The organism is Streptomyces sp. NPDC025784, assembly GCF_055558435.1.
In genome coordinates, this window is sequence record NZ_JBVHMN010000007.1 from 2,591 (window position 1) to 112,908 (window position 110,318).

107 protein-coding genes and 1 pseudogene (1 of these 108 cut by a window edge) are annotated in these 110,318 nt (G+C 71.3%); 57 read left to right on the forward strand and 51 right to left on the reverse strand.

Features of this window, described 5'->3' with window-relative positions; genetic code table 11:
* Window positions 1-112 precede the first annotated feature (112 nt).
* The 6 genes from ACZ4IF_RS17280 to ACZ4IF_RS17305 form a co-directional block, all read right to left on the reverse strand.
* Window positions 113-1,759, reverse strand: a complete 1,647-nt coding sequence (locus tag ACZ4IF_RS17280) for a type IV secretory system conjugative DNA transfer family protein (protein ID WP_467563738.1) — start codon at window positions 1,757-1,759, stop codon at window positions 113-115.
* 1 nt (window position 1,760) lies between these two features.
* A complete protein-coding gene (locus ACZ4IF_RS17285; RefSeq protein WP_028804300.1) occupies window positions 1,761-3,185 on the reverse strand; it encodes an ATP-binding protein in 1,425 nt (474 codons plus the stop codon).
* Between the two features lie 14 nt (window positions 3,186-3,199).
* Complete coding sequence (locus ACZ4IF_RS17290; protein ID WP_095935245.1) at window positions 3,200-4,741, reverse strand: SCO6880 family protein; 1,542 nt, start codon at window positions 4,739-4,741, stop codon at window positions 3,200-3,202.
* A gap of 14 nt (window positions 4,742-4,755) precedes the next feature.
* Complete coding sequence (locus ACZ4IF_RS17295; protein WP_467563740.1) at window positions 4,756-6,078, reverse strand: hypothetical protein; 1,323 nt, start codon at window positions 6,076-6,078, stop codon at window positions 4,756-4,758.
* Window positions 6,068-6,919: a DUF8175 domain-containg protein gene (locus ACZ4IF_RS17300; protein ID WP_467563742.1), complete on the reverse strand. Its 852-nt coding sequence runs from the start codon at window positions 6,917-6,919 to the stop codon at window positions 6,068-6,070. The genes ACZ4IF_RS17295 and ACZ4IF_RS17300 overlap by 11 nt, the downstream gene beginning before the upstream one ends.
* A gap of 198 nt (window positions 6,920-7,117) precedes the next feature.
* Window positions 7,118-7,426, reverse strand: coding sequence for a hypothetical protein (locus tag ACZ4IF_RS17305; RefSeq protein WP_028804304.1), 309 nt, complete (start codon window positions 7,424-7,426; stop codon window positions 7,118-7,120).
* A gap of 597 nt (window positions 7,427-8,023) precedes the next feature.
* Here ACZ4IF_RS17305 and ACZ4IF_RS17310 point away from each other — a divergent pair.
* Both ACZ4IF_RS17310 and ACZ4IF_RS17315 read left to right on the forward strand, forming a co-directional pair.
* Window positions 8,024-8,665, forward strand: a complete 642-nt coding sequence (locus ACZ4IF_RS17310; protein WP_467563745.1) for an SRPBCC family protein — start codon at window positions 8,024-8,026, stop codon at window positions 8,663-8,665.
* Window positions 8,666-8,889: 224 nt separating this feature from the next.
* Complete coding sequence (locus ACZ4IF_RS17315; RefSeq protein ID WP_467563747.1) at window positions 8,890-9,663, forward strand: trypsin-like serine peptidase; 774 nt, start codon at window positions 8,890-8,892, stop codon at window positions 9,661-9,663.
* Here the strand turns inward: ACZ4IF_RS17315 and ACZ4IF_RS17320 are convergent.
* The gene (locus ACZ4IF_RS17320) at window positions 9,660-10,355 is read right to left on the reverse strand and encodes a hypothetical protein (RefSeq protein ID WP_467563749.1); all 696 of its coding nucleotides are present in this window, start codon (window positions 10,353-10,355) and stop codon (window positions 9,660-9,662) included. The two genes, ACZ4IF_RS17315 and ACZ4IF_RS17320, sit on opposite strands and share 4 nt — an antisense overlap.
* An 88-nt stretch (window positions 10,356-10,443) precedes the next feature.
* Here ACZ4IF_RS17320 and ACZ4IF_RS17325 point away from each other — a divergent pair, with 88 nt between their 5' ends.
* Window positions 10,444-11,451, forward strand: a complete 1,008-nt coding sequence (locus ACZ4IF_RS17325; RefSeq protein ID WP_467563751.1) for a C40 family peptidase — start codon at window positions 10,444-10,446, stop codon at window positions 11,449-11,451.
* Between the two features lie 216 nt (window positions 11,452-11,667).
* A complete protein-coding gene (locus tag ACZ4IF_RS17330; protein WP_467563753.1) occupies window positions 11,668-12,369 on the forward strand; it encodes a phosphatase PAP2 family protein in 702 nt (233 codons plus the stop codon).
* 74 nt (window positions 12,370-12,443) lie between these two features.
* Here the strand turns inward: ACZ4IF_RS17330 and ACZ4IF_RS17335 are convergent, their stop codons facing one another.
* Together ACZ4IF_RS17335 and ACZ4IF_RS17340 are read right to left on the reverse strand one after the other, a co-directional pair.
* Window positions 12,444-14,012, reverse strand: a complete 1,569-nt coding sequence (locus tag ACZ4IF_RS17335; protein WP_467563755.1) for an FAD-binding oxidoreductase — start codon at window positions 14,010-14,012, stop codon at window positions 12,444-12,446.
* A 77-nt stretch (window positions 14,013-14,089) separates the two neighbouring features.
* Window positions 14,090-14,272 carry a hypothetical protein gene (locus tag ACZ4IF_RS17340; protein WP_095935238.1) on the reverse strand — a complete coding sequence of 61 codons (183 nt, stop codon included), beginning with the start codon at window positions 14,270-14,272 and terminating at the stop codon, window positions 14,090-14,092.
* A 120-nt stretch (window positions 14,273-14,392) separates the two neighbouring features.
* Here ACZ4IF_RS17340 and ACZ4IF_RS17345 point away from each other — a divergent pair, with 120 nt between their 5' ends.
* Together ACZ4IF_RS17345 and ACZ4IF_RS17350 are read left to right on the forward strand one after the other, a co-directional pair.
* Window positions 14,393-15,241 carry an SCO4651 family lipoprotein gene (locus tag ACZ4IF_RS17345; protein WP_467563757.1) on the forward strand — a complete coding sequence of 283 codons (849 nt, stop codon included), beginning with the start codon at window positions 14,393-14,395 and terminating at the stop codon, window positions 15,239-15,241.
* A gap of 94 nt (window positions 15,242-15,335) precedes the next feature.
* Window positions 15,336-15,524: a hypothetical protein gene (locus ACZ4IF_RS17350; RefSeq protein ID WP_359488856.1), complete on the forward strand. Its 189-nt coding sequence runs from the start codon at window positions 15,336-15,338 to the stop codon at window positions 15,522-15,524.
* 76 nt (window positions 15,525-15,600) lie between these two features.
* Here ACZ4IF_RS17350 and ACZ4IF_RS17355 read toward each other — a convergent pair whose 3' ends face one another.
* Complete coding sequence (locus ACZ4IF_RS17355) at window positions 15,601-15,987, reverse strand: metal-sensitive transcriptional regulator (RefSeq protein WP_467563759.1); 387 nt, start codon at window positions 15,985-15,987, stop codon at window positions 15,601-15,603.
* Window positions 15,988-16,189: 202 nt separating this feature from the next.
* On the opposite strand from ACZ4IF_RS17355, the gene ACZ4IF_RS17360 reads away from it, so the two are divergent.
* Both ACZ4IF_RS17360 and ACZ4IF_RS17365 read left to right on the forward strand, forming a co-directional pair.
* Window positions 16,190-16,810, forward strand: a complete 621-nt coding sequence (locus tag ACZ4IF_RS17360) for a DUF47 domain-containing protein (protein WP_359488852.1) — start codon at window positions 16,190-16,192, stop codon at window positions 16,808-16,810.
* A gap of 6 nt (window positions 16,811-16,816) precedes the next feature.
* Window positions 16,817-17,815, forward strand: coding sequence for an inorganic phosphate transporter (locus ACZ4IF_RS17365; protein WP_359488850.1), 999 nt, complete (start codon window positions 16,817-16,819; stop codon window positions 17,813-17,815).
* Window positions 17,816-18,195: 380 nt separating this feature from the next.
* Here the strand turns inward: ACZ4IF_RS17365 and pstB are convergent, their stop codons facing one another.
* From pstB to ACZ4IF_RS17420, 11 genes are all read right to left on the reverse strand, one after another.
* Window positions 18,196-18,972 (reverse strand): phosphate ABC transporter ATP-binding protein PstB, encoded by a 777-nt coding sequence (gene pstB / locus ACZ4IF_RS17370; RefSeq protein WP_467563762.1) that lies wholly within the window; start codon window positions 18,970-18,972, stop codon window positions 18,196-18,198.
* 48 nt (window positions 18,973-19,020) lie between these two features.
* Window positions 19,021-20,079, reverse strand: a complete 1,059-nt coding sequence (pstA, locus tag ACZ4IF_RS17375; protein WP_467563764.1) for a phosphate ABC transporter permease PstA — start codon at window positions 20,077-20,079, stop codon at window positions 19,021-19,023.
* A complete protein-coding gene (gene pstC / locus ACZ4IF_RS17380) occupies window positions 20,076-21,083 on the reverse strand; it encodes a phosphate ABC transporter permease subunit PstC (RefSeq protein ID WP_467563766.1) in 1,008 nt (335 codons plus the stop codon). The genes pstA and pstC overlap by 4 nt, the downstream gene beginning before the upstream one ends.
* Window positions 21,084-21,178: 95 nt before the next feature.
* Complete coding sequence (pstS, locus tag ACZ4IF_RS17385) at window positions 21,179-22,312, reverse strand: phosphate ABC transporter substrate-binding protein PstS (RefSeq protein ID WP_467564275.1); 1,134 nt, start codon at window positions 22,310-22,312, stop codon at window positions 21,179-21,181.
* 383 nt (window positions 22,313-22,695) lie between these two features.
* Window positions 22,696-23,118, reverse strand: coding sequence for an NUDIX hydrolase (locus tag ACZ4IF_RS17390; protein ID WP_467563768.1), 423 nt, complete (start codon window positions 23,116-23,118; stop codon window positions 22,696-22,698).
* A gap of 10 nt (window positions 23,119-23,128) precedes the next feature.
* Window positions 23,129-24,187, reverse strand: a complete 1,059-nt coding sequence (locus ACZ4IF_RS17395) for a CHAD domain-containing protein (RefSeq protein WP_467563770.1) — start codon at window positions 24,185-24,187, stop codon at window positions 23,129-23,131.
* Window positions 24,168-26,399 carry an RNA degradosome polyphosphate kinase gene (locus tag ACZ4IF_RS17400; protein WP_359488838.1) on the reverse strand — a complete coding sequence of 744 codons (2,232 nt, stop codon included), beginning with the start codon at window positions 26,397-26,399 and terminating at the stop codon, window positions 24,168-24,170. Before ACZ4IF_RS17400 ends, ACZ4IF_RS17395 begins: the two co-directional genes overlap by 20 nt.
* A gap of 331 nt (window positions 26,400-26,730) precedes the next feature.
* Window positions 26,731-27,705, reverse strand: coding sequence for a hypothetical protein (locus ACZ4IF_RS17405; protein WP_467563773.1), 975 nt, complete (start codon window positions 27,703-27,705; stop codon window positions 26,731-26,733).
* The gene (locus tag ACZ4IF_RS17410) at window positions 27,702-28,655 is read right to left on the reverse strand and encodes a hypothetical protein (RefSeq protein ID WP_467563775.1); all 954 of its coding nucleotides are present in this window, start codon (window positions 28,653-28,655) and stop codon (window positions 27,702-27,704) included. The genes ACZ4IF_RS17405 and ACZ4IF_RS17410 overlap by 4 nt, the downstream gene beginning before the upstream one ends.
* Entirely contained in the window at window positions 28,652-29,575 is a 924-nt protein-coding gene (locus ACZ4IF_RS17415; protein ID WP_467563777.1) for an ABC transporter ATP-binding protein, read from the reverse strand. Before ACZ4IF_RS17415 ends, ACZ4IF_RS17410 begins: the two co-directional genes overlap by 4 nt.
* Complete coding sequence (locus ACZ4IF_RS17420; protein WP_359488830.1) at window positions 29,572-29,970, reverse strand: GntR family transcriptional regulator; 399 nt, start codon at window positions 29,968-29,970, stop codon at window positions 29,572-29,574. Before ACZ4IF_RS17420 ends, ACZ4IF_RS17415 begins: the two co-directional genes overlap by 4 nt.
* 123 nt (window positions 29,971-30,093) lie before the next feature.
* Between ACZ4IF_RS17420 and ACZ4IF_RS17425 the strand changes: the two genes are divergently transcribed.
* The 5 genes from ACZ4IF_RS17425 to ACZ4IF_RS17445 all read left to right on the forward strand — a co-directional run bounded on the left by ACZ4IF_RS17425 (window position 30,094) and on the right by ACZ4IF_RS17445 (window position 34,808).
* On the forward strand, window positions 30,094-30,636 hold the full coding sequence (locus tag ACZ4IF_RS17425) for an RNA polymerase sigma factor (RefSeq protein WP_467563779.1): 543 nt from the start codon (window positions 30,094-30,096) through the stop codon (window positions 30,634-30,636).
* Window positions 30,633-31,505, forward strand: coding sequence for an anti-sigma factor (locus tag ACZ4IF_RS17430; RefSeq protein WP_467563781.1), 873 nt, complete (start codon window positions 30,633-30,635; stop codon window positions 31,503-31,505). The genes ACZ4IF_RS17425 and ACZ4IF_RS17430 overlap by 4 nt, the downstream gene beginning before the upstream one ends.
* 146 nt (window positions 31,506-31,651) lie before the next feature.
* Complete coding sequence (locus ACZ4IF_RS17435; protein ID WP_467564277.1) at window positions 31,652-32,512, forward strand: ABC transporter ATP-binding protein; 861 nt, start codon at window positions 31,652-31,654, stop codon at window positions 32,510-32,512.
* Window positions 32,509-34,074 (forward strand): ABC transporter permease, encoded by a 1,566-nt coding sequence (locus tag ACZ4IF_RS17440; protein WP_467563783.1) that lies wholly within the window; start codon window positions 32,509-32,511, stop codon window positions 34,072-34,074. The genes ACZ4IF_RS17435 and ACZ4IF_RS17440 overlap by 4 nt, the downstream gene beginning before the upstream one ends.
* Before the next feature lie 89 nt (window positions 34,075-34,163).
* The gene (locus ACZ4IF_RS17445; RefSeq protein WP_467563785.1) at window positions 34,164-34,808 is read left to right on the forward strand and encodes an ABC transporter; all 645 of its coding nucleotides are present in this window, start codon (window positions 34,164-34,166) and stop codon (window positions 34,806-34,808) included.
* On the opposite strand, the gene mshD is transcribed toward ACZ4IF_RS17445, so the two are convergent.
* Window positions 34,786-35,712, reverse strand: coding sequence for a mycothiol synthase (gene mshD / locus ACZ4IF_RS17450; RefSeq protein WP_359488820.1), 927 nt, complete (start codon window positions 35,710-35,712; stop codon window positions 34,786-34,788). The two genes, ACZ4IF_RS17445 and mshD, sit on opposite strands and share 23 nt — an antisense overlap.
* 279 nt (window positions 35,713-35,991) lie before the next feature.
* On the opposite strand from mshD, the gene ACZ4IF_RS17455 reads away from it, so the two are divergent.
* The 3 genes from ACZ4IF_RS17455 to ACZ4IF_RS17465 all read left to right on the forward strand — a co-directional run bounded on the left by ACZ4IF_RS17455 (window position 35,992) and on the right by ACZ4IF_RS17465 (window position 40,046).
* Window positions 35,992-37,791, forward strand: a complete 1,800-nt coding sequence (locus ACZ4IF_RS17455) for a bifunctional metallophosphatase/5'-nucleotidase (RefSeq protein WP_467563788.1) — start codon at window positions 35,992-35,994, stop codon at window positions 37,789-37,791.
* Between the two features lie 256 nt (window positions 37,792-38,047).
* Window positions 38,048-38,176 carry a hypothetical protein gene (locus ACZ4IF_RS17460; protein WP_257004838.1) on the forward strand — a complete coding sequence of 43 codons (129 nt, stop codon included), beginning with the start codon at window positions 38,048-38,050 and terminating at the stop codon, window positions 38,174-38,176.
* 97 nt (window positions 38,177-38,273) lie between these two features.
* Complete coding sequence (locus tag ACZ4IF_RS17465; protein ID WP_467563790.1) at window positions 38,274-40,046, forward strand: ABC transporter ATP-binding protein; 1,773 nt, start codon at window positions 38,274-38,276, stop codon at window positions 40,044-40,046.
* Window positions 40,047-40,315: 269 nt separating this feature from the next.
* Here the strand turns inward: ACZ4IF_RS17465 and ACZ4IF_RS17470 are convergent, their stop codons facing one another.
* The 5 genes from ACZ4IF_RS17470 to ACZ4IF_RS17490 all read right to left on the reverse strand — a co-directional run bounded on the left by ACZ4IF_RS17470 (window position 40,316) and on the right by ACZ4IF_RS17490 (window position 45,004).
* Window positions 40,316-40,738, reverse strand: coding sequence for a hypothetical protein (locus tag ACZ4IF_RS17470; protein ID WP_467563792.1), 423 nt, complete (start codon window positions 40,736-40,738; stop codon window positions 40,316-40,318).
* A gap of 400 nt (window positions 40,739-41,138) precedes the next feature.
* Window positions 41,139-42,638 carry a sensor histidine kinase gene (locus tag ACZ4IF_RS17475; protein WP_467563794.1) on the reverse strand — a complete coding sequence of 500 codons (1,500 nt, stop codon included), beginning with the start codon at window positions 42,636-42,638 and terminating at the stop codon, window positions 41,139-41,141.
* A complete protein-coding gene (locus tag ACZ4IF_RS17480) occupies window positions 42,635-43,366 on the reverse strand; it encodes a response regulator transcription factor (RefSeq protein WP_095935216.1) in 732 nt (243 codons plus the stop codon). The genes ACZ4IF_RS17475 and ACZ4IF_RS17480 overlap by 4 nt, the downstream gene beginning before the upstream one ends.
* Before the next feature lie 174 nt (window positions 43,367-43,540).
* Window positions 43,541-43,747 carry a hypothetical protein gene (locus ACZ4IF_RS17485; RefSeq protein ID WP_467563796.1) on the reverse strand — a complete coding sequence of 69 codons (207 nt, stop codon included), beginning with the start codon at window positions 43,745-43,747 and terminating at the stop codon, window positions 43,541-43,543.
* Window positions 43,748-43,807: 60 nt separating this feature from the next.
* The gene (locus ACZ4IF_RS17490) at window positions 43,808-45,004 is read right to left on the reverse strand and encodes a S1C family serine protease (protein ID WP_467563798.1); all 1,197 of its coding nucleotides are present in this window, start codon (window positions 45,002-45,004) and stop codon (window positions 43,808-43,810) included.
* Window positions 45,005-45,349: 345 nt separating this feature from the next.
* Between ACZ4IF_RS17490 and ACZ4IF_RS17495 the strand changes: the two genes are divergently transcribed.
* Window positions 45,350-47,104, forward strand: a complete 1,755-nt coding sequence (locus ACZ4IF_RS17495; protein WP_467563800.1) for a trypsin-like serine protease — start codon at window positions 45,350-45,352, stop codon at window positions 47,102-47,104.
* 95 nt (window positions 47,105-47,199) lie between these two features.
* Here the strand turns inward: ACZ4IF_RS17495 and ACZ4IF_RS17500 are convergent, their stop codons facing one another.
* Both ACZ4IF_RS17500 and ACZ4IF_RS17505 read right to left on the reverse strand, forming a co-directional pair.
* Window positions 47,200-48,222 carry a LacI family DNA-binding transcriptional regulator gene (locus ACZ4IF_RS17500; protein WP_345646861.1) on the reverse strand — a complete coding sequence of 341 codons (1,023 nt, stop codon included), beginning with the start codon at window positions 48,220-48,222 and terminating at the stop codon, window positions 47,200-47,202.
* A 52-nt stretch (window positions 48,223-48,274) separates the two neighbouring features.
* The gene (locus tag ACZ4IF_RS17505; protein ID WP_467563802.1) at window positions 48,275-49,063 is read right to left on the reverse strand and encodes a winged helix-turn-helix transcriptional regulator; all 789 of its coding nucleotides are present in this window, start codon (window positions 49,061-49,063) and stop codon (window positions 48,275-48,277) included.
* A 250-nt stretch (window positions 49,064-49,313) separates the two neighbouring features.
* Between ACZ4IF_RS17505 and ACZ4IF_RS17510 the strand changes: the two genes are divergently transcribed.
* The 8 genes from ACZ4IF_RS17510 (at window position 49,314) to ACZ4IF_RS17545 (ending at window position 54,893) form a co-directional block, all read left to right on the forward strand.
* On the forward strand, window positions 49,314-50,198 hold the full coding sequence (locus tag ACZ4IF_RS17510) for an alpha/beta hydrolase (RefSeq protein WP_467563804.1): 885 nt from the start codon (window positions 49,314-49,316) through the stop codon (window positions 50,196-50,198).
* Window positions 50,199-50,255: 57 nt separating this feature from the next.
* The gene (locus ACZ4IF_RS17515) at window positions 50,256-50,510 is read left to right on the forward strand and encodes a MoaD/ThiS family protein (protein ID WP_467563806.1); all 255 of its coding nucleotides are present in this window, start codon (window positions 50,256-50,258) and stop codon (window positions 50,508-50,510) included.
* Window positions 50,511-50,518: 8 nt separating this feature from the next.
* Window positions 50,519-51,934, forward strand: a complete 1,416-nt coding sequence (locus ACZ4IF_RS17520) for a hypothetical protein (RefSeq protein ID WP_467563808.1) — start codon at window positions 50,519-50,521, stop codon at window positions 51,932-51,934.
* Between the two features lie 151 nt (window positions 51,935-52,085).
* Window positions 52,086-52,829 (forward strand): LmeA family phospholipid-binding protein, encoded by a 744-nt coding sequence (locus tag ACZ4IF_RS17525; RefSeq protein WP_467563810.1) that lies wholly within the window; start codon window positions 52,086-52,088, stop codon window positions 52,827-52,829.
* 281 nt (window positions 52,830-53,110) lie between these two features.
* Window positions 53,111-53,191 (forward strand): putative leader peptide, encoded by an 81-nt coding sequence (locus ACZ4IF_RS17530; RefSeq protein WP_350310325.1) that lies wholly within the window; start codon window positions 53,111-53,113, stop codon window positions 53,189-53,191.
* A 143-nt stretch (window positions 53,192-53,334) separates the two neighbouring features.
* Complete coding sequence (locus tag ACZ4IF_RS17535; RefSeq protein ID WP_095935208.1) at window positions 53,335-54,180, forward strand: sulfurtransferase; 846 nt, start codon at window positions 53,335-53,337, stop codon at window positions 54,178-54,180.
* Window positions 54,181-54,210: 30 nt separating this feature from the next.
* Complete coding sequence (locus tag ACZ4IF_RS17540) at window positions 54,211-54,498, forward strand: DUF1416 domain-containing protein (protein ID WP_028804343.1); 288 nt, start codon at window positions 54,211-54,213, stop codon at window positions 54,496-54,498.
* A 134-nt stretch (window positions 54,499-54,632) separates the two neighbouring features.
* On the forward strand, window positions 54,633-54,893 hold the full coding sequence (locus tag ACZ4IF_RS17545) for a DUF3099 domain-containing protein (protein WP_028804344.1): 261 nt from the start codon (window positions 54,633-54,635) through the stop codon (window positions 54,891-54,893).
* A 28-nt stretch (window positions 54,894-54,921) separates the two neighbouring features.
* On the opposite strand, the gene ACZ4IF_RS17550 is transcribed toward ACZ4IF_RS17545, so the two are convergent.
* Window positions 54,922-55,284, reverse strand: coding sequence for a DsrE family protein (locus tag ACZ4IF_RS17550; protein WP_467563813.1), 363 nt, complete (start codon window positions 55,282-55,284; stop codon window positions 54,922-54,924).
* A gap of 273 nt (window positions 55,285-55,557) precedes the next feature.
* Between ACZ4IF_RS17550 and ACZ4IF_RS17555 the strand changes: the two genes are divergently transcribed.
* From ACZ4IF_RS17555 to ygfZ, 6 genes are all read left to right on the forward strand, one after another.
* Entirely contained in the window at window positions 55,558-56,295 is a 738-nt protein-coding gene (locus tag ACZ4IF_RS17555) for a hypothetical protein (protein WP_467563815.1), read from the forward strand.
* Window positions 56,292-57,224 carry a hypothetical protein gene (locus tag ACZ4IF_RS17560; RefSeq protein ID WP_467563817.1) on the forward strand — a complete coding sequence of 311 codons (933 nt, stop codon included), beginning with the start codon at window positions 56,292-56,294 and terminating at the stop codon, window positions 57,222-57,224. Before ACZ4IF_RS17555 ends, ACZ4IF_RS17560 begins: the two co-directional genes overlap by 4 nt.
* Complete coding sequence (locus ACZ4IF_RS17565; RefSeq protein ID WP_467563818.1) at window positions 57,221-58,279, forward strand: hypothetical protein; 1,059 nt, start codon at window positions 57,221-57,223, stop codon at window positions 58,277-58,279. The genes ACZ4IF_RS17560 and ACZ4IF_RS17565 overlap by 4 nt, the downstream gene beginning before the upstream one ends.
* 249 nt (window positions 58,280-58,528) lie before the next feature.
* The gene (locus tag ACZ4IF_RS17570; RefSeq protein ID WP_359488788.1) at window positions 58,529-59,104 is read left to right on the forward strand and encodes a heme-binding beta-barrel domain-containing protein; all 576 of its coding nucleotides are present in this window, start codon (window positions 58,529-58,531) and stop codon (window positions 59,102-59,104) included.
* 35 nt (window positions 59,105-59,139) lie between these two features.
* A complete protein-coding gene (locus ACZ4IF_RS17575) occupies window positions 59,140-59,577 on the forward strand; it encodes a Fur family transcriptional regulator (protein WP_359488786.1) in 438 nt (145 codons plus the stop codon).
* Between the two features lie 9 nt (window positions 59,578-59,586).
* Window positions 59,587-60,561, forward strand: a complete 975-nt coding sequence (gene ygfZ / locus ACZ4IF_RS17580) for a CAF17-like 4Fe-4S cluster assembly/insertion protein YgfZ (protein WP_359488784.1) — start codon at window positions 59,587-59,589, stop codon at window positions 60,559-60,561.
* A gap of 32 nt (window positions 60,562-60,593) precedes the next feature.
* On the opposite strand, the gene dtd is transcribed toward ygfZ, so the two are convergent.
* Window positions 60,594-61,019 carry a D-aminoacyl-tRNA deacylase gene (gene dtd / locus ACZ4IF_RS17585; protein WP_359488925.1) on the reverse strand — a complete coding sequence of 142 codons (426 nt, stop codon included), beginning with the start codon at window positions 61,017-61,019 and terminating at the stop codon, window positions 60,594-60,596.
* A gap of 389 nt (window positions 61,020-61,408) precedes the next feature.
* On the opposite strand from dtd, the gene ACZ4IF_RS17590 reads away from it, so the two are divergent.
* The 3 genes from ACZ4IF_RS17590 (at window position 61,409) to ACZ4IF_RS17600 (ending at window position 65,078) form a co-directional block, all read left to right on the forward strand.
* On the forward strand, window positions 61,409-62,062 hold the full coding sequence (locus ACZ4IF_RS17590; protein WP_467563821.1) for an RsiG family protein: 654 nt from the start codon (window positions 61,409-61,411) through the stop codon (window positions 62,060-62,062).
* A gap of 415 nt (window positions 62,063-62,477) precedes the next feature.
* Window positions 62,478-63,482 (forward strand): asparaginase, encoded by a 1,005-nt coding sequence (locus tag ACZ4IF_RS17595; protein ID WP_467563823.1) that lies wholly within the window; start codon window positions 62,478-62,480, stop codon window positions 63,480-63,482.
* A gap of 339 nt (window positions 63,483-63,821) precedes the next feature.
* Window positions 63,822-65,078: a GNAT family N-acetyltransferase gene (locus tag ACZ4IF_RS17600; protein WP_467563825.1), complete on the forward strand. Its 1,257-nt coding sequence runs from the start codon at window positions 63,822-63,824 to the stop codon at window positions 65,076-65,078.
* Window positions 65,079-65,283: 205 nt separating this feature from the next.
* Here the strand turns inward: ACZ4IF_RS17600 and ACZ4IF_RS17605 are convergent, their stop codons facing one another.
* A complete protein-coding gene (locus tag ACZ4IF_RS17605; protein WP_028804356.1) occupies window positions 65,284-65,469 on the reverse strand; it encodes a hypothetical protein in 186 nt (61 codons plus the stop codon).
* A 216-nt stretch (window positions 65,470-65,685) separates the two neighbouring features.
* Here ACZ4IF_RS17605 and ACZ4IF_RS17610 point away from each other — a divergent pair, with 216 nt between their 5' ends.
* Window positions 65,686-66,594: a GntR family transcriptional regulator gene (locus tag ACZ4IF_RS17610; RefSeq protein ID WP_467563828.1), complete on the forward strand. Its 909-nt coding sequence runs from the start codon at window positions 65,686-65,688 to the stop codon at window positions 66,592-66,594.
* A 57-nt stretch (window positions 66,595-66,651) separates the two neighbouring features.
* Here ACZ4IF_RS17610 and ACZ4IF_RS17615 read toward each other — a convergent pair whose 3' ends face one another.
* Entirely contained in the window at window positions 66,652-66,840 is a 189-nt protein-coding gene (locus tag ACZ4IF_RS17615; RefSeq protein WP_467563830.1) for a hypothetical protein, read from the reverse strand.
* A gap of 206 nt (window positions 66,841-67,046) precedes the next feature.
* On the opposite strand from ACZ4IF_RS17615, the gene ACZ4IF_RS17620 reads away from it, so the two are divergent.
* Together ACZ4IF_RS17620 and ACZ4IF_RS17625 are read left to right on the forward strand one after the other, a co-directional pair.
* Window positions 67,047-67,925, forward strand: a complete 879-nt coding sequence (locus ACZ4IF_RS17620; protein ID WP_467563832.1) for a GntR family transcriptional regulator — start codon at window positions 67,047-67,049, stop codon at window positions 67,923-67,925.
* Complete coding sequence (locus ACZ4IF_RS17625; RefSeq protein ID WP_467563834.1) at window positions 67,925-68,662, forward strand: HAD family hydrolase; 738 nt, start codon at window positions 67,925-67,927, stop codon at window positions 68,660-68,662. The genes ACZ4IF_RS17620 and ACZ4IF_RS17625 overlap by 1 nt, the downstream gene beginning before the upstream one ends.
* A 67-nt stretch (window positions 68,663-68,729) precedes the next feature.
* Here the strand turns inward: ACZ4IF_RS17625 and ACZ4IF_RS17630 are convergent, their stop codons facing one another.
* Window positions 68,730-68,912, reverse strand: a complete 183-nt coding sequence (locus tag ACZ4IF_RS17630) for a hypothetical protein (protein WP_467563836.1) — start codon at window positions 68,910-68,912, stop codon at window positions 68,730-68,732.
* Between the two features lie 235 nt (window positions 68,913-69,147).
* On the opposite strand from ACZ4IF_RS17630, the gene ACZ4IF_RS17635 reads away from it, so the two are divergent.
* From ACZ4IF_RS17635 to ACZ4IF_RS17645, 3 genes are all read left to right on the forward strand, one after another.
* Window positions 69,148-70,050 carry a GntR family transcriptional regulator gene (locus ACZ4IF_RS17635; protein ID WP_467563838.1) on the forward strand — a complete coding sequence of 301 codons (903 nt, stop codon included), beginning with the start codon at window positions 69,148-69,150 and terminating at the stop codon, window positions 70,048-70,050.
* Between the two features lie 238 nt (window positions 70,051-70,288).
* Window positions 70,289-72,523 (forward strand): phosphotransferase family protein, encoded by a 2,235-nt coding sequence (locus ACZ4IF_RS17640; protein WP_467563840.1) that lies wholly within the window; start codon window positions 70,289-70,291, stop codon window positions 72,521-72,523.
* 59 nt (window positions 72,524-72,582) lie between these two features.
* Window positions 72,583-73,470, forward strand: coding sequence for a hypothetical protein (locus ACZ4IF_RS17645; protein ID WP_467563842.1), 888 nt, complete (start codon window positions 72,583-72,585; stop codon window positions 73,468-73,470).
* A gap of 31 nt (window positions 73,471-73,501) precedes the next feature.
* Here the strand turns inward: ACZ4IF_RS17645 and ACZ4IF_RS17650 are convergent, their stop codons facing one another.
* Window positions 73,502-74,473 carry a zinc-binding dehydrogenase gene (locus ACZ4IF_RS17650; RefSeq protein WP_467563844.1) on the reverse strand — a complete coding sequence of 324 codons (972 nt, stop codon included), beginning with the start codon at window positions 74,471-74,473 and terminating at the stop codon, window positions 73,502-73,504.
* 139 nt (window positions 74,474-74,612) lie between these two features.
* Between ACZ4IF_RS17650 and ACZ4IF_RS17655 the strand changes: the two genes are divergently transcribed.
* Window positions 74,613-75,242, forward strand: a complete 630-nt coding sequence (locus ACZ4IF_RS17655) for a TetR family transcriptional regulator (RefSeq protein ID WP_467563846.1) — start codon at window positions 74,613-74,615, stop codon at window positions 75,240-75,242.
* A gap of 40 nt (window positions 75,243-75,282) precedes the next feature.
* Window positions 75,283-77,343, forward strand: a complete 2,061-nt coding sequence (locus tag ACZ4IF_RS17660; protein ID WP_467563848.1) for a HelD family protein — start codon at window positions 75,283-75,285, stop codon at window positions 77,341-77,343.
* Window positions 77,344-77,390: 47 nt separating this feature from the next.
* Here the strand turns inward: ACZ4IF_RS17660 and ACZ4IF_RS17665 are convergent, their stop codons facing one another.
* From ACZ4IF_RS17665 to ACZ4IF_RS17675, 3 genes are all read right to left on the reverse strand, one after another.
* Window positions 77,391-78,059, reverse strand: coding sequence for an SDR family NAD(P)-dependent oxidoreductase (locus ACZ4IF_RS17665; RefSeq protein ID WP_359488757.1), 669 nt, complete (start codon window positions 78,057-78,059; stop codon window positions 77,391-77,393).
* A complete protein-coding gene (locus tag ACZ4IF_RS17670) occupies window positions 78,056-78,916 on the reverse strand; it encodes a nitroreductase/quinone reductase family protein (RefSeq protein WP_467563850.1) in 861 nt (286 codons plus the stop codon). Before ACZ4IF_RS17670 ends, ACZ4IF_RS17665 begins: the two co-directional genes overlap by 4 nt.
* Before the next feature lie 463 nt (window positions 78,917-79,379).
* Window positions 79,380-80,309 (reverse strand): sigma-70 family RNA polymerase sigma factor, encoded by a 930-nt coding sequence (locus tag ACZ4IF_RS17675; protein WP_467563852.1) that lies wholly within the window; start codon window positions 80,307-80,309, stop codon window positions 79,380-79,382.
* 106 nt (window positions 80,310-80,415) lie between these two features.
* Here ACZ4IF_RS17675 and ACZ4IF_RS17680 point away from each other — a divergent pair, with 106 nt between their 5' ends.
* The 3 genes from ACZ4IF_RS17680 (at window position 80,416) to rox (ending at window position 83,548) form a co-directional block, all read left to right on the forward strand.
* A complete protein-coding gene (locus ACZ4IF_RS17680) occupies window positions 80,416-81,261 on the forward strand; it encodes an SDR family oxidoreductase (RefSeq protein ID WP_467563854.1) in 846 nt (281 codons plus the stop codon).
* A 7-nt stretch (window positions 81,262-81,268) separates the two neighbouring features.
* A complete protein-coding gene (locus ACZ4IF_RS17685; protein ID WP_467563856.1) occupies window positions 81,269-81,811 on the forward strand; it encodes a GNAT family N-acetyltransferase in 543 nt (180 codons plus the stop codon).
* Window positions 81,812-82,120: 309 nt separating this feature from the next.
* Window positions 82,121-83,548, forward strand: a complete 1,428-nt coding sequence (gene rox / locus ACZ4IF_RS17690) for a rifampin monooxygenase (protein ID WP_467564280.1) — start codon at window positions 82,121-82,123, stop codon at window positions 83,546-83,548.
* Window positions 83,549-83,675: 127 nt separating this feature from the next.
* On the opposite strand, the gene ACZ4IF_RS17695 is transcribed toward rox, so the two are convergent.
* The 5 genes from ACZ4IF_RS17695 to ACZ4IF_RS17715 form a co-directional block, all read right to left on the reverse strand.
* Window positions 83,676-84,467, reverse strand: coding sequence for an ABC transporter permease (locus ACZ4IF_RS17695; RefSeq protein ID WP_467563858.1), 792 nt, complete (start codon window positions 84,465-84,467; stop codon window positions 83,676-83,678).
* Complete coding sequence (locus ACZ4IF_RS17700) at window positions 84,464-85,450, reverse strand: ATP-binding cassette domain-containing protein (protein ID WP_467563860.1); 987 nt, start codon at window positions 85,448-85,450, stop codon at window positions 84,464-84,466. Before ACZ4IF_RS17700 ends, ACZ4IF_RS17695 begins: the two co-directional genes overlap by 4 nt.
* Window positions 85,451-85,549: 99 nt before the next feature.
* Window positions 85,550-86,392, reverse strand: coding sequence for a DUF4097 family beta strand repeat-containing protein (locus ACZ4IF_RS17705; RefSeq protein WP_467563862.1), 843 nt, complete (start codon window positions 86,390-86,392; stop codon window positions 85,550-85,552).
* 82 nt (window positions 86,393-86,474) lie between these two features.
* A complete protein-coding gene (locus ACZ4IF_RS17710; protein ID WP_467563864.1) occupies window positions 86,475-86,993 on the reverse strand; it encodes a hypothetical protein in 519 nt (172 codons plus the stop codon).
* A 342-nt stretch (window positions 86,994-87,335) separates the two neighbouring features.
* The gene (locus ACZ4IF_RS17715; protein WP_467563866.1) at window positions 87,336-88,556 is read right to left on the reverse strand and encodes an MFS transporter; all 1,221 of its coding nucleotides are present in this window, start codon (window positions 88,554-88,556) and stop codon (window positions 87,336-87,338) included.
* 67 nt (window positions 88,557-88,623) lie between these two features.
* Here ACZ4IF_RS17715 and ACZ4IF_RS17720 point away from each other — a divergent pair.
* The 4 genes and pseudogenes from ACZ4IF_RS17720 to ACZ4IF_RS17735 form a co-directional block, all read left to right on the forward strand.
* Window positions 88,624-89,595, forward strand: a pseudogene (locus ACZ4IF_RS17720) (ArsR/SmtB family transcription factor); the annotation flags it as partial.
* Between the two features lie 346 nt (window positions 89,596-89,941).
* Entirely contained in the window at window positions 89,942-90,454 is a 513-nt protein-coding gene (locus tag ACZ4IF_RS17725; RefSeq protein ID WP_467563868.1) for a helix-turn-helix domain-containing protein, read from the forward strand.
* Between the two features lie 106 nt (window positions 90,455-90,560).
* Window positions 90,561-91,154 carry a hypothetical protein gene (locus ACZ4IF_RS17730; protein ID WP_359488737.1) on the forward strand — a complete coding sequence of 198 codons (594 nt, stop codon included), beginning with the start codon at window positions 90,561-90,563 and terminating at the stop codon, window positions 91,152-91,154.
* A gap of 163 nt (window positions 91,155-91,317) precedes the next feature.
* The gene (locus ACZ4IF_RS17735; RefSeq protein WP_373557557.1) at window positions 91,318-91,644 is read left to right on the forward strand and encodes a DUF2516 family protein; all 327 of its coding nucleotides are present in this window, start codon (window positions 91,318-91,320) and stop codon (window positions 91,642-91,644) included.
* Window positions 91,645-91,765: 121 nt separating this feature from the next.
* Here ACZ4IF_RS17735 and ACZ4IF_RS17740 read toward each other — a convergent pair whose 3' ends face one another.
* From ACZ4IF_RS17740 to ACZ4IF_RS17750, 3 genes are all read right to left on the reverse strand, one after another.
* Entirely contained in the window at window positions 91,766-93,094 is a 1,329-nt protein-coding gene (locus ACZ4IF_RS17740) for a PP2C family protein-serine/threonine phosphatase (RefSeq protein ID WP_467563871.1), read from the reverse strand.
* Between the two features lie 279 nt (window positions 93,095-93,373).
* Window positions 93,374-94,459 (reverse strand): C40 family peptidase, encoded by a 1,086-nt coding sequence (locus ACZ4IF_RS17745; RefSeq protein ID WP_467563873.1) that lies wholly within the window; start codon window positions 94,457-94,459, stop codon window positions 93,374-93,376.
* 251 nt (window positions 94,460-94,710) lie between these two features.
* Window positions 94,711-95,550 (reverse strand): class I SAM-dependent methyltransferase, encoded by an 840-nt coding sequence (locus ACZ4IF_RS17750; protein ID WP_467563875.1) that lies wholly within the window; start codon window positions 95,548-95,550, stop codon window positions 94,711-94,713.
* Window positions 95,551-95,867: 317 nt separating this feature from the next.
* On the opposite strand from ACZ4IF_RS17750, the gene mshA reads away from it, so the two are divergent.
* The 3 genes from mshA (at window position 95,868) to ACZ4IF_RS17765 (ending at window position 99,789) form a co-directional block, all read left to right on the forward strand.
* The gene (mshA, locus tag ACZ4IF_RS17755; RefSeq protein WP_467563877.1) at window positions 95,868-97,205 is read left to right on the forward strand and encodes a D-inositol-3-phosphate glycosyltransferase; all 1,338 of its coding nucleotides are present in this window, start codon (window positions 95,868-95,870) and stop codon (window positions 97,203-97,205) included.
* Between the two features lie 175 nt (window positions 97,206-97,380).
* Window positions 97,381-97,881, forward strand: a complete 501-nt coding sequence (locus ACZ4IF_RS17760) for a type III secretion system chaperone family protein (protein WP_467563879.1) — start codon at window positions 97,381-97,383, stop codon at window positions 97,879-97,881.
* Between the two features lie 126 nt (window positions 97,882-98,007).
* A complete protein-coding gene (locus ACZ4IF_RS17765) occupies window positions 98,008-99,789 on the forward strand; it encodes a glycosyl hydrolase family 28-related protein (RefSeq protein ID WP_467563881.1) in 1,782 nt (593 codons plus the stop codon).
* Here ACZ4IF_RS17765 and ACZ4IF_RS17770 read toward each other — a convergent pair.
* Window positions 99,786-100,607, reverse strand: coding sequence for a helix-turn-helix transcriptional regulator (locus ACZ4IF_RS17770; protein WP_467563883.1), 822 nt, complete (start codon window positions 100,605-100,607; stop codon window positions 99,786-99,788). The genes ACZ4IF_RS17765 and ACZ4IF_RS17770 overlap by 4 nt on opposite strands.
* 49 nt (window positions 100,608-100,656) lie before the next feature.
* Between ACZ4IF_RS17770 and ACZ4IF_RS17775 the strand changes: the two genes are divergently transcribed.
* The gene (locus tag ACZ4IF_RS17775; protein WP_467563885.1) at window positions 100,657-101,106 is read left to right on the forward strand and encodes a DUF2000 family protein; all 450 of its coding nucleotides are present in this window, start codon (window positions 100,657-100,659) and stop codon (window positions 101,104-101,106) included.
* A 159-nt stretch (window positions 101,107-101,265) separates the two neighbouring features.
* On the opposite strand, the gene ACZ4IF_RS17780 is transcribed toward ACZ4IF_RS17775, so the two are convergent.
* On the reverse strand, window positions 101,266-102,546 hold the full coding sequence (locus tag ACZ4IF_RS17780; RefSeq protein ID WP_467563887.1) for an MDR family MFS transporter: 1,281 nt from the start codon (window positions 102,544-102,546) through the stop codon (window positions 101,266-101,268).
* A gap of 183 nt (window positions 102,547-102,729) precedes the next feature.
* Between ACZ4IF_RS17780 and ACZ4IF_RS17785 the strand changes: the two genes are divergently transcribed.
* The 3 genes from ACZ4IF_RS17785 to ACZ4IF_RS17795 all read left to right on the forward strand — a co-directional run bounded on the left by ACZ4IF_RS17785 (window position 102,730) and on the right by ACZ4IF_RS17795 (window position 105,368).
* Window positions 102,730-103,491, forward strand: coding sequence for a phosphoglyceromutase (locus tag ACZ4IF_RS17785; protein ID WP_359488719.1), 762 nt, complete (start codon window positions 102,730-102,732; stop codon window positions 103,489-103,491).
* Between the two features lie 331 nt (window positions 103,492-103,822).
* A complete protein-coding gene (locus ACZ4IF_RS17790) occupies window positions 103,823-104,359 on the forward strand; it encodes a DinB family protein (protein WP_467563889.1) in 537 nt (178 codons plus the stop codon).
* 613 nt (window positions 104,360-104,972) lie between these two features.
* Window positions 104,973-105,368: a hypothetical protein gene (locus tag ACZ4IF_RS17795; RefSeq protein ID WP_467563891.1), complete on the forward strand. Its 396-nt coding sequence runs from the start codon at window positions 104,973-104,975 to the stop codon at window positions 105,366-105,368.
* Window positions 105,369-105,801: 433 nt separating this feature from the next.
* Here ACZ4IF_RS17795 and ACZ4IF_RS17800 read toward each other — a convergent pair whose 3' ends face one another.
* The gene (locus ACZ4IF_RS17800; protein ID WP_467564282.1) at window positions 105,802-106,113 is read right to left on the reverse strand and encodes a hypothetical protein; all 312 of its coding nucleotides are present in this window, start codon (window positions 106,111-106,113) and stop codon (window positions 105,802-105,804) included.
* Window positions 106,114-106,263: 150 nt separating this feature from the next.
* Window positions 106,264-108,183, reverse strand: coding sequence for a glycoside hydrolase family 15 protein (locus tag ACZ4IF_RS17805; RefSeq protein WP_467563893.1), 1,920 nt, complete (start codon window positions 108,181-108,183; stop codon window positions 106,264-106,266).
* Between the two features lie 674 nt (window positions 108,184-108,857).
* On the opposite strand from ACZ4IF_RS17805, the gene ACZ4IF_RS17810 reads away from it, so the two are divergent.
* Window positions 108,858-110,018: a hypothetical protein gene (locus ACZ4IF_RS17810; RefSeq protein ID WP_467563895.1), complete on the forward strand. Its 1,161-nt coding sequence runs from the start codon at window positions 108,858-108,860 to the stop codon at window positions 110,016-110,018.
* 209 nt (window positions 110,019-110,227) lie between these two features.
* Here ACZ4IF_RS17810 and ACZ4IF_RS17815 read toward each other — a convergent pair whose 3' ends face one another.
* A protein-coding gene (locus tag ACZ4IF_RS17815) for a hypothetical protein (protein ID WP_167455652.1) crosses the window boundary here: on the reverse strand, window positions 110,228-110,318 show its 3' portion. The gene runs 62 nt beyond the window's last position; the window shows 91 of its 153 coding nt (coding positions 63-153); its start codon lies off the right edge, out of view — the gene reads right to left on this strand; its stop codon occupies window positions 110,228-110,230.

Sequence of the window (110,318 nt, forward strand, 5' to 3'; positions counted from 1 at the left end):
GTACGGGGGGGGGGGGGGGGGGGGGGGGGGGGGGGGGGGGGGGGGGGGGGGGGGGGCGGCGGCGGGGGGGGGGGGCGGGGGGGCGCCCCCCCCCCCCCCCCCCACGACGGGATCAGAAGGCTCCGTCGTGGTGCGGCCAGCGGGCGCGGAGTTGCTCACGGGAGCGGAGCAGGGCCAGGGTCGGCAGGCCGCGGTCGGCTCCGCCGGTCAGCAGCTCCGGGAGCTGGGGGAGCGGTGCCACGGCCGCGACGTCGTCCAGGACGAGGGTGATTGGTGGGTCGAGGCGACCGGAGGATGACCGTTCGGCCATGCGCCGGCCGCGCTCGACCACGCTTGAGGCGAGGGCCGTCAGGAGCGGCATCGCGCCGGGCTTCGCCTTGGGGTCCTCGATGGGTTCACCGACCACATAAAGCGTGCCCCCTTCGTTGACGAAGGAATCCAAGGCGAGGCTGTCATTTCGGTTCGCGGTGCAGGATTCGCGGATGTTGACCGTGAAGAGCGAGGCCAGCGCGCGGGACGTCAACTCCTGGGCGATGTCACGTCGTTCGGGGTGCGAGGTGAGAGCGGCCTCCAGTTCACCGGCGGAGCCGGGCGCGGCCTTCGGGTTGGTGCGCAGGACTCGTACGGCGTCCTGCACCTGGGTGCCCTGCGCCCAGCGGTGGACGTGGCGGAAGGCCTTGCCCTCCACGGCGGCGGCGTGCAGATAGCTCCGCAGGAGCGTTTCGGCGACGTCGGCCATCGGCTGGTCCATCTTGGCGGTGGGGCGCACCGGGGCGAGCAGGGCGACGGCTCTGGCCACCGCGGTCGCCTTGTCCTCGCAGCCCGTCGAGGGGGACCAGTGGAGGCGGGCCGGGGTGTCGCACAGGTGCGTGGGGTCGTAGAGGAGGACGGGGCCGAGCTTGGCGCGCGCGTCCTTGGTCTCCGACCAGGTCCGGGGATTCGACGTGACGACCAGGACGGGGCCCTCGGCGTCCCGTACGGCCTGTGTCGCGGTGAGGTGGCGGGAGTCGGCGGGAGCCAGGACGAGCGGGCCCGTGGCGGGCGGTCTCTCCCGGTCGCTCCGCTCTTCACGGCCCGTGCCTGCACGGCCCGTACGGTCGGCGACCGCGGCGGAGACCGTGGCCGTCGATGCCGCCGGCGGGGGGTCCGCTATGGGCCGGGAGGCCGCGGCGCGCGCCGCATCCGGTCCGCCGAGGTGCTCTCCGCCCACCGCGTAGGAAGCGGGTGACGACGCCGCCCGCTCCGCTCCGGCGGGCGGAACGGTCGCCGTGCCGGCCGCCTCCGTCCCGCCGCGGTGCGGGCCCGCCACGGCCTCGCCCAGGCCTCCCGCAGGCGCCGTCCTGCCGGCGTCGTAGGACGCCTCCGTGACGCCCGAGGCCGCCTCGGCGCGGCGCCGGGCCCGGCCCGCACGCCATCTCGCGACCGTGCCCATCACGAACACGGTCAGGACGAGCAGGACCATCAACTGCCCGATGAACAGGCCCCAGAAGAGCCCGTACCCGGACAGCTGTCCGGCGGGGGTGTCCGGCCAGGCGCCGACGATGTCGTGCGGCCGGCCGATCAGATGCCGCATGGCCAGCGGCGTCCGGGTGAAGGTGACCGCGTCCGGCCAGGCGCCCCGCGCCAGCCGGCCCGCGAGCCCCGTCGCCGTCCACACCATCAGCGTCATGCCGAGGAGGAAGGCCAGCACCCCGATCAGCAGCCCGTCGGGGATGCCCCCCTCGCCCTCACGCCGGTGGTCGTGCCGGTCCTGTCTCATCTCACGCCACCGTGGACTCGGAGGAGCCGTCCAGATCGGCCAGATGCTGCTCCACGAAGGCCGCCGCCCGTTCCTCCGCCTCCAGTTCGGCGGCGCGCAGCGCGTCGTCGGAGAGGAAGTCGGCGGAGGACTCGGTCATGGCCCGGTCCGTGAAGACGAGAGGGCGCTCGGTCTCGGTGATGAGGTGCTTGACCACCTGGACGTTGCCGTTGACGTCCCAGACGGCGATGCCCGGCGTCAGCGTCGGGATGATCTCGACCGCCCACCTGGGCAGGCCGAGGACTCTGCCCGTCGACCGTGCCTCGTCCGCCTTCTGGGCGTAGATCGTCCTGGTGGACGCCATCTTCAGGATCGCCGCGGCCTCCTTCGCCGCAGCGCCGTCGACCACGTCGGACAGGTGGTGCACCACCGCCACGAAGGACAGGCCCAGTCGCCGGCCGAACTTCAGCAGCCGCTGGAACAGCTGGGCCACGAAGGGGCTGTTGATGATGTGCCACGCCTCCTCCACCAGGAAGATGCGCTTCTTGCGGTCCGGCCGGATCCAGGTGTGCTCCAGCCACACGCCGACGATCGCCATCAGGATCGGCATGGCGATGGAGTTCCGGTCGATGTGCGACAGGTCGAAGACGATGAGGGGCGCGTCGAGGTCGATGCCGACCGTCGTCGGGCCGTCGAACATGCCCCTCAGGTCACCGTCGACCAGGCGGTCCAGGACCAGGGCGACGTCCAGTCCCCAGGCCCGTACGTCGTCTATGGCGACGTTCATCGCCTCGGCGGACTCCGGCTCGGGGTGGCGCAGCTGCTCCACGATGTCGGTCAGCACCGGCTGGCGCTCGACGATGGTCTCGTTCACATAGGCGTGCGCGACCTTCAGGGCGAAGCCGGACCGCTCGTCGAGGCCGTGGCCCATCGCGACCTCGATGATCGTCCGGAGCAGCGCGAGCTGGCCGGTCGTGGTGATCGCCGGGTCGAGCGGGTTGAGGCGGATGCCGTGGTCCAGGGCCGCCGTGGGGTCGAGCCGGATGGGAGTTATTCCCAGCTCCTCGGCGATGAGGTTCCACTCGCCGACCCCGTCCTCGCCCTGCGCGTCCAGGACCACGACCTGCCGGTCGCGGAACCTCAACTGCCGCAGGACGTACGTCTTCTCCAGCGCGGACTTGCCGTTGCCGGACTCGCCGAGGACGAGCCAGTGCGGCGCCGGCAGCTGCTGCCCGTACAGCTGGAAGGGGTCGTAGATGTAGCCCTTCCCGGAGTACACCTCGCGGCCGATGATGACGCCGGAGTCGCCGAGGCCGGGTGCCGCGGTCGGCAGGTAGACCGCCTGGGCCTGGCCCGTGGACGTGCGGACGGGCAGACGGGTCGTCTCGACTTTGCCGAAGAGGAAGGACGTGAAGGCGTCGGTGAGGACGGAGAGCGGATCCCGCATCAGAACATCAGCCCCTACCTGCGGATTCCGGTGGCGAACGGCAGCGTGTTGACGAAGGCGCGGTGGTGCTCGCGGTCGCACCACTCCAGCTTCAGGTACGACTTGCCGGCGGAGGCGCGGATGGTGCGCTTGTCGCGGGCGAGGGCCTCGGGGGAGCGGGCGGAGACGGTGATGTAACCGACCAGGTTCACGCCCGCGGCGCCGCTCGCGAGGTCCTCGCCGCGCTGGTCGAGGCGGTTGTGCGAGGCGATGTCACGCGGGTCCACGGTCCGGTTCATCTTGGCGGCGCGGCTGGCCTCGGCCTCGTCGTTCGTCTTCTCGGTCAGCATCCGCTCGATGGCGACCTCGGTGGGTTCGAGGTCCATGGTGACGGCGACGGTGCGGATGACGTCCGGGGTGTGCACGAGGAGCGGGGCGAGGAAGTTGACGCCCACCGGCGTCATGGGCCATTCCTTCACCCAGGCCGTGGAGTGGCACCAGGGCGCGCGGGTCGAGGACTCGCGGGTCTTCGCCTGGAGGTAGGTGGGCTCCATGGCGTCCAGCTCGGCCGGCCAGGCGTTGCGCTTCGTCATCGCCTGGATGTGGTCGATGGGGTGGTCGGGGTCGTACATCGAGTGCACCAGGGAGGCGAGCCGCCCCTGGCCGAGCGGCTGCCGCACCCGGATGTCGGCCTCCTGCAGACGCGAGCAGATGTCGGTCAGTTCGCGTGCCATGACGACCGCGAGCCCCGCGTCCCGGTCCAGCTTGCGGCCGCTCTGCGGGCGGGCCGCCCGTGCCATCGCCTGGGCCTCGGCGGCCAGTTCACGCGAGTAGTGCATGCAGGCGACGAGGTACGCCCGGTGCTGCTCGCTGCTGGTGGACACCATGGACTGGAGCTGGTCGTACGACTGCTGGAGCCAGCCCGGGGCGCGCTCGTCACCGCGTACGGCGACGTCCTTGGCGTGCGCGTCCGGGTCGGCCGGGAGGGTGCGGGCGAGCATCTGGAGGCGGGTGACGAAGCCGTCGCCGTTCGCCACGTGCTTCAGGAGGGTGCCGAAACGGTCGACGAGGGCCTCCTGGTCCTCGCTGTCGCGCAGGCCGACGCCCGGCCCCTCGATCTCGATGGCCGCGGTCACCGTGCGGCGGTCGGCGTGCAGCAGCACGGCGATCTCGTCGGGTCCGAAGGGCGCCGCGAGCCAGGAGATCCGCCCGATGCCGGGCGGCGGCCCGATCTCGACCTCGCGCCCGTCGAGCGCCGTGCCCGCCTCCATCACATTGCTGCGGTACGTGGTGCCCTGGCGCAGGGTGCGCTTGTAACTGCGGTTGATCTCGAACCACTTGTAGAACGTGCGGCGCTTGTACGGGACGTACACGGCCGCGAGCGCCAGCAGCGGGAAGCCCATCAGCAGCACGATCCGCAAGGACAGTACGGGGACGAGCAGGCCGCACATCATGCCGAGGAACGCGCCCGCGATGATCAGCGCGATCTCGCCGGACTCGCGGTTCCGGCCGACGATCGCGTTCGGCCGGGCACGGCCGATCAGATATGTACGGCGGGGCGTGACCGGATGGGACATGTGGGACTCGGTCGTCAACGCCCTTCACCTCCCGTGCGGTTGGTACTGCTGTTGCGGCTGTTGCTCGCGTGCGGGGTGTTGGCCGGGCTGCTGCGCGGTGGGGGTGCGGCGGAGGGGACAGATCCGCCGCCTCCGTTCGAGGTGCGCGTGCTGTGCGCGGCCACACCGCCGGACGCGGGATTGGAGGGGCGGGGCTGCTGGCTTGCGCCGCTGCCGCCGCGGTTGTTGTTGTCGGCGCGGGTGCTGTGGGTCTTGATGCCCTGCGCGACCAGGGTCGCGGGCGAGCTGATGACGGCCGCGGCCTTGCCCTCGGCGCCCTGCATGATGCGGTTGCTGCGGGAGTTCGCGATCTCGTCGCCGAAGCCGGGGACGAAGCGGTAGATCATCGCGCTGGCGAAGATGGCGAGCAGGATGATGGCGAGGCCGGAGACCACGGCGGAGAAGGCGTCCGGGCCGCTGTCGGTGGACAGCGCGCCCGCGAGACCCAGCACGATCACGATCACCGGCTTCACCAGGATCACCGCGATCATGATGCCCGCCCAGCGGCGGACATGGCCCCACAGGTTCTTGTCGACGAGGCCCGCGTAGACGACGGTGCCGAGCAGGGCGCCCACGTAGAGGAGGGCGGCCCTGATGACGAGCTCCAGCCACAGCACGCCCGCGGCGAGGATCGACACCAGCGACACGACGATGAGCATGATGGGCCCGCCGCCGATGTTCTCGCCCTTGTCCAGGGCGCCGGAGAACGTCCCGAAGAACGTGTCCGTCTGGTTGCCGGTCGTCTTGGCGAGGACGTCCGTGACCCCGTCGGTGGCCGACACGACCGTGTAGAGGATCAGCGGGGTGAAGGCGCTCGCCAGCACCGTCAGCCACAGGAACCCGATCGCCTCCGACAGCGCGGTGGTGAGGGGGACGCCTCGCACCGCCCTCTTCGCCACGGCCAGCAGCCACAGCAACAGGGTGAGGATCGTCGACGCCGCGAAGACGACGGCGTACTGCTGGAGGAACTTGGGGTTCGTGAAGTCGACGTTCGCCGTGTCGTTGACCGCGGCGGAGAGCTTGTCGATGGTCCACGCGGCGGCGTCGGCGCAGCCCTTGGCCAGCGAGGAGAGGGGGTCGAGCGTGCCGGTCGGGTCGAGGGTCCCGCCCGTCTTGTTGCTGCCGCTGTCGCCTTCGCAGTAGTTCTTGGCCGGCCCGTGGATGAGGCCGCAGGGGTCGCTGCTCTTCGACGGCGACGGTGTCGGTGCTGCGACGGCCCGTGTGGCGAGCAGCAGCACCGTGGCCTGTACGGCACCGACGGCTGCGGTGAGCTTGAGTACGCGGTGATTAGCGGGCATACGTGAACCCTCCGTACTCCTCCACGGCCTTCGCGATTTCATCGGCGCCGGAGGCGCGGTCGTCCCCCGGCACGGGCGCGGGGCCGTCCTTCTGGGAATGCGAGACGATCTTCCAGTCGTCACCGGTCCACTCCAGCTGCATGGTGATGGTGAACCAGCTGCTGGTGACAGGGTTCGTGGAGTTCTGGCCCGCCAGGCCGAGCAGGCCACCGCACCAGACCTCGACGGTTGCGTTGTCGCTGGAGGACTCGGTGACTTTGGTGCCGATGGGGCTTGTCCGGGAGACGAACGTGTAGCCCTTGGGCGCCGAGCCGTCCTCGTTCAGCCCGACGTTCTTGTTGAACTGTGGGGTGTACGCCTTGTCCAGTGTCGCCTCGAACTCGCTCACCCGGGACGGGGTGATGATGGTCGAGAGGATCTGGTCCCGCCTGGCCTTGCTGAACATGTCGGTCGAGCCCAGCGCCACCGCATAGTTCGCCGCAGCGCTCTGCGCCCCCCGGGCGTTGTGCGCGTACCCCGAGGGGATGCCTGAGGTCCGCGTGTCCACCGGGCGGTCGCCGGAGGCCGCCGTGGGCGACGTTCCGGCCTTGTCGCCGTCGCCGTTCCCGGAGGAGGAGTCGTCCCCGCCGCGGTTCGCGAAGGCGATCGCGGCGATGAGCAGCACGACGACGCCGACGACCGTGACCAGGCTCCGGGAGGAGGACCCGCGGCCGCGCCGCGCCCCGCCGTAGACGTCCCCCGTGCGGTCGGGGAGCCGGGTACGGGTCTGGCCGGAGCCGCCGTACCCCCGGTCCTCGCCATGGGAGGTGTCGCCGTAGCCGGGTTCGTCACCGGGACTCATGTCGGGTACGCCCCCTCAACCTCTCGCTGAACCAAGTAGTACGACGGTAGCCGTGCTGGTTCCCGCGCGGGCGCGGTGTGGTGACTCGACATCAGGGAAACGCAACCTCAGCCGGTGGGCACGACGGACGGGTGGGTCGGAGGGGAGGGAGGTCCGGGCGCGCCCGGCCGGGCATGGCTCAGGGGTGTCCCGCACCCCTTACACGGCCATGCCGTACACGATGGTGAAGAGCGTGCCGAGGGATCCGATGATGAAGACTCCGGTGAGGCCCGCGATGATGAGGCCCTTGCCCTGTTCGGCGCTGAAGGTGTCGCGGAGAGCGGTGGCGCCGATGCGCTGCTTGGCCGCGCCCCAGATCGCGATGCCGAGGCAGAGCAGGATGGCGACCGCCATCACGACCTCGATCATCACCTTCGCCTCGTTGCCGAGGCTGCCGAAGGGGCCCCAGTCCGGAGCGATCCCGCCGATGATTGTGGTGATGTCGCCCTTGTCGGCTGCGAAAAGCATGTAAGTCACCGCCCCTAGTGGGTAGTTCTGCACCCCCTGCCACTGCGCAGAGGTCGGGCCCATTCTCGCCGACAATGGTGCCGTCGTATGTCGACTTGGCGTCATTGATTGGCGGGTTTCGTACGAATACCTTGCCGCCGCCCCGCGCGAGCCCCTCACGGGGGTGCGGGGCGGTATACGAAGGGCCGTATGGTCACTCTGTGTATCACGGCAGGTCACGCCGGGCAATGAAGTCGATGCGGAACCTGTCGTGTGGTTCCGTCGTTAACCCCTTCTACGAAGCGCACGCTCCGCCCTTCCCGTACGTACACCGCGCGCGCCGCCCGTTTCTGACAGGTCGTCGAGCCGATGTTCCCCGGGTCGCCGTGTCTGCGGGAGGTGGACGCCGGCCGACGGCCCCGGACGAGGCACAGGCTAACGCCCGCCGTGCCGCGCGGAGGAACGGGCCGGGTCGAGGCCCGAGGGGGCGGGCCATGGGGCCGAATGGGCGTCTGGGTGCTGGCTCCCGGTCCCGGGGCGGGTAGGGGCGCAGGAGGCGGGAGGCCGTCCCGGGAAAAGTCCCGGTGGCGGTGACGGATCGGTTGCGAGGAGCGCCCCATGTTCGACGTCACCCAACAGATCGACGCCGTACGGCGACAGGTCGGCGCGCGGGAGTACCAGGGGCGCAGCGCAAGGGTGGTGACGGTGGGCCAGACGTACGGCGCGACCGTCGAGGACGTCTGGGACGCCTGCACCAACGCCGAACGCATCCCGCGGTGGTTCCTGCCCGTCACGGGCGAACTCCGGCTCGGCGGCCGGTACCAGCTGGAGGGGAACGCGGGCGGCGTCGTCGAGCGGTGCGAACCGCCCCTGAGCTTCGCCGCGACCTGGGAGTTCGGCGGTGAGGTCAGCTGGATCGAGGTCCTGTTGGCCGAGGAGCCGGAGGGCGGCACCCGTTTCGTGCTCCAGCACATCGCCCACGTCGACGACGAACGCTGGGCGGAGTACGGCCCCGGTGCCGTCGGTGTCGGCTGGGACCTCGGCATCATGGGCCTGGCCCGCCATCTCGGCGCTCCCGGCGACGCGCTGGACCCGAAGGAGGGCACGGCGTGGCTCGCGTCCGAGGAGGGCCGCCGCTTCGTGAGGGAGAGCAGCGAGAGCTGGTACGAGGCGAACGTGGCCGCGGGCGAGGACGAGGCCGCCGCGCGTGCGGCCGCGGACCGCACCGCCGCCGCCTACGGAGGGACCGCGCCGGAGTGAGGGCCACCCCGGCACGGAGACGGGGACGGGGCCGCGCGGTCCGGTGGAATCACCGCGGAGCGGGGCCGCCCGGCCCCGCGCTCGCCCACGGACGGAATCCCGGCGCCGCGCTCGCCCACGGACGGAATCCCGGCGCCGGACGTGCGTGCCTGTCGCGGGTTCCTGGATGAATTCCTGGCGCGGACCCGGGGTTTTCCCCTCCGTCTCGGGCAGGGTGGGGTGCGATGAAGCGCATCGCAGGTCTCGCCGCACCCCGCCGGTACGCGCTGCTGGGCTCCTTCGCGCTGCTGGCGGCGACCTCCTCGTCCCTGGCGGCGGCCGACGACGGGCCCGGGCCGTTCGGTGTGACCGTGCGGGCCGCGGCGACCCCGCAGAGCGCGCGGGTGGGGGCGCTCTTCAGCGGAGGGCCGGGCGGACGGCACTTCTGCACGGCGTCCGTGGTGCGCAGCGCGGCGCACGACCTGACCGTGACCGCCGCGCACTGCCTCGGCGGCGGCGGAATGCCGGTGTTCGCGCCGGGCTACCGGGACGGCAGGGCGCCGTACGGGCTGTGGAACGTGCAGAGGGCGTACTTCGGCGACGGCTGGAGGAGCGGGCAGGACGAGGACAGCGACGTCGCCTTCGCCGTCGTCGCCGACAAGGGCGGCAAGGGGATCGAGGACGTCGTGGGCGGCAACGCCTTCGCGGCGGGCCGCGCCACCGGGGCCACCGCCGTCACTGTCACCGGCTACCCCGGCGCCCTCGACGCGCCCCTCACCTGCACCGACAAGCCGACCGCCCGCGGCCGCACCCAGCAACGCATCACCTGCCCCGGTTTCGCGGGCGGGACCAGCGGCAGCCCCTGGGTGAACGGTGACGGCGAGGTCGTCGGTGTCATCGGCGGCCACCAGCAGGGCGGGGCCACCGACGACGTGTCGTTCAGCGTCGTCCTGCGCAGCGAGGCCGCGGCCCTGTACCGCGCGGCGGCCGCGCCGGTCCGGTCCGGCGAACCGTCCTAGCCCGACATCTCGTTGAAGAGGTACGCGGCGAGCCAGAGCGCCGGCAGGAGCAGGACGACGTAGGCCAGCGGGCGCTGGAGGACCGGCTTGCCCTGGTCCATGACCACACCGGTCGGCGAGGGCGTCGTCGGGTGCGGCAGCTTGCGGATCCGCGTACGGACATAGAGGTTCCACAACAGGGTGAGCGGGGTGAACAGCGCCAGGGACACCGGGCTCCACCAGCCGCCCGCCAGGGTCTTGGTCGTCATCTCCCGGTGGATCGCGGTGGCGCAGGAGCGGCAGAACGGGCCCTCCATCTTGGAGAACCGCATCGCGACGAGCAGCCCCGTGTGCTGGCGGACGGTCATGTCGCCGGCCGGCTGCGCGGCACATATGCGGCAGCCGGGGGTGAGGGGCGGGGCGACCGCCGGGTCGTGGCCGCCCGCGGGGGCGAACGGGTTCTGTCCGTACGCGGCGAACGGATTCTGTCCGTGCGGGGGGTGCGGGGTCTGTGCGGCGCCCGGTGCGGCGTAGGCCGCGTTCTGGGCGTACGGACCCTGCGCGTAGGGGTTCTGTGGGTGCGGGCCCTGGGCGTACGGGTTCTGCGCGTACGCGTTCTGGCCATGTGCCGGCGCCCCGTTCGGCGCGTAACCGCCTTGCGGGGCAGTGGGGTTGCCCTGGGGCGCGTTCGGGTGCGGAGGCGGGGTCGCCACGTGCGGTTTCTCCTCGTGTGTGATCGTCCCGCCGCACGGTGCCCGCCTCTACACTGACGTCGGCGGACTCCTGGGCGACGAGGGGCGGTTGACGGTGCGTAAGGCATGGATCGTAGCGACCGCTGCCGTCGGGGCCGCGCTCAGCTTCGTGATGCTGCTCGTCGTCGGCGTCTACATGGTCGCGGGCAACCTGGCCAACGGTATCGGCGGGGGCTCCGTCGGCCTCGCCAAGGGTTCCGTGCCCGCCGCGTACCGGACCCTCGTACAGAAGTGGGGAAACCTGTGCGGCGCCATCAATCCGGCACTGCTGGCCGCCCAGTTGTACCAGGAGAGCGGATTCAATCCGAATGCCAGGAGTCCGGCGAAAGCGGAAGGGATAGCGCAATTCATTCCGGGGACCTGGGCCACGCACGGAGTCGACGGCGACGGTGACGGCGACCGCGACGTATGGGACCCGAATGACGCGATTCCATCGGCCGCCTCGTACGACTGCCAGCTCGCCTCGTACGTGAAGGACGCGCCGGGGAGCGTCACGGAGAACATGCTCGCCGCCTACAACGCGGGTGCCTACGCGGTCATCAAGTACGGCGGCGTACCGCCGTACAAGGAGACCCGGAACTACGTGAAGACGATCACCACGCTGGCGAAGAGCTTCGCCGCGCCGGTGACCCGCGTCGACCCCTCCAGGCAGGCCGCGGCGGCCATCACCTACGCGCAGAAGAAGCTCGGCACGCCCTATCTGTGGGGCGGCAACGGCACGTCCGACCAGGGCGGACGCTTCGACTGCTCGGGGCTCACCAAGGCCGCGTACGAGAGCGTGGGCGTCACCCTCCCGCGGGTCGCCAACGATCAGTACAACGCGGGTCCGCACCCCAGGCGCTCGGAGCTGCTCCCCGGCGATCTGGTCTTCTTCTCGGACGACCCGACCGACTCCCGGGCCATCCGTCACGTGGGTATCTACGTGGGCGGCGGATACATGATCGACGCGCCCCGTCCGGGGGCCGTGATCCGCTTCGACCCCGTCGACACCCCCGATTACTTCGGGGCGACCCGAGTGACCGAAGATGGCGCGAAAGCATTGCCGACTACTGTATGAACCCACCCCCTGAGCTGCGGCGATGTGTCTCTCTTCGATAACGTCTGCGTGATCATTCCGTGGAGGGTGGAACGTAGTAGAGGGGACTGTGCGTTCCTTTTCATGTAGCGCCGGGCCGGGTACGGGTTCCGGCGGTTTCTACGACCACGGGGGTGGATCGAGCGGGCGCGCGAAAGGGCGCGCTCGCGGGAAAGACGACGAAGGGGCCGCAGCACCATGGCTGGACTCGCCGAATCCGGTTCGAACCCCGACGTCGACCTGCTCTACGACATCAATGGCCTGGCCAAGGATGCACCCCACTGGTTCGACCGGATCATGGAGTTCGTCGGCGAGTACGGACTGCTGCTCGGCATGGTCCTGCTCGTGCTGTGGTGCTGGTGGACGGTGCGGCGCCGCGGTGACGACTCCGCCGCGTCCTCCGTGGCGGCCCTCGTGTGGGCACCGCTCGCGGCGGGCATCGCCGTCCTGGTGAACGTGCCGATACGAGGTTTCGTCGAGCGGCCCAGACCCTTCGTCGATCACCAGGGCCTGGACGTCCTCGTCTCCGGCAAGACCGACTACTCCTTCGTCAGCGACCACGCCACGCTCACCATGGCGATGGGCGTCGCCCTGTTCGTCGCGAACCGCAGGTTCGGGCTCCTGGGGATCGGGCTCGCCCTGCTCGAAGGTTTCTGCCGGGTCTACATGGGTGTGCACTACCCGACGGACGTCGTCGGCGGCTTCGCCCTCGGCACCGCGGTCGCCCTGCTGCTGTCTCCCCTGGCCATGGCGCTGCTCACCCCGGTGATGAAGGCGGTGGACCGCTCGCCGCGCGCCGGCCTGCTGATCCGTGCCCGGGGCACGGGGCGCACCGGGCACGACGCGCTGATCCCGGGATCGCGGACGGAGCGGTCCGAGGAGCGGGACCTCGCCGCGTAGCCGCGTCCCCGGCGGGGGCACGGGCCCGCGCCGGAGCCCCTCTCCCCCTCCGGAGCCTCTTTTCTTCCCGCAGGTCAGAGCGCCTGCGGGAAGGAGAAGAAGTGCTGCGGGTCGTACTGCTTCTTCAGGGCCGTGAGCCGGGTCGCCGCGTCGCCGTAGTACGCCTTGCGCCAGTCGGTGAGGGTGGCGTCCGTGTAGTTCTGGTAGGCGGCGCCGGAGGCGTACCGGCCCATGGCGGAGTGCGCGGTGCCCAGCCAGGACTGCGCCGTGGTGCCGGAGGTGCCCGCCCGCCAGGAGACGATGTACTGCGCGAGCATCCGTGAACGGCGATGCACGAAGGCGGTGGCCGTGGGCGACACCCGGTTCACGGCGCCGCCCAGCGCCGTCAGCGCGATGCTGCCCGCGCCACCGCGGACACCGGATATCTGGTTCAGCAGCGCCTGGACGCCTGCGGCCGGGATCGAACGGTCGAAGAAGTCCGAACGCGCCGCGTAGGTCTCACGGCCGAGAGCGCCCTGCGGGCTGCGGCCCGGCGTCGAACCCGGCAGGTGGCACTGCGCGTCCGTCGGGAAGGAGGAGCAGCCCGCGTACACCTCCATCGACTCCTCGTACGAACGCCTCTTGAGGGAGACGGTGCGTGCCGGGGCACCGATGCGGTCGGCCAGCCGGTCCACGGCGTTCTGGAGTTCGCCGTAGGTGCCGAGCGAGAACGCGGCCACGGACACCGTGGGGGTGCCGCCCGCAGCGTTGGCGAGGTGGCACGACGACCAGATCTCGTCGGGCTGGTCCGGGCCCCACTCCTGCCACGCCTTCAGCACGGCGGCGGCCTTGGCCCACGGCCAGGTCATGTAGGCCGAGACGCCCTGCGGGGCCGGGTGGGTCTTGAAGCGCAGTTCGGTGACGACGCCGAAGTTGCCGTTGCCGGCGCCGCGCAGGGCCCAGAACAGGTCCTTGTGGTCCGTGGCGTTCGCGGTGAGCTGCTTTCCGTCGGCGGTGATCAGCGTGGCCTGCGTGAGACTGTCGCAGGTCAGCCCGTACGCCCGCGACACCACCCCGTGGCCGCCGCCCAGGGTCAGCCCGGAGACGCCCACGGTGGGGCAGGAACCCGCGGGAATGGTGACGCCCTTGGCGGCCAGCGCGCGATAGACGTCGATCAGCTTGGAACCGGCGCCGACCACCGCCTCGTTCCCCGACGCCCGGATCTTGTTCAGCTTGGAGACGTCGATCACCAGGCGGCCGTTGCCGGAGGACCAGCCGGCGTACGAGTGGCCGCCGTTGCGGATCGACACCTTGATGCCGTGCGCGCGGGCGTAGTCCATGGTGGTGCGGATGTCGTCCGCGTGCGCGACGTACGCGACGGCCGCGGGCTTCAGCCCGTCGAAGCGCGTGTTGTACAGCTGGTGGGCGGTCGGCCAGCTGCGGTCGCCGGGGCGGATCAGCGCACCGTCCAGTTCCCTGGACAGGGCGGTCCAGTTCGCGGCCGCGTGGGTGCTGGTGGGGGCCGTGCGGACGGACGTGCCGGTGGCGGCGCTCTCGGAGGCGCCCGCCGCCTTGGTGTCGCCGCTGTCGCCGCCGTTGCACGCGGACGTCGCCGCCGCCGCGAGTACGGCGGTGGCTCCGCCGATGAACGTACGCCGTTGCATGTGCGCCTCCTGTGGGTTCCGTGGAACGAGACGGGCCACCGGGCCCCGGGGTTCCACGCGCGGACGTCGCAGAACGGCTACAGCGCGCCCCGGCCGAGCACGTCCTCGGAATGGATCTCCGCGTCCGTCCGGGCCAGACTGCGCGCACGGCGCGCGGGGCCTCTCCAGCCGCAGGTGCACCGGGCCACACAGAAGCGGCCCTGTTCGACCGTCGTCGTGCGGTGTTCGGGGAAAGGGCCGTCGTCGTCCTGCTGCGCCACGCCGACAACGTTACCCAAGGCAAGTGAATGGACGGGAGCCGCGTGACGGTCGCCCCTACCCGTCGTTAACCGGAACGACAGGGAGGGCCCGGGACGGACCGGCTGGGGGTCGGCGAGGCGATGGTGGCGCAGGTGGCTCAGACGGAAGGGCGGACCGGCCTGCTGGTCGTCGCGGCCGTGACGGCGGGACTGGCCGTGTGTGCCACGGGATGCGCGGGCGGAGGTGCCGCCGCAGACGACGCCCGGACCGGCTCCGGCACCGTCGAGGCGCTGCACCGGGCCGCCGCCACCCTGGAGCGCGCGGGCAGCGCCAAGGCCCGTACGTCCATGGAGATGGCCACCGGCGGGACCCGGGTCACCATCCGCGGGCAGGGCGTGTACGACTTCAGGAAGCAGCAGGGCGAGCTCAAGGTGCTGCTGCCGCAGGATCCCGCCGGGGCGGCCGAGCACCGGCCGATCACCGAGCTGCTCGCGCCCGGAGCCCTGTTCATGAAGAACCGCGGCGCGGGGGTGCCCGTGGACAAATGGGTCCGCGTGGACACGGCCGGGCTCTCCGACGGGAACCTGGTGACGGGCGGCGCCACCGACCCGTACGCGGCGGCGGAACTGCTGCGCGGGGCGCGGACGGCGACCTTCGTGGAGGAGACGGAGGTGGCCGGGACACGGGTGCGGCACTACCGCGGGACCGCCGACCTGCACGTCGCCGCCAGTGGCGCCTCGAAGGGGCAGCGGTCCGCGCTGAAGGCGGCGGCGAAAGGGTTCGCCACCGCGGAGGTGCCGTTCGACGCCTACCTCGACGAGCAGGGCCGGCTGCGCAAGGTCCGGCACCGGTTCAGCTTCGTCAACGGCCACCAGAAGGGCACGGTGGCCGTCGCCTCGACGACGCTGCTGTACGACTTCGGGGTGCCCGCCGACGTACGGCTGCCGCGCCCGCGGGACATTTTCGCCGGGAAGATCGCGGAACAGTAGCTTCCAGGGAGGGGCCGGAAATGGCCCTTCCGTGCCATGCGCGGTGTGTAGGCCGCTCCCTACTCTAGGAAGTCGGTGACGGCAGGAAGAGGTGATGCACGTGGCTCCGGTCGGCGGTACGGCAGTTCAGGACCACGTGGCCCTCGCCGAGATCGAGCTGTGCGGGGAGCTGATCATCGCGGCCTCGGCCGCCCACGAGGACCGGCTCAGTCTTGAGAGTATCGACGAGGTGCTGAAAGTGGCCGAAGAACGCGCCCATGAACGGGGCGCGCGGGAGACATAGGTCACCTCCCGCCGCGCGGAAACGGAATGCGCGGACGGCCGCAACCGTGTCCCTTCGGCGGCCGGCCCGGTCCGGGTCAGGTGCGCAGCAGCCGGCCGATCGCCTTGGTCGCCTCCTCGACCTTCGCGTCGATCTCGTCGCCGCCCTTGAGGGCCGCGTCCGCGACGCAGTGGCGCAGGTGCTCCTCCAGGAGCTGGAGCGCGAAGGACTGCAGCGCCTTCGTGGAGGCCGACACCTGGGTGAGTATGTCGATGCAGTAGACGTCCTCGTCGACCATGCGCTGCAGGCCCCTGATCTGGCCCTCGATACGGCGCAGACGCTTGAGGTGCTCGTCCTTCTGCTTGTGGTAGCCGTGGATCCCGCGGTCGTGATCCGTCACGGCCTCCGGGGTCCCTCCGGCAGGTCCCTCGACGGCCTCGGTCTCGCCGGAGGGTGCCGTCGCGCCGGCCTCTGTGGTCGTCATCGCGTCCTCCCGCCAACTGATACCCCTGGTGGGTATATGGTATCGAACTTTGCTGGGTATGGAGCCCTTGCCCGAAGCCGGAACCGGACCCTGTGCTGATCACTGTGCCCGATGGGCGACACTGGGGGACGGCCCATTAGCCGTGGCCGGATGATGCGCCTAGCATCAGCCTGACCGAACCGAAGCACCCCGAGGACCCCAAGTGCGCTTTCGTCTGACCCCCAGGGAGACGAGCTTCTACGACATGTTCTCCGCGTCCGCGGACAACATCGTCACCGGCTCGAAACTCCTGATGGAACTGCTTGGGGCGGACGCCTCCGCCCGGGCCGAGATCGCAGAGCGTATGCGGGCAGCGGAACACGCCGGTGACGACGCGACGCACGCGATCTTCCACCAGCTGAACTCCTCCTTCATCACGCCGTTCGACCGCGAGGACATCTACAACCTCGCCTCGTCCCTCGACGACATCATGGACTTCATGGAGGAGGCCGTCGACCTGGTCGTCCTCTACAACATCGAGGAACTGCCCAAGGGCGTCGAGCAGCAGATCGAGGTGCTGGCCCGGGCCGCGGAGCTGACCGCGGAGGCCATGCCGAACCTGCGCACCATGGACAACCTCACCGAGTACTGGATCGAGGTCAACCGTCTGGAGAACCAGGCCGACCAGATCCACCGCAAGCTGCTCGCCCATCTCTTCAACGGCAAGTACGACGCCATCGAGGTGCTGAAGCTCAAGCAGATCGTGGACGTGCTGGAGGAAGCGGCCGACGCGTTCGAACACGTGGCGAACACCGTGGAGACCATCGCGGTCAAGGAGTCCTGAGGCTTCGTGGACACCTTCGCGCTGATCGTGACCATCGGTGTCGCGCTCGGATTCACGTACACGAACGGCTTCCACGACTCGGCGAACGCCATCGCCACGTCGGTGTCCACGCGGGCACTGACCCCGCGGGCCGCGCTCGCCATGGCCGCCGTGATGAACCTCGCGGGCGCCTTCCTCGGCAGTGGTGTCGCGCACACCGTCAGCAAGGGGCTGATCGAGACGCCCGAGGGCGGCAAGGGGATGGGCATCCTCTTCGCCGCGCTCATCGGGGCGATCGTCTGGAACCTCATCACCTGGTACTTCGGGCTACCGTCGTCCTCCTCGCACGCGTTGTTCGGCGGGCTCGTGGGGGCGGCGCTCGCGGGGGGTACGACCGTTCTCTGGTCCGGCGTCCTCGACAAGATCGTCATCCCGATGTTCCTGTCGCCGATCGTCGGTCTGATCGTCGGCTACCTGGTCATGTGCGCGATCATGTGGATCTTCCGCAGGGCCAACCCGCACAAGGCCAAGCGCGGGTTCCGGATAGCCCAGACCGTGTCGGCGGCCGGCATGGCGCTCGGTCACGGTCTCCAGGACGCGCAGAAGACGATGGGCATCGTGGTGATGGCCCTCGTCATCGGTGACGTGCAGAGCGCCGACGACCCGATCCCGGTGTGGGTGAAGATCGCCTGTGCGGTGATGCTGTCGCTCGGCACCTACGCGGGTGGGTGGCGCATCATGCGGACGCTGGGTCGGAAGATCATCGAGCTCGATCCGCCGCAGGGGTTCGCCGCGGAGACGACGGGGGCGTCGATCATGTTCGTCACCGCGTTCCTGTTCAAGGCGCCGATCTCGACGACGCATGTCATCACGTCCGCGATCATGGGCGTCGGGGCGACGAAGCGGGTGAACGCCGTGCGGTGGGGGGTCGCCAAGAACATCGTGCTCGGGTGGTTCATCACCATGCCGGCCGCCGCGGTGGTGGCTGCCGCCAGCTTCTGGGTCGTGAACCTGGCGTTCCTCTAGGGCTCGGCGCCCGGGGCGGGGGGAGGGGTTTCGCCCCCTCCGCCCCTGCCCGTCCCTTGTTCCCGGGGGCTCCGCCCCCGGACCCCCGGATCGGCCTGGACGGCCTCGTCCTCAAGCGCCGGACGGGCTGAAGTCCTCGTGCTCCGGACGGGCTGAAGTCCTCGTGCTCCGGACGGGCTGAAGCCCTCGTGCTCCGGACGGGCTGGAAGCCCCCGCGTTCCGGACGGGCTGGAAGCCCCCCGTGTTCCGGAAGAGGCGTAGCCGACTGTTCGGGCAAAGAATCGGGCCCGCCCCCCGGGAGCCAGGGGGCGGGCCCTTCTTCTTCCTCGCGGTGGCACCGCCATGCAGCACCGCGAGGGTTCTCGGGGAGGACGGGCCGGTCAGCCGAAGCGTCCCGAGATGTAGTCCTCCGTGGCCTGGACCGACGGGTTGGAGAAGATGCGCTCCGTGTCGTCGATCTCTATGAGGCGGCCGGGCTGGCCGACCGCGGCCAGGTTGAAGAACGCGGTGCGGTCGGAGACGCGGGCGGCCTGCTGCATGTTGTGCGTCACGATGACGATCGTGAAGCGCTCCTTGAGCTCCCCGATCAGGTCCTCGATGGCGAGGGTGGAGATGGGGTCGAGGGCCGAGCAGGGCTCGTCCATGAGGAGGACCTGGGGCTCCACGGCGATCGCCCGCGCGATGCACAGACGCTGCTGCTGACCGCCGGACAGTCCCGAGCCGGGCTTGTTCAGGCGGTCCTTGACCTCGTTCCAGAGGTTGGCGCCCTTGAGGGACTTCTCGACGATGTCGCTCAGTTCGGACTTCTTGTAGGAGCCGTTCAGGCGCAGGCCCGCCGCGACGTTGTCGAAGATCGACATCGTGGGGAAGGGGTTGGGGCGCTGGAAGACCATGCCGATGGTGCGGCGCACGGCGACCGGGTCGACTCCCGTGCCGTACAGGTCTTCGTCGTCCAGGAGCACCTTGCCCTCGACGCGGCCACCGGGGGTGACCTCGTGCATGCGGTTCAGGGTGCGCAGGAAGGTCGACTTGCCGCAGCCGGAGGGTCCGATGAAGGCCGTCACGGAGCGGGGCTCGACCGTCATGGAGATGTCTTCGATCGCCCGGTGGGCGCCGTAGTAGGCGGTGAGCCCGCTCACGTCGATGCGCTTGGCCATGTCTATCACTGCTTCTTTCGCAAGGTTTCGGGTCGCTGATCGGCCGCGTCAGCGGCCCGTCTTGGGTGCCTTCCAGCGCGCGATGCCACGCGCCGCCAGGTTGAGGATCATGACGAAGGCGATGAGCGCGAGTGCCGCTGCCCAGGCCCGGTCGTAGGCCACTTCGGTTCCGGCGGCGTACTGCCGGTAGATGTAGAGCGGAAGCGAGGCCTGCGGGCCCGAGAACGGGTTGTTGTTGATGAAGTTCGTACCCCACACCAACAGCAGCACGGGAGCCGTCTCACCCGTGATACGTGCGACGGCGAGCATCACACCCGTGGTGATACCGCCGATGGACGTCGGCAGAACCACCTTGATGATCGTGCGCCACTTCGGGACGCCCAGGGCGAGGGAGGCCTCGCGCAGCTCGTTCGGGACGAGCTTGAGCATCTCCTCGGTGGAGCGGACCACCACGGGCATCATCAGGATCGACAGGGCGAGCGCGCCGGCGAAGCCGGAGTAGCCCATGTCCAGGATCAGGATCCAGAAGCTGAGGATGAACAGACCGGCGACGATCGACGGGACACCCGTCATGACGTCGACGAAGAAGGTGACGGCACGGGCGAGCTTGCCGCGTCCGTACTCGACGAGGTAGATCGCGGTGAGCACACCGATCGGCACGGCGATCAGGGTCGCGATGCCCACCTGCTCCAGGGTGCCGAGGAGCGCGTGGTAGATACCGCCGCCGGGCTCGTTGTCGGCCACCACACCCATGGAGTGGCTGAGGAAGTAGAGGTCGAAGGCCTTCACACCCCGCTTGACGGTCTCCCAGATCAGAGAGGCCAGCGGGACGACGGCGACGATGAAACAGACCCAGACCAGGCTGGTGGCGACACGGTCCTTGGCCTGACGGCGGCCCTCGACGCGCGCGGCGATGCCGTACGTGCCGAAGACGAACAGGAGCGCGGCGATCAGGCCCCACTGGACCTTGCTGTCGAGCCCCGCGGCCAGACCGATGCCCACGGCGAGGGCGACGGCTCCCGCGGCGATGGCCCACGGGGACCACTTCGGGAGGCTGGCGCCGCGCAGCGTGCCGGGGCGCTTGTCGATGAGGGGTGCGGTGCTCATGCGTTGGCCCCCGAGTACTCCTTGCGGCGGTTGATGATCACGCGCGCCGCGCCGTTGACCAGCAGAGTGATGACGAACAGGACGAGACCCGAGGCGATCAGGGCGTCCTGGCCGAACGTGGTGGCCTCGTTGAACTTGCTCGCGATGTTCTGCGCGAACGTGCCGCCGCCCGGGTCGAGCAGGCTGGCGCTGATGTCGAAGGTCGGGGAGAGCACGGTGGCGACGGCCATCGTCTCGCCCAGCGCGCGGCCGAGGCCGAGCATCGACGCGGAGATCACACCGGAGCGGCCGAAGGGCAGCACCGACATGCGGATGACCTCCCAGCGCGTGGCACCGAGGGCCAGCGCGGCCTCCTGGTGCATCTGCGGCGCCTGGCGGAAGACCTCGCGGCTCACGTTGGTGATGATCGGAAGGATCATGATCGCGAGCAGGATGCCGACGGTGAGCATCGAGCGGGGCGCTCCGCCCTGCCACTCGAAGATGCCGGTCCAGCCGAAGTAGTGGTCGAGCCAGCCGAACAGGCCGGTCATGTGCGGTACGAGGACGATGGCGCCCCAGAGGCCGTACACGATGGACGGGACGGCGGCGAGCAGGTCGATCACGTACGCGATGGGGCCGCCGAGCCTGCGGGGCGCGTAGTGCGTGATGAACAGCGCGATGCCGACCGCGACCGGGACCGCGAGGGCCATGGCGATGATCGCGGAGACCACCGTGCCGAAGGCCAGGACCGCGATGCCGAAGGTCGGCGGCTCGAGGTTGGTGTTCCACTCGAAAGCGGTGAGGAAGTTCGCGTCGTCCTTGCTGATCGCGAGGGCGGCGCGGTAGGTGAGGAAGACCGCGATGGCGGCCATGATCACCAGGAGGAGGATGCCGGACCCGCGGGAGAGGCCGAGGAAGACACGGTCCCCGGGGCGGGTGGTGCCACGGGTCGTGCGCTTGTGCACGGCGGTGGAACGCGGTGGGGTGGGGGGAGGCGCTTCAGTGTTCTGAGTCGATATGTCCATCGTGAGTCTCCGGTCTGCGGAGCCGGATGGCGGCTCCAGGCGGCGGTGCACCGGACGGTGCGGCCCGCCTCGGTGAGGCGGGCCGCACACTCGGGTCAGCTCAGGTTCGAGACGGTGGAACGAACCTTGGTGATGATCTCGGCGGGGATCGGCGCGTACTGCGCGTCGGTCAGGAGCTTCTGACCGTCCTCGCTCGCGATGTAGTTGAGGAAGGACTTGGTGGCGGCCAGGGTGTCGGCCTTGTTGCCCTTCTCGCAGACGATCTCGTAGGTGACCAGCGTGAGCGGGTAGGCGCCCTCGGCGGTCGGCTTGTAGTTCAGCTCCAGGGCCAGGTCGTTGCCGACGCCGGCGACCTTGGCGGTGGAGATCGCCTTGGTGGCGTTCTCGACGGTGGCCTTGACCGGGGTGGCGGCCTCCGTCTTGAGGTCGACGGTGCTGATGCCCTCGGCGGCGTAGGAGAGCTCGAAGTACGAGATCGCGCCCGCGGTCTGCTTCACCTGCTGGGCGAGGCCGGAGGAGCCCTGAGCGGACTGGCCGCCCTTCGCCTGCCAGGCCTTGCCGCCCGAGTACTTCCAGTCCGACGGGGCGACGGCCTTCAGGTACTTGGTGAAGTTGTCCGTGGTGCCGGACTCGTCCGAGCGGTGGAACGCCTGGATCTTGGTGCTGGGAAGCTTCGCGTCGGGGTTCAGCTTGGCGATCGCGTCGTCGTTCCACTTCGTGATCTTGCCGTCGAAGATCTTGGCGATCGTCGAGGCGTCGAGGACGAGGTTGTCGACACCCGGGAGGTTGTAACCGATGGCGATGGGGCCACCGACCATGGGCAGGTCGACCGCCGCGTTGCCGCCGCACGCCTTCTTGGCCGCGGTGGCCTCTTCGGGCTTGAGGGGCGAGTCCGAACCGGCGAACGCGGTCTGGCCCTGGGTGAACGCCGTGACGCCGGCGCCCGAACCGGTCGGGTTGTAGTTGATCTGGACGTCCTTGCAGGCGGCCGTGTAGGCCTTGACCCAAGCGTCGATCGCGTTCTTCTGGGCGGAAGAGCCGGAGGCCTGGAGCTGGCCCTTGGCGCCGTCGCACTTGATGGCGCTGTTGTTGCTGGCCGCCGAAGAGCTGCCGCCACCGTTGTCCTTGCCGGTGTCGTCCGAGCCGCACGCCGTGAGGGCCAGGGCGCCGGAGACGGCGACAGCACCGAGCGAGAGGGCGCGAAGCCGGTTCTTGCGCTGAAGCTTCACTTTCGGGAGTTCCTTCCAGGAGCCGCCGTCAGGTTGGCGGCGTGCGAGGTTCGGTGTCATGCGGAGGCTCCGTCGAGAAGGCGCTCCGCACCGGGTAAGGCCGAAATTAGGCAGAACAGGTGAAGCCGCCGATGGCCATAAGTGAACGGGGGGTGAACCCCTGCGGACGGTGCGGTGAGGTCACGGAACGCTTACGTCGAGGACACAGGTCGGTTTCCGGCAACTCGGGCCCCACCGACAACTCTAGGCATATGCGCGAAATCATTCAGATTGGGTCGTGAACCACTCAAAGCAGTACGGAACGGTGATCGCCCGGCACATACACGCCGGAGAGGGCGGCACGTACCGGGCGGAAGGTCTTCCTCGGCCGGGAGCAGGATTCCCTAGGCCAGGTGCAGCACGTCCGGGAGGGCGTCGACCAGGTCGCGGTCCCGGGACTGGGTCAGGCGGTGACGGGCCGCCGTGGGGGAGAGCCACAGGACACGGTCGACCTCGCGGTTCGGCGTGAAATGGCCGTCCACCGCCTCGGCCGCCCAGTAGTGGACCTCCTTGGGACGGCCGTCGACGAGGTAGCGGAGCGCGGGGAGGGCGGCTCCCGGGGCGGCGACGTACCCCGTCTCCTCCTCCACCTCGCGGACCGCCCCCGTGAGCGGGTCCTCGCCGCGCTTCAGCTTGCCCTTCGGGTGCGACCAGTCGTCGTACTTCGGCCGGTGCACGAGGCAGATCTCCAACTCCCCGTCGAACGGGGAGCGACGCCACAGGACGCAGCCCGCCGCGCGGATGGTGTCGTCTGCCGTGGGTGCCATGGGGCCTCCCTCAGGGGGTGCGTACGGCTTCCTTCTGCCATGCCTGCTGGAAAGCGAACCGGGCCGCCTCCACCTCGTGCCGCTGGTCGGCATGGAGCACACCGAGCGCGTACGCCGTCGCCGGGGCGATCCGCGGGGTGCGCGCCGCCGCGGCGGCGGCCGAGGCCGCCTCCGCCGCGTCCCGGTGCCGGTTCAGCGCCTGGCCCGCGGCGAGCAGCCGCACGTCCACCGGGCACTCCTCGCCGTACAGCACCTCGCGGGCATAGCGGTGCAGCCGCAGCAGCAGCCGGACCTGGTGCCACGGCGCGTCCTGCGGCTGCGGGGCGGTGTCGGCGGACAGGCCGTGGACGAGTGCCTCCGCGTTGTAGGGGTGGCCCGCGGTGACCAGTGGCAGCGCGGCGACGGCGTCCGTCAGCCGGTCCTCCGCGGCGGCGGCCGAGGGGCGCAGGTCGGTGCCGGCCGCGCCGGGGACCAGCGGGACCTCGCTCGCGAGCACGGCCACGCTGTCGGCGACCGCGTGGAAGCGGGAGGAGCCCAGTGCCTGGAGGGCCGCGGAGTGCGCGCGGGTGCGGGCCAGCGTGAGCTGACGGTCCAGCAGGGCGCCCGCCTTCGCCGCGCCGACGGTCAGGTTCCCCTTGGGGACCGCGCGGGCGCCCGACGCGGGCAGGGCGGCGCCGGAGAGCCGGTTGAGGGCCCCGAGCAGCCGTTCCAGCCGGGCCCCGTACGCGAGCTCGCGCGCCAACGTCCCGGACAGCCAGGCCAGTTCGGGGCGCATGCCCTCCGACCAGTCCGCTTCGAGCAGGGGACGGAAGGTGTGCAGGCTGCCGCTGACGCGGCGGGCCGAGCGGCGCAGGGCGCGCACCGCGTCGACCGACTCCTGCGAGCCGTTCGCCGCGCCGCCGGTCTCCCGGTGCTGGCGCAGCGAACGGAGGAACTCCGTGGCCTGGGCCCTCAGATAGGCCGCGAGGTCGTCTCCGGTGGGGGTGCCTCCCTGCGCGAGCGGGGCCGGGAGCCGGGGAGCGGACCGGGCCGCGGGGTTGGTGGGGGGATCAAGGTGCTGCTGTGCCACGCCGGCGCCTCCGGGCGTCTATGAGCATCTCCTGGACGTTCCGCAGGGGCTGGCCATCCGCGTCGGTCGCGTGCCGGGTCCACTCTCCGTCGGGGCCGAGGTGCCAGGAGGCGGTGGTGTCGGACATACCGGTTTCGAGCAGCCGGTTGAGGGCCGCCCGGTGGGCCGGGTCCGTGACCCGGACCAGGGCCTCGATCCGCCGGTCGAGGTTGCGGTGCATCATGTCGGCGCTGCCGATCCACACTTCGGGCTCACCGCCGTTGCCGAAGGCGAAGACCCGGGAGTGCTCCAGGAAGCGGCCGAGGACGGAGCGGACCCGAATGTTCTCGGACAGGCCCGTGACGCCGGGGCGCACCGCGCAGATGCCGCGCACCCATACGTCGACCGGGACGCCGGCCTGGGAGGCGCGGTACAGCGCGTCGATGATCGCCTCGTCCACCATCGAGTTGACCTTGATGCGCACGTAGGCCGGGCGTCCGGCGTTGTGGTGCTGCACTTCCTTGTTGATGCGCGCGACCAGGCCGTCGCGCAGGGACTTGGGGGCGACCAGGAGCCGCCGGTAGGTCTCGCGGCGGGAGTAGCCCGAGAGCCGGTTGAACAGGTCGGAGAGGTCCGCGCCGACCTGCGGGTCGGCGGTGAGCAGTCCGAGGTCCTCGTACAGCCGGGCGGTCTTCGGGTGGTAGTTGCCCGTGCCGACGTGGCTGTAGCGGCGCAGGGTGTCGCCCTCCTGCCGCACGACGAGCGACAGCTTGCAGTGGGTCTTGAGCCCGACGAGCCCGTACACCACGTGGCAGCCGGCCTCCTCCAGCTTGCGGGCCCACTTGATGTTGGCCTGCTCGTCGAAGCGCGCCTTGATCTCGACGAGGACGAGGACCTGCTTGCCCGACTCGGCGGCGTCGATGAGCGCGTCGACGATCGGCGAGTCGCCGGACGTGCGGTACAGGGTCTGCTTGATGGCCAGCACGTCCGGGTCGGACGCGGCCTGCTCCAGGAACGCCTGCACGGAGGTGGAGAAGGAGTCGTACGGGTGGTGCAGCAGGACGTCGCGCTCGCGCAGGGCGGCGAAGATGTCGGGCGCGGAGGCCGACTCGACCTCGGCGAGGTCGCGGTGGGTGCCCGCGATGAACTTCGGGTACTTCAGCTCGGGCCGGTCGAGGGCGCCGATGCCGAAGAGGCCGGTGAGGTCCAGGGGACCCGGCAGCGGGTACACCTCGGCCTCGGAGATCTTCAGCTCCCGGACCAGCAGGTCGAGGACGTACCGGTCGATGGACTCCTCGACCTCCAGGCGCACCGGCGGTCCGAAGCGGCGCCGCATGAGCTCCTTCTCCAGCGCCTGGAGCAGGTTCTCGGCGTCGTCCTCCTCGACCTCCAGGTCCTCGTTCCTGGTGAGGCGGAAGGTGTGGTGCTCGAGGACCTCCATGCCCGGGAAGAGCTCTTCCAGGTGGGCCGCGATGACGTCCTCGATGGGGACGTAGCGGTTCGGGGAGGCCTCCAGGAAGCGGGAGAGCAGCGGCGGGACCTTGACGCGCGCGAAGTGGCGGTGGCCGCTGACCGGGTTGCGCACGACGACGGCCAGGTTCAGCGACAGGCCGGAGATGTACGGGAAGGGGTGCGCGGGGTCGACGGCCAGCGGCGTCAGGACGGGGAAGATCTGGTGCCGGAAGAGCGTGAACAGGCGGGCCTGTTCCTTCTCGGTCAGCTCGCCCCAGCGGACCAGGTGGATGCCCTCCTCCGCGAGCGCGGGTGCGACGTCCTCCTGGTAGCAGGCCGCGTGCCGGGCCATGAGTTCGCGGGAGCGGGCCCAGATCATCTCCAGGACCTCGCGGGGCTGGAGCCCGGAGGCGGACTTCGTGGCGACGCCCGTGGCGATGCGGCGCTTCAGGCCCGCCACCCGGACCATGAAGAACTCGTCCAGGTTGCTGGCGAAGATGGCCAGGAACTTGGCGCGCTCCAGCAGGGGCGTGTCCGGGTCCTCGGCGAGTTCGAGGACGCGTTCGTTGAACGCCAGCCAACTGCGCTCCCGGTCCAGGAAGCGGCCCTGCGGCAGGGTGACGCCGTCCTGCGCCGAGTCCTCGTAGGCATCGAGGTCGGCATCGATGTCGGGCTCGAGGTCGGAGACGTTCGCCGCCACCGTGTGCGGGCGGTGCGCGGCTATGGAGCCGACGGACGGCTGCGGGTGCTTGACCGGTGCCTGGGCGCTTGGCTGGTTCATGGACCCATTCTTCCGCGCCGAGGGCGAGACCGGCGCGTCGGAGAGGGCGGGTGGCAGCGCGGCGATGCGGACGATCCGGTTCCGCACGACCGGCGTACGCTCACTCCCCGTCGCCGGCGTGGGACCGCTCTCCGGCACGAGCTCGTGGTCCGGCGGAGGTGAAGGCTCGGGCACGGCGGGCTTCATTGGTCGAGCGTTGCAAGGTCGTCTGAATCGATGGTTAAGACGACATGACGTGCGGGATATGGCGGAGCGGCTCCCGGACGTCCGCACGCCCGGGAACCGCGTACCGGCCCGCCCCCCGTGCGGCGAGTGCCGCCGGGCAGGAGGGCTACGGGGTGCGGCGGCGCAGGAGCCGGAAGGCGCCCGCGGTGGCCAGGCCCGCGACGGCGAGGACGATGCCGGTCTCCACCAGCTGGAGCGGCCAGAAATGGGACTCGGGGTGGTAGGTGGCCCAGAAGTCCTTCAGGCCGGAGTGCCGCATGCAGTCCTGGATGTCGGCGGCACTGTCGGAGCCGACGCAGGTCAGGTCGCCGCCGATGCGTCCGCCGGTGGCGGTGACCACGCCGTGTTCGAGGTCCAGGGAGCTCACCGGAAGGTGCAGGGCCGCCCGGCCGGTGACCGTGTCGGCGGGCCACAGGCCCGTCCGTACCTGTTCCAGCACGGTGTGCAGCACCAGGACCGCGGCGAGGGCCGCGCCGACGGCGGGCAGGGCCTTCCGGGTCACCAGCCCGGCGAGCGCGCCGAGGGCCAGACCCGCCAGGCCGTGGGCGACGGCGACCGGGCCGGTGGAGACGAAGACGTCGGGGTCGTACCAGGCGCCGACCAGGTCGGGGTTGTCGTCCTGGCGGGCCCAGACGGTGAGGAGCACTGCCGTGGTGGTGCCGGCCGTCAGCAGGACCGCGGGCAGGGCGAGCTTCGCGGCGAGCCAGCGCACCGGCGTCACGGACTGGCTCCAGGCCAGCTGCGCGGTGCCGCTCTCCAGCTCGCGGCCGATCAGGGCGCCGCCCGCCCAGGCGGCCACCGGGAACATCAGGTACGACAGGACGGTGCCGACGGAGTCGATGCCGGCGCCGTACGTCTCGTCGGTGCCGATCGCCCGCAGGGCCGAGCAGCTCGGCAGGCCGGTGCCCGGCGAACCGCACGGGCCGACGGCCGCGCGGGCGTCCGCGCCGATGGCGTACATCCAGACCAGGGTCGCCGCGACGGCGAGCAGGGCGGCGCCCCCGGCGATCAGCGCCGCGCGGTGCAGGCGCAGCACGGTCCAGGTCAGACCGGACGGACGGCGCAGGCTCGGGACGCTCACGGGGCGGACCTCCTCTTCAGGACGCCGAAGGCGACGGCGACGAGGACGGCGGTGGCGGCCAGCAGGACGCCGGTCTCCAGGAGCTGGCGGGGCCAGTAGTCGGGCGACGGCAGGTACTCGCGGGTGAAGCGGACGACGTCGTGCCGGTCGAGGCAGGCGCGGTCCGAGTAGCAGCCCGGGTCGCGGATCTCGGCGCCGGTGGAGGTGATCGCCCGGCTGCGGACGGACAGTTCGGGCTGCTGGTAACGGCCCTGGAAGGGCCAGGAGTTGGCGCGGAGCGCGTTGACCAGGACCTGTGCGACGCCGGCGACCGCGAGGGCGGGCAGCGTGCGGCGCAGTACGAGTCCGGCGACCGCGCCGACGGCCAGGCCGAGGAGCGGGGCGGCGACCGTGGCCGGGCCGAGGGAGAAGCGCAGGGCGCGCGGTCCGATGCCGGCCATCAGGAGGTTGCTGTGGGCGGACCAGAGCAGTTCGTAGAGCACGACCAGCAGGCTGGTACCCGCGGTGATGAGCAGCGCGGGCACCGCCAGCTTGGCGGCGAGCCAGCGGGCGGGCGTGACGGACTGGGTCCAGGCGAGCTGCGCGGTGCCGGTCTCCAGTTCGCGGGCGATCAGCGCGCCGCCCGCGAACACGGCCACCGCGAACGAGGCGATGTCCAGCAGGGAGGACGGGGCGTAGAAGAGGTCGTTGTAGGTGCCCGAGAGGTAGGTGGAGGTGATCCCGGAGGACCAGGCGGCCTCGTGCACGCCGGAGTATCCGAGCGTGTCGAGTTTCTCCTGCGTGGGGCCGGCGCCGGGCCCGTACAGCCACAGCAGCAGCCCCGCGGTGAGGACCACGAAGCCGGTCCAGATCCACAGTGCGGTGCGGTGCAGCCGCAGGACGGTCCAGACCAGGCCGCGGGGGCGCAGGAGGGCGCGGCGGGCGGGGGCCGGGAGGGCGGTGGCGCTCACGCGGTCACCCCCGCCGGGGCCGCGGTCGTGCCCGGGGTGAGCAGGGCCGGGGCCGAGGGGGAGCGCAGGTGGGCGAGGAGCAGTTCCTCCAGGGACGGCTCCGAGGTCTCCCAGCCGTCACCGACCGGTCCGTCGCGGCGGATCAGCGCGGTCAGGCCGCGGCCGGTGGCGCGGGACTCGACGACGGTGTGCGGGGCGAGGTCGGCGGGGGTGCCGCGGCCGGTCACCACGCTGTGGGCGTGCAGCAGGTCGTCGATGCCGCCGCCGAGCCGTATCCGGCCGCTGCCCAGGAGCAGCAGGTGATCGCAGGCGTCGGCGAGTTCGGCGACGATGTGCGAGGACATCAGCACCGTCGTGCCATGTTCGGCGGCGTCCGCCATGAGCGTGCCCAGCAGTTCGTGGCGGGCCAGCGGGTCGAGGTCGGCCATCGGCTCGTCCAGCAGCAGCAGTTCGGGCCGTTTGCCGAGCGCGAGGGCGAGCGCCACACGGGTGCGCTGACCGCCGGACAGGCCCCGGATCCGGGCCTTCGGGTCGAGGGAGCCCTGCTCGACGATCGCGGCGGCGTGCGCGGCGTCCCAGCGGGCGGGGTTGAGCTCGGCTCCCATGCGCAGCGTCTCGGCGACGGTGAGCTGGGGGTGCAGGGGCTTGTCCTGGGAGAGGTAGGCGATGCGCTCGCGTGCCTCGGCCGGTGCGGTGCCGAGGACGGTGAGCGTGCCGGAGGTGGGCCGCAGCAGTCCGGCGGCGGTGGCCAGCAGCGTCGACTTGCCCGCCCCGTTGGGACCGACGAGGGCGCTCACCCGTCCGGTGGGCAGACGGAAGGAGCAGTCGTCGAGGGCCGCTGCGGAACGCCTGCCGTACCGCAGGGTGAGCCCGTGCGCCTCGACGGCGACGGCGGGCGGGGTGGTGCTGGTGGAACTCACTGGTCCCCCTTCGGGAAGTGCGCGTCCAGTACGGAGCCGAACAGCGCGGCGACGTCCTCGCGGTCGAGTCCCGCGGCGTGCGCGTTCTTCGCCCAGGCGTCGAGTTCCGCGCGCAGCGGCGAGTCCGCCGGGGCGGCGCCGAGGGTCCTGCGGACGAAGGTGCCGAGGCCGCGGCGTGCCTCGACCAGTCCCTCGCGTTCGAGTTCTCGGTAGGCCTTGAGGACGGTGTTCGGGTTGATGGCGGTGGCCTCCACGACCTCACGGGCCGTGGGGAGCTTGTCGCCCGGCTCCAGCAGGCCCAGACGGAGGGCCTGCTTGGTCTGCTGGACGATCTGCAGATAGGTGGAGACGCCGCTGCGGCGGTCGATGCGGTACTCGATGCCGTGGTCCCCCATGGCGAAACCCCCTTTCACTAATTGAGTAGTGAAAGGGTGGTGCAAGACGGTCCCCGAAGTCAAGGCGAAAATTTCGCGGACCGATCCGTGAACCGATCGGCAGGGCTCGTCCGATGAAGGGGCGTGAGGGAAACGAGAAGCGACGGAGAACTGCTGCGGGCCATCGCGGCGGACGAGGACCGTCGCGCCTTCGAGGAGCTGTACCGGCGCTACGCGCCGTGGCTGACCGCGCGACTGCGCGGCCGGTGCGCCGACGCCTCGGTCGTCGACGACGTCGTACAGGAGACGTTCCTCTCGGTGTGGCGCGGCACCGCCCGCTACCGCGAGGAGGGCGACCCCGCGGGCTGGCTGTGGCGCATCGCCTCGCGCCGGCTCATCGACACGCTGCGCGGCGACGGCGCACGCGGCCGGCTCCGGAATGCCTTGGCACGCCTGCGGCACCGCGACGAGGCCTCCGCCGAGGAGCGTGTCCTTTCCGGCGTGGAGCACGGCGACCTGGCCGGCGCACTGACCCGGCTGTCGCCCGAACTGCGGGCGGTCCTCCAGGCCACGGTGATCGACGGACTCACCACCAGAGAAGCGGCCGTCCTGCTGGGGATTCCGCCCGGCACGGTCAAGACGCGGGCGCTGCGTGCCCGCAAGCAGCTGAGGGAGGCGCTGGCATGAGCGCACACGGTACGGCCTGGCACGTGCCGGAGGACGACCTGCGGGCCTACGCGCGGGGCGAGGCCTCACCTCCCCGGCTCTGGTCCACCGACACGCACCTCGCCTCCTGCGCGCGGTGCCGCGAGGCGCTGGCCGCGCTCAGCGATCCGGTCGCCCTGGACGCCGGCTGGGAACGGCTCGACGCCGAGCTGGACGCCCCGCGACCGGGCCTCGTCGAGTCGCTGCTGGTGCGTGTCGGCGTCGCCGAGCACACCGCGCGGCTGCTGGCGGCCACGCCGGTGCTGCGCCGCTCCTGGCTGGGCGCGGTCCTCGCCGTGCTCCTCATGACGGTGGCGGCGGCCGACGCGGTGCGGACCACGGCCACGCCCACGATGTTCCTGGCGCTGGCACCGCTGCTCCCGCTCGCCGGGGTCGCCCTGTCCTACGGGCCCGCGCTCGACCCGACGTACGAGATGGCGGTCGTCTCCCCGATCCACGGCTTCCGGCTGCTCATGATCCGCACGGTCGCGGTGCTCACGGTGAGCCTCGGCCTCAACGGTCTCGCCACGCTCGCCCTCCCCTCCTACGGGCTGCGCGCGCTGGCCTGGCTGCTGCCCGCCCTCGCCCTCACCGGGAGCGGCCTCGCGCTGACCCCCCGGCTCGGGCCGGTCCTCGCGCCCTCCCTGGTGGGCGGCGCGTGGATCGCGGTGCTGATGGCGGCACGGTCGGCGGCCGGGACGCACGCGACGCTCGCGCCGTTCACCGCGACGGGCCAGGGTGTCGCCGCGGCCGTCGCGGTGCTCGCCACGGGCCTGCTCTACCTCGTGCGCGACCGGTTCGACGCCTCCCGCGTGCCCCTCACCGACGCCTTCCGCGGCGGCACGGCGTGACCACGCCGGCCACCGCCCCCGACCGCTCCACCCACGTCTCCCGCGGGCGCGCCGCGTGACCGCCGCTCCCGCCCACCTCACTCCTTCGACAGGAGCGCCGCGTGACCGCCGTCCCTGACCACCACTCCGACAGGAGCCTCCTGCACATGCAGCCCACCGTCTCCGCCTCCGGCCTGACCCTGCGCTACGGCGGAACCGTCGCCCTCGACGACGTCTCCCTGCGACTGGGTGAAGGCGTCACCGGACTGCTCGGCCCCAACGGCGCGGGCAAGACCACCCTGCTGCGGGTCCTCGCCACCGCGGTGCCCGCCGACCGGGGAGCCTTCACCGTCCTCGGGCACGACCCCGGCAGCCCGTCCGGCCGCCTGGACGTCCGGCGCCGACTGGGCTACCTGCCCCAGACACCCGGCTTCCACCAGGACTTCTCCGCCTTCGCGTTCGTCGACTACGTGGCGATCCTGAAGGAGCTGACGGACCGCACCGCCCGGCACCGCGAGGTGCGGCGCGTGCTGGATGCCGTCGACCTGTCCGACGTGCGCGGCAAGCGCATCAAGAAGCTGTCCGGCGGCATGCGCCAGCGGGTCGCGCTGGCCGCCGCACTCGTCGGCGACCCGGGCTTCCTCGTCCTCGACGAGCCGACCGTCGGCCTCGACCCCGAACAGCGCATGCGCTTCCGGGAGCTGATCGCCCAGGCGGGCGAGGGGCGCACCGTCCTGCTCTCCACCCACCAGACGGAGGACGTCGCGATGCTCTGCCACCGCGTGATCGTCATGGCCTTTGGCCGGATCCGCTTCGAAGGCACACCCGCCGAGCTGACCGCGCGGGCGGCCGGCCGGGTCTGGAGCAGCACCGAACGCGACCCGGGCGCCCGCGCCGGATGGCGTACGGGCACGGGCAGCTTCCGCAACGTCGGTGACCCGCCCCCGGGCGCCGAACTCCTCGAACCGACCCTGGAGGACGGCTACTTGCTCACCCTCGACGGCGAGACCGCGGAGGTGGCCGCATGAGCGCCGCCGACACGATCGAACGGACGGCCCCCGCGGGGGTGGAGCCGCCCGCGCCCGGACAGGGCTCCAGGACGCGCGCCGTCCTCGCCCTGGCCCGCTTCGAGGCCCGTGAACTGCTCCTGCAGATACCGGTGTTCGCCTTCCTCGTGCTGTACGTCGTCTACACCGGCTGGCAGATGTTCTCCGGCCGGGACGGCATGGACGACTTCCCCGTCCTCCAGGACGTCGACCGCGACACCCAGTCGGGGCCCATCCTCCTCGGCGTCGCGCTCTTCGTCTGCGCCAACCGGGCCGTGCTGCGCTCGCGCCGACGGGACACCGACCGTCACCTCGACGTGCTCCCCATGGAGCCCTGGCGGCGCACGATCGCCCACGGGCTGTCCGTCGTGCCCTTCGCCGCCGTCACCGCGCTGATCGTCACCTTCCAGTTCACCTGGGCGGCGTTCAAGCCCGGTGCCGTCGGTCACGGATCACCGGCCGAACTGGCCGTGGGCCCGCTGTCGGTGCTCCTCTCCGGCGTCCTCGGAGTCCTGGCCGCCCGGCTGGTGACCAGCTCGTTCGCCGCACCGCTCCTCGTCGTCGGCATCGTCGCCTTCGGCACCCTGGTCTCCGTCGGGGCGAGCGACGCGCACTGGGAACGGTGGCTGTGGCCGAGCGTCTCCGAGATGGGCCGCACCGCGCTCCCGTCCGACCTGATCGGCCGCCCGGCCGCCTGGCACGCGCTGTACCTGTCCGGGCTCGTGGTGCTGCTGCTGTGCCTCGCCGTGCTGAGGGGAGGCGGCCGGACACGCACCACCGTGGCCGTGACGGCTCTCGCCCTCGCCGCGACGGGCGCCGGGGTCGCCGGGCAGTCCCCGGGCGACCCGGCCTCGCTCGCCGCCGCCCGCACCGAGGCGACCGTCACCCCGCAGAAGGTGCAGTCCTGCGTCACCCACGGCAGGTCGACGTACTGCGCCTACCCGGAGTGGACCGGCCGCACCGCGGACTGGGCACGCGTCGTCGACGGCGTCCAGTCCCTCGCGGGCGGCGCGGCCGGCGGCGAGCGGCTGACCGTGCGCCAGCGGGTCGACGCCCGGTACGGCCTGGACGGTGACGCGGCGCTCGCCCCGTCCACCACCCGTGGCACCGTCACCGTCGGCACCCGGTGGGGCGGCAACCGCACCCCCGAGTTCGCGGTCGGCGTCGCCTCGGTCCTGGTCGCCGGGGACGAGGAGTCCGGCGGCACGATGTGCGACGCCCGCGGAGTGACGGCCATGTGGCTGGCGCTGGGCGCGCTGCCCCATCCGACGACCGCTTTCACGAACGTCACCCTCGACGACCACGTCGACGGTGCCGAGGTCATCCTGGCCCCCACCAACCCGATCTCCCTGACCTCCGAACAGACCCGGATCGTCCAGGAGTTGCTCCAGCGTCCCCGCTACAGCGTCGTCCCCAAGGTGAAGGCGCACTGGGCTGAGCTCACCTCCCCCAAGACGTCCACGGCGCGCGCGGCCGAGCTCCTCGGGGTCCCCGCGGGCGACGGCGGCACCGAGACGTCGGACGGTGACTCGTGCGGGGGCTAGGGACGGCCGCCGCGGCGGGGCCGGCGCCCTCTCCCGGAGGAGGGGCACCGCTCCCCGCGGGCCCGGCGTCCGGCGCGAGCGGGTACGCCGTGGCCGGCGCGCTGCTCCCGCCCCTGTGGCGCGCCCTGCCCCGGGCGGCCCTCACCACCGGCGCCGTCCTGGCGCTGTTCCTGGCCGCCCTGCCCCGGCTGCTGTCCACCGAGCCCGACCCCTGGCTGAGCCTCAACCTGCTGCGGGCCGCCGCCCTCACTCTCGGTCTGGGTCTGGCCTTCCTGCTGGACGACCCGGCCCGGCACACCACCGCGCCGGTGCCGACCCGGCGGCCGGTACGCGCCGGGCTGCGGGTCGCGCTCGTCGCCCCGCTCGTGGCGCTGTGCTGGACGGTCGCGCTGCTCCTGACGCCGGCGCGGGTGCGGCCCCCGGTCGGCGCGATCACCCTGGAGGCGGGCGCCCTGGCCCTCCTCGCGCTGGCCGCCGCCTCCCTGGCCGTGCGGTGCACGGACGCCGCCGAACCGGGCGTCGTGGTGTCGGCCGGGCTGCTGGGCACGGTCTGCGCCGCGGCCCTGCTGCTGCCCTACCGCTGGACGCTGTTCCCGTCGGCCGACGACCCGGCCTGGGGTGACGCGCACCACCGGTGGGCGTGGCTGCTGGCCGGCGCGGCCGTGACGGTCGCGTACGCCGGCACGGAACCCGTCCGCCGCCGGCGCGTCCTCAGGACTCGGTCCGGTACATGAGGTCCGTCTCGTGCGTCACGAAGCCGAGCCGCTCGTACACCGTCACCGCCGCCTTGTTGTCGGCGTCGACGTAGAGCATCGCGGTGGGCAGGCCCTGGGCGGCCAGGTGACGCAGACCGATCGTGGTCAGCGCCTTGCCCAGGCCGCCGCCCTGGGAGCCGGGGCGCACCCCGAGGACGTACACCTCGCCGATCTGCTCCTCGGCGTGCACCTTGGTCCAGTGGAAGCCGACGAGTTCGCCGCTCTGGAAGGCCAGGAAGAACCCGGAGGGGTCGAACCACGGCTCCGCCATCCGGTCGTCCAGGTCCCGCTGGGTGAGGGAGCCCTGTTCGGGGTGGTGGGCGAAGGCCTCGGAATTGACGGCCAGCCAGGCGGCGTCGTCCCGGCCGGGCACGAAGGCCCGGACGTTCGTACCGTCGGGGAGCTTCGGCTCCCCGAGGTCCATCCCCTCCAACGGCCGCCGCATCTGGCGCAGTTCGCGGAACAGTGTGAGTCCGAGGACCTGCGCCAGGTGCCGGGCGGCGGAGTGCCCGCCGTGCGCCCACACCCGCAGCCGCTTCCCCGACTCGGCCAGCAGCGCGGAGCCGAGGGCCCGGCCGTGCCCGTGCCCGCGGTACGCCGGGTGCACGACCAGCTCGGCGGCGGGGGCCTCCACCGGATCGGTGTCCTCCAGTTGTGCGTACCCGACCAGTTCGGGACCGACGGTCAGCAGCAGATGCCGTACGCCCTCCCGGGGCCCGCCCTTCAGCTGGAGCCGTCCCTGCTCGGACACCGCCTGCTGGCCGTCGGACCGGGCGGCCTCCGCGAGCAGCCCGAGCACGTCCTCCGCCTGGGCCGGGGTGAGCTCGGAGAAGGTCTGGATGGAACGCGAGTGCGCAAACGGTGCGGTGTCGTCGCTGGTCATGCATACGAGGGTACGGCCCGGTGATTTCCGGACAAGGAGTTGAGCGCGGCGGATGTCGATCGTGGCGGGACGTCCGGTCGGCCGCGGTCGGGCGGAGGCCGTCTCCCGGTGAAGCGATGGCAACCAGTCCGTAACCGCTAACCCCCTGTTGCGCTACGCGCGTTGAATCTAAGGTGCGTGCACAAGCCACAGCCTTCCCACAGTTCTCGTGGTTCCGGCGGACCGCCCCCGTGGCGGTCCTCGCTCCCGCAGCTCTCACCGGTCTCCAGGGGGGATCCCATGCAGCCGACGCCCCGGCACAGACGTACTCATCGCATGCTCGCGGCAGCGGCAGGACTGGCCACCGTCGGTGCGCTGGCCTCCGCGATGCCCGCGAGCGCCGGCCAGGACACGGCGACGCCGTCGCACCACAAGGGCAGCGGCCGCTACCAGGACGTGCAGTTGCTGTCCTTCAACGACCTGCACGGCAACCTGGAGCCGCCGTCCGGCTCCTCCGGCCGCGTCACCGAGCAGCAGGCCGACGGCACGACGAAGACGATCGACGCGGGCGGCGTGGAGTACCTCGCCACCCATCTGCGCGAGGCCCGCAAGAACCACAAGTACTCGATCACGGCCGGGGCCGGAGACATGGTCGGCGCCTCCCCGCTGATCTCCGGGCTCTTCCACGACGAACCGACGGTCGACGCGCTGAACAAGCTCGACCTGGACGTGACGAGCGTCGGCAACCACGAGTTCGACGAGGGTGCCAAGGAGCTCGCACGGCTCCAGAACGGCGGCTGCCACCCGAAGGACGGCTGCTACGACGACCACGCGAAGTTCCGCGGCGCCGACTTCCCCTACCTGGCGGCGAACGTCACCGACGAGAAGACCGGCAAGCCGATCCTCAAGCCGTACTGGGTGTGGCGGAAGAACGGTGTCAAGGTCGGCTTCATCGGCGTGACCCTGGAGGGCACCCCGAACATCGTCTCCGCCGAGGGCGTCAAGGGCCTGAAGTTCGGCGACGAGGTCGAGACGATCAACAAGTACGCCAAGGTGCTCCAGCGCCAGGGTGTGAAGTCGATCGTCGCGCTCATCCACGAGGGCGGCGCGCCCGTCTCGCCGTCGTACAACTACGACTGCGACAGCCCCGGCCCCGGTGACGGCATCTCCGGCCCGATCGTCGACATCGCCAAGAACGTCTCGCCGGCCGTGGACGCGCTCGTCACCGGCCACACCCACCAGGCGTACGCGTGCACGATCGACGACCCGGCGGGCAACCCCCGCATGGTCACCTCGGCGTCCTCCTTCGGCCGCCTCTACACGGACACCACGCTGACCTACGACCGCTGGACCGGCGACATCGCCCGTACGGCGGTGAAGTCCGCGAACCACGTCGTCACCCGTGACGTGGCGAAGGCCGCCGACATGACGGCGCTGATCGGCAAGTGGAAGACCCTCTCCGCCCCGATCGCCTCGCGTCCCATCGGCTACATCGCCGGAGAGATCGGCAACACCGGCACCGAGTCCCCGCTCGGTGACGTGATCGCCGACGCGCAGCTCGCCCACGCCAAGTCGCTCGACCCCGAGGCCGATCTCGCGCTGATGAACCCGGGCGGCATCCGCGCCGGGCTCACCTACGCCGCGAGCGGCGGCGAGGGCGACGGCGTGGTGACGTACGGCGAGGCGTACACCGTGCAGCCCTTCTCCAACACCGTGAACCTCGTGAACCTGACCGGCGCGCAGCTGATCACCGGGCTCCAGCAGCAGGTCAGCGGCGCCAACGAGGCCGCGCCGAAGATCCTCCAGGTCTCCTCCGGACTCACCTACACGCTGGACCTGACGAAGACGGGCGCCGCCCGTGTCGTCACCGACTCGATCAAGCTCGACGGTGCCGCCATCGACCCGGCCGCCACCTACCGTGTCGCGATGAACTCCTTCCTCGCGGGCGGCGGCGACGGCTTCGCCGAGCTCGGCAAGGGCACCGGTGCCCTCGTCGGAAGCGACGACCTGGCGGCCTTCGAGTCCTTCCTGACGGCCAACTCCTCGGCCACCAACCCCTACCCGGTGCCCGCGGCGAACCGGATCACGGTTCTGAAGTGACCGCACCGATCATGGAATGCACCCGGGAAATGGCCTGTTCGTTTCCCGGGTGAGTTCCAAGTGAGGCCGGTAATAAATTCTGTGTGAGTGGCGGCTCGGTTCCGCCGCCACTCTGAGAATTACTTTCAGTCGTAATTCATCGAGGTCTCAGCAGAATTGGCGATTTCAGGGTCCGGGCTCCCGTAATGTTTTCCATGTCGAAAGCGAACAGCGCGAACGGCAAAGGGAATTCACCCACAGGGAAGAAGGAGAACCCATGAGCTTCCACAAGATCGCCCCGGTCAAGAAGCACCGCAAGGCCGCTCCCAAGCCTGCGCCGAAGCCCGTCGAGAAGAAGGCCGCCGCCGCACCGAAGCCGCGTCCGGTGGGCCGGCAGGGTCGCTAGCAGCAGCCGCGAGGCGGGGTCCCGGAATTTTTCCGGTGGCCCCGCCTCGGCCGTTTCCGGGGTTCATTCCTGGGTTCCGAAAGGGAGTTGAGGATTCATGCGGGAAGTACGGGAGGCGTTCGCGCGGTTCTGGCCGCTCACGCGCGGGGACCGCACCTGGCTGGTGCTGATCACCGGCTGCGTGGTGCTGGCCGCGCTCGCCGAGACGGCGTCCATCCTGCTCTTCGCGGATCTCACCGACCACGCGCTCGGGGCGGGGTCGGTGTCCGCGTTCTGGGGGCCCGCCGGCGCCTGGCTCGGAGTCGCGGTGCTCGGCGCGCTCGTCGGCTACCTCGGCAACTCGCTCGCGGTGTGGACCGCCGAGAGATTCGTGCTGCGGCTGCGCGCGGCCGTGTTCCGGCACGTCCAGGAGCTGCCCCCGCACTTCTTCCGGCGGCACCGGCGGGGTGACCTGGTCGAACGGCTCACCGGCGACGTCGAGGCCATCGAGCGGATGGTCGTGTCGGGTGTCGTCGGGACGGTCTCGGCCGCGTTCTCGGCGCTCTTCTACGCGGCCGCCGCGCTCTGGCTCCGCTGGGACCTGGCCCTCGTCACCTTCGTCCTCGCGCCGCTCTTCCTCGTCGCGGCGCGCCGCTTCTCCGGGCGGATCAAGGCCGCCTCCCAGGAGGAGCGGGCCGCCGACGGCGCGATCACCTCGGTCGTCGAGGAGGCGCTCGGCAACGTGGTGCTCACCCAGGCGTACAACCGGCGGCGCGCCGAGGAGAGGCGTCTCGACCGTGAGGCGCGCGCCTGGATACGGGCGTCCGTGCGGGGGGCGCGGGCGAGCGAGAAGTACGAGCAACTCGTCGAAGTACTCGAGACGCTGTGCGTGCTCGCGGTGATCGGCCTCGGGGCCTGGGAGATCTCCCAGGGGCGGATGTCCCTCGGCCAGTTGCTCGCTTTCGCCGCGTTCCTCGGCTACCTGTACCCGCCGGTGCGGACCCTCGGCCAGCTGGGGCTCACCGTCACCGCCGCCACGGCCGGGGCCGAGCGGCTCCAGGAGATCCTGGACGCCGAGCCCGCGGTCCGCGACCCCGCCGAACCGGTGGGAAGCTGGCCCGTGGGCGGCTGGGTCGGGCTGCACGGCGTCTCGTTCCGTTACCCGGGGGACGAGCGGGACTGTCTGCGCGACGTGACCTTCACGGCCGGACCCGGTGAACTCGTCATCGTCACCGGTCCCAGCGGCGCCGGGAAGTCCACGCTCTCCAAACTGCTGACCCGCTTCTACGACCCGACGGCCGGGGTGATCCGTCTCGACGGCGTCCCCCTGGGCGACATGTCCCTGGAGTTCCTGCGCGAGAACGTGACACTGCTGCCCCAGGAGACGCTCGTCCTGCACGGCACGATCCGTGAGAACATCGCGTGCGGCCGGCCGGGGGCGTCCGTGGCGGCGATCGAACAGGCCGCGGTGGATGCCTTCGCACACGACTTCATCAGCGCGCTGCCCGACGGGTACGACACCGAGATCGCGCCCGGCACGGCGACGCTCTCCGGCGGCCAGCTCCAGCGGATCGCCATCGCCCGCGCCATGCTGCGCGCCGCGCCCGTCCTCGTCCTCGACGAGCCGACGGCCGGGCTCGACTCGGTCGCCGCGCGCCGGGTGGTCGGGCCGCTGCGCCGCCTGATGGCGGGCCGGACGACCGTCATGATCACGCACGACCTGTCGCTGGCGCCCGACGCGGACCGCATCCTCGTCGTCGATGGTGGACGCTTGGTGGAGTCGGGCACCCACGAGGAACTGATCGCCCGCGGCGGCACGTACGCGCGCCTCGCTGCACCGGACCTCGCCGTCGCCGTCGGTCCGGTGGGTGGGTCGGGGCCGTGCCGGTGATCCGCCCGTTGCAGCCCTCGTGTGGTCCGGTGTGTCGGTGCGGTGGGGTCGTGTCACCGGCCGCAACGGGCATGTGATCACCGGCACGGCCCCCTTCTGTGGGGGAGGCGACTGCGGGTGTGAGTGGGACTGGGGCCCGGGCGTCGGCCCGTCCGGCGGTGGCTCTCGTCCAGTCCAGCGGCAGCTCACGTCCCGTCCGGCGACAGCTCCCGCCCCCGACCCGCGGGTGGTTTGCCCTGCCGTGGTCACCCGGCCGCGCGGCAGCCGGGTCAGCCCGCCGGGCTGGTCAGGATGCAGTGCGGATAGTCGTTGTCCGGATCGCCGACGGCGACCCAGAGCTTCAGGATCTCGCCCTGCCTCAAGGCGGCGTAGGACGCGGGCTGCCGCTCACCCCTTTCGGGGTGATAGGCGTCGACGGAGTGAGCGGCGTCGAAGGTCACACCGACGAAGCTCTGCTCCTTGTTGGAGCCCTGCTCCCAGGTGCCTGTTCCGGACCAGGTCAGGCTGTCGTACCAGCCGACGGCGACGCAGACTTTGTCGGCGACGAACGTCCCGTCCTGCTTCAGTGTGAGGGTGCCGCCGTCGGCATCGGTCCAGGTGGTCCCAAGTTCGGCCGGTTTCAGCACGACCGGTTCGCCTTCGGGTGGCGGCATGACCGTGAACCTGCCGCAGGCCGTGAGAGCAAGGGCCATGGCGAGCAGGATCAGCGCACTACGACGGCGACGCAACACACTCCACCCCCAGCGGGTTCCGCAGGCCGCGTGCGCGACCGGTGGGCTCAAGAACGCATGCGTACCCTGACACAGATTTTGAACGTGTTCAAATAGTCGGTGTCGGTGGGCAGCGTCCCAGCCCGTCCGGCGTTCGAGGACGAGGCCGTTCAGGCCGGTGGGCGTCTGGGTGTGGAGCCCTCAGGGGATGGGCCGGGCAGGCGCGGCGGGGGCGAAGAAGCGTCGTGAGCCGACCGCGGCGCTGGGCGCGACGGGCGGGGAACGCCTGAGCCGAGGCGGGCCGGGAATGCCCGGGGGCGACGGGGCGACCCGGTGGACCGGAGTCCCAGGTCGACCACCGTTCCCAGGTGAGCCCGGGGTGTCATTCCGTTTCGTAGGGCTCGAACTTCTCGTACGTGCCGAAGAGTTCCGGCGGCGGCGTCGGCGCCCCGGGCAGCCGAACCGTCGCGACCGTACCGCCCCCCTGCGCGGGCCCGAGCGACACCTCGCCCCCGCACTGCTGCACCGTACGGGCCACGATCGAAAGACCGAGCCCCGACCCGGGCAGCGCACGCGCGGACTGGGAGCGCCAGAAGCGGTCGAAGACGTGCGGCAGCTCCTCCGCGGGGATGCCCGGCCCATGGTCGCGGACCGTCAGCTCGCCCTCCTTCAGCACGACCTCGATCGTGCCGCCCTCGGGGCTGAACTTCACCGCGTTGTCGAGGATGTTCACGATGGCCCGCTCCAGCGCGGCGGGCTCGGCCTTCACGAACCAGGGCTGGAGGTCCGCCGTGATCGTCAGCTCGGGCCCGCGCAGCCGGGCCCGGCGCAGTGCCGCCTCGACGGTGTCCTCCAGGGCGATGAATTCGAAGCGGTCGGCGGGCTGTCCGGAGTCCGACCGCGACAGCGTCTGGAGGTCGCCGATCAGTGCCGCCAGCTCGGTCATCTGCGCGGTGACCGAGGCGAGGAGCGCCTTGCGGTCCGCCGGGGGGAGCGGCCGGCCCGTCTCCTCGCTGCGGGAGAGGAGCTCTATGTTCGTCCGCAGCGAGGTGAGCGGCGTCCGCAGTTCATGGCCCGCGTCGGCGATGAGCTGCTGCTGGAGGTCGCGGGAGCTGGCGAGCGCGGACGTCATCGAGTTGAAGGAGCGGGACAGCCGGGCGACCTCGTCCTCACTGTCCTCCTCCACGGGGATGCGGATGGTGAGGTCCTCGGTGCGGGCCACGTGCTCGACGGCCTCGGTGAGCCGGTCCACGGGGCGCAGCCCGGCGCGGGCGACGGCCAGCCCGGCCGCCCCGGCGCCGACCACTCCGACGCCGCCGACGACGAGGAGGAACACGGCCAGCTCGCTGAGGGTGGAGTTGGTGCCGCTGAGCGGCAGGGCGTTCAGGACGGCGGCGTCCGCCACCACGGTCGGGTGGCCGTTGGGCCCGTCGATCGTCAGGGGGGCCGTCAGTACGCGTACGGGGTTGCCCTTGGTGTCGACGCCGTTGCGCAGGATGCCTTCGTCGCGGACCGGGTTCTTGGCCAGGCCGGTGTCGATGTCGGTGACCTTGACGGTGCCGAAGGAGTTCGAGGAGACGCAGGACTCGCCGTCGACCTTGACCACCTGGAGGTAGTACTCGGTGTTCGCGCGGAGCTCGCCCGGATCCGGTGCCTGGTCGCTCTGGTCGGTCTGGCCGCAGTTGGCGATGCTGTCGACGATGGCGGGCCGCATGGGGTGGCTCGCCTGCGACTTCAGCTCGCTGTCGACCTGGTCGTACAGCTTGCCGCGCACGATGAACCAGCACGTCACGGACACGGCGGCCACCGCGAACGCCACTGCCGCCGCCACCAGCAACGCCAGTCGCGACCGCAGCGGCAGAGCCCGGAACCTGCGGATCACTCCGCGCCGCCCGACCTGAGGACGTAGCCCACGCCCCGCACCGTGTGCACCAGGCGCGGCTCGCCGCCCGCCTCGGTCTTGCGGCGCAGGTACATGACGTACACGTCGAGGGAGTTGGACGAGGGTTCGAAGTCGAAGCCCCAGACCGCCTTCAGGATCTGCTCGCGGGTGAGGACCTGGCGCGGGTGGGCCATGAACATCTCCAGCAGGGTGAACTCCGTGCGGGTCAGTTCGACGGGACGGCCCGCCCGGGTGACCTCACGGGTCGCCAGGTCCATGCGGAGGTCGCCGAAGACGAGTGCGTCGTCCTCCTGGGTGCCGACCGCCGCCGCGGCGTACGAGCTGCGCCGCAGCAACGCCCTGACGCGCGCGAAGAGCTCGTCGAGCTCGAAGGGCTTGACGAGGTAGTCGTCGGCGCCGGCGTCCAGGCCGGTGACGCGGTCGCCGACCGTGTCGCGCGCGGTGAGCATCAGGATCGGCGTGGTCGTACCCGCGCCGCGCATCCGGCGTGCCGCCGTCAGCCCGTCCATGCGCGGCATCTGGATGTCCAGGACCACCAGGTCGGGCCGGCAGGCCGTCGCCTTCTCCAGGGCGTCCGCGCCATCGACCGCGACCTCGGTCTCGTACCCCTCGAAGGCGAGGCTGCGCTGCAGTGCTTCGCGCACGGCCGGCTCGTCGTCGACGATCAGGATGCGCTGGGGGTCACGGTCGCCATCGGCGGGGCTCATGGGCGTCGGTTCCTAGGGATGCGGTGGGACGGGGCTCGACTCATTCAGCCTCGCACGTTTCCGGGCGGGGGCGGAGAGGACCGGCGGGCCGCCGGAGGCCCGCCGGTCGTGGCGTGCGGCCCCCGGTGCGTACGGCGGACCGGTCCGGCGCCGGCCGCGTGGCGGGCACGGCGGTCAGCCCCGCAGGGCGTCCAGCCGGTGCAGGCGCACCCGGCGGCGGTGGGTCCGGGTGGCGGGGGTGCGGAGGCCCATCAGCTGCGGCGCGATCTCGGGCGCCCGGGCCGCGGTGGGGGCGTGCAGTTCCCTGACGACCGCCAGGGCCAGGTCCAGCTTGGCCGGATCGATGCCGGCGACCGTCGCGTGCGCTATCTGCTTGATCATGACGAACCTCCTGGATCGGTGCCCCTCGGGGCGGTGGTGCACGCTCGTCCGGGCGTGCGGTCAGCTGTCCGAGCCACCTGCCCGCAAATCGGCCAGGTCTGCCTTCACGGTGTTGATCGGGATGGCGAAGCCGAGGCCGACGCTGCCCGCGCTCGACGAGGAGGACGAGTCCGAAGCGGCCGAGTACATCGCCGAGTTGATGCCGATGATGTTGCCGTTCATGTCGATCAGGGCTCCGCCGGAGTTGCCCGGGTTGAGCGAGGCGTCGGTCTGGAGCGCCTTGTACGTCGTCGTCGACGACCCGGTGTCGCCGTTGAACTCGCGGCCGCCGAACTCGAACGGCCACCGGCCGCCGCCGTCGCCCTGCTGCTGGCCCTGGCTCTCGTCGGTCGAGACGGTCACGTCACGGTCGAGAGCGGAGACGATGCCGCTCGTGACCGTGCCGGTCAGGCCCTCGGGGGAGCCGATCGCGACGACCTGGTCGCCGACCTGGACGCCGTCGGAGTTGCCGAGCGTCGCGGTCTTCAGGCCGGACGGCGCGTCCTCCAGCTTGATCAGCGCGAGGTCCTTCTTGCTGTCGGTGCCGACGACCTGCGCGGTGTAGGACTTGCCGTTGCTCAGCTGCACCTTGATCGACGAGGCGCCGGAGACGACGTGGTTGTTGGTGATGATCTCGCCGTCGGTCGTGATGATCACGCCCGATCCGGTGGACGAGCCCGCGTTCGAGGTCGCGCCGATCTCGACGATGCTCGGGCTCACCGCCTTGGCGACCCCGGCGACCGTGCCCTTCTGGCTGGTGGGCACGACGTTGGTGCTGGTGCTGCTGGAGGCCACGGTGTCGCTGCCGGTGAGCTCCTGGATGCCGTACGCGGTGCCGCCGCCGATGGCCGCGGCGACTATGGCGACCGCCGCGAGCAGGGTGAGGGGGCCCTTGGCGCGCTTCTTCGCGGGTGCGGCCGGCTCGGCCTGGATGGTGGCGAACGCCGCGGTGGGAGCGGAGTCCGGCTCCGGGTACGCGGTCCAGCCGCCGCCGTGGCCGTCGCCTCCGTCACCGCCCTGACCGGTGCCCGGCCACACGGTGGTGCCCGGCTCGACGGCGTAGGGCCCGGCAGGCTCGTACGCCGGCGGGGGAGGCCACTCGGGGTTCACCGGTGAAGAGGCGTGCTGCTGGTGAGCCGCCCCCGGGTGCAGGGGGTGTGCCGGCTGGTGGTCGTCGCCCTGGGGGTGGTCGCCGCTGCGGCGGAAGCTCTCGGTCATGCAATTGAGAGTGTCCCGGGATCATGAGAGCTCCCTGAGTGTGCCCTGAGAAGCCCGACAGAACCTCGTATGCCCGATATAAAGGCCCGCGAGCCCGGGAAACAGCGGGTTGCGTGAGAGTGATGACTCGGAGGGCGATGGACGAATACTTGTCCGACCGCTGTGAAGGCCGTGTGCACAGGGACTCCTGAGGCCTACGCTCTCCGCGCCGGAGGGGGGCTCCGCGGTAGGCCTGAATCGATGCAGCGACTGCTGTCGCGTCGTTCGGGCCGGTGCGTCGTACGCCCTTTTCGGGCCTCTCACGACATGGAACACCACCACACGCACCCACCTCAGGAGCCCCGAGTGATACGTGCCCTGCGCGGTCGCTTCAGACGCCGCGCCACGGCGTTGCCCACGGCCGCTCTCGCGCTGGCGCTGACCTGCGCCGGCGCGGTCGCGGCGCAGCCCGCGACCGCCGCCGACAACCCGGCCGGACTGCCCGACGCGAACGTCGCCCAGTCCGTGAACCCCGCCCCGACCGCCTCCGACAAGGAACTGCACCGCCGGGTGGTCGAGGCGGCGAAGGACCGGGCGACCCCGGAGACGGACCCCAAGAAGACGCCGTTCATCATCGGCGGCAGCGAGACGACGATCTCGAGCGCCCCATGGATGGTCCAGCTCGCCTACTACGACGACACGACGGGCGCGGGCTACTTCTGCGGTGGCACGCTCGTCGCCCCGAACAAGGTCCTGACCGCGGCGCACTGCGTCGCGGGCCTCGACTGGAAGCAGAACGGCGCGGTCGTGGCCGGCACCGCCGACCTGTACGACGGCACCAGCGGCACGGTCGCGGGCGTCTGGCGCCAGTGGAACCACCCGCGCTACAACGCGGACACCATCCAGCACGACATCGCCGTCCTCACCCTCGACCGCCCGCTGGACCAGCAGTGGATGCGTCTGGCCGCCGCCAACGACACCCCCTGGTACCACCCGGGCAGCACCGCCACCGTCTACGGCTGGGGCCTGACCTCCGGCGCCGACGGTGCCGATCTGTCCGCCAAGCTCCGCAAGGTCGACCTGACCCTGCGCACCGACGCCACCTGCGACTCCGCCATGAGGGCGGTCCTCGGCGAGGACGACTTCATCGAGGGCTCGATGTTCTGCGCCGGCACCCCGGCCTCCGGAACCGACGAGGGCACCAAGAGCCCCTGCAACGGCGACTCCGGCGGCCCGGTCATCGTCGCGGGCAAGGTCATCGGCATCGTCTCGTGGGGGGTCTCGGGCTGCACGGCCAAGGGCGCCTTCCCGGTGTTCACCAAGGTGTCCTCGTACACCTGGGCGGCCCAGCCGCGGATCGACGACACCGACCTGTCCTTCGACGGCAAGGCCGACATCCTGGAGCGCACCCCCTCCGGCGGGCTGTTCGAGCAGGACAGCAAGGGCACCTCGCTCGCCCGGCGCGCCTTCCAGGGCAGCGGATGGCAGGGCATCAGCTGGGGCCTGCAGGCCGACCTGGACCGGGACTTCTACCAGGACCTGATCGTCCGCGACAAGGGCGACGGCAAGCTGTACCGGGACTACCTGGACCACTCCACCGGTGAGTTCACGTGGATGCAGATCAGCTCGGTGTGGGGCGGCTACAAGTCGTACGCCGTCCCCGGCGACATGACCGGTGACGCCCGCCCCGACCTGGTCGCGGTGGACGCCGACGGCTCGGTCTACCTCTACCCGGGCAAGGGCAACGGCCAGTTCTACGGGCGCGTCAAGGTCGTCGACAGGTCCTGGAAGAACGTCAAGATCTTCGGTCACGGCGATCTGTCCGGTGACGGCCGTGCCGACCTGCTGGTCCGCAACAGCTCGGGCGTCCTGTACCTCTACCGGGGCACCCAGCAGGAGCACACCCCCTGGTCGACGCGGATCCAGGCGCGTACGGGCTGGAACTTCACCTCGTACGTCGCCAATGGCGACGTGACCGGTGACGGCATCGCGGATGTCGTCACCCGCGACTCCGGCGGCAAGCTGTGGCTCTACCCGGGCACCAACAAGGCCTCCAGCAGCCTCTTCGGCTCACGGATCGGCCTGGGCAGCGGCTTCAACCAGTACAACCTGCTGTTCTGAACCGTCCCGAACGCGCCGGTCCCGCGATCCCCGCGGGGCCGGCGCAGCCGTGCGGGCCGCCGCGGGCCGCTCGCCGCCGTGAGACCTGGTGGGAGCTATTCGCAGCCGCAGGAGCGGCGGACCACCAGGCGCGACGGGAACTGCTTCAGCCGCTCACGGCGGGAGCCGGCCACCCGCAGGCCGTCGTCGAGGACGAGGTCCACGGCGGCGCGGGCCATGGCCGAACGGTCCGATGCGATCGTTGTCAGCGGCGGGTCCGTCAGGGCCGCTTCCTTGACGTCGTCGAAGCCCGCCACGGCCAGCTCGCCCGGCACGTCGATGCGCAGCTCGCGGGCCGCGCGCAGCAGACCGATCGCCTGGTCGTCGGTGGAGCAGAAGATGGCGGGCGGCCGGTCGGGCCCCGCCAGCAGCTCCAGGGCGACCTGGTACGCGTCGTAGCGGTTGTACGGCGCCTCGAAGAGCCGGCCCTCGGTGGGGATCCCGGCCTCCTGCATCGCGCGCCGCCAGCCCTCGACGTGGTCGGAGACGGGGTCGCCGACCGCGGGCGTCTCGGCGGTGCCGCCGAGACAGGCGACGTACTCGTACCCGTGCTCCAGCAGGTGGCGGACCGCGAGCTGCGCGCCGCCCAGGTCGTCCGTGACGACCGCGACGTCGTCGATCGCCTCCGGGCGCTCGTGCAGCAGCACCACGCGGGCGTCCCAGGCGTCGATCTCGGCGGCCGCGTGGTCGTTCAGCGCATGGCTGACGAGGATCAGTCCGGAGACCCGCATGCCGAGGAAGGCCCGCAGATAGTGGACCTCGCGCTCGGCGATGTAGTCGGTGTTGCCGACGAGCACCATCTTCCCGCGCTCGGCGGCGGCCTGTTCGACCGCGTGCGCCATCTCGCCGAAGAACGGCTGACGCGCGTCCGGGATGATCAGGCCTATGAGTTCGGTGCGGCGCGACGCCATGGCCTGGGCGACCCGGTCGGGCCGGTATCCCAGCTCCTTGATCGCGGCGAGGACGCGCTCGCGCGTGGCCGGGGCGACCGGCCGGGGTCCGTTGTTGATGACATAGCTGACGACCGCGGTGGAAGTCCCCGCCAGTCGCGCCACATCATCCCGAGTCACCTTGGCCACGCGCGGAGTCTACGCGGATGGACCGCCTCTGGGCAGGGCGTACGGGAGGCTTCTAGGCCTCCGCGGTCACCTCGGTGGCGTCCACGGCGTCCACGCGAGCCGTCTCGTCCCCATCATCCGCCTTTGGCCGGGCCGCCTTGGCCTTCGCCTCGTCCGCCGAGCGGTCCAGCTTTTCGGGCGTAACGAATCGATAACCGACGTTCCGGACGGTGCCGATCAGCGACTCGTGCTCGGGTCCGAGCTTCGCGCGGAGCCTTCGCACGTGGACGTCTACCGTCCTCGTGCCGCCGAAGTAGTCGTAGCCCCAGACCTCCTGGAGCAGCTGGGCGCGGGTGAAGACGCGGCCCGGGTGCTGGGCGAGGTACTTCAGGAGCTCGAACTCCTTGAAGGTCAGGTCGAGGACCCGGCCCTTGAGCTTGGCGCTGTAGGTCGCCTCGTCCACGGAGAGGTCGCCGTTGCGGATCTCCATGGGGGAGTCGTCGTTGACGATCTGCTGGCGGCCCATGGCCAGGCGCAGCCGCGCCTCCACCTCGGCCGGCCCCGCGGTGTCGAGCAGCACGTCGTCGATGCCCCAGTCGGCGGTGACGGCGGCGAGACCGCCCTCCGTGACGACGAGGATCAGCGGACAGCCCGGTCCCGTGGAACGCAGCAGCTGGCACAGGCTGCGGACCTGGGGCAGATCACGGCGGCCGTCGATGAGGATGACATCGGCGCCGGGGGTGTCGACGAGAGCGGGGCCTTCCGCCGGAGCCACTCGCACGTTGTGCAGGAGCAGGCCGAGAGCGGGAAGCACCTCCGTCGACGGCTGGAGGGCATTGGTGAGGAGCAGCAGAGAACTCATCGCGCCCCTCCTGCCCGGGTCGTCATACGTTCGTGCACGGTTCGCTCGCCCATAACGTCTCGTTCCTCCTCGGTCCCTGCGAGGACGTTTGCGGCACTGCTTCGTACGTGCGGTTCCCGCGCCCTGGGATCCGCTGCGCGTCCGACGCCCGTACACCTGCGGTTTCCCGCTTCGTATACAACGCTTCCGAAAGCACAAAAGGACCCGGGGGCTACGCTGCCCGAGTCCTCTGCCCAGCAGAATAGCCCACATGAGCTCAGGTCCGGCAGGTCAAGTGACGCGATCTTCCCGTCGTCCACCCCTTGAGACGGCGCCGCGCGGCCCGCTGCGCACGTTTCTGCGCACCACGGACGGAGTGTCCGTCGAAGCCGCGTACGACCCCGGAACGACGCCTTCGGGTGACCTCGCGATCGTCGTCGCGCACGGTTTCACGGGTGATCTGGACCGCCCCCACGTGCGCCGTGCGGCGGACGTCCTGGGGCGGAACGCGGCGGTCGTCACCTTCTCCTTCCGTGGTCACGGCCGTTCCGGCGGGCGTTCCACGGTCGGCGACCGGGAGGTCCTCGACCTGGCGGCCGCGGTCGCCTGGGCGCGGGCGCTCGGACACACACGGATCGCGACCGTCGGCTTCTCCATGGGCGGCTCCGTGGTGCTGCGGCACGCGGCCCTGTACGGGCCGGCAGCGGGGGAGCGGGCCGCGCGGCCGGGAGAAGAGGACCAGGAGCACGAGGGGCGCACGGATGCGCGGACGGACGCGGTGGTTTCGGTGAGCGCACCGGCCCGCTGGTACTACCGGGGCACCGCCCCTATGCGGCGCCTGCACTGGCTGGTAACCCGCCCGGTCGGCCGCGTCGTCGGCCGCTACGGTCTGCGCACCCGCATCCACCACCGCGAGTGGGACCCGGTGCCCGTGTCCCCCGTCGAGTCCGTCCCCCTCATCGCGCCCACCCCACTGCTGATCGTCCACGGCGACCGGGACGGCTACTTCCCGCTGGACCACCCGCGGATGCTCGCCGACGCCTCCGGTGGTCACGCCGAGCTGTGGCTGGAGCACGGCATGGGCCATGCCGAGAACGCCAGTGACGACGGGCTGCTGGCCCGTATCGGCGACTGGGCCGTCAGGTACGCCAGCTAGCCTGACGGTGTTCACAGGATCCACTGATTCTCACCAAGCCACTGATTGAGGAACGAGATGGCAAAGGGCACGGTGCGTTACTGGGCCGCCGCCAAGTCCGCGGCAGGCGTCGCCGAGGAGCCGTACGACGCGGGCACGCTCGCCGAGGCGCTCGACGCGGCCCGCGAGCGACACCCCGGCGAACTCGTCCGCGTCCTGCGGCGATGCTCGTTCCTCATCGACGGTGACCCCGTGGGTACCCGCGGGCATGAGACGGTACGGCTGGCCGAGGGCGGCACGGTCGAGGTGCTCCCGCCGTTCGCAGGAGGGTGAACGAGACGATGAGCAACCAGCCGCACGAGGGCAGGTACGAGCATCCCCACGAGGGATACGACCCGTATCGGCAGCAGCAGTCGCAGCCGTCCGCGCACCACCCGCAGCAGCAGAACGCGCCCGAGCCCGACTGGCAGCAGCACACCCAGCAGTGGGAGGGGCAGACCTGGGAGACCCAGATGCAGCCCCCGGTGCCGGCCGCGGACACGGCCTACCTGCCGCCGCAGGGGTATCAGCAGGCGTATCAGGGGCAGGGGCAGGATCAGGGGTACCAGGAGCCGTACGGGTACGGCCACGGGCACGGGCCGGGCGCCACGGCGCAGCCGCTTCCGCAGGAGAACGCGCACGGTGCGGCTCAGGGCTGGGACCACACCCAGGCCCAGTACCAGCAGCAGGGCCACCAGGCGCAGCAGCAGCCCGTCCAGCACCAGCAGCCGCAGCACCATCAGCAGGCGCAGGCCCAGTACCAGCAGCAGCCGGTCCAGCAGGCGCAGCACCAGCAGCAGCCGGTCCAGCAGGCGCAGCACCAGCAGCAGCCGGTCCAGCCGCAGCACCAGCAGGCGCAGGCCCGGTCGACGCACGTCCAGGCGCAGCCGCAGCAGCCCGGGGCGCCCGCCGAGGACGGGGCGTCCGGGTACGGTCCGCCGACCCTCACCGGCAACGCGCGCATCACCGACGCCCAGCGGGCCCGCGCCGAGGGCCGCTCGCCGATCATCGAGCCCGGGATCCAGCCCGCCGGCCTGACCGCGGCGCTCGGGCTCCTGATGTCCGGCACCGCGGCGGTCGGGGAATACGCCCTGCTCGCCCCCCTCGTCCTCCTCCAGGCCGTCACCGCGGCGGGATGGTTCCGGCTGAACGGCATGTGGCCGGCCCGGCAGGGCATCGCCCTCGCCTTCCTGGGCGCGGTGACCGCCGACGTCGCCCTGCTCGTGGCGGGCCGGGAGAACGCGCCCGCCGCGATCCTCGGCACGCTCGGCGTGTGGGTGCTCCTCACCCTCGTCCTGCAGCTGCGCAGCCACGCCGACCCGGACACCCGGATGTACGGCCTGATGGCGACCGTCGCCTCGGCGGCGCTGTCGATCGTCGCGGCCGGACACCTCGCGGCCGAACCGGACGCCGTCACGGTGGGCGCGGCCGCGGTCGCCGTGGCGATCCTGGCCCGTGCGCTGCCGCTGCCGACGGCGGCCTCCGTCGCGGTGGCGCTGCTCGCCGCCGCGGGAGCCGGTGTCGCGCTGGGCGGTGCGACGGACCTGGGCGCGAAGGGGGCCGTCCTCGGCCTCGGCGCGGGTGTGTGCGCGCTGATCGGCCACCGGGTGGCCAGCTACGACTACCCGTCACGGTTCGTCCACTTCACCGCGGGTGTGGCCCTTCCGCTGGCCGCGGCGGCCCCGGCGGTCTACCTGCTGGGCAGGGCGCTGGGCTGAGGCCCGTCGTGCCGTCCGGCGGCCTTGTCACAGGTGATCGACAACTTTCTGTGCACCCCCGGCCGGTCCTCGGCCGGGGTTAGGCTCGCGCTGGACGGCCACCCGGGTCGTCGAGACCGACCGAGCCGGCCGACGTGGGGGAACACCGAGCATGCGCGCGCTGCGAATAATCCTGATCGTCGTCGTGGTCCTGGGCGGCCTGTTCGTGATCGCGGACCGGGTGGCGGTCGGATTCGCGGAGGACGAGGCGGCCGACCGGATCAAGAGCACCGAGGGACTGTCCAGCACCCCCGACGTGTCCATCGAGGGCTTCCCGTTCCTCACCCAGGTGGTCAGCGGTGAACTCGACGACGTGAAGATCGGCATCAAGGACTACGAGGCGTCGACGGGCGGCACGAACGCCGCCACCGCCAAGATCCGGATCGACGACCTGAGCGCCGAGATGCACGGTGTCGCGTTCAGCGGCGACTACAGCTCCGCCACCGCCGACAGCGCGACGGGGACCGCCACCATCTCCTACGACGAGCTGCTCAAGGCCGCCAAGTCCGAGCCCGCGCAGGTGGCCCCCGGTGTCACCGCCCAGGTCATCGGCCTCTCCGACGGCGGTGACGGCAAGGTCAAGGTCACGGTCTCGGCGACGGTCCTCGGCACCAAGCTGCCCCAGCCGGTCTCCGTGCTCAGCTCCGTCAGCGTCCACGGCGACACGGTGAGGGTGCACGCCGACTCCCTGCCCAAGCTGGGCGTCGAGCTCGCCGAGGGCCGTATCCGGTCCATCACCGACTTCCAGCAGAAGATCGACGAGCTGCCGGGCGGCATCGAGCTCGACAAGGTCGAGGCGGCCGAGGACGGCGTCGACATCTCGGTGAAGGGTTCGGACGTCAAGCTGGTCGGGTAGCCGGCCGGCGAGTCGGTTGAGCAGCCGGCCGGGGCGCGGTGGCGTGGGCCGGGCAGGCGCGCCGACCGCGGCCCGAGGGCCTTGTGCGGGCCTCCGGGCGGCCCGGTGTCCGAGGGGCGAGACGGCCCGGTCCGTACAGCAGATGGGATGACGGATCCGGGTACCCGGAAACCGTGCGGGCGTGGCCTCGGCGGCCGGTGCGTCCCGCAGTGTGGACGATCGCATCTCAGCATGCGACACACCGGTGACATGCCCGCCTGTCCGTCCCTACGATCGGACGCATGAAGCGACAGGCGGATCTCACGAAGCGGCGGGCAGTCGACCTGTGCCGCGTCGCCGCCATGCTCTGTCGCACCTTCTGAGCGGAAGCGTTCCGACTTCCGCGAGCCGGGCCCTCGACCTCTCTTGTCGGGGCCACCCCTGCGCCGCGCAGCCCTCACCGGCACGACCGCGCATTTCTCTCTAACGCCCCGCCCCGCCGCAACTGCCCCGGAGGAGAAAGAGCATGAGCCGCAGCGACGTCCTGGTAGACGCCGACTGGGTCCAGGACCACCTGGACGACCCGAACGTGGCCGTCGTCGAGGTCGACGAGGACACGTCGGCGTACGAGAAGAACCACATCAAGAACGCCATCCGGATCGACTGGACCAAGGACCTCCAGGACCCGGTGCGCCGTGACTTCATCGACCAGGAGGGCTTCGAGAAGCTCCTGTCGTCGAAGGGCATCGGCAACGACACGCTCGTCGTCCTCTACGGCGGCAACAACAACTGGTTCGCGTCGTACGCCTACTGGTACTTCAAGCTCTACGGCCACGAGAACGTGAAGCTCCTCGACGGCGGCCGCAAGAAGTGGGAGCTCGACTCCCGCGACCTCGTCGACGGCTCGCAGGTGCCCGAGCGCGCCGCCACCGACTACAAGGCGAAGGCCCAGAACACCGCGATCCGCGCCTTCCGTGACGACGTCGTCGCCGCGATCGGCTCGCAGAACCTGGTCGACGTCCGTTCGCCCGACGAGTTCAGCGGCAAGCTGCTCGCCCCGGCCCACCTGCCGCAGGAGCAGTCCCAGCGCCCGGGCCACGTCCCGACCGCCCGCAACATCCCGTGGTCGAAGAACGCCAACGACGACGGCACCTTCAAGTCGGACGACGAGCTCAAGGAGCTCTACGCCGACGAGCAGGTCGACCTGGCCAAGGACACGATCGCCTACTGCCGCATCGGTGAGCGCTCGGCGCTCACCTGGTTCGTGCTGCACGAGCTGCTCGGTGTGGAGAACGTCAAGAACTACGACGGCTCCTGGACCGAGTACGGCTCCCTGGTCGGCGTGCCGATCGAGCTCGGCGCCAACAAGTAACCCCCAAGGCCTGAAGGACGGAATCGAAATATGTGTGGAGCGAAGGCCGGCGGCCCCGACGCCTCGACGATCAAGCCCGGTGAGACCACGATCCAGGGTCAGGTGACCCGCGACGGCCAGCCGGTGACGGGTTACGTCCGCCTGCTGGACTCGACCGGCGAGTTCACCGCCGAGGTCCCGACCTCGGCGACCGGGCAGTTCCGCTTCTACGCGGCCGAGGGCACCTGGACCGTGCGCGCCCTGGTCCCGGGCGGCAGCGCCGACCGCACGGTCGTCGCCCAGACGGGCGGCCTCGCCGAGGTCGCGATCGCCGTCTGACGGCACCGCCAGAACGGCCGAAGGGCCGCACCCCCGGGGGTTGGACGCTTACCGGATCGGGGTGCGGCCCTTCGGCTTGCCCGGGGCCCGCGCATCCCTGCGCCACCTGGCTTCCACGGGCCTACGCTGGTGGTATGTACGCACGCAGGCGTCACGTGTACTTCGCCATGATGGGGACGTGCATCGGGCTCTTCGTCCTGGCCTGGGGAGTGGTGCGCCTCTGGTCGATTCCCGTGGCCGTGGGCATGTGCGTGGTGGCGATGGTGATTCCTCCGGTGGCCGCGATGGTGGCCAACCGGCGCGGCCCCGAGGACCGCTGGTGGGACGATCCCTCCGGCGATCCCGAGTCCGACAAGTGGTGGGACGAGCTGGACGGCAAGAAGCCGCGCCAGTGAGCCCGCGCTCCGGCCGCCCCCGGCGGTGTCAGTAGACGAGGGCCTGGGTCCCGTCCGTCATCGCCTCCTGGACGAAGACCTGCGCGCCCGCGATGCGCACGCCCTTGAGGACGTCGTCCTCCGTGATCTCCCGCCGTGCGGCGCACTGGGTGCACAGGGTGATGCGGCCACCCGCCAGGATCGAGTCGATCAGGTCGGGCAGCGGTGCGGCGTGCGGAAGTTCGAACTCGGCCGCGCGGCCCGGCAGGGCGAACCACGAGGACTCGCCGGTCAGCCACAGGGAGACCTCGACGCCACTGGCCACGGCCACCGCCGCGACGGTGAACGCCTGTGAGCAGCGCTCCGGGGCGTCGGCCCCCGCCGTCACCTTGATCACGAGCTTTTTCGCCATGGCCGAATGGTAGTCCGAATCGTAATCAAGTCCCGTACAACTCCATGCATGGGCCATGGGTCTCCTGTGCGCGCGGATACGGAATCTGCGCTTCACGTTCTGTGGGGGGACGTCATGGAAGTACCTGAAGGACCCGAAACACCTGAAAGACCGGTCGTACCTGGAGTTGTGCCGGTTGCCGATCCCGGCACGGCCGCTCCTGGCGGTGCCGGTCCGTCCGCGCCTGCCCAGCCGGCCGAGGTGCCGACCGCGGTACCGGCGGAGTCGTCCGCCGTGCCGGCCGAGTCGTCCGCCGTGCCGGACGGCACCCCGGCGCGGCCCGCCCGCCGGCGCGGTCGCACGACCCTGATCGTCGCCACCGCTGCCGTACTCGGCCTCGTCGCCGGAACCTGCGTCGGCTATCTGGTCCAGGCCGACCGCGAGCCCACCAAGCTGCCGTCGCTGTCGCAGCCGGTGGTGGCGCAGGCCAAGGGCGAGGGCCCCGAGCCGCTGTCCGCCGCCCAGGACCGCCGGGTGAAGACCGACGGCGACCTGCGCAAGCTGCTGATCAAGCGGCCCAAGGGCACGAAGGTGCCCGACTGGGAGCCCGGCGAGGACGGCTGGCTGAACATGGCCGACTACGCCGACCAGCTGGAGGACTCGGACCGCGAGTTCGGCGACCTCGTCAAGTCGGAGTACCGCCGGGCCGCCGGCACCAGCTGGCTGGTCGGCAGCAACCAGAGCGTCGAGATCCGGCTGGTGCAGTACCGCCAGGAGGAGAGCCTCGGTGCCTCCGACCGCGTCGCCTGGTGGGACACGGACGACACCAGCAGTTGGCCCATCCCGGGCGCGGGCGACGGCATGGTCTACCTCTTCAAGGTCGAGAGGAAGGCCGGTTACCTGCCCCTCTACAAGGCGCAGGCGTCCGCCTCGCGCGGCGACATCGCCATGGAGATCTGGATCTACGACACCAAGCCGATCCCGAAGTCCAAGATCATGGACCTGGCCAAGCGGCAGATGGAGCGGCTGTGACCGAGCAACCGACGAACCCGGAATCCACGGACCAGTCCGCGACCCCGGCGCAGCAGCCCGCGACCCCCATGGACAGCGCCCCGGTTCCCGCTCCGGCACCCGCGCAGGATGCCGCCCCGGCACCCGTGTCCGATGTTGTCCAGGCACCGGCCCAGGACCCCGTCCAGGACCCCGCGCCCGCGAAGAAGCCCGTACGCCGTGGCCGCGTCGCCGCCGTCGCCGGCTCCCTCGTCCTCGTCGGCGCGCTCGTCGGCGGTGTCGGCTACACCGTCGTGACGGTCCAGGACGCCGACCGCGACGCGGGCGCGCCCACCTGGAAGTTCCCCAAGGGGCAGAAGGAGGAGGCCAAGGCGGCGAAGAGCTCCTCGTCCCTCGCCTCCATGCTCGTGCCGTACGACGACGGCTGGACCCGGGGCCCCGACATCGCCGGGTTCGGCTCGGACGCCGCGCTCAGCGGCGGCCAGGCGGCCGCCCTGCGCAAGGAGTCGATCCGTGATCTGCCCCGCTCCCAGCGGCGGCGGATCGAGAAGGAGATCGACAAGCAGCACACCAAGGGCATGGCGATGCGCAGCTACCTCTACGGCGGCTCCACGCTCGACGACGACGGCACCTACACCGTCAGCGTCGAGCTGGCGCAGATCGAGGACAAGCGGGCCGTGCGGAACATGTCGACGTTCCAGAACGAGTTCCTGGAGGCACTCTCCGTCTTCCGGCACGGGCCGAAGATCGAGGGCCACAAGAACGCCAAGTGCTTCCTGCCGCCCAAGGACAAGGAGGAGAAGCTCGACATGATGGTCTGCTCCGCCTACCAGGGCGACGTGCTGGTCAGCGCCACCGCGTACGCGGCGAAGCCACTGAACACCAAGGGGGTCGCGAAGCTCCTGCGCGAGCAGCTCGACCGCATCGAGGAGCCGGGGGAGGCGGTATGACCGAGCAGACGACACCGACCGGGACACCCGCGGAGCCGGAGGCCACGGCCGCTCCGCTCCAGAGCGGGTCGCCCGCCACCGCGGAGCCGCAGGCCCCGGCCGCCCCGCCGGCCCCGGCCGCACCGCCGGCCGCGGTCCAGGCGCCGTCGGCCCCGGTGGCCCCGCCCGTGCCGGACCTGCCGCCGGCGCCGCCCGCCACCGTCCAGGGCCAGGTGCCCGCGACGGCCGAAGGCCAGGTGCCTGTCACCGTCGAGGGCCAGGTGCCCGAGGCGAGCGCGGTGAAGGTGAAGAAGGACCGCAGGGTCCTGCGCGCCGTGCTGCGCTGGACGGCCGCCACCGTGGTCTTCGCGGCGGTCGGCACGGCCGCCGCGTACGGCATCACGCGGATGGAGCGCACCGACGTACCGGGTCTGGCGACGCAGGCCGACGGACGCTGGGACTACCCGACGATCAGCAAGCCGCCGCTGCCGTCCGGCAGTCCGGGCCCGTTCGCCGAGGCGAACACGAGCGGCAGCCACTACGCCGACCTGCGCAAGCTCGTGCTGCCCGCGCCCAAGGGCGCGAAGGCCGACGTGGCGCTGCGCGGCGAGGACGGCTGGCTGACGCGGAAGGCGTTCCTGGCCGAGTACGCCGAGAAGACGGACCGGGACACCGTCGGCCAGCTGCTGACCGACTACGGCCTGCGGCACATCGCCGCGCGCGGCTGGACCGCGGCCGACGGCACGCGGACGAGGATCTACCTGCTCCAGTTCGACACCGCGGCCGTCGCGGAGGACCTGGCGTCCACCCAGCTCGCGAACTACGACTCGGCGCAGTTCGCGGTGCGCGGTGTCACCGGCACCGAGCGGGACGAGAAGTTCCCGGAGCGCGCCGCGGTCGACGAGATCACCCGGTTCGCGTACACGGAGACCAAGCCGTACGGTGCCGAGCAGGTCCGGGAGGCGTACCTGTCGGCGGGCGACACCGTCGCGCTCGTCGTGCAGTCCCACAAGGGCCTTGCGAAAGCGGTCCCGTTCCAGCAGACGGTGATCCTGCAGAGTCAGCTGCTCGGCTGATCCGGGCGGCCCCGCGAGGGCGTACCTGACCGAGAGAGCCGGGCCCCAGCCGCGTAAGCTGGGGCCCGGCCTTGTGTACCGCCGATCCGCTCATGCGAGGAGCACCCTGTGGAGATCTTCTTCGAAACCCTGCTGGTCCTGGTCTGCGTCGGCGTTCTCGCCTTCGCCGGTCTGACCGTGAAGAAGCTGTACCAGGGCCAGCGCTGACCGCAGTCACCGAACTGACGCTACGAGACTTCTGAGCTGCTCATGATCGAGATCCCGTCGGACCTCCACAAGGACCTGGTCCCCCTCGCCTTCCTGCTCGGCAACTGGGCCGGCGCGGGCGTTCACGACTTCCCCGGCTCCGAGAAGTGCAACTTCGGGCAGGAGGTCACGTTCACGCACGACGGGCGCGACTTCCTGGAGTACCACTCGCACACCTGGGTGCTCGACGCCGACGGGAACAAGGTCAGGCCGCTGGAGAGCGAGTCCGGCTTCTGGCGCGTCGACGCCGACCGCAAGGTCGAGGCCGTGATGACCCGTGACGACGGCGTCGTCGAGATCTGGTACGGCGAGCTGGCCGACAAGAAGCCGCAGATCGACCTGGTCACGGACGCCGTGGCGCGCACCGCCGCGGCCGGCCCGTACAGCGGCGGCAAGCGTCTTTACGGCTACGTGCACAGCGACCTCATGTGGGTCGGCGAGAAGCAGACCCCCGAGGTCGAGCTGCGCCCCTACATGTCCGCGCACCTGAAGAAGGTCGTCACCCCGGAGGACGTCGAGCGCTGGGCGAAGGCCCTGCCCGACGACATGCCGGACGACGGCATCGCGTTCTTCAAGTAGTCATCGTCTCCCGGAGTGGTCCTAGACTCTCTGGTGTGGTGAGCACCGACTGGAAGAGCGATCTGCGGCAGCGCGGCTACCGGCTGACCCCGCAGCGGCAACTCGTGCTCGAAGCCGTGGACACCCTGGAACACGCGACCCCCGACGACATCCTCGTGGAAGTGAGGAAGACGGCGTCGGGGGTCAACATTTCCACGGTGTACCGGACCCTCGAACTCCTCGAGGAGCTGGGGCTGGTCAGTCACGCGCACCTCGGACACGGCGCGCCGACGTACCACCTCGCGGACCGGCACCACCACATCCACCTGGTGTGCCGCGACTGCACGAACGTCATCGAGGCCGATGTGTCGGTCGCCGCCGAGTTCACCGCGAAGCTGCGGGAGACCTTCGGCTTCGAGACGGACATGAAGCACTTCGCGATCTTCGGGCGCTGCCGTGACTGCACCCTCAAGAGTTCAAGTACCAAGTCGTAGGCTAGGCGCATGAAGAGCCCTCTGCTGTCCCTGCCCGGCGCTGTCCCTGCCGAGGGCGTGGACGAAGGCGTCGCCGCCCACTACGGCGATCTGTTCCGCGAGCAGCGCGCCCTCGCCGACGGCGCGGGCTTCGTCGACCTCTCCCACCGCGGTGTCGTCACCGTCACCGGGGAGGACCGGCTCAGCTGGCTGCACCTGCTGCTCACACAGCACGTCACGGACCTCCCGGTGGGCCGCGCCACCGAGGCGCTGATCCTCTCCGCGCACGGCCACATCGAGCACGCGCTGTACCTCGTCGACGACGGCGAGACGGTGTGGATGCACACGGAGCCGGGCACCCAGGAGGCGCTGATCGCGTACCTGGAGTCGATGAAGTTCTTCTACCGCGTCGAAGTCGCCGACTCGACGGCCGAGTTCGCGGTGGTGCATCTTCCCGCCGGCTCCATCGCCGAGGTCCCCGAGGGCGTCGTCGTGCGGGAGACGCCGTACGGCCGTGACCTCTTCCTGCCGCGCGCCGACCTGGAGGCGTACGCCGAGGACGCCGTGAAGCACGGGCCGCCCGCCGGGCTGCTCGCCTACGAGGCGCTGCGGGTGGAGCATCACCGTCCCCGGCTCGGCTTCGAGACCGACCACCGCACCATCCCGCACGAACTGGGCTGGATCGGCACCGCGGTTCATCTCCAGAAGGGCTGCTACCGCGGCCAGGAGACCGTCGCCCGCGTGCAGAACCTGGGCAAGCCCCCGCGCCGCCTCGTCTTCCTGCACCTCGACGGCAGCGAGGTCCACCTGCCGCCGCACGGCACCGAACTGCGGCTCGCGGCCGACGGCCCCGACGGCCGCAAGATCGGCTTCATCACCACGTCCGTACGCCACCACGAACTGGGCCCCGTAGCCCTGGCCCTGGTGAAGCGGAACGTGCCGGTGGACGCGCCGCTCATGGCGGACTCGACGGCGGCGGCCCAGGAGGTCGTGGTCGAGCCCTAGGGGGCTTCGTCCGGATCAGCTCGGGTCCGCGGTCACATCTCCAGCAGCACGGTGAACGGGCCGTCGTTCGTCAGCGAGACCCGCATCTGCGCGCCGAAGCGGCCCGTCGCCACCGTCGCGCCCAGCGCGCGGAGCTGGGCGACGACCTCGTCGACGAGGGGTTCCGCCACATCGCCCGGCGCGGCCGCGTTCCAGGTGGGGCGGCGGCCCTTGCGGGCGTCGCCGTACAGCGTGAACTGGCTGATGACGAGCAGCGGCGCGTCGACGTCGGAGCAGGACCTCTCGTCCGTCAGCATCCGGATGGACCAGAGTTTGCGGGCGAGTTGGGCCGCCTTCTCCTTGGTGTCCTCGTGCGTGACCCCGACGAGGACGCACAGTCCCTCACCGGTGATCTCGCCGACCGTCTCGCCCTCCACGACGACGCTCGCGCCGTCCACCCTCTGCACCACCGCACGCATGCCGCCCATGATGCCGTGCCGCCGCGCCGCGACGTCGCGCGGGCCCTCAGGCACCTCACCCGCCTCGCGGGCACCGCCTTCATCAGGCGCGTCCAGGCGTGTCGTACGGGCCCCGTCACGCGCCTCGGGCCGCGCCCGAGAGGTGTCGCGCGGGTCGTCCCGCACGCCGCGCGGTTCTGTCACGGGCGCCGTGCGAGCCCGGCGCGGGCGCTGCGCGGACCTCCGCGCGCGCCCGGCTCCCTTCGCGTGATTTCCGGGGGCGCTAACCCCCCATCTGGGGCCTATCGGGGGCACTCGGTCACATAGCGACCACTTGGGGTGGCACGATGCAGTGTGTTGCGGTGCATACGTGGGGTGGACCGCGCCGGTCGAGGGGACGGTAGAGGCAGATGAGCACACCTGGTATCGGGCAGCCGCCCGCAGCCGTGTCATTGACCCGGACGAGCCCACGGGCCGGAGGGGTGGCCGCGCGGCCACCGGCGCAGCGCACCGACAGCCCCCTGTCCGTCGACCCGCCCCCGCACGACCTGGCCGTGCTCCGGCTGCCCGAACTGCGCACGCTGCGCCGGGACGCCCAGCGCGACGAGGCCGACCTCAGCTATGTGCGACGGCTCCTCCAGGGACGCATCGACATCCTGCGGGCGGAACTGGCCCGCCGCGGCGGCCTGCGGATCCCCTCCCTGCAGCCGGGCGGGCCCGGGTCCCCCGACTCCGTGGAGGTGTCGGTCGTCGCACGGCTCCCGGAGATCCTCACGGACGCGCCCGCCCGGCACCGATCGTCGGCCCGGCACGTGACCGTGGGCACACCCCATGGCGAGGAGTACCGGCGGCTGGCCGCCGACATGCTCGCCGAGGTCGAGCTCTCCGACCTCGACGCCCGCACCGACGAGGAGCTCGGCGCGGGCCTGGGACGGCTCGTCCGCTACGAGCGGCAGGTCTCCCGGCGGCGCCAGCAGCTCCAGCGCACGGCCGACGACTGCAGCGCCGAGATCGCCCGCAGGTACCGTGAAGGAGAAGCACAAGTAGACGACCTGCTCATGTGACGCGGCGGCCCCGGTGATCCCGGGGCCGTGCGGCGGTCGCGGCGGCTCCCCCCGGGGCCGGCCTGGCCCGGGGACCTCCCGGCCGGCCGGACCGGATCCGGGGCTCCCGCGCCGCCGCCCGGGAAGACCCGGGGCCGCGGTGGCGGTGGTCGCACGCGGCCCGGTGACCGGGGCCGTGGTGGCGGTGTCCGAGCCCCCGCCCGGGAGATCCGGGATGTGGTGGCGGCGCCGTGCCCGGCCCGGTGGGACCGGTCCGCGTCCGCGACGGCCGCGACCGGGCCCGGTGCCCGGTTCCACGGCGGCGGCGACCGTGTCCCGGCCCGGAAGGCCCGGCGCGCGGGAGCCGGCCCCCGGATCCGGCGACGTTCCGGGTCCGGCCGCCTGAACGGGTCCCCGTCCCGGAAGGCCACCGCCGATGTCCGCCGTTCCCGCCCGCACCACCGCAGACCCCGCCATATCCCGCGAGCCCGCCTCGGCGCCCGCGCACCCCGTCCTCGCAGAGATCGTGCGCTCCGGATTCGTCGAGGGGCGGCACCGCGGCAGCCTGGTGCTGCTCGCCGCGGACGGGACGGTCGAGCTGGCGCTCGGCGACGTGACCGCGCCGGTCTTCCCCCGCTCGTCGAACAAGCCCATGCAGGCGGCCGGCGTGCTGCGTGCCGGCCTCGAACTGGCCGGAGAGCGGCTCGCCCTCGCCGCCGCCAGCCACTCCGGCGAGACCTTCCACCGTGATCTCGTCCACAAGATGCTGGACGAGCACGGGCTCGCGGCCACCCAGCTCCAGTGCCCGCCGGACCTGCCGCTCGACCCGGCCGAGGCCGAGACCTACCTGGCCACCGGCGAGGTCCGCGACCGCGTCACCATGAACTGCTCCGGCAAGCACACGGCGATGCTCGCCGTGTGCGCACAGCGCGGCTGGCCCACCGAGTCGTACCTCGACCCCGGGCACCCCCTCCAGCAGCTGATCCACTCCGTGGTCGAGGAGGCGGCGGGCGAGCCCGTCGCCGCGGTCGGCACGGACGGCTGCGGGGCACCGCTGATGGCCATCAGTCTCACCGGCCTCGCCCGCGCCTTCCGCTCCTTCGTCCTCGCGGCTCCCGGCTCCGCCGAGCGTCGTGTCGCCGACGCGATGCGCGCCCACCCCGAGTACGTCGCCGGTACGCGCCGCCCCGACACCTGGCTGATGCGGGAGATCCCGGGCGCCCTGTCCAAGATGGGCGCGGAGGCCGTCCAGGCGGTGGCTCTGCCGGACGGACGCGCCCTCGCCTTCAAGATCGACGACGGCGGGAGCCGCGCCCTGGGGCCGGTGCTGGCCCGCGCGCTCGGCCTGCTCGGCGTGGACGCCCCGGTCGTCTCACACATCGGCCGCTCGCCGCTGCTGGGCGGGGGCCGCGAGGTGGGGGAGATCCGGGTGGCGTTCTGACGGTGGGCTCGCGGTCCGCACGAGGGGCGGTGCGGGGTGGCCCGGGGCGGTCGTCTCCCGGGACCCGATCACGGGCCGGGGAGGCGGGGGTGTTGCCAAGAGCCCGATCGCGGTCCGGTGCGCGGCTGTTTCCCAGGAGGCCGGCCACGGGCCTCGGGAAGCCGGCGTTCTCGGGGAACCGACCGCGGGCCCGGAGGGACCGGTGTCTCCCGGGTGCCCGCCTTCGCGGCGCGTGCGGACGGTTCCGGGCCCCGTCCCTGGGCCGGGGCCCGGGCGGCAGGGTGTGGACCGGCGAAAAACGTCGCGACATCCGCCGCGCCGTACACCTAGCGTGGCGCCATGAGCCCCCGCGAGACCACAGACGTACGAGCGATCACCGAGGCCGAGATCGCGGACTGGATCCGCGCGCTGAACACAGGGTTCCTGCGGTCGCCGGCCGTGTCGGAGCGGGAGCTCGCGGACCGCAGCTCCTACATCGTGCCCGAGCGCACCCTGGGCGCCTTCGACGGCGCCCGGTGCGTGGCGACGTTCCGGTCCTTCCCGCAGGAGCTCACCGTCGTCGGCGGTGCCGCCGTACCCGCCGACGCCATCTCGAACGTCACGGTCACCGCCACGCACCGCCGCCGCGGCCTGCTCAGCCGCATGATGGCGGCCGACCTGGCGGCGGCGAAGGAGCGGGGAGACGTCGTCGCGACCCTGATCGCGGCGGAGTACCCGATCTACGGCCGGTACGGCTTCGGTCCCGCCACCAGCACCGCCCAGTGGACCATCGACGTACCGCGCACGGGCCTCGATCCCCGCTGGTCGGGACCGGACGACGGCGGCCGCATCGACCTGGTGGACGGCGAGGACGTCCGCAAGACCGGTCCCGAACTGCACGAGCGGCTCCGCCGCGCCCAGCCCGGCGCGGTCAGCCGTGACGACCGCTGGTGGCAGGCCAACACCGGCGCGCTCGTGCTGGACCGCTCGCCGTGGACCGAGCCGTTCTACGCGATGTACCGCTCGGCCGGCGGCGAGGTCGAGGGCCTGGTCTCGTACGAGGCGGACGACAACTGGGGCGACGCCAAGCAGCCGTTGAACACGGCCGACGTGAACTGGCTCATCGCGGTCACCCCGCGGGCCGAGCGCGCCCTGTGGCAGTACCTCTGCTCGATCGACTGGATCGCCCGGGTCAAGACGGGCTGGCGCGCTCCCGACGACCTGCTGCCGCACTTCCTGCCCGATCCGCGCGCAGCGCGCATCACCACGCAGTCGGACTGGCTGTGGGTGCGCGTCCTGGACGTCGTACGGGCTCTGGAGGCCCGCACCTACGCGGGTTCGGGGACGCTGGTCCTGGAGGTCTCGGACCGGGACGGGCTGTCGGCCGGCCGGTACGCGCTCGACGCGGGGCCGGACGGCGCGTCCTGCGCGCCGACCACGCGGGCCGCCGACCTCACGCTGGACGTGGGCGAACTGGCGGCCCTGTGGCTGGGCGACGAGTCGGCGGTGCGGCTCGCCGCGCTGGGGCGGGTGCGGGAAGAACGAGAGGGCGCCGCCTCCGTTGCCGACGCCCTGCTCCGCACGTCCAGGCGACCGTGGTGCCCGGACCTGTTCTGAGCCGATTCCGTACCTTCGTACCTCCTTTGTGGCCGGGGCCGTGGGGCCGGTGTGCGACGACGTCCATCCGTAGCGATTCAGTTGTGGTGGTGCCGGGCGGTGCCCTGTCGTGCCGGGCGGTGCCCTGTGGTGCGGACTGACCGAGCTCCCGGCTCCCCTCCGGAAGGGAGCCCGGTCAGCCGGACTGCCGGACGGTGGGCGCCCGTCAGCCGGACTGGGCGAGCAGCATCACGAGGATCACGGCCCCGATGCCGCTGATCGCGGTGTTCTTGGCCTTGAGCCCGATGGACAGTGCGACGAACGCGATGATGCCCATCGGCCCGTACTTCCACTGGACGAGCTGCTCGAATCCGATGGCGAGGGCGGCGACGGCGAGGGCGATGAACGGCATGACGATCCCTCCTTCGGGACGGAGCGGGCGGGACCCCGCTGAGGACCGTCCGTCCGGCCCACCTGGCTGACAGGTGCGACTCCGACGGCCAACCCCCCGGAAGTTTGACCATGTTGCTGAAGTTGGCGACCAACTCACTCTTACTTATCTCCGCGTTGGGTCGACTCATAACCACCTATCCAGTAACTGCCCAAAGATGGCGGGAAGTTGTAGTGTTTGGTCGTGGACCCGGAACATGCCCCCGTCAATGGGCGGAACAGGTCACCACGGCCACACGCGTCACACCGTGACGTGGCCGACGAGCTGCGCAGGCGGATCAGGTCCGGTCAGCTGCGAGCAGGTCAGCGCATGCCCACGCAGGCCAAGCTGGCCGACGAGTTCGGCGTGGAGCGCGCGGCCGTGCGCCGGGCGCTGCGCATCCTGCAGTCCGAGCGGCTGCTCGTGAACATGTCCAAGGGGAGCCCGGCGACCGTCGCCGACCAGCCGGAGAAGGGCCTGACCGGTCCCGAGGCCACGCCGCAGCCCACCACGGTGGCGCTCGGCGCGCGGATCACGGCGGCCTTCGCCGCCCCTCACGTGGAGATAGACGCGCTGTGCCTGACGTCGATCTCACTGACCCTCGCCATGGGCGAGCCGTTGCGTCAGATTCACGCCGGGCGTATCAAACCGGCCAAGGTGGATGTCCGGGTGCTGCTCCCGAGCAGCGACATCGACCTGGCCTTTCCGGCTCCCGTCGACGCCTCGTCCGACGGCCGGCTCCAGCGCAACTGGCTGGCCAACCGCAACGCCCAGGGCCAGGTGCTGCGGCACAACCTGCTCGCCCTGCGCGCCACGCACGGCATCGACGTCAACGTCACCTTCCGCTCGCTCCCTTTCACGCCGCCCGTGAAGCTGTACCTGCTCAACGGCGCCGAGGCCCTCTTCGCGTACTACACCCTCGTCAAGCGTGAGGAGGAGATCGACCATGTACATCTGGAGATGTACGACGTCCAGGGCACCCAGTCCATGCTCTTCCCGTTCACCCAGGGCGCCGGGCTGCGGGACACCACGTTCGTCGAGCAGTCCCACCTGTGGTTCAACGCACTGTGGGAGACCATCAGCTCGGAGCTGGTGCTCACGAACTGAGGTCTCCCGGGCGGAGGCGTTGCGGGCGGATGCCGTCGGGTCGGCGGTCGTCGCAGCTCACAGGGCGGGGCCGGCGACCATCAGGGCGAGCACGACGGCCCCGATGGAACTGCACGCGGGGCTCTTCGCCTTGAGCCCCATGGTGAGCAGCAGCAGTCCCACGATGCCCATGGGGCCGTACTGCCACTGGACGAGCTGTTCGAAGCCGACGACGAAGACGGCGGAGAGGAGGGCGATGGCGGGCATGGTGGTTCCTCCTGCTTCAGGTCCTTCTTTCACGGAAGACCGGTGCTGGGCCGGTGGGGGCGGCGGGAGCAGGGCCGGGACGGGAGGCAAAACTTCCGCCAACTTGGCCGAGTTGGCTACCAACTATGCATAGGTTGTCCCCAGTTGGTTGATATCAATAAACAACTTCAGAACAACTCCCGGTAGATGGACGCAAGTTGTAACGTTTGGTCGTGACCCAGGAGAACGTGGCAGTGAACGGCAGCAGAAAGATCTCGCCCCAGGAGATCGCCGACGTGCTGCGCGAGCGCATCCGCGCCGGAGACCTCAAGGCGGGCGACCGCCTGCCCACTCAGGCGGAGTTGGCGGAGGAGTTCGGTGTCGAGCGCGGCACCGTCCGTCAGGCCCTCCGCGCACTCCAGGAGGACGGTCTCCTCAGCAACGTCAGCAAGGGCAGCCCGCCGCGGATCGCCGAGGTCCCCCCGGTGCGGGACGAACCGCAGCCGACGATGGTAGGCCTCGCACCGCGTCTCACCGAGGCGTTCTCCGTGCCCCACGTGCGCATCGACGCCGCCTGCCTCACCGCGGAGACCCTGATGCTGGCCCTCGGCGACCCGGTCCGTCAGATCCACGAGGGCAGGATCCGCCCGGCGTCGATCGACGTACGGATCCTGCTGCCGTCGCGGGACATCAACCTGGCCTTCCCGGTCCCCGTCGAGGCCCAGGGCGAGGACGACCCCGTCCACAAGCGCTGGCTGGACCAGCGCAACGCCCAGGTGGTCGTCCTGCGCCACAACCTCCAGTCCCTGCGCTCCTCGCACGGCATCGATGTCAGGGTGGCCTTCCGCGCCCTGCCCTTCACCCCGCCGGTGAAGCTCTACCTGCTCAACGAGGCCGAGGCGCTGTTCGCGTACTACATGGTCACCAAGCGGGAGGAGGCCGTGGACAGCGGCATCCTGGAGATGTACGACGCCCTCGGCTCCGCGTCCCTCCTCTTCTCCTTCGAGAAGCGGGCCGGCCAGCGGGACGCCGCCTTCGTGGAGCAATCCCAGAAGTGGTTCGACGCCCTCTGGGAAACCATCACCACGGACCTGACACTCTCCTAGTGACTTCTGATACGGCGCAGACTGAATCGGTGGCAACAGAGACAGAGAACCTACGGGAAGTGATCACCCGCGCCCGCTATGTCCTCTTCGACTTCGACGGCCCCATCTGCCGGCTGTTCGCGGGGCACTCCGCGGAGGACGTGGCGAAGGACCTCGTGGAGTGGCTGGAGCGGCACGGGCTGCTCGGGCTGCTGACCGAGGGCGAGCGTGTCCACCCGGATCCGATGGCTGTCCTGTACGCGGTCAACCGGCGGGACCCGCGCAGCGATCTGGTGGCGGAGCTGGAGGAGCGGCTCACCTACCAGGAGCTCCAGGCGGTGCCCTCCGCCTGGCCCACCGCCTTCGCGGACCCGTTGATCCGCACCTGGAGTGCGGTCGGCGTCCGGCTGGCGATCGCGACCAACAACTCCCCCCGCACAGCCGCCGGGTACCTAGCGAGCCGGGGTCTCACCGAGTGTTTCGCACCCAACATCTACGGGCGTACGCGTGACCTGCACCGCCTCAAGCCCGATCCGCACTGTCTCAACCGTGCCCTGAACGCCCTGGGTGCGGCCCCGTCGGCGGCCCTCATGATCGGCGACGCCCCGTCGGACCTGCTCGCCGCACGGCAGGCGGGCGTTCCGTTTCTCGGCTACGCGCGTAACGAGGACAAGGAGAAGCTGCTGCGCGACGCGGGGGCGGAGCACGTGGTGAACTCGCTGGAGCCGGTGCTGCGGCTGGTCCGCGACCAGGGCTGAGCGCTCGGCGCCGGATCGGACCCGACTGACCGTTGCCGGACTCGGACCTGACGGCCCATCGCCGGGATCAGGCTTGAAGGCGCAGTGCCAGCAGACAGACGAGGAGCCCGAGAGCCCACCAGCCCGGGTGCTCCCGGAGTGTCCGCCCGATCGCCTTGAGCGAGATCCGTATGAGCAGGGGTGCGAGGGCCAGCAGGAACAGTCCCAGACCGCCGAGCGGTCCGAGCCGCGTCTGTACCACCTGTCCCACCCCGAATTGAATGATGGTCCCCACCAGTTGAAAGAAGACCACGTCCCCCACCCCGTCCACTTCAGAGAATCGATCAACTACCTGTCCAATTGGACTGATTGTCCTGAAGGTGGTGTGCCCTGCCTGACTGATCGCTTAACGGGCAGGCGTCTTCGGGATATGCCGACCGGCGTATCCGGCCGCCAGTGTGACTGAAAGCGGTTTGCCCGGGCACGGAGAGCGGTACGGTCGCGATGTGGGCGAAGGGCGCGGCGACGGAGGCGGCACGGAGTTCGACCGTGTCCTCGGAGAGCTGCGCACCCGGATAGCCGACGGGACGTACCCGCTCGACTCCCAGCTGCCGCCGCAGCGTGAACTCGCCGAGATGTTCGACGTGTCGAGGGACACCGTGCAACGGGTGATGCGGGAGCTCAACAGCGAAGGATGGATCAGGTCCCGTCAGGGCAGCGGCACGCGCGTCGTGAAGAGGCCGACGCACGCCGATACGTCGAGCAAGGAGCCGCCGAGGGTGCGTGCGGCGCTCGGCACCTTCATCGCCCGGGCTTTCGCTCAACCGGTAGTCCAATTGGACGTGTTCACCCTCACCTCCGAGTCGCTGGACGCGCACATCCGCCTCCAGGCCGAACGCATCCGCCTCGGGGAGATCCGGCCCGAGCGCATCGAGCTGCGCATGCTGCTGCCCACGGAGTCGGTCGACCTCCCGTATCCCCGGGCCCGGGTGGCGGGCGCGGAGGAGGAGCTCCAGGGGCAGGGCCGGCCGAACCGGTTGCAGGAGCGGCTGCGGGGCATCACGCGCCGGCACACGACCTCGCTGCGTGTCGCGCTGCTCGACCTCCAGGCGGAGGGGCTGGTCCCCTCCGCCGAAGCACTGATCCGCTATGTGCCGCTGACTCCGACGTACAAGCTGTATCTGCGGCCCGGCGTCGAGGCGCTGTTCGGGCCCTACGAGGTGGTGGAGCGCCCCATCCTGCTGGACGACGGCACGGAGGTCGACGCCCTCGACGTCCTCGGCTTGGGCTCGACGCTGACCCGCCACGTGAACGACGAGGGCGACCCCGACTCGCCGGGGTCGGTGTTCATGGAGAGCATGCAGGGCTGGTTCAACTCCTGCTGGGACCTCCTCGCCGAGAAGTCCTGAGGCGACCTGACACACCGTGGGGCGATCCGGCCCGCGCCGGAGCGATCCGACGCACCCTGAAACAGACTCGGAATCACGCCTGCTTCGAACGGCTTGAGGCTCATGGGTGGAATCTCTCTCAGGTCGGTATCGAATGCTGACGTCCGGCCATCCGTAATTGCAGCAGAGCACTAAGGTGTGCTCACCTCTCGCGGCGCATGAACATCAATGGCGACGCACAGTTATTCAGGAGTGACCCGTGGGCGTTCCGCCGTTGCCTCTCAGGCCCGCTCCGGCGAGGGCGGCGGACCCCAAGTACGACGCCTTCGTGCGCTACGCCCGGGCCCTGGGGTCGTTCGGCCGGGGGCACCACAACACGAACTACATGGTGCGCCCGCTGCCCGAAGGGCACTCCGCGCTCCCGGAGTGCGAGGACGGGGCAGCGGTCACGGTCCGGGAGCCGATCCCCTCCGCACTGCCCGTCGTCATCAGGACCTGGCAGGACGAGGCAGAGGTCCTCGACAGAATTCGCCGTTTCCTGCCGCACGTGCCGCGCTGCCTGGTCAAGCGCGGGGACATGACCATCCTCAGCTATGTGGAGGGTGTGCCGCTCTCCAGCATCTGCCCCAACGGCAAGCCGGTCGACGCCGACCTCATCGGCGCGCTGGCGGGGCTGCTCGCCGACATGACGCAGGTCCGCAGACAGCACCTGCCGGAGTTGCCGCTGTCCTGGCCCCGCTCCAGCCGGAACAGCAGGGCCTTCCTGCTGGCTCTGGCACACGCGGCGGAAGAGCAGATCCGGCAGCGCAACTGGAAGGAATTCGGCGGCCTGTTCGCGATGCTGGGCATCCCGGACGACGCGCTGGTGCGGTTCGCGGAGCGGGTGCCCGCGCTGATCAGACGGCCCTTCAGCCTGCTCCACACCGACCTCCACCGGGACAACGTGATCGTCTCCTATCTCGGAGACCCGCCCCTGATCTGCGTCGACTGGGAGCTTGCGTCCTTCGGGGACCCGCTGCACGACCTCGCCACCCACCTGGTGCGGATGCAGTACCCGGATTACCAGTGGTCCGAGGTGATCGAGGCATGGCGGGAGGCCATGGGCAGCCGGCGCAGCAATGCCGTCGACGGCCTCGACCGGGACCTGAAGCACTATCTGGCCTTCGAGCGGGCGCAGTCGGTCTACCCGGACGTGATGCGGGCCGCCACCCTGCTCGGCGACATCTTCGACCAGCGCGACCTGGACGCCGCGACGGGTGCGGTGCACCGGGCGCTGGTCGCCGCCGAGGAACCGTTGCGCCTCAAGAAGGTGCCGGACGAGGGGGAGATCGAACGCATTCTCTTCCGTTGGAACGAGTCCAACGGGGTCAAGGCCGGCCGTGAGAGGTCCGTCTTCCAGATCGTGTGGGAGCGCGACCCGCGGGTGCCTGAGCATCCCGAGTTCTCCGGGACGGCGGTGAACAACGCGCTGTTCGAGGAGGGTGCGGCCTCCGCGGACCGCGTGTTCAAGGGGACGGCCCATCTGAACACGGCGGTCCGCGTCCCGGGGGTCCCGTTCCCGGTCATGGTCCGGCGGAAGGTGGGCTCGGCCAACCCCAGGGAACGCCGGTTTCTGGACGAGCACGCCGTCCTGAGGGCCATCGAGCGGTCCGGGACGCCGGTGCGTGCCCCGCGCGTGCTCGCTCTCGGCACCAGCGGTCTGAAAGAACCATTCACCATCCACTCGTACGAGGGATCGGCTGACGGCTTCGGGCCACCGGTCCATCCCGAGAGCGGGCTCCTGCCGCACGAGGCGGACGATCTGGTGGACCAGCTCGCCGCACTGACCCGGGTCGACTGCACCGAGCTGGACCCGTTCATGCGGGGGCCGGAGTTCTACTGGGAGCTCCAGTACGAGCTGGTGCGCCTGGTGAATGAACTGCCCAAGGCCACCACGGAGGTGGCGCGCGAGCTGGGACTGCCCAGCAGCTACCGGCTGATGCAGATCCTCGAACGCCACACCGTGGTGCCCCGCCGTCCGGTGCTGCTGCACGGCGACCTCAACCCGTGGAACCTGGTGCGCCGGGACGACGGGCGCCTGACGCTCATCGACTGGGAGATGGCGATGATCGGCGACCCGCTGTACGACCTGGTCCGCCACATGCACCTCACCCCGACCCGCCCCGAGATCCGCGAGCGACTGTTCTCCCGCTGGTACCGGTCGCTGCCCGAGGACTGCACGAAGGGCTGGAACCAGGACTGGCGCGTGTACCGGTGGATGGAGGTCGTCCGCTCGGCGTACGTGGACCTGGACCGTCTCCTGACCGGCGACAGCCTGGAGGCCCCCAACGTCCGCCGCGCGGTGGACGCCTACGCGATGACCCTGGCCGCGGCCACGGCCGCGCTGGGCCTCCCGAAGCGATGGAAGGTGCCGGCGAACCCCTATCTTGCCCGTGCGCTGATGTCCCGCAACGATGGAGACCCACGGACAGTTGAGGTCCCCGCGGACGTCTGACGGGCCCGTCGGGCCGAACGGCGCCGCAGGGCCCTTCGGAGCGGGAGGAGGCCCGGCGCATGTCCGGAACGGGGGGCAGGGCGGTCGACGGTGGCGTGGGCGCGCACCTGAGGCGGTTTCAGGAGCGCTATGAGCCGGTCTTCACACGGATGCTGCTGTTGACGATCTTCGTGATCGGTCTGACGGCGCAGTTCGTGAAGCCCGTGGGAGACGCCCTGGAGGACAAGGCGTTCCTCGGTGGCGCCCTGCTCAGCCTGGTCGGCTACGTCCTGTACGACACGGTGAAGGACCTTTCTGCGACGCTCCGCAGGCCTCCGCGCGTCCAGGTCGAGTCGCGCGAACTGGGCACCTTCGTCAATGACGCCTTCAGGGCGCGCGAGGTGGAGATCACCTTCCTCGGTTACACGGGTGAGACGCTCTGCAACGAGATGTTCCACCGGCTGGAGAAGCTCCTGGAGGACCCCGGGCCCACGAGGCACGTCTCCGTCAGGGTGCTGATCCCGGACTTCGGGCACGAGATGACCGTTCCGGCGCGGGTGGGCGAGGACGACGCGCCGGTGGACGACCCCGACTTCCGCAAACGCATCGAGTCGAAGTGCAAGGAGTACGACGAGACGCTGTCGGGCATCGAGGAGCGTCTGAACGGCCTGGGCAGGGTCAGCGCCGAGTGCGAGTACCGGGTCTACCCCGGCATACCGCGGGACAAGATATGCATCTTCAACCGGGAAGTCGTGCTGCACGGCCTCTACAACGTGGCGGCCCGCACCATGCTGCGGAGTGCGGGCCCCGAGTTCTACGACCCCAAGGGCTACCGTACCGACCTCAGCGTCTGGTCCCGGGGAGCCGGTGACGACGCCAAAGCGGTGGTCGCCACGTGGAACAAGCATCTCGACGACCTGTGGAACCTGTCGTTCGCACCGGGCTGGCGGCGGGTGCCAGGGAGCTGAGCCTGGCCCCCGCCCCCTCCTGACCGCGTCGTCACACCTTCAGCAGCGCCTTCCCCACCAGCCGCCGGTCCTCGATGGCCGCGTGCGCCTCGGCCGCGCGGTCCAGCGGGAACACCTCGCCGACCACCGGGTGGAGGCGTCCCGCCGCGGCTCCCTCCAGGGCGGCGGCGGTGAAGCGGCGCAGGTCGGCGGGGGAGAACTGGACGTCCGCGATGCCGAAGAGGGTGATGCCGCGGCGGGCGGCCTCGGCCGGGTCGACGGGGGAGAAGGCGCCCGTCGGTGCTCCATGGGCGGAGAAGCGTCCGCCGTCGGCGGTCAGCGGAAAGGCGGCGGCGCCGAGTGGTCCGCCGACGCCGTCGAGGACGACGTCCGCGGCGGGCTCCGGGCCGCCGAGGGCCTCACGTGCGGCGGCAACCCAGTCTTGGCGCGTCGCGTCGACCACCGCGTCCGCCCCCAACTCCCTCACCAGGGCCAGTTTCGCGGTGCCCCGGGCCACCGCGACCACGCGGGCCTCACGAGCCTGGGCGAGCTGGATCAGGAGCGTGCCCATGCCTCCGGACGCGCCGAGGACGAGGACCCGGTCGACGGCGCGGACGGCGGTCCGTTCGAGGAGGCCGGAGGCGGTGACGCCGTCGTGGACCAGGGCCGCGGCCCTGAGCAGGTCCACGGAGTCCGGTACGACCGTCAGGGCGGAGACCGGGGCGACGGCCCGCTCCGCGTAGCTGCCCCGCACGAAGGACACCACCCGGCGGCCCAGCCACTCGTCCGGCACGTCCGCTCCGAGGGCGGCGACGACCCCGGAGACACCGCCGCCGGGAACGTACGGAGGTGTCACCGGGAAGAACTCGCGGCCCCAGCCCGCCCGTATCTGTGTCTCCACGTAGATCGTGTCCGCGTAGGCGACGTCGATCACGACCTCGCCGGGCGCGGGCGCCGGGTCCGGCAGATCCACGGGGGCGAGTACCTCGGGCCCGCCGAACGCCTTCACCTGAGCTGCTCGCATGGGTCACTCCTCAGCAGGATCTTCCTTCGGGGTCGACTCGGGACGAGCCGCCGATCACTGCCCGCAGTCTTCGACCTCAAGTCCGATTGAGGTCAAGCGCCGTCCCTGGGCGGCCCCGGCGGTGCGTACGCTCGTGACCATGGGTGAGACCGGACTGCGCGAGCGCAAGAGGCAGCGGATGTACGAGGACGTCTCCGAGATCGCGATCGGAATGTTCCTGGAGAAGGGGTTCGACGCCGTCTCGGTGGCCGAGGTGGCGGCCGCAGCCGACATCTCCAAGCCGACCCTCTTCCGGTACTTCCCGTCCAAGGAGGACCTCGTGCTGTACCGGTTCGCCGACCACGAGACGGAGGCGGCGCAGGTGGTCGCCGGCCGTCCGGAGGGGCAGTCCGTGATCGGCGCGCTGCGTGCGCACTTCCTGGAAGGGCTCGGGCGGCTCGACCCCGTCACCGGGCTCAACGACCATCCCGCCGTTCTCGCCTACCTCCGGCTGCTCTACGGCACGCCGTCGCTGGTGGCGCGGCTGTACGAGTACCTGGAGCGGTCCGAGGGGGCGCTCGCCGAGGCCCTGGGCGGCGGCCTCGACGCGCGGCTGGCGGCCGGGCAGATCACCGCGGTGCGGCGCATCCTCGCGCTGGAGAACTGGCGGCGGATCGCGGACGGGGAGACGGTGGCGCAGGTGCGGGGGGACGCCGTGGCCGCCGCCGAGCGGGCGTTCTCGCGGCTGGCGGCAGGGCTGCCCGAGCTGGCCACCTGCACAACCAAGTAAATAATTTAACTCGGTAACGCATTCCGCTATCCTGGGTGGAATGACGCCACCCGACCCTGCCTCCGCACAGCCCGGCGCCCCGTCCCTCCGCGGCTCCCTCGACCGCGAGCGCGCCTACCACGACACCTGCCGTGCCGCCCTCGCCGCCATGGTCGAGGGCGCGCAGGAGCAGGTCTTCACCGGCGAGGACGTCTCCGCCTCCGGCGCCGACGCCGAAGTGCTCGGATACCAGTTCCGCAGCCGGGCGAAGGAGATGCGCGAACTGCCCCACGGGCCGCTGTTCTTCGGCAAGCTGGACTTCGAGCGCACCGGCGCGCAGGCCGGCGAACACGCCGGGCAGAGCTACCACGTCGGGCGGCTGCGGATCACCGAGCATCCTGCCTCCCCGCCCCTCGTCGTCGACTGGCGCGCGCCCGTCTCCCGCGCCTTCTACCAGGCGGGCGCCCACGACCCGCAGGGCGTCGCGGTCCGTCGCCGCTTCGGCTGGGCCCCCGGCAGCCGGGGCGACTCCGCCGACCTCACGGGGCTGGAGGACGAGCACATCGGAGCGGGGCAGACGCGCGACAGCCGGATCCTCACGGGCGAGATCGAGCGCCCTCGCATCGGCCCCATGCGCGACATCGCCGCGACCATCCAGCCCGACCAGGACGATCTCGTACGGGGTGACCTCACGGACTCGGTCTGTGTTCAAGGCGCCCCCGGCACCGGCAAGACGGCCGTCGGACTGCACCGGGCCGCGTACCTGCTCTACACGCATCCACAGCGCATCCGCCGCGGCGGACTGCTCATCCTCGGCCCCAACCGCACCTTCCTCTCGTACATCTCGGAGGTGCTGCCCGCGCTCGGCGAGACGGGGGTGCGGCAGTCGACCGTCGAGGACGAGATCGCCCGGCACCCGGTGACCGGCCGGGACGACGAGCGCGCCGCGGTCGTCAAGCACGACGCACGGATGGCCCGGGTGCTGCACCGGGCCCTGTACGGCGCCGTCGGCGGGCCCGTCGAGTCGCTGGCGGTGCCCGACGGTTCGTACCGCTGGCGTGTCCCGGCCGGCGCGCTCCGGCGCATCGTGGACGACGTACGGGCCGAGGAACCGCCGTACGCCGTCGGCCGCGAGCGCGTGCGGACACGGGTCGTGCGTCATGTGCGGGAACAGGCCGAGCGGCGATCCGGACCACAGACCCACGCGTGGGCACAGAGGATCGCGCGGGCCCGGCCGGTCACCGCCTACGTGGACGCGGTGTGGCCCCGGCAGCGCCCCGAGGAGGTGCTCACCCGGATCCTGACCGACGCGGACGCGCTGGCGGAGGCGGCCGACGGGATCCTCGACGCCGACGAGCAGAAGGCGGTCCTGTGGGGAAAGCCGCCGCGCTCCCACAAGTCCGCACGCTGGTCCGCCGCCGACCTCGTCCTGCTCGACGAGATCGCCGGACTCGTGGAACACCCCGAGGGGTACGGCCATGTCGTCATCGACGAGGCGCAGGACCTGTCACCCATGGAGTGCCGGGCCATCGCGCGGCGGGCCGCGTTCGGATCGCTGACCGTGCTCGGGGACCTCGCGCAGGGCACCACGCCCTGGGCGGCCCGCGACTGGAGCGAACTCCTCGCCCATCTGGGGAAGTCGGGCGCCGTCGTCGTCCCGCTGACGACCGGCTTCCGGGTGCCTGGCGCCGTCGTCGAGATCGCCAACCGGCTGCTGGACCGGCTCGACGTGGCGGTGCCGCCCGCCCGGGCCCTGCGCCGGGACGGCGCGGTGACGATCCGGCCCGTGTCCGACGTGCTGCCCGCGACCGTCGACGCGGTGCGCGCCGCGCTCGCGCAGGAGGGCTCCGTCGGGGTCATCGCCGCGGACAAGGACGCCGGACGGGTAGGGGAGGCGCTGAACGCCGCGGGCATCGAGGCGTCGGGCCCCGACGCACTGGGCGCACGCGTCGTGGTGGTGCCGGCCGGCCTCGCCAAGGGACTCGAGTACGACCATGTCGTCGCCGTCGAACCGGCCGCCGTCGCGGAGGCCGAGGCCCGCGGGCTGCACCGGCTGTACGTGGTGCTGACCCGGGCCGTGTCACGGCTGGACGTCGTCCACGCGCGGCCCCTGCCCTGGTGAGTCCGCCGCCGGTGAGCCGCGGTCACCGGAGGGGCGGCCGGTTCAGCTCACCAGGGCAGGGAGCGGCCGTCGCGGAAGAAGCCGCCGGTCGGGCCGTCGTCGGGGAGGGTGGCCGCCCAGACGACGCTCGCGGCGCCCTCCTCGACGGGCCGCCCGCCCGGGCCGCCCATGTCGGTGGCCACCCAGCCCGGGCAGACGGCGTTCACCAGCACGCCGTCGCCGCGCAGTTCGGCGGCGAGCATGCGGGTGAGGGCGTTGAGGGCCGCCTTGGACGCGGAGTAGGCGGGCGTGCCCCCGCCCATGCCCGCGAGGGACGCGGCCTCGCTGGACACGTTCACGATCCGCGGGTGCGCGCTCGCGCGGAGCAGGGGGAGCAGTGCCTGGGTCAGCCGCCAGGGGCCGTAGAGATTCGTCTCGGCGGCCTCCCGGACGACGTCGAGGTCCGCGGTGGTCGCACGCTGCCAGGTGTCGTACGTGATCGCCGCGTTGTTGACGAGGACGTCGAGGGCGTCGAGGTCCCGGGCGAGGGCGGTGATGTCGGCCTCGGAGGTGACGTCGAGGCGCAGGGGGCGGGCGTCCGGGCCCACGGCTCGTGCCGCCTCGGCGGCGGCCTCGGCCGAACGGGCGGTCACGAGGACGGTGTGCCCGGCGGCGGCGAGCTGCCGGGCGACCTCGCGCCCGATCCCGCGGTTGGCGCCGGTGACGAGTGCGATCACCGCGGCGCCCCCGGGGCGGCCGGTGCGGCCAGGAGGGGAATCAAGTGCTCCTCCTCGTAGGTCAGATGGGCTTCCAGTTCGGTCGTGAGGCGTTCCACGTCGGAGCGTACGCGGCCGGGTCCCGTGCCGGGCGCCGCGACGGCCCGGCGCAGCTCTTCGAGGAGTTCCGCGATCCGCTCGTGTTCGCGGCGCAGCCGGTCCAGTACGGGGGCGAGCCGGGGGTGGCGGTCGGCGAGCATCGGGAAGATGCCGAGGCCCTCACCGGTGTGGTGGTGGTGCAGGCCCTGGCAGAGGGTGAGGCAGTTGACGCGCAGCTGGGCGCCCAGCGCCGCCCCCTGCCGTGTCACCTCCTCCCGGATCAGGGCGAGTTCGCGCCGGAAGGCGTCGTGGACCACCTTCAGTCCCTCGGCCATGGAACTCGCGTTCATCTGCGGCGGGCCGTCCTTCGGGATCGCGCGGAGGGCGACGACGGGAATCACCCGGTCGGTCTTCGCCTGGTACTCCGCCCACCCCGGGTCCGCCTCCACCGCACGCGCGAAGACACGGTCGCGCTCCGGGCGTTCGAGCACGTGGGCCTCCGCCTCGTAGACGAAGACGCCGTCCTCGACGGTGACGCGGGGGTGCGCGAGGAGATTGCGGTACCAGTCCGGGTGGTGGGGCGCGCCGCCCGCCGAGGCGATGACGAGGACCTGCTCGCTCCCGTCGGGGTAGTAGCCGAGGGGGGTCGTGTGCGGGGCGCCCGTCCGGACGCCGGTGGTCGTCAGCAGGAGCAGCCGGGCCTTCTCGAAAGGGCCGCCGACCCGTCCGCCGCCTGCCCGGAATTCCTCGACGATCCGCTGGTTGAACTCGTTGGGCATTCTTTTCCCTCTCCCTTTTTCGGGCAGGTCGAATTGCCGCGTGGCGCATTCGGGCACGCGGTGGTGGACATGCGTGTGAAGACGCGCGCCGAAGGGGGACGGAGTCCTGCGCAGGGGGCGCGCGTGGAGGACGTACGGAAGGCCGTACGGAGACACGACGGTCCGGGGACGCCCTGCGGGGACGCGGCCCGACGGTGTCGTACGGGGATGTCGCCGCAGGTGGAGGGCGTACGCGGACGGCGCACGGAAAAGAAGGGGAGGGCGGGGCTCTACCCCGCCCCGGCCTCACTCGGAGGCCGGGCAACCAACTCGCTCACGGCACAAGGCCGACCCGGCAGTCATGGGAGCACATTAAAGGAACGTGCCGCGCCGGCGCAATGCCGTATTTCCGCGCCGGGGCATTCCGGCCGGACCGGCCTGCTTTTCCCGGGAACGGTATTTCCCCGTGTCAGCTCCTCCCGGGTCACGAGGTCTTCCCCTGTGTCGTGGGGTCTGCCGGCCGCGCCGGGTCCCGCGGAACCGCGACCTCGACCTCGCGCAGCCGGTCCGGGTCGGCGACGACGCGGATCGCGGTGACGCGGCCGTCGTCCGCGAAGTCGAAGGCGAGGACCAGGGCGAGGCGGCCGAAGGGAGCCATCGCCAGGCCGACCGTGCCGTCGAGGAGGGCGACGCCGGTGAAGCGGGCGCGGCCGGTGGCGGCCATCGCGCCCTCGGCGACGGGGACGGCACCGCTGACGACGACCGGTGCGGGCGTGGGGATGACGGACGCGTCGGCGTGCAGGATCACGTCCGGGTGGAGCAGGGCGACCAGGGCGTCGAAGTTCCCGCCGCGGGTGGCGTCCAGGAAGGCCTCGACGACCCGCCGACGGCGCGTCAGATCGGTGTCCGGCAGGGGCGAGACCCCTTTCACCCGGCGCCGGGCGCGACTGGCGAGCTGCCGTACCGCGGCGGGGGACTTCTCCAGCATCGGGCCGATCTCGTCGAAGGGCACGGAGAACATGTCGTGCAGCACGAAGGCGAGCCGCTCGGCCGGGGAGAGCGTGTCCAGGACCACGAGCATCGCGACGCCGACCGAGTCGGCGAGCGCGGCCTCCTCCTCGGGATCGCCGCCGTCCTCGGGCGGGACGGGTGCGTCGACCGCCCGGAGGTCGAGAGGCTCCTCGCGCCGCGCCTTACGGGTGCGGAGCGTGTTGAGGCACACCCGCGTCACGATCGTGGTCAGCCAGCCGGCCGGGTTCCCCACGCCCTCGGTGCCGGCGCGGTCGGCCCGCAACCAGGTCTCCTGGACGGCGTCCTCCGCCTCGGTCACCGACCCGAGCATCCGGTACGCGACGGCCCGCAGATGCGTCCGGTGCTCCTCGAACCACTCGGCCGGCCATGCGCTCTCGCCCACCGTGTCACATTCCCTTCGCGCGGCGTGTCAGCGAAGTAGAACACCCAAAACCCGTTGAGGGCACCGGAATTCGATCGTCCCGGCCCTCATGGAACAAGGAGTGGCAATGGCTTTCGACACGTCGATCATCCTGGTCACGGGCGGTACCGGCACGCTCGGACGGCTCGTCGTCCCGCTGCTGCGCGAGGCGGGGCGCGAGGTGCGGGTGCTCAGCCGGCACGGCCGGCCCACCGGCGGAGGGGGAGGTGCGGACGCCGACGGCGTCGACCACGTGGCCGTGGACCTTCTCGACGGCGAGGGCATCGGGACGGCGCTGGAAGGGGTCGGCACCGTGGTGCACCTCGCGGGTGGTCCCAAGGGCGACGACATCGCGACCCGCAACCTGGTCCGGGCGGCGCGGTCCGCGGACGTACGGCACGTCGTCCTCATCTCGGTCATCGGCGCGGACCGGGTGCCGCTGGCCTGGCTCAGGTCGAAGCTGGCCGCCGAACGGGCGGTGGCCGAGTCGGGGCTGCCGTGGACGACGCTGCGGGCGGCCCAGTTCCACGAACTGACCCTGAAGACGGTGCGGGCGATGGCGAAGTCGCCCGTTTTCCCGGTGCCGGGCGGGCTGCGCCTCCAGCCGGTCGACGCGCGTGACGTGGCGGCCCGCATCGCGGAACTCGCCCTCGGCGGACCGTCCGGGCTGGTGCCCGACCTCGCGGGACCCGAGGTGTACGGCCTCGGCGACCTGGCCCGCGGATACCTGAAGGCGTCCGGGAAGCGCCGTCCGACGATCCCGGTCCGCATACCCGGCAAGGCGGGCCGCGCCTACCGGGCGGGCGACAACCTCACGCTCGACGGGGCGGACACCGGGAAACGGACGTGGGAGGACTTCCTTGCGGAGCACGTCGGCCGGGACGGTTCTCCGGCCTCGCGGACTGCCCCGGGCCCCGGGCGCCGGTCCATATGATCACCCCATGATCGAAGGCAAGTTGGTGCGACTGCGGGCGCTGAGCGCCGAGGACCTGGACGCACACGTGCGCTGGCGGAACGACCCGGAGGTCGTGCACTGGGCCACCGGCGGCAATCCGCAGTTCGGCCCCGTCACACGGGAGGCCCTGGCGTCCTTCCACGAGGTCCGGCTCCGCGACGACCCGCGTTCCGAGAGCACGTTCACCGTGGAGGACCGGGCCGACGGCCGTGCGATCGGCATGGCCGACTACCGCGACCTCGACCCGTTCACCGGCCGGGCCACGGTCGGCATCACCATCGGCGAACGGGACCGCTGGGGCGGCGGCTACGGCTCCGAGGCGCTGCGCCTGCTGCTGGGCCACCTCTTCGGCGCCTGCCGCCTGCGCCGCGTCGACCTGGAGACCTGGAGCGGCAACGAGCGCGCCGTCCGCGCCTTCCGCGCGGCCGGTTTCGTCGAGGAGGGCCGCCGCAGGGCCGCCGTACGCGTGGGCGACACCTGGCACGACGAGGTGCTGTTCGGACTCCTGAAGGAGGAGTGGACGGCGTAGCGGCCCGGCGGCGGACGCCCACCGGGAGCGGCCCGGAGGACGGGGCGGGTCCGGAGGCGGGAACGGTCCGGGAGCCGCGAGCGGGCCCGTGGGCGGGAACGGTTCCTGGGACGAGGACGGGCCCCGGAGACGAGTGCGCGCCTGGGACCAGAAGGGTCCGGAGACGACAAAAGGCAAGGAGTCCCTGCTCCTCGCCACTCTCAACGTATAGCGCACAGGGGGCCTTGCGGCAAGGCCCGGTCCGTGCCGCACAATCGTCCGCCGAGGCCAGGACCTGCACCTACGCAATCTCGTTGAATGGGCGTGCTGATGATGGACGTGATCGTGGTCGGCGGCGGACCGACCGGCCTGATGCTGGCCGGCGAGTTGCGGCTGCACGGTGTGAACGTGGTGGTGCTGGAGAAGCTGACCGAGCCGACCAAGGAGACCCGCGGGCGCGGTCTGCACGCGCGCAGCGTCGAGGTGATGGATCAGCGCGGCCTGCTGGACCGGTTCCTCGCGGTCAGCGACACGTTCCAGGTCGGCGGACTCTTCGGCGGCATCGTCAAGCCGTGGCCGGACCGGCTGGACACGGCGCACCCGTACGGACTCTCCACCCTCCAGCCGGCCACCGAGCGCCTGCTCCGCGAGCGTGCCCTCGAACTCGGTACCGAGATCCGGCGGGGCTGCGAGGTGGTCGGGCTGAGCCAGGACGAGGACGGGGTGACCGTCGAGCTGGCGGACGGCACGCGGCTGCGTTCGCGCTACGTCGTCGGCTGCGACGGCGGCCGCAGCGTGGTCCGCAAGCTGATCGGCGCAGGTTTCCCCGGCGTGCCCGCCACGGTCGAGACGCTGCTGGGCGACATGGAGCTGGCCGAGGACCCGGCGACGGTCGAGGCCGTCGTCGCGGAGGTCCGCAGGACCCAGCTGCGGTTCGGCACCATCGCCAACGACGACGGCACGTACCGCGTCGTCGTCCCCGCCGCCGACGTGTCCGAGGAGCGGGCGACCGCGCCGACCTTCGACGAGTTCAAGCAGCAGATGCGGGCCGTCGCGGGCACCGACTTCGGCGTGCACTCGCCGCGCTGGCTGTCCCGGTTCGGGGATGCCACCCGGCAGGCCGAGCGGTACCGGGTGGGGCGGGTGCTGCTGGCAGGCGACGCGGCGCACATCCACCCGCCGACCGGCGGGCAGGGGCTCAACCTCGGCGTGCAGGACGCGTTCAACCTCGGCTGGAAGCTGGCCGCCGAGGTGGCCGGCTGGGCGCCGGAGGGGCTGCTGGACAGCTATCACGCCGAACGCCATCCGGTGGGCGCCGCCGTGCTGGACAACACCCGCGCGCAGATCACCCTGCTGGGGACCGATCCGGGCGCGACCGCCCTGCGGGAGCTGTTCTCGAAGCTGATGGACTTCGAGGAGGTGAACGCGTACGTGACCGGACTGATCACCGCGGTCGGGGTCCGCTACGACTTCGGCGAGGGCCACGAACTGCTCGGCCGGCGGCTGCGGGACGTGAAGCTGAAGCAGGGGCGTCTCTACGAGCTGATGCACGGCGGCCGGGGACTGCTGCTCGATCGGACCGGACGGCTCTCGGTCACGGGCTGGGCGGACCGGGTCGACCATGTCGTCGACGCCGGCGAGGAGTTGGACGTGCCCGCGGTGCTGCTCCGGCCGGACGGTCACGTGGCGTGGGTCGGTGAGGACCAGCGGGATCTGCTCGACCGTCTGCCGAAGTGGTTCGGCGCCGCCACCGGCTGAGCAGGCCGAGGGGGCGCCGACGCGGAGCCGGAACAGAGGGACGGGGCGGCGCACGCCGACGCGGAGTCGGAGTACGCCGCCCTTGGGCGGTGCGGGCCGCGACAGGCTGGCCGCGCCGTCGCCGCGGCTACTTCGGGTCGCGGTCGAAGACCGACTTCGACCAGAAGGAGCCGAGTGCGCACAGAGCCAGGCACCAGCCGACCGCGAGCCATCCGTCGTGCCCGATCCCGGTGCCGAGCAGCAGCCCGCGCAGGGTCTCGATGGCGGGGGTGAAGGGCTGGTACTCGGCGATCGGCTGGAACCAGCCCGGCATGGCGTCGACCGGGACGAAGGCGCTGGAGATGAGCGGGAGGAAGATCAGCGGCAGCGCGTTGTTGCTGGCCGCCTCGGCGTTCGGGCTGACCATGCCCATCCCGACCGCGATCCAGGTGAGCGCCAGGGAGAACAGTACGAGCAGCCCGAACGCCGCGATCCACTCCACAGCGGTGGCGTCCGTGGCCCGGAACCCCATGGCCACCGCGACGGCCCCGACGAGGAGCACGCTCGTCACACACTGCAGCACACTGCCGACGACGTGCCCGACGAGCACGGAGCCGCGGTGGATCGCCATCGTGCGGAAGCGGGCGATGATGCCCTCGGACATGTCCATGGAGACGGACACCGCGCTGCCGACCGTGGTGCCGCCGACGGTCATCAGCAGGACGCCGGGTACGAGGTAGGCGATGTACGCGGAGCGGTCGGCACCGCCGCCGCCGATGCCCGCGCTCATCACGTCGCCGAAGACGTAGACGAAGAGCAGCAGCAGCATGACCGGCGTGAGCAGCAGGTTCAGGGTGAGGGACGGGTAGCGCCGTACGTGCAGCAGATTGCGGCGCAGCATCGTGGTCGAGTCGCGCACGGCGAGGGACAGGGAGCTCATCGGACAGCCATGCCTTTCTTGTCGGTCCGGCCGGTGCCGCCGGTCAGGGCGAAGAAGACGTCGTCGAGGTCGGGGGTGTGCACGGTCAGCTCGTCGGCCTCGACACCCGCCGCGTCCAGCCGGTCGAGCAGGGTGCGCAGCGCCCGCTGGGTGCCGTCGCTGGGGATCTGGAGCGTCAGTGCCTCGTCGTCCCCGGTGATCTCGGGCAGCGCGGCGGCGGCGCTCCGGTACGCGGCCGGATCGGAGAAGCGGAGGCGGACATGGCCTCCGGGGATCAGGCGTTTCAGTTCCTCGGCGGTGCCCTGGGCGACGATCCTGCCGTCGTTGAGCACGGCGATCCCGTCGGCGAGTTCGTCGGCCTCGTCCAGGTACTGGGTGGTGAGGAAGACGGTGACGCCGTCGGTGACCAGCTCGCGGATGATCTGCCACATGGTGTGGCGTGAGCGGGGGTCGAGGCCGGTGGTGGGCTCGTCGAGGAAGATGATCCGCGGGCTGCCGACCAGAGTCATGGCGATGTCGAGGCGGCGCTTCATGCCGCCGGAGTAGGTGGAGGCGGGCTTCTTCGCCGCGTCGGTGAGGTCGAAGAGCTCCAGCAGTTCGGCGGTGACCCGTCGTCCCTCCTGCTTGGACAGGTGGTGCAGGTCGGCCATGAGGAGCATGTTCTCCTCGCCGGTGATCAGCCCGTCGACGGCGGAGAACTGGCCGGTGACACCGATCGCGGCGCGCACTCCGTCCGGTGACGTGGCGACGTCGTGTCCCGCGACCTGGGCCTGGCCGCCGTCGGCGGTGATGAGCGTGGACAGGATCTGCACGGTGGTCGTCTTGCCGGCCCCGTTCGGCCCGAGCAGCGCGAACACGGACCCGGCGGGGACGCGCAGATCGATGCCGTCGAGGACGGTCTTGTCGCCGTACGACTTGCGCAGACCGATGGCGGAGAGGGCGGCGGGCGACTGCGGACCGTCGTCCTGCCTGGGCGTGGGCATGACAGAAGAAGGCATGGAGCCCTCCGATCGAAGGCTGAAGTGGGCGGAGAGTGGGTCGGTCGACGGCGCGGCACTCAGGGCCGGTCGGCGAGGCGGTGCTCAGGCCTTGGCGCGGCGGACGTCGATGTTGCCGTGCCGGGTGCGGGCGCGGACCTCGACCGTGTCCTCGGTCTGCTCCGGGGTGTCGGACGCGGTGAGCGCGTTGCGGACCTGGCCGGAGCCCGAGCTGACGTCGAGCCAGGCGGCCGTGCCCTCGCGGACGCCGACCTCGATGGCGCCGTAGTTGGTCTCCAACTGGACCGTGCCGCGCGCCACTTCGCCCACCCGCAGGGTGCCGTGCGCGGTGGTGGCGGTGACCGAGTTCTCGGCGCGCCGGATCTCGATGTCGCCGTTGGCGCCGCTCACCCGCAGCTCGCCGGTCGCGGCGCCGACGGTCGTGGTGCCGTGGGAGTTCTTCAGGACGGCGGGACCGTCGACGAGGCCGACGCGCAGGCTGCCGGAGCTGGTGGTGATCTCGGCCGTGCCCTCGACGCGGTCCACGGTGATCGATCCGTGCGACGCCTTCAGGTGCAGCGGGCCGGTGGTGTCGAGCCGGACGTCGCCCGACGAGGTCTTCACACGGACCTCGCCGAGCCGGCCCTCGCCCAGCACCTGGGCCCAGGCGCCGGTCATGTCGATGCGCGAGCCCGTGGGCAGTTCGACCGTGATGTCGACGGTGCCGGTGCGGCCGAACAGGTTGGACTTGGGTGTCCTGACGGTCAGAGCGCCGCTCACGTACGTGACCTCGGTCTGGTCGGCCGCCCGCACGTCCAGGTCCTTCTTCGGGTCGCGGGGCCGTACCTCGACGACCGTGTCGAGGCGGTCGCCCGCGGTGAACTGGATGGAACCGGCCTCCACGTGCGCCGTGGCCGAGATCGCTTCGGGAGTGTCGAAAGAAGGCATGGCTGTCCCGTCCTCTTGGGTCTTCAGGCCGTCCCCGCTGGTGGGACGTGGTGTGGGTGAGGTGGTGCGGGCGGCGGTGCGGTTAGCGCACCCAGCCCGTGAAGCTCTGGCCGACGGTCTGGGTCTTCTCCGGCGTACGCGGCCGGGCGCCGCTGTCGACCGCGGCCGACACGGCCCGCACCAGCCAGGCGTTGACCGACAGGCCCTCGCGGCCCGCGGCCTCCTCGGCGCGTGCCTTGAGATGGGCCGGCAGGCGCAGATTGACGCGGGCGGTGGCGCCCTCGTCGCCCTCGGCGGGAGCCGGGGCCCTGAGCGGTTCGAAGGGTGCGGCGGACTCCATGGGGGCGGGACCGTCGGTGGGCGGCGGTGTCACCACGAAGTCGGGGTCCAGCCCGCGCAGTCGTACGTCGACCGAGCCGGGGGCGAGCTCGCGGGTGATCTCGTCCATCGCGGCGGAGAGCACATTGAGCAGCGTCAGCCGGGTCGCCGACTCCAGGGGAGCCGTGAGCCGCTCGGCCAGCTCGCGGGCTTCGTCCCCGCCGGCTTCGGCGGCCACCGCTAGTTCGCGGCGGAGGGTGTCGACATACGGGGTGAGGTCCATGACGCCATCATGGCGCCATGGTGGTGCCATATGCAAGTCCGTAGTGCCACCTTTTTGGAGTGGGTGGGGAGGGTGAGCTTTTGACCTGCGAAAACGTGAAGAAGGCGGCCTGATTCATTCTGGTGTCAGGCGTGCTCGCGAGTCTCGTGGGGCATCGAATGGTGCCAGGTGGCGCCGGACGGCACCGGATGGCGTCGAGCGACACCGCGTGGTGCCACCCGATGTCATGCTGTGCCGCCCGACGCCAGTGGTGCCACTCAGTGCCATGTGGTGCCATGTGGTGCCGCCGCCCTCACTCCTGCGGACCGGGCGCGCCCTGCCCCGTGGTCACCCCGAAACCCCCTAGTCCGTGGCGGCCGGCTCCGACGGGATGCCCCGACGGGTACCGGGGACGGCCGGCTGTCGTTCCTCGTGCCGGCCCAGTGCCGCGAGGGTCAGGGTCACGGTGACCGATCCGGCCGCCATCAGCGTCATCGCCGTGGCCGGAGAGGTCAGTTGGGCCAGCGTGCCCGCGAGGACGGCGCCGACGCCCTGGAGGGCGGCCATGCCGGTGGCGTGCAGGCCGAGAGCCTGGCCCGCGAGGTCGTCGGGGGTGAGGGACATCAGGCGTTCCTGCAGGACCAGGCTCGCGGCGAAGCCGACGGAGGCGACGGTGCAGGCCACGGCCGACAGCGCCACTCCCGGCCGCAGGACGAAGAAGAGGTAGGGGGCCGCGAGCAGCAGGCGCAGCGGGGTCGCGAGCCGGGGGCGCACCGCGGACGGGACCAGGCGGCCCACCGCCATGTCGCCCACGAACATGCCCAGCGCCCCGCACGCGTACAGCGTGCCGGCGGCCGAGGGCGCGTAGGAGACGTAGAGCGAATCGCTGCCGACCACCAGGCCGTTGGGGACCCACAGGCCCAGGTACGTGAGACGGCGGGGGCGCGCGGACCACAGGAGGGCGTTGGTGCGCCAGGTCGCCGACAGGGACGGGCGGCCGGAGACCCGCGGCGGGCGGGCGGTGAGGCCCAGGCGGGTGACGACGGCCGACGCCAGATACAGCGCCGCCGCGAGGAGCAGACAGGTCCGTGGGGACAGGAGCGCCAGCAGTGCGCCGCCCGTCGCGAAACCGGCCACCTGCGTCAGGCCCCAGAGCATGTTGAAGACCGAACGGCCCAGGACGAAGCCGTCCTTGGGCAGGATCTCGTTCAGCAGTCCTCCGCGGACACCGCCGCCCAGCGACGCGACCAGGCCCTGCAGGAGTACGACGGCGAAGACCGCCCCGACCGACAGGCCGGGCAGCGCCAGCACCGCCGTGCCGGCCGCGAAGGCGAGGGCGAGGCCGGACAGGATCGCGCGCGGGGGCAGGCGGTCGGCGCCCGAGAGCAGGAGCGTGCCCCCCACGAGCTGCGCCAGCTGCGGGCCGAACATGCTCACCGCCGACAGGAGCGGGGAGCCGGTGGCCCGGAAGACCAGCGTGCCGAGGGCCAGCGCGCCGACCGTCTGGGCCGCGGCGAAAGCGGTGAAGGAGAGCAGGAACGGTCTGAACTCCGGTACGCGGAACAGGGTTCGGTAGCTGCGCATGCGACAGAGTCTCGGAGCGGCCCGGGGCCTTGTTCACTGTTTCGCCGAGATGCGAAAGGTTGTGGGCATGGGCCTGTGGCAGATCGACACCGACACCCTCGCCGGCAGCCGGTTCGTGCTCTCGCCGTTCGCCGAGACCTTCGCGAGCCTGAAGCTGCTGCACGCGGAGACGGGTGCCCATCCGGGCGAGGCGGCCTGGCTGCGCGCGCATCTGCCCGGCTACCGCGCGCGCCTCGCGGCCGACCCGGTGGCCGCGCCGCTCGTGCGGGCGGCGCTCGGCACCTCCTGGATCGCCGACTTCTTCTGCCCCACCTCGTGCGAGGGGGAGAGCTTCGAGGAGACCGTGACCCGGGTGCGGGCGGCCGGGGCCGGGGACGCGCGGGCCGACCTCCGCGTGTCCCTCCGGGGACCGCTCCCCGCCGACCTGGAGCGGGACGACCTGCCCGAACGCGCGGCGGCGCTCCTGACGTACGTCTGGACGGAGACCGTGCGGCCGTACTGGGAGCGTCGGCGGCGGGTGCTGGAGGCCGACGTGGTCGCGCGGACCGCACGCGTGAGCCGGGGCGGATGGGCCGCCGTGCTGAACTCGCTCCGGCCGGGGACCCGCTGGCTCGGGGAGAGCCGGTTCCAGGTCAATGTGAACGCGTATCCGCCGCGGGAGATCGCCGCCGGGGCCGAGCTGCTGTTCATGCCGGTGACCCCGAGGACCGGGTGGGTGTCGTGGGAGGGGCGCGAGCGCTACGCCGTCGTCTACCCGTGCCTCGGCGTGCTCGCCGAGGACCACGACCGGCGGCCCGTGCCGGCCGGGCTCGGGGCGCTCATCGGATCCGCGCGCGCCGGACTGCTGGTGCTGCTCGGCACCCCCATGAGCACGACCCAGCTGGTCGCCGTGACAGGGCAGGCGCTGGGGTCGGTGGGACGGCATCTGCGGGTGCTGCGGAACGCGGGGCTGGTGGAGCGCCGACGGGCCGGGCGGTCGGTGCTGTACGCGCGGACGGTGGCCGGGGAGGTCCTCGTGGAGGCGTCGGGGGCCGACAGGGGTGACCCGGAGCCGGAAGCGGGGTTCCGTCAGCCGGGCCGGGCCGGACCGGCGCGGGAGCAGGAACCTGGGATCCGCCCGCCGGTACGGCGGAAGGTCCCGGGAGCCGGGGATGCGTCGGCCCGCCGGGTACGGGCAGGAGGGGGCTCGGGCGCGAGCCGACGATGCCGGTGATCGCTTCGCGCCCGGCCCGGCCGCATGGTTGCCCGGCCGCCGGCCGCCTGTCTGCTCAGCCGTACGGCCTCACACCCGTATCGCTGTGTGACGAGGCGGTCGCCGCGTGGCGTGGCGCACTTTTGCAAGCGGGTGCTTGCAATTGTTAGCGGGAGTGCGGCAAAGTGGAGACATGGCATCGCTCAACGTCGGCAATCTTGGTGAGTATCTGCGGGAACAGCGGCGCAACGCGCAGCTGTCGCTGCGGCAGCTCGCCGACGCCGCCGGAGTGTCCAATCCGTACCTGAGCCAGATCGAGCGCGGGCTGCGCAAGCCCAGCGCGGAGGTGTTGCAGCAGGTCGCCAAGGCCCTGCGGATCTCCGCCGAGACGCTCTACGTGCGGGCCGGCATCCTCGACGCCGAGCGCGACCGGGACGAGGTGGAGACGCGCGCCGTCATCCTCGCCGATCCCACGCTGAACGAGCGGCAGAAGCAGGTGCTGCTCCAGATCTACGAGTCCTTCCGCAAGGAGAACGGATTCGAGATCGCCCGGCCGGACGAGGACGCGCGGAGCCCCGAGGTGCCCGATGCCGATCTGCACGACGGCACCGGCATACCCGCAGCCCAGGACAGACCGGACAGCGCAGCCCGCGGCCCCCGCACGGCCGACGGCAGCGGTGCCGATCCGCAGCAGACCGCCAGTTGATCCGCAGATGAGCAGGACGAGCACCGCCGGAACGACCGTACGCAGGCCGGTCTTGCCGCGGACCACCAAAACCCTCAGCCGAACGCCACACGGGAGGACCATCGCCATGGCCATCACCGACGACATCCGCAAGGCCGCCACCGACCCGACCCCGCTCTACTTCCTCGCCGGCACCGCCGACCTGGCCGTGGAGCAGGCCCGGAAGGTCCCCGGCATCGTGGAGCAGATCCGTGCCGAGGCCCCGGCACGCATCGAGACCGTCCGCAACATCGATCCGAACGCCGTCCAGGAGAAGGCCGCCGCCCGCGCCAAGGAGGCGCAGGAGACGATCCAGACCCGGGTCACGGAGTTCATCAGCACCCTCGACACCGACCTGAAGAAGCTCGGTGAGTCCGCCCAGGACCTCGCCCTGCGCGGTGTCGGCGTCGCCGCCGAGTACGCCGTCAAGGCCCGGGAGACCTACGAGAAGGTCGCCGAGCGCGGCGAGCAGACCGTGAGGACCTGGCGCGGTGAGGTCGCCGACGAGATCGAGGACCTCGCGGTGGCCGTCGAGCCGAAGGCCGAGCCGGTCGAGGTCAAGGACGAGGGCCGGCCCGTCACGGCCGTGGCCGAGCCCGCCCCGGCCAAGAAGCCCGCGGCGAAGAAGGCCCCGGCGGCCCGCAAGGCCACGGCGAAGAAGACCACCCCGCCCGCGAAGTAGACGGAACCCGCCGCCCGGCGGGCAGCAGCGCACGACGTGCCGGCCCGTTCGGGCCGGCACGTCGCGATGTGGGCACGGGCCGGGCACTCCCGGAGTTCCCGGCCCGTTCTCCGGGTACGGTGGCCGTAGAGACGACTCGACCCGGGCGGTGGGCATAGTGCTGATGACGGCATTCGGCGGCTTCATGTGGCTGATCTTCACTGCCATGCTGGTGCTCGCCGTGGTGGCGCTGGTGATGGCCGCGGTCGCCCGCGAGGACGCGTACCGCGCCGCCGACAAGCAGAACAAGATGTTCTGGCTGATCATCCTCGGCGTCACGGTCGCCGTGAACCTTCTGGTGCCGATGCTGTTCCTGCAGATCGCGGGTCTGATCGCCACCATCGTCTTCTTCGTGGACGTCCGCCCCGCCCTCCGTCAGGTATCCGGCGGCGGCCGCCGCGGCGGAAGCAGCAGCGACGGGCCCTACGGCCCGTACAACGGCGGCCGGTGACGCTGCCGACCGGATGAGCGGCGGCCGGTGACCCGGCCGCAGCCGTATCCCCGCGCCCCCGCACGCCACAGGTGTGCGTGCCGCGGACCCGGTGGCCCGGGCACGATCCGACAGGCGGGCCTCAGGGCGTCCTGTCCAGCAGCAGCACCGCCACGTCGTCCGTCAGCTCACCGCCGTTGAGTTCGCGCACCTCGCTCACCGCGGCGCGCAGCAGTTCCTCTCCCTGGAGCCCCTGGGCCAGCTGACGGCGGACCATGTCCACCATGCCGTCCTGGCCGAGCCGGTCCTTGCCCTCACCGATGTGGCCCTCGATCAGGCCGTCGGTGTACAGCATCAGGCTCCACGCGGCGCCCAGCTCCACCTGCATGCGCGGCCAGCGCGCGTGCGGGAGCAGGCCGAGCGCGGGGCCGTTGTTCTCGTACGGCAGCAACTCGGCCTGGCGGCCGGGGCGGGCGATCAGCGGGGACGGGTGACCGGCCAGGCAGAGCCCGGCGCGGCGGCCGTCCGGAGCGATGTCCACGGTGCAGAGCGTCGCGAAGATCTCGTCGCTCTCGCGCTCGTGCTCCAGGACCTGCTGCAGCGTCGAGAGGAGCTCGTCGCCGCACAGGCCCGCGAAGGTCAGGGCGCGCCAGGCGATGCGCAGCTCCACGCCGAGCGCCGCCTCGTCGGGCCCGTGCCCGCAGACGTCGCCGATCATCGCGTGCACGGTGCCGTCGGCGGTGCGCACGGTGTCGTAGAAGTCGCCGCCGAGAAGGGCGCGGGAGCGGCCCGGACGGTAGCGCGCGGCGAAACGCAGCGGGGAGCCGTCCAGCAGCGGGGTCGGCAGCAGGCCGCGCTCCAGGCGCGCGTTCTCCTGGGCGCGGAGCTTGGACTCGGTGAGCCGGCGCTCGGCACGCTCGGAACGCTTGCGCTCCACCGCGTACCGGATGGCGCGGCTCAGCAGCCGCCCGTCGAGTTCCTCGCGCAGGAGGTAGTCCTGGGCACCCACCCGCACCGCCTCGGCGCCGCGCTCGGCGTCGCCGGACGCGGTGAGCGCGAGGACGGCATGCCGGGGGGCGAGCTGAAGGACGTGCTTGAGCACGGTCAGCTCGTCGTCGCCCCCCGCCGCCCGGCCCGGCGCGGGCAGCGCGAGGTCGAGCAGGATGCAGTGGACGTCGTCGGTGAGCAGCCGCTCGGCCTCGGTGAGGTTGCGGGCGGTACGGACGCGGATCGGCTTGCCGGCCGCGTCGAGCATTTCGGGCACGCTGAGGGAACCGGCCGGGTCGTCCTCGATGACCAGCAGGGTCAGATTGGTGGTGCTGTCGACCGGAGCGGTGGCGCGAGGCGCCGGGACTGACCCGGAGGGGCCGCCGGTCGCATGTCCGGATGGGCCGCCGGGTGAGAACACGGCTTGAGCCTGACCACTCTCCACGGCCGGGATCGCTCTCTGCCGCGGTACGGGTACGGGCATCGTGTGGGTTCCTTCCCTCCCCCCGAGGGCGTGGTGGGGCAAGGGACCTCGACCCACCGACGGGGACCATAGCGTCAGCCGGTGCCGCAGCGGAATGGCGTACGGCACGGCGTCGGGCAAACAGCCAGCGTCATATGCCGCATCCCGTAACGCATTTGGACAGGACGCGGCCTCACCGGGGATGACGAAGGTCACGTCCCCGGGGTTGACTCCCGAGGGCAACCGTGCGGTGGGTCACGTGGGACAGGTCACGCGGCTCCCCGGGGTGGGGTGTCCGGGTCACGCGTCGGGCCGGACCACCCCGAGGATCGGCATCGAACCCGCTCCGGTGATCGTCACCGTCCGGCCGGGCCGGGGGGCGTGCACGATCGCGCCGTCTCCTATGTACATCCCGACGTGGCTCGCGTCGTCGAAGTAGATGATCAGGTCGCCGGGGCGCATGTCCTTGATGTCGACGCGGTGCAGCTGCTTCCACTGCTCCTGCGAGGTGCGTGGGATGGGGTGCCCGGCGGACGCCCAGGCCTGGGAGGTGAGCCCCGAGCAGTCGTAGGACTTCGGGCCCTCGGCGCCCCACTCGTAGGGCTTGCCGATCTGGCCGGTCGCGTACTTCACGGCCTTCTTGCCCTGCGCGGACGCCTCGCTGTTGATCTCGGCGAGGACGCCGGAGCTCAGCCAGGCCGTCTGCGCCTGGTAGGCGGCCTCTTCCTCCAGCTTCGCCAGCCGCTCCTTCTCCTCCTTCTCCAGCTGGGACTCCAGCTTCTCGGCGTCGGAGATGCGCTGCTTGATCTTCTTCTTGGCCGCGGCCTTGGCCTTGCGGTTGGCCTCCAGCTTCTGCCACTGCGCGGAGGCGTCCTTCGCGTACTGCTCCAAGTCCTGCTGGGTGCGCGTCAGCTCGCCCAGCAGCCCCTTGGTCGCGTGCTGGCCCTGCCGCACGCGTCCCGCGCCGTCCAGGAACTCCTGCGGGTCGTCGCTCAGCCACAGTCGTGCCTCGGGGGGCAGCCCTCCGCCGCGGTACTGCGCCCGCGCCGCGGCGCCCGCCCGGTCCTTCAGTTCGTCCAGTTTCGCCTGGCCCTTGACGATCTCCCGGGCCAGGTCGACGAGTTCGGCGGACTGCTTCTTCGCCTTCTCCTCGGCCGCGTTGTAGGCATCCGTGGCGAGCGCCGCGTCGTGGTAGAGCTTGTCCAGCTTCGCGCGGACCGCTTCGAGGTCCTTGTCGGCCGCGGGCGTGGGGGTCGCGGTGGGTGTCCGGGTCGGTGTCGGTGTCGGACTCGCGTACGCCACGCCCGGTGTTGCCAGCACCGCGCAGGCACATGCGCAGGCCAGGGCCATGGCCGCCGTGGTCAGGCTCCGCTTGCCGGATCCCATGTACCCGCCCCCAAACTGATTTACCGTCAGTAACTTACGGATGCATCGGGGATCGTGCCATGTCGGAGCGCAATGCGACAGAGGCGGGCAAGAACTCCCTTCCCCCGCAGCCGCTTCCGCAAGACGATCTCCCCGCCGGTGTGACGAATCAGTCACCGAATTCGTTCCGCTCGCGCCGTGATGCCGGAGCGCGGCAGGTCATGACCCCTGGCGGCCGTCGGGCAGGGCTCCGGGGCCGAGGTGTCCCGGTGTCAGAACCGGGCGCGGAAAGACACCTGGGCCGTGCCCGGCGCCAACGCCTCCCAGCGCACGGTGACTTCGCCCTGCCGCCAGCGCGTCACGCCGTCGGTCACCGGCCAGTCGGCCTTCAGGTCGCGGACCGTGCGTATCCAGCGCTGCCGCGCGCCGTACGAGGCGTAGGGTGCGGCGGCCGCCCAGGCGCGGTCGAAGTCGCGCAGGAAGGAGTGGACGGGCTCGCCCGGGACATTGCGGTGGATCAGGGCCTTCGGCAGGCGCTCGGCCAGGTCGGACGGCCGGTCCAGGGAGCCGAGCCGGCAGGCGAAGGTGACGGTGCGGGGGCCTTCCGGGCCGAGGGCGACCCAGACGTGCCGGCGGCCGATCTCGTCGCAGGTGCCCTCGACGAGCAGGCCGCCCCGGCCGGCGGGTCCGGGCGGCGCGAGGCGGGCGCACAGGCGCCGCCAGACCTCGGCGACCTGCTCCTCGTCGTACTGGCGCAGCACGTTGGCCGCGCGGATGAGGGCCGGGCTGCCGGGCACGGGCACCTCGAAGCCGCCGTGCCGGAAGGTGAGGCCCTCGCGCTCGTACGGACGGGCGGCCGCGACGCGGGCCGGTTCGATCTCCACGCCCACCACGCGGGTGCGCGGTGCCGTGGTGCGCAGACGGGTCAGGAGCTCGACTGCCGTCCAGGGCGCCGCGCCGTATCCGAGGTCGACGGCCACCGGGTCGGCGGACCTGCGCAGTTCGGCGCCGTGGACGGCCGCGATCCAGCGGTCCATGCGACGCAGGCGGTTGGGGTTGGTCGTCCCGCGCGTCACCGTACCCACGGGGCGGGACGCGGCGCGGGTTGTCATGCGTACGAGAGTAGGCGCGTCCGGCGGGGGCCGGGCACGCCTGTGGACAACCTCCCGGCCCCTTGCCCACACCTGTGGAAAACATCCCGGCCCGCCGCCCCGGGGCGGTCCCCGGAGGATGCCCGCTCCGGGGACCGCCCCGGAGCCCGTACGCCACCGGGGCGCGGCGGTGTACGCATCCCGCTATCGAACGGTTGAGCGAGAAGGGGTAATGATTCGGCAAAGAGGAAATGGAGCAGGCCGCTCCGGCGTTTGGCCTCTTCGGAGGGCGTGCCGCGTCCTCCGACCGGCATGCCCGCAGCAAGGAGGAACGCCACGTGAGCCAGTACGTCGGCAGGCTCGGGCGTCGCTCCCCGACGGCGTCCGCACGGCTCAGGCTGCACCGCAGGCCCCGTCGCGTCGCGATGCTCTCCGTGCACACCTCGCCGCTGCACCAGCCCGGCACGGGCGACGCGGGCGGCATGAACGTGTACATCGTGGAGCTCGCGCAGCGCCTCGCCGCGATCAACATCGAGGTCGAGATCTTCACGCGCGCCACCACCGGCGCCCTGCCGCCGGCCGTCGAGCTGGCCCCCGGCGTCCTCGTCCGGCACGTCGACGCGGGCCCCTACGAGGGCCTCGCCAAGGAAGACCTGCCCGCCCAGCTGTGCGCCTTCACGCACGGCGTGATGCAGGCCTGGGCCGGCCACCGTCCCGGCTACTACGACCTGGTCCACTCGCACTACTGGCTCTCCGGCCACGTCGGCTGGCTCGCCGCCGAGCGCTGGGGCGCGCCCCTGGTGCACGCGATGCACACCATGGCGAAGGTCAAGAACGCCGCGCTGGCCGAGGGCGACACCCCCGAGCCGGCCGCCCGTGTCATCGGCGAGACCCAGATCGTGCGCGCCGCCGACCGTCTCATCGCGAACACCGCGGAGGAGGCGGACGAGCTCGTCCGCCACTACGACGCCGAACCCGGAAGGGTCGCCGTCGTCCACCCCGGCGTCAACCTCGACCGCTTCCGTCCCGCCGACGGCCGCGCCGCCGCCCGGGCCCGCCTCGGGCTCCCGCAGGACGCGCTGATCCCCCTGTTCGCGGGTCGCATACAGCCTCTGAAGGCCCCCGACGTGCTGCTGCGCGCGGTCGCCGTCCTGCTCGACGAGCGTCCGGAACTGCGCGGCAGGATCGTCGTCCCCGTGGTCGGCGGCCCCAGCGGCAGCGGTCTCGCCAAGCCCGAGGGGCTGCAGAAGCTCGCCGCGCGGCTGGGCATCGCCGACGTCGTGCGCTTCCGTCCGCCCGTCGGCCAGGAGCAGTTGGCGGACTGGTTCCGGGCGGCGTCGGTGCTGGTCATGCCCTCGTACAGCGAGTCCTTCGGCCTGGTGGCCATCGAGGCGCAGGCGGCCGGCACGCCGGTGCTCGCGGCGTCGGTCGGCGGACTGCCCGTCGCCGTGTGCGACCAGAAGACCGGCTTCCTCGTGCAGGGCCATGACCCCGCCGCCTACGCGCGCGTGCTGCGCCGTTTCGCGGACGACCGGGAGCTCACGGACCGGATGGGCGCCGCCGCCGCGCGTCACGCGGAGTGCTTCGGCTGGGACGCCGCGGCCGGTGCCACGGCGGACGTGTACACGGCCGCGGCGCAGGCCCACCGGCGCCGGGTGCGTGCGCGCACCGGCTGACACCCGGCCACGACGATGGCGGGTGCGCGCCTGCCGAGGGCGACCCCGGTCCGGGCGGTACTCGTCCGCGGCGGTACGGGGTGCGTGCCCGCCCCGGCCGACACCGGCCCGCGGCGGCGCCTGCCGCGGTCGCACCGGCCTCCGGGCCGTGCCCGCTCTGACGTACGCTCCCTGCATGGCGGACGTACAGCAGGCGGCACAGGTCATCGAGGGGGTCTTCAAGGACGCCGAGCTCGAGTGGGAGAGCCCCGAGCCCGGCACCTACGTGGTCAAGCTCCCCGGCACCCGGAAGCTGTCCACGACCGTCTCGCTGATCGTCGGCAGGCACTCGCTGTCGCTGAACGCGTTCGTGATCCGCCACCCCGACGAGAACGCGGAAGCGGTCCACCGCTGGCTGCTGGAGCGCAACCTGAAGCTCTACGGGGTCGGTTACGCGGTCGACCCGCTCGGAGACGTCTACCTGGTCGGCAAGCTGCCGCTGGCCGCGGTCACCCCGCAGGAGGTCGACCGGCTGCTCGGCTCCGTCCTGGAGGCCGCCGACGGCGCCTTCAACACCCTTCTGGAGCTCGGTTTCGCGACCGCGATCCGCAGGGAGTACGCCTGGCGGGTGTCCCGCGGTGAGTCGACCCGCAATCTGGACGCGTTCAGTCATCTGACCCAGCGTCCCGCCAACTGACCGACGCCACTCGGCAATTAGGGGTCGCGCACCCTCTTCCCCGCCCGGAGTCCTCGTGGCATGCTCACCGCCGACGCAGATCTGAACGTCGTTCACATCCATGGAAGCAATGGAGGGCGGACGGGCATGAGCAACGGGAGCTTCGGGAGCAACGGGAACGGCGAGAACGGCGAGAACGGCGGAAACGCAGCGCTCGACCCCGGCGAGGGGAACAGCGGGCGCGGCACCGTCACCAGACGGCGCCTGCTCGCCGGCGCCACCGCCGTGGCGGCCGTCGCCGTGACCGGCACGGCGGGGACGGCCGCCGCGTCCCCCGCACGGCAGGGCCACACCCCCGCCGCAGGACAAGGCCAAGTCCCCTCCCTCTGGCACGAGTTCACCCGTACGCCGTTCACCCACCCGCAGATCCCGTACGTCGGCCGGTCCGGCCGCGGCGGTGGGGCGGCGCGCTTGCCCCGCCACCGCGTCGTCGCCGACATCCGCGACCACGGCGACGTGACGGACGACGGCAGCACCGACTGCGCCCCAGCGATCAACCGTGCCATCGCCGCTGCCGGGAGGGCCGGCGGTGGCACGGTTCTCGTCCCGCCCGGCACCTTCCGCATCGACGACCTGGTTCGCCTCGGGCACTCGAACGTCGTCCTGCGAGGTGCCGGCAGCGACCGTACGAAGCTGTACGCGACCCGGAACCTCACCGAGCTGATCGGCGCCTACGGCTCCCGCTACGGCGGCGACAAATCGTCCTGGTCCTGGGCGGGCGGCCTCATCTGGCTCGCCCCGACCGCCCGTTGGGAGTCGCTGGTCGCCGCGATCAGGGCGAAGGCCTGGCCCTTCGAGGGCTGGACCGGCAACGGGCGCGACGAGTGGGAGACCCTCACGACGGTCGAACCCGCCCGCCAGGGCTCCTGGACCGTGACGGTCGCCGACGCGTCCCGGCTGCGGCCCGGCGGGCTCGTCCTGCTCCGCCTCGCCGACGACGCCGGCCACACACTCCTGGAGCACATGTCGGGCGGCGGCCCCGGCCCCGAGGCCTACTACTGGGACGACAAGACGAAACTCACCTCGTACGTCCCTTACGAGTGGCCCGTGCGCATCACACACGTCCGCGGCCGCAAGGTCACCCTGGAGCGCCCCCTCCCGCTCGACGTCCGGCCCGAATGGGACCCCCGCCTGACCACGCACGTGCCGGAACTGACCGGCTCGGGGGTCGAGGGACTCACCCTGGAGGCCGTCGAGACCCCGCAGTTCCCGCACCTGCTCGACAAGGGGTACAACGGCGTCGTCTTCCAGTGCGCCTACGACTGCTGGGCCGACGACGTCGTCGTGCGCCACGTGGACAACGGCTTCGGCCTCGTCGCCGCCTCCGCCTGCACCCTGCGCCGCACCAGGGTCGCCGGCCGCGGATCGCACCACCCGTACTTCTGCCGCGAGGGCTCGCACGACAACCTCGTCGAGGACTTCACCGTCGAGCAGCGCACGGTGCCCGCGCCCGCCGGGACCCAGCTCCACGGCATCAACGTCGAAGGCCTGTCCTCGTACAACGTCTGGTCGCGCGGGGACATGCAGATGGGCACCTTCGACAGCCACCGCGGACTGCCGTTCGCGAACGTCCGCACCGACATCACGGTGAACAACAACGGCCGCCACGGCGGCGACGCCTCCGCCGGACCGCTGTTCGGCGCGCGCTTCACCCACTGGAACATCCGCGTGACCAACGGCCGTGCCGGCCTCATGAGGATCGACGGTCTCGCGCCCCGCAGCGCCACCGTCGGGGTCAACGAGGTCAGCGAGTTCGACCAGATCGACGTACCGGACTTCACCGGGGACCTGCACTCCCGTCTGGAGCTGTACGGGACCACGGACGTGGTGCGCCCGCGCAATCTGTACGAGGCCCAGCGCGACCTCTAGATCGGCCCTCCGGCCGGCCTGCCGAGGCCGGTGCGCGCGTACCGGCCGGGCGTCACCCCCACCAACCGCTTGAAATGGCGGTCGAGATGGGACTGGTCGTAGAAGCCGGTCGCGGCGGCGACGTCGCCCGGCGCCCCGCCGTCGAGCAGCAGACGGCGGGCGCGGTCGACGCGGCGGGACATCAGGTACTGGTGCGGAGCGATGCCGTACGCCTCGCTGAACGCCCGCACCAGATGGGCGGGATGGGCGTGCACCAGCCCGGCCGCCTCGTCGAGGGTGAGGCCCGCGACGAGGCGCTCGTCGAGAAGTTCGCGCAGCCGGCGGGCGAGCGGGCGGTCGGGGCGCGCCGGCGCGCCGGCCGCCCGGGGGCGCAGCCGGCCGCGCAGCCGCTCCGCGACCAGCGTCAGCCTGCTCTCCGCCTCCAGCTCGTCCCCGGGGTGCGCGAGCGCGGTGTGCATCTGCCCGACGCGGCGTCGCAGCACCGGATCGACGAGGTCCGGCCCGTCCATCGCGGGCCCGATCCAGCTCTCGTCGAGCATGCTCAGGTCGAGGTAGAGGACGCGCTTGCGGAAGCCGTGCTCGGTGACCGGCGAACCGTTGTGGGGGACGTACGGCGGGAGCAGCGAGACCGTGTCGTGCGGGGTGCCGTGCTCGTGCCGGTCGAGGTCGTACCGCACCGCCCCGTCGTCGACGATCAGCAGCGTCCACGCCTCGTGCACGTGCATCGGGTACGCGTACTCGGTGTAGTGGGCGTGGAAGACCTCCACGACACCCGGGACTCCCGGACGCCACGCCGTGATCTCCCGAAGCGGGCCCATGCAAAGAACGTACAAGACGACGCGGTACGGCGGTCGGCAGTCTCGACGTATGAGCAGCAGCAGCACCGGCAGCCCGGACATCGAACCCATCCGCTTCGACACCAAGATCGCCGTCCTGTTGCGGGACGACCTGGAGCCCTGGCAGCGGCTCAATGTGACCGCGTTCCTCGTCAGCGGCCTCGGCAGCGCCGTCCCCGAGGTGATCGGCGAGCCGTACGAGGACGCCGACGGGACCGCCTACCTCCCCATGTTCCGGCAGCCCGTCCTCGTCTTCGAGGGGTCCAAGGAGACGCTGACCGCCGCCCACGGCCGTGCGCTGTCCCGGCAGCTGCCGCGGGCCGTCTTCACCTCCGACCTGTTCGCCACCGGCAACGACCGGGACAACCGGGCGGCCGTGCGGGCCGTGCCGGCGGCGGACCTGGACCTCGTGGGGATGGCCGTGTACGGGCCGCGGAACGGGGTGGACAAGGTGATGAAGGGCGCGCGGATGCACCACTGAACGGGGGTGGGCCGGACGTGCACGCCGGAAACCCCGGCGCCGACAGGGTGTCCCGGCGCCGACCGCACGGGGTCGTCCCCGCCCGGCCCACATCGCACCGTCGTCCCTGTGCCTGTCCCTGTCCCTGTGTCCCGTCGTCCCCGCGTCCGGGTCCCGGCGTCAGGCGGCTCCGACCTCCGTCGCCGGGGAGACCGGCGGCGCGGCGGAGGACGCGACCGGCGTCTCCGCGAGGGAGGACTCCTCCGCGGGCAGGTTCCGCATCAGCATCGCGTACCCCAGCCCCGCCGCCGTGCCGACCACGGCGCACAGCCCCCACAGCCACTCCGCGCCGAACCGGTCGATGACCACGCCGGACATCAGCGGAGCGACGAGCGCGGCGAGCGACCAGGACAGGGTGTACATGCCCTGGTAGCGGCCACGGCCGTGCACCGGGGAGAGGCGGACGACCAGCCCCGTCTGGGTGGGCGCGTTGACGATCTCCGCGAGCGTCCACACGCACACCGTCAGGGCGAAGACCCCGACCGAGCCGGCGAAGGCGGTGAGGCCGAAGCCGTACCCGGCGAGCAGCGACGAGACCACGAGCAGCCGCTTCGGATTTCGGTGCTCGATGAAACGGGTGACCGGGATCTGGAGGGCGACGATGAGGACGCCGTTGACGGCGACCGCCATGCCGTAGTCGGCCGGGGTGAAGCCCGCCGCGCCCATCGCGACCGGAAGCCCCACGGACCCCTGCTGGAAGACGAGGGCGACGAGGAAGGACAGCCCGACGACGCTCATGAACCGTCCGTCGCGCAGCACGGTCCCGAGACCGGCCGCCGGTTCCGCCGCGGCCTTGTCGGTGAGGGTCGGCCGGGACTCCGGCAGCTTCACGAAGACGACGACGGCGCAGACCAGCGTCATCCCTGCCTCGATCAGGAAGCCCGCGAGGTAGCTGAACTCGGCGATGAATCCGGCCGCCATGGAGGAGACGGCGAACCCCAGGTTGATCGCCCAGTAGTTGAGGGAGAACGCGCGCACGCGGTCCTCCGGGCGGACGATGTCGGCCATCATCGCCTGCACGGCGGGCCGGGAGGCGTTCGAGGCCATGCCCACCAGGAAGGCGACCGCGGCGATCGCCACGGGATCGTGCACGAAGCCGAGCAGTGCGACCGCGAAGGCCGTCGACAGCTGGGAGATCAGCAGGGTGGGCCGGCGGCCCAGGCGGTCGGTCATCACACCGCCGCCGAGCGAGGAGACGACGCCGCCCAGGCCGTGCAGGGACGCCACCAGACCCGCGTACGACGCGGAGTACCCGCGGTCCAGGGTGAGGTACAGCGCCATGAAGGTGGCGACGAAGGCGCCGAGCCGGTTCACGAGGGTGCTGGTCCACAGCCACCAGAACTCGCGGGGGAGCCCCGAGACGGTCTCTCGGGCGGCGCGTCTCAGCGAGACGAGTGACATGCGGGACCCCCCGGTCGGGCAGGTGAGTAAGCGGCTCAAGCGGTGAGCACAACTTACGAAACGGGGGAGGCGGAAGGCCACTCGATTAACAGATGCCGTCAACCGACCGGCGACGACGGGCCGCACTGTCCGCCTGCCGGGCGAGGGCGCGAGCGATCAGCGGGTTCGATTACGCTCGGGGCCATGGCCGACGCACCGTACAAGCTGATCCTCCTCCGCCACGGCGAGAGCGAATGGAACGCGAAGAACCTGTTCACCGGTTGGGTGGACGTCAACCTCAACGAGAAGGGCGAGAAGGAGGCAGTCCGCGGCGGTGAGCTGCTCAAGGACGCCGGCCTGCTGCCCGACGTGGTCCACACGTCGCTCCAGAAGCGCGCGATCCGCACGGCGCAGCTCGCGCTGGAGGCCGCCGACCGGCACTGGATCCCGGTCCACCGCTCCTGGCGCCTGAACGAGCGGCACTACGGCGCCCTCCAGGGCAAGGACAAGGCGCAGACGCTCGCCGAGTTCGGCGAGGAGCAGTTCATGCTCTGGCGCCGCTCGTACGACACCCCGCCCCCGCCGCTCGCGCGTGACGCCGAGTACTCCCAGTTCGACGACGCGCGCTACGCGACGCTCCCGCCGGAGCTGCGCCCGCAGACGGAGTGCCTGAAGGACGTCGTCGTCCGCATGCTCCCGTACTGGTTCGACGGCATCGTCCCGGACCTCCTCACCGGCCGCACGGTCCTGGTCGCCGCCCACGGCAACAGCCTGCGCGCTCTCGTCAAGCACCTCGACGGCATCTCCGACGCCGACATCGCGGGCCTGAACATCCCGACCGGCATCCCCCTCGCCTACGAGCTGGACGCCGACTTCAAGCCGGTCAAGCCCGGCGGCACCTACCTCGACCCGGACGCCGCCGCGGCCGCCATCGAGGCGGTCAAGAACCAGGGCAAGAAGAAGTAAGTTCGACGCTTCAGGCCTCCTACCAGGGATTTTCCCGTTGGTAGGAGGCCTGAAGCCGATTCTGGGCTGTTTCCGGGCCGTGGCGCCTGTGCTGTGACCGCACAGGTTCGCCGGGTCGCGTTCAGGCCGCCCGTGACTCGCGGCGCTACCTGGCCACTCGCAGCCGTGGATGGCCACTCCCGGTGCGGCATCGAGCGATGAGTTCCGATGCTAAAAGAGGTCTTCATGGGCGGACGTGCTCGCGAGGTGCCGGTAGAGGCGCCGCCCAGTCCGCGGATCGTGGGCACGTACGGACTCGACCAAGCCTGATGACCGGTAAGGAGACTCCAGCGTGAGCGACATTGTGGTCCAGAAGATCGTCCGGCCTGAGCGCGCGATATCGGGTCCGTGGCTGGAGGTGATCGCCTCGAATCTCGATCACCACCGAGCGACCTTCTTGTGGAAGTGCGAGGGACTCTCGGATGCACAACTGCGGCTACGTTCTGTGCGGTCGTCGGCGTTGACCCTGCTGGGGCTCATGCGCCATCTGCAGGGGGTTGAGCGTGCCTGGTTCCAGCGGACGTTGGCCGGCACGACGCCTCGCTTCTTCCCCTATCGGACCTACGTCACCGCCGACGGCGGCGAGTGGTACGACGAGTCGGACGCTACGCCGGCCAGGGACGTCTACGAGGACTACCTGAAGGCGTGCGAGGAGTCGCGGGAGGTATTCGCGAAGGTGACCGTCGACCTCGCACGCATCACGCCGAACCCGGAATTCGGTGACGCCGATGTGCGGTTCGTCCTTGAGCATGTGATCGAGGAGTACGCCCGCCACGTCGGCCATGCGGATCTTCTCCGCGAGGCCATCGATGGCGTCACTGGCGAGTAGCCGACCGCTGCGCCCCACGAAGCATGCCTCAGCTCGGCATGCGACGCACCGCTACCGTACTGGCCGGCCACGGCTGAGCAGGATGGCCGACCACCCGTGGGTGCATGCTCGTCACCAGGGGTTCTGCGACCGCCCCTGGCCACATGTCGCCGGCGGTCACACCGCCGTGGCGAGGCGCCGACCGCCCCAGCGGACCCGCGAGGGAGGCCCAGCCGTGCTGATGGACCAAGGACCCCGGGCTGGCCTACCGGCCGGCCCGAGACGCCCGCGAGAACTTGGCTATGATCTCGTGCTCACCGAGGGGGTGGGGGCAGTGAAGCGCGTCTTTCTGACGATCGTCGGCGTGTTGGTCTGCGTGGGGGCTGGGTGTACGGAGGCCAGTCCGCCTCCGACGTCGTCTGCTGCTTCTTCGCCTGCTTCCTCTCATTCTCCTGAGCCGCCCGAGACCGGTCCTGCTACACCACTGGGCGCGGCGGCGATCGGAGCGAAGGACACGAAACTGGTCGAGGCCTACAGCAGTGAAACGTTGTTCTCCGCGGATGTGGCTGTCCCGGCCACGTCTGAGGTGGCGGTTCTTCGCCGACGGGCTGCGGGTACGGGGGATGTCGCCTGGATGCCAGACGCCAACACGTACTGCATGGTGTCGGTCCGCGAGAGGGGGTCGGACCGTCAGTGCTTCGGTCTGCCGGCCAAACGCAAGCAACGCGGCTATGTGCACGTGGGCCGAAGCGCTCCGCACGGTGTCAGCAGTAGCGCAGATGTGCACCAGATGTGGCTCACGGTCACCGTCGTCGAAAACGCCAGCGAGCCCTACGCCTACACGGGCGGTACGCCAGAGCACGCCACGCCGGTGCAGCAAGCCACGGTGAAGTTCCCGTCGGGCCGGACGATGACATTCGTGACGTACGAGTTCCCCGAGAGCACGCTCATCCCCCGGGACGCAGAAATCTGCAATACCGGCAGGAGCGTCTGCTTCAATGCATTCCGACCGAGTCCCGACGGGGAGTAGGACGCCATCCGACCGCCATCCGTAGGCTGTCCCGCTCGGCTTGAGCTGCGGAGCAGATGGCTGCTGACATCAACAGCGCCGGATGGTGGTGCGCGCCGGCATCCCTGCCCGGCCGCTGTGCCAGTCGACAGTCTCAGAAGCAGCGGGCACGGATCGAACTTGTGAAGCGTGCGTCTGCTTCCGCGGCGGGTGCCATGCTCGGTGCGCGGCCGGCGCCGGCAGGTCTCTCCTTGGCCATCGACGAAGCCCGACCGTCCAAGGGGTCTGACCCTCCGACTGACCGACGCATGTTGTCCTGTTGATGATTTGTCGGCCGCTTCGGGCGGTGCCGGGCGAGACGTTCGGCCGCCAGCGACGGGACCAGCAGCCCGAGCGTCACCGACGTGAGGATGACACCGGTCCCGATGGCGTCGTAGCCGCGCACCACCTGCAATCAGGACCAGACCGACCGCGGACAGGACCGCGCCGACGGTGTCGAAGGGACGGTCCGGCTCGGGCGGCAGCGGATCCTCGATCCCCGGCTCAGCACGACGATCAGCACGATCACCAGGGCCTGGAACACGAAGGCCGCCCGCCGGCTGGTGCCCGTCGTGATGAGTCCGCCGATCAGCGGACCCGCGGCGGCCCCGACGCCGTACACGACGAGGCCCGTCAGAAGGCACCGCTTGCGGCCGTAGCGGTCGGTCAGCTTGCCGCCGGGGATCATCAGGGCGGCCATGATCAGCAGGAAGATCGTGATCGCCATCTGCACGCCCTCACGGTGGTGTCCAGGTCGCGGCTGATGTCGTTGATCGTCACGTTCATGTTGGAGCCGGCGAAACTGCAGATGGACTGGGCGAGCGAGAGGGCCGCCAACTCCCGCCGGTGTCCGCCCCGTCGCCCCGCCGCGACGGTCTCAGCCACCGGTGCCGCCTCCGCCGGCCCTGCCTTCGGGGGGCACCGTGTAACGGTAGGTGTGCGGCGTCGGACGGCCTCCGCCGAGATCCGGCCCCGCCTCCGCCCGGGCGAGCTGCTCGTCCAGAGCCGTGGCGGCGGTGATCAGGGCGAGATGGGTGAACGCCTGTGGGAAGTTGCCGAGTTGTTCGCCGGAGGGGCCGATCTCCTCGGCGAACAGGCCGACCGGGTTCGCGTACGTGAGCATCTTGTCGAAGGCGTACCGGGCCTGGGTGAGGCGCCCGGCGCGGGCCAGGGCCTCCACGTACAGGAAGCTGCACAGGTTGAACGTCCCCTCGGAGCCGCGCAGTCCGTCCGGTGAGGCCGCGGGGTCGTACCGGTAGACCAGGCTGTCGCTCACCAGGTCCTCGTCCATCGCGTCGAGGGTGCTGAGCCAGTCCGGGTCTCGCGGCGACAGGAAGCCGACCCGGGGCATCAGGAGCAGCGAGGCGTCCAGGACGGCGGTGTCGAAGTGCTGGACGAAGGCCTGCCGTTTCTCGTGCCAGCCCTTCTCGATGATCTGGCGGAAGACCGCGTCGCGGGCCTCGGTCCAGCGGGCGACATCGGCGGGGCGGGAGAAGTGGTTGGCCGCGTGGACACCGCGCTGGAATGCCACCCATGTCATCAGACGGCTGTACGTGAAGTTCTGCCGGCCCCCGCGGGTCTCCCAGATGCCCTCGTCGGGCTGGTCCCAGTGGTCGGTGAGCCAGTCCAGCACGTTGTGCAGCGACTTCCAGCCGCGGATCGCCCCGATGTCGCCGGCGACGATGAGCGCGTCGGAGGCCTCGCCGTAGATGTCGAGCTGGAGTTGGCCGGCCGCGCCGTTGCCCGCGCGCACCGGCCGCGAACCCATGTAGCCCTCCAGATGGTCGAGGGTCTCCTCGGCCAGGTTGGGGTCGCCGTCGACGCGGTACATGATCTGCAGCGGGTCGCCGGAGGCGTTGCCGCCGGCCTCGATGCGATGGCGCAGCCAGCGGCGGAACGCGTGTGCCTCCGTGTCGAAGCCGAGATCGATCAGGGCCCGCACGGACAGCGAGGCGTCACGGATCCAGGTGTAGCGGTAGTCCCAGTTGCGTTCGCCGCCGACCTGCTCGGGAAGCCCCATGGTGGCCGCGGCGACGGGCGCCCCCGTGGGTGCGTACGTGAGCAGCTTGAGGGTGATCGCGGAGCGGTTCACCATGTCCTGCCAGCGTCCGCGGTACGTGCACGAGCGCAGCCACGACTGCCAGAACGCCCGGCAGGACTCCAGTGCTTCGGCGATGCCGTCCAGCGTGGGCGGTGCCGGAGCGGGACCGCCACTCGCGGTGCTGGTCAGCGCGACCGCGGCCGCCTGGCCCGCGTCGAGGGTGAAGTGGGCGGTGAGGTCGTCTCCGTCGGCCCGGAGGGGGACACCGGCGGTGGACTGCACATGAAGATCGCTGCTGGGTCCGTGGAGGACGGCGGAGTGGTCGTCGCCGAGGGCGAGCCTGTGCCGGGCCCGTCCGTAGTCGAAGCGCGGACGGCAGTCGAGGGTGAAGGGCAGACTGCCCCGCACGACGCGGGCGACCCGGACCAGCCGATGCCGGTCCGTCGGCGTGGGGGAATCGATCGGCTCCATGAAGTCGGCGACCTCGCCGACGCCACCGGGTCCCATGAACCGGGTGACGAGGATGGCCGTGTCGGACAGGTACAACTGGCGGACCGTCATCCCGTTCCGTTCCGCCTGATCGGCGGCGAGACGGCAGTGGCCGCCGCGCTCGCTGTCCAGGAGCGAGGCGAAGACACTGGGCGAGTCGAAGCGGGGGGTGCACCACCAGTCGACCGTTCCGCCGGACGACACCAGAGCCGCCGTCTGGAGATCGCCGACCATTCCGTGCTCCGCGATGGGCGGGTACTGGTTCACGGGCCCTCCTCCGACGCACGGATGCGGCCACGGCGAGCGCGCGTGGCCGTCCGGCACTCGTCCAGCGTTCTCCCGGGACGTCGTCAGGGCATCACCCTCCCAGGGTGAGACCGGGCGGAGCGGTGGCCGTCCGGCCGGCGTACGGCCGTGACCCGGACGGGAATTCCGGTCGCATGACGACGGCGGCGTGGTGATGACGACATGGTGATGACGACGTGGTGATGACGACGTGGTGACGGTCGGGTCCGTGAAAACGCCGAGCCCATTCCGAATTTCTTCGATATCGGGGTGGATCAATGTCGGGGTGGATTGATATCGGGGTGGATTGATTCTTCCCGGTCGGTCTCTGCGCGGTGCGTCCGCGATCCGGATCACCCCGGTGTCCTCCGTGGCGCGCTTCGGCGCCCAGCGGGTTCGGAGTGCGGGGGCGGCATGTCATCGAGGCCGTCGTCGCAGCTCGGATGCCGTTTCTGTGGCGCTGGAGTGATCCGCGGAAGTGTCTCTTATGCGGCTTTTACCCGCCGTCCTGGCGCTCGTCAAGTCCCGAACCCTCGGAACGTGACCCTGCTGCGCGATTCGGGCCTACTGGTGGTGCGGGCCTCACCGGAAAGACCGGAAAGAAAAAGAGGCTCCGAGTCGCACAGAGCGAATTCCATCGCCAGGAGGAAACAATCATGGCCCGTATCATCCGAAAGCACGGCGCCGTCCGTCCTAAGCGCCGGCTGAGTATCGCCACGATCGTGGCGTCGTCCGTCGTGGTCGCCGGTGGCGTGGTTCTGCCGGCCGCGGCCGCATCGGCGGCTCCGATGTCCGACGCCTCGATGGTGACCAATGCCGCCGCACACCACGGCAAGGGCAAGGGAAAGCACTACTGCTGGAAAGAGGGCAAGGGTCACTGGGACAAGAAGCACAGGAAGCACTACTGCTGGGGCGACCACTACAAGTACTACTGGGACGACCACCACAAGTGCTACTACACGTGGCAGGGCAGCCATGTGTACTACTTCTGGGACACCCACAACAACCACCACTACTGGAAGCACCACAAGGACCACTGGAAGACCAAGGACAAGGACCACTGGAAGGACGAGGGCCAGGTCGGCAAGCCGGGTGAGCCGGGTAAGCCGGGGGAACCGGGTAAGCCGGGAGAGCCGGGTAAGCCGGGAGAGCCGGGTAAGCCGGGAGAGCCGGGTAAGCCGGGAGAGCCGGGTAAGCCTGGGGAACCGGGTAAGCCGGGAGAGCCGGGTAAGCCGGGGGAACCGGGTAAGCCGGGAGAGCCGGGTAAGCCTGGGGAACCGGGTAAGCCGGGAGAGCCGGGCACGGATCCGAAGACGGATCCGAAGACTGACCCTGGTCAGACGGATCCGAAGACCGATCCTGGTCAGACGGACCCGGGTCAGACGGATCCTGGTCAGACGGACCCGGGCCAGACCGATCCTGGTCAGACGGATCCTGGTCAGACGGATCCCGGTCAGACCGACCCTGGTCAGACCGATCCCGGTCAGACCGATCCCGGTCAGACCGATCCCGGTACCGACGGTAGCCAGACCGATCCCGGTACCGACGGTAGCCAGACCGATCCCGGTACCGACGGTAGCCAGACCGATCCCGGAACCGACGGTAGCCAGACCGACCCCGGAACCGACGGTAGCCAGACCGACCCCGGAACCGACGGTAGCCAGACCGATCCCGGAACCGAGGCCGGCCCGTCCGACGAGGGCTCGTCCGACCAGGGCTCGATGGACCAGGGTTCGTCGGACGCCGGTTCTTCGGACGGCGGATCGATGGACGGTGGATCGATGGACGCCGGATCGATGGACTCCGGTGGTGAGTGACGGTCGCACCCGCTGACCGCCCCTCACCGACGGACCGGGCGGGCTCCTGACGCCCGGCCCGCGGAACCCACCTCGACGGGGTGGAGGTCTCGAAGGCCTTCACCCCGTCGTCGTGTCGTCCGCCGCAGCCGAAAGGCCCGAGCCGACGGGGCGCGACGACGACGAAGGGCCCCGCTCGCACGAGCGGGGCCCTTCGCCGTCCTACTCGGTCAGCCGCACTGGCACGGATTGCCCGACTGGCAGCCGCACCCGCAGCCGGAGCCGCATCCGCAGGCTCCGAACAGTGGGAGGCTCTTGATC

Bases quoted from the DNA above. Each gene is read 5' to 3' on its own strand.
- ACZ4IF_RS17520 (WP_467563808.1), top strand. From the start codon at position 50,519: ATGAGCAACCAGCCGCACGAGGGCAGGTACGAGCATCCCCACGAGGGA.
- ACZ4IF_RS17330 (WP_467563753.1), top strand. From the start codon at position 11,668: ATGGCTGGACTCGCCGAATCCGGTTCGAACCCCGACGTCGACCTGCTC.
- ACZ4IF_RS17355 (WP_467563759.1), bottom strand. From the start codon at position 15,987: ATGACGACCACAGAGGCCGGCGCGACGGCACCCTCCGGCGAGACCGAG.
- ACZ4IF_RS17350 (WP_359488856.1), top strand. From the start codon at position 15,336: ATGCACGTGGCTCCGGTCGGCGGTACGGCAGTTCAGGACCACGTGGCC.
- ACZ4IF_RS17590 (WP_467563821.1), top strand. From the start codon at position 61,409: ATGAGCACACCTGGTATCGGGCAGCCGCCCGCAGCCGTGTCATTGACC.
- ACZ4IF_RS17615 (WP_467563830.1), bottom strand. From the start codon at position 66,840: ATGCCCGCCATCGCCCTCCTCTCCGCCGTCTTCGTCGTCGGCTTCGAA.
- ACZ4IF_RS17775 (WP_467563885.1), top strand. From the start codon at position 100,657: ATGAGCAGCAGCAGCACCGGCAGCCCGGACATCGAACCCATCCGCTTC.
- ACZ4IF_RS17525 (WP_467563810.1), top strand. From the start codon at position 52,086: ATGCGCGCGCTGCGAATAATCCTGATCGTCGTCGTGGTCCTGGGCGGC.
- ACZ4IF_RS17480 (WP_095935216.1), bottom strand. From the start codon at position 43,366: ATGAGCCCCGCCGATGGCGACCGTGACCCCCAGCGCATCCTGATCGTC.
- ACZ4IF_RS17710 (WP_467563864.1), bottom strand. From the start codon at position 86,993: ATGGACCTCACCCCGTATGTCGACACCCTCCGCCGCGAACTAGCGGTG.
- rox (WP_467564280.1), top strand. From the start codon at position 82,121: ATGATGGACGTGATCGTGGTCGGCGGCGGACCGACCGGCCTGATGCTG.
- ACZ4IF_RS17595 (WP_467563823.1), top strand. From the start codon at position 62,478: ATGTCCGCCGTTCCCGCCCGCACCACCGCAGACCCCGCCATATCCCGC.
- ACZ4IF_RS17335 (WP_467563755.1), bottom strand. From the start codon at position 14,012: ATGCAACGGCGTACGTTCATCGGCGGAGCCACCGCCGTACTCGCGGCG.
- ACZ4IF_RS17745 (WP_467563873.1), bottom strand. From the start codon at position 94,459: ATGGGATCCGGCAAGCGGAGCCTGACCACGGCGGCCATGGCCCTGGCC.
- ACZ4IF_RS17655 (WP_467563846.1), top strand. From the start codon at position 74,613: ATGGGTGAGACCGGACTGCGCGAGCGCAAGAGGCAGCGGATGTACGAG.
- ACZ4IF_RS17465 (WP_467563790.1), top strand. From the start codon at position 38,274: ATGCGGGAAGTACGGGAGGCGTTCGCGCGGTTCTGGCCGCTCACGCGC.
- ACZ4IF_RS17705 (WP_467563862.1), bottom strand. From the start codon at position 86,392: ATGCCTTCTTTCGACACTCCCGAAGCGATCTCGGCCACGGCGCACGTG.
- ACZ4IF_RS17400 (WP_359488838.1), bottom strand. From the start codon at position 26,399: ATGAACCAGCCAAGCGCCCAGGCACCGGTCAAGCACCCGCAGCCGTCC.
- ACZ4IF_RS17770 (WP_467563883.1), bottom strand. From the start codon at position 100,607: ATGGGCCCGCTTCGGGAGATCACGGCGTGGCGTCCGGGAGTCCCGGGT.
- ACZ4IF_RS17315 (WP_467563747.1), top strand. From the start codon at position 8,890: ATGAAGCGCATCGCAGGTCTCGCCGCACCCCGCCGGTACGCGCTGCTG.
- ACZ4IF_RS17660 (WP_467563848.1), top strand. From the start codon at position 75,283: ATGACGCCACCCGACCCTGCCTCCGCACAGCCCGGCGCCCCGTCCCTC.
- ACZ4IF_RS17695 (WP_467563858.1), bottom strand. From the start codon at position 84,467: ATGAGCTCCCTGTCCCTCGCCGTGCGCGACTCGACCACGATGCTGCGC.
- ACZ4IF_RS17565 (WP_467563818.1), top strand. From the start codon at position 57,221: ATGACCGAGCAGACGACACCGACCGGGACACCCGCGGAGCCGGAGGCC.
- ACZ4IF_RS17715 (WP_467563866.1), bottom strand. From the start codon at position 88,556: ATGCGCAGCTACCGAACCCTGTTCCGCGTACCGGAGTTCAGACCGTTC.
- ACZ4IF_RS17280 (WP_467563738.1), bottom strand. From the start codon at position 1,759: ATGAGACAGGACCGGCACGACCACCGGCGTGAGGGCGAGGGGGGCATC.
- ACZ4IF_RS17535 (WP_095935208.1), top strand. From the start codon at position 53,335: ATGAGCCGCAGCGACGTCCTGGTAGACGCCGACTGGGTCCAGGACCAC.
- ACZ4IF_RS17685 (WP_467563856.1), top strand. From the start codon at position 81,269: ATGATCGAAGGCAAGTTGGTGCGACTGCGGGCGCTGAGCGCCGAGGAC.
- ACZ4IF_RS17490 (WP_467563798.1), bottom strand. From the start codon at position 45,004: ATGACCGAGAGCTTCCGCCGCAGCGGCGACCACCCCCAGGGCGACGAC.
- ACZ4IF_RS17460 (WP_257004838.1), top strand. From the start codon at position 38,048: ATGAGCTTCCACAAGATCGCCCCGGTCAAGAAGCACCGCAAGGCCGCT.
- pstB (WP_467563762.1), bottom strand. From the start codon at position 18,972: ATGGCCAAGCGCATCGACGTGAGCGGGCTCACCGCCTACTACGGCGCC.
- ACZ4IF_RS17390 (WP_467563768.1), bottom strand. From the start codon at position 23,118: ATGGCACCCACGGCAGACGACACCATCCGCGCGGCGGGCTGCGTCCTG.
- mshD (WP_359488820.1), bottom strand. From the start codon at position 35,712: ATGACCAGCGACGACACCGCACCGTTTGCGCACTCGCGTTCCATCCAG.
- ACZ4IF_RS17570 (WP_359488788.1), top strand. From the start codon at position 58,529: ATGATCGAGATCCCGTCGGACCTCCACAAGGACCTGGTCCCCCTCGCC.
- ACZ4IF_RS17670 (WP_467563850.1), bottom strand. From the start codon at position 78,916: ATGCCCAACGAGTTCAACCAGCGGATCGTCGAGGAATTCCGGGCAGGC.
- ACZ4IF_RS17760 (WP_467563879.1), top strand. From the start codon at position 97,381: ATGGCGGACGTACAGCAGGCGGCACAGGTCATCGAGGGGGTCTTCAAG.
- ACZ4IF_RS17540 (WP_028804343.1), top strand. From the start codon at position 54,211: ATGTGTGGAGCGAAGGCCGGCGGCCCCGACGCCTCGACGATCAAGCCC.
- ACZ4IF_RS17295 (WP_467563740.1), bottom strand. From the start codon at position 6,078: ATGCCCGCTAATCACCGCGTACTCAAGCTCACCGCAGCCGTCGGTGCC.
- ACZ4IF_RS17290 (WP_095935245.1), bottom strand. From the start codon at position 4,741: ATGTCCCATCCGGTCACGCCCCGCCGTACATATCTGATCGGCCGTGCC.
- ACZ4IF_RS17785 (WP_359488719.1), top strand. From the start codon at position 102,730: ATGGCCGACGCACCGTACAAGCTGATCCTCCTCCGCCACGGCGAGAGC.
- pstC (WP_467563766.1), bottom strand. From the start codon at position 21,083: ATGGACATATCGACTCAGAACACTGAAGCGCCTCCCCCCACCCCACCG.
- ACZ4IF_RS17470 (WP_467563792.1), bottom strand. From the start codon at position 40,738: ATGGCCCTTGCTCTCACGGCCTGCGGCAGGTTCACGGTCATGCCGCCA.
- ACZ4IF_RS17310 (WP_467563745.1), top strand. From the start codon at position 8,024: ATGTTCGACGTCACCCAACAGATCGACGCCGTACGGCGACAGGTCGGC.
- ACZ4IF_RS17435 (WP_467564277.1), top strand. From the start codon at position 31,652: ATGCAGCCCACCGTCTCCGCCTCCGGCCTGACCCTGCGCTACGGCGGA.
- ACZ4IF_RS17735 (WP_373557557.1), top strand. From the start codon at position 91,318: ATGACGGCATTCGGCGGCTTCATGTGGCTGATCTTCACTGCCATGCTG.
- ACZ4IF_RS17285 (WP_028804300.1), bottom strand. From the start codon at position 3,185: ATGCGGGATCCGCTCTCCGTCCTCACCGACGCCTTCACGTCCTTCCTC.
- ACZ4IF_RS17795 (WP_467563891.1), top strand. From the start codon at position 104,973: ATGCCAGACGCCAACACGTACTGCATGGTGTCGGTCCGCGAGAGGGGG.
- ACZ4IF_RS17430 (WP_467563781.1), top strand. From the start codon at position 30,633: ATGAGCGCACACGGTACGGCCTGGCACGTGCCGGAGGACGACCTGCGG.
- ACZ4IF_RS17605 (WP_028804356.1), bottom strand. From the start codon at position 65,469: ATGCCGTTCATCGCCCTCGCCGTCGCCGCCCTCGCCATCGGATTCGAG.
- ACZ4IF_RS17300 (WP_467563742.1), bottom strand. From the start codon at position 6,919: ATGAGTCCCGGTGACGAACCCGGCTACGGCGACACCTCCCATGGCGAG.
- ACZ4IF_RS17680 (WP_467563854.1), top strand. From the start codon at position 80,416: ATGGCTTTCGACACGTCGATCATCCTGGTCACGGGCGGTACCGGCACG.
- ygfZ (WP_359488784.1), top strand. From the start codon at position 59,587: ATGAAGAGCCCTCTGCTGTCCCTGCCCGGCGCTGTCCCTGCCGAGGGC.
- ACZ4IF_RS17700 (WP_467563860.1), bottom strand. From the start codon at position 85,450: ATGCCCACGCCCAGGCAGGACGACGGTCCGCAGTCGCCCGCCGCCCTC.
- ACZ4IF_RS17510 (WP_467563804.1), top strand. From the start codon at position 49,314: ATGAGCTCAGGTCCGGCAGGTCAAGTGACGCGATCTTCCCGTCGTCCA.
- ACZ4IF_RS17600 (WP_467563825.1), top strand. From the start codon at position 63,822: ATGAGCCCCCGCGAGACCACAGACGTACGAGCGATCACCGAGGCCGAG.
- ACZ4IF_RS17440 (WP_467563783.1), top strand. From the start codon at position 32,509: ATGAGCGCCGCCGACACGATCGAACGGACGGCCCCCGCGGGGGTGGAG.
- ACZ4IF_RS17765 (WP_467563881.1), top strand. From the start codon at position 98,008: ATGAGCAACGGGAGCTTCGGGAGCAACGGGAACGGCGAGAACGGCGAG.
- ACZ4IF_RS17725 (WP_467563868.1), top strand. From the start codon at position 89,942: ATGGCATCGCTCAACGTCGGCAATCTTGGTGAGTATCTGCGGGAACAG.
- ACZ4IF_RS17305 (WP_028804304.1), bottom strand. From the start codon at position 7,426: ATGCTTTTCGCAGCCGACAAGGGCGACATCACCACAATCATCGGCGGG.
- ACZ4IF_RS17645 (WP_467563842.1), top strand. From the start codon at position 72,583: ATGTCCGGAACGGGGGGCAGGGCGGTCGACGGTGGCGTGGGCGCGCAC.
- ACZ4IF_RS17740 (WP_467563871.1), bottom strand. From the start codon at position 93,094: ATGCCCGTACCCGTACCGCGGCAGAGAGCGATCCCGGCCGTGGAGAGT.
- ACZ4IF_RS17485 (WP_467563796.1), bottom strand. From the start codon at position 43,747: ATGATCAAGCAGATAGCGCACGCGACGGTCGCCGGCATCGATCCGGCC.
- ACZ4IF_RS17810 (WP_467563895.1), top strand. From the start codon at position 108,858: ATGGCCCGTATCATCCGAAAGCACGGCGCCGTCCGTCCTAAGCGCCGG.
- ACZ4IF_RS17780 (WP_467563887.1), bottom strand. From the start codon at position 102,546: ATGTCACTCGTCTCGCTGAGACGCGCCGCCCGAGAGACCGTCTCGGGG.
- ACZ4IF_RS17455 (WP_467563788.1), top strand. From the start codon at position 35,992: ATGCAGCCGACGCCCCGGCACAGACGTACTCATCGCATGCTCGCGGCA.
- ACZ4IF_RS17515 (WP_467563806.1), top strand. From the start codon at position 50,256: ATGGCAAAGGGCACGGTGCGTTACTGGGCCGCCGCCAAGTCCGCGGCA.
- ACZ4IF_RS17750 (WP_467563875.1), bottom strand. From the start codon at position 95,550: ATGACAACCCGCGCCGCGTCCCGCCCCGTGGGTACGGTGACGCGCGGG.
- ACZ4IF_RS17345 (WP_467563757.1), top strand. From the start codon at position 14,393: ATGGTGGCGCAGGTGGCTCAGACGGAAGGGCGGACCGGCCTGCTGGTC.
- ACZ4IF_RS17530 (WP_350310325.1), top strand. From the start codon at position 53,111: ATGAAGCGACAGGCGGATCTCACGAAGCGGCGGGCAGTCGACCTGTGC.
- ACZ4IF_RS17505 (WP_467563802.1), bottom strand. From the start codon at position 49,063: ATGAGTTCTCTGCTGCTCCTCACCAATGCCCTCCAGCCGTCGACGGAG.
- ACZ4IF_RS17650 (WP_467563844.1), bottom strand. From the start codon at position 74,473: ATGCGAGCAGCTCAGGTGAAGGCGTTCGGCGGGCCCGAGGTACTCGCC.
- ACZ4IF_RS17800 (WP_467564282.1), bottom strand. From the start codon at position 106,113: ATGGCGATCACGATCTTCCTGCTGATCATGGCCGCCCTGATGATCCCC.
- ACZ4IF_RS17545 (WP_028804344.1), top strand. From the start codon at position 54,633: ATGTACGCACGCAGGCGTCACGTGTACTTCGCCATGATGGGGACGTGC.
- dtd (WP_359488925.1), bottom strand. From the start codon at position 61,019: ATGCGTGCGGTGGTGCAGAGGGTGGACGGCGCGAGCGTCGTCGTGGAG.
- ACZ4IF_RS17730 (WP_359488737.1), top strand. From the start codon at position 90,561: ATGGCCATCACCGACGACATCCGCAAGGCCGCCACCGACCCGACCCCG.
- pstA (WP_467563764.1), bottom strand. From the start codon at position 20,079: ATGAGCACCGCACCCCTCATCGACAAGCGCCCCGGCACGCTGCGCGGC.
- ACZ4IF_RS17550 (WP_467563813.1), bottom strand. From the start codon at position 55,284: ATGGCGAAAAAGCTCGTGATCAAGGTGACGGCGGGGGCCGACGCCCCG.
- ACZ4IF_RS17420 (WP_359488830.1), bottom strand. From the start codon at position 29,970: ATGGGGGACCACGGCATCGAGTACCGCATCGACCGCCGCAGCGGCGTC.